The organism is Arthrobacter sp. zg-Y1171, assembly GCF_025244845.1.
Classification (GTDB): Bacteria; Actinomycetota; Actinomycetes; order Actinomycetales; family Micrococcaceae; genus Arthrobacter_B.
In genome coordinates this window covers 1,532,265-1,645,830 of sequence record NZ_CP104264.1, presented here as the reverse complement: position 1 = coordinate 1,645,830, position 113,566 = coordinate 1,532,265, and the positions used below count along the sequence as shown (strand labels likewise).

The window sequence follows — 113,566 nt, the reverse complement described above, 5'->3', positions numbered from 1 at the left end:
CCCGGTGAGCCCTCAACCAGTTTCTGCAGCGGCTGCGTCACGGCAGCGGCCACGTCCTCGCTGATGGCGCGGGTGCATTCGCCGCCGGCGACGTCGTAGGCGTTGCCGGAGCCGTCGGTGACTTCGGTCAGCGCGGTGGGTGTGCAGTACTCGCCGCCGCTGGCAAAGGTGGCGTAGGCCGAAGCGATGGTCAGCGGGGAGACTTCCTGGCCGCCGAGGACAAAGGAGGGACTGGTGACTTCCAGGGGTTCACCGTCCACTGCGCGGTGGACACCCATGCTGGTGGCAGTATCCCGGATGTCGCACAGGTCGAGCTGGGCTGCCTGCGCCACGGTGGCGGTGTTGACGGACTGCCGCAGGCCGTCCGCAACGGTCATCTTCTTCTCGTAGCCCTCGGAGGCGTTCTTGAATTTCCATTCATCGAACTCCGCATTCGGACCGAGGCAGCTGGCCTTCCAGTCGAAACCTGCCGGGTAGGACGTACGTGTGGCGTCGATGGTGTCGTTGAGGCCGTGGCCGGCCGCCAGCCAGGCGGCGGTGGTGAACGGCTTCATGGTGGAACCGGGCTGGAACCCGTAGGGAGTGCCGCCCATGTCTGCGTCCACATTGAAGTTGAGCTGGGTTTTACCGTCGCCCAGCTCCGGCGTGTACTCGGTGTTCTGGGCCATGGCAAGAATTTTGCCCGTGCCCGGTTCCACGGAGACTATGGCCGAGCCGGCCCCGGAGGGATCCCCCACCGGAACCTGGGCTTCGACCTGCTTCTGCGCCTGCGACTGCAGCCGCGAGTCCAGCGTGGTCCGGATGGTCAACCCGCCCCGTGCCAGGAGCTTGGCGCGCTCTTCGACGTCGGCACCGAAGGCTTCCGACTGCAGGATGGTCTGTTCCACGTAGCTGCAGAAATACTGGGCCGTTTCGGCTCCCGTACATCCCGAGGTCACTGTCTGCGGGTTCAGGTCCAGTCCACTCGCCACCGCTTCGTCATACTCGGCCTGGCTGATCTTGACGTTCTTCAGCATGGCTGCGAGCACGATGTCCCGGCGTGCCTGCGTTCCTTCGGGATTGGTGAACGGGTTGTAGTGGCTGGGCGACTGCACCATGCCGGCCAGCATCGCCGACTGTGCCGGGGTCAGCTCCGAAGCGGAGATACCGAAGTAGCTCTGGGCCGCGGCTTCCACGCCGTAGGTCTGTCCGCCGAAGAGGACGATGTTGAGGTAGCCCTCCAGGATCTCTTCCTTGGAGTACTGCTTTTCGACGGCGACGGCGAGTTTGGCTTCACGCAGTTTGTCGCCGAGGTCCTTGGTGCCGCTCAGGGTGAGGTCGCTGCCGCCCTTGCCGGAGGCAATGTCCCGGCTGATGAGCACGTTGTTCACGTACTGCATGGTCAGGGTGGAGGCGCCCTGCGTGTGCGAACCGGCCGCGTTGGAGGCAACGGCACGGGCAACGCCCTTGAAATCAATGCCGTTGTGCTCGAAGAAGCGTGCGTCCTCGATGGAGACGATGGCGTCCTGCATGCTCTGCGACATCTCGTCCAGCTCCACCGGAACCCGGTTCTGGGCATAGAAGGTGGCCAGCAGGACGCCGTCGGCGCTGTAGATCTTTGATCCCTCATCCAGGGGTCCGGTTTCCAGCTCGTCGGGCAGCTGGTCCAGCACTCCGACGGCCATGTCCGTGCCCGTGGCTGCTACCGCCGCCATGGGGATCAGGGTGCTGGCTGCCAACACGCCGGCCAGCAGGCTGACGAGGAGGAACGCGACTAACCGTCCGGGCACGGAAAGTCTCTCGAGGAATGAGGATTTGGGGGGACGCATCCGTACAAGTTATCGACATTGCCTGAGAAGGATCTTGACCGTATGGGTCACATCGGGTAAGGGACGGAAGGACCCGGCGTCCTGAAACAGGACGGAATCCCGCTCCAGCATTGGGATCGGGAGCTGCCGGTCCACGCTGCGGGCTTCCCGCAGCGTGGACGACCCGGAAACCCCGCGAGAACAAGATCACAGCAAACCCGCACTTCCGGGAGTGCAAAAGGAGGGGCCGTAAGCCGCTGATGCGACTTACGGCCCCTCCTTCTGTGTGTTGGCTGAAGCGTGTTGCCTAAGGCCTCACAGCAACGGCGCTTTAGGCGTCGACGACAATCGAGGTGATGGCCGGGGTGCGGTTGTAGAAGCGGCGCATCCAGTTGGCGACGGCGCGCTCGATGATGTCTTCGAGGTCCTCGCCCTTCGCGCCGCGGCGGTTACCGGCGTTGGCCAGGGCCTTTTCCACGGCATCCTCGGCCTTGGGCAGGTCCTCGGACTTGATGGTGAAACCCTTGGTGAAGAACTCGGCCGGCTCGGCAATGGTGCCCGTGTCGGCGTCGACCAGGGCCAGCACCGTCACGGCACCTTCCTCGGCCAGCTGCATGCGTTCCTTCAGCGTTTCCTCAGTGGTGTGGCCAACGCTGTCGCCGTCCACGAAGACCAGGTCCACCTGGTGCTTGCCGGAGATCGTGGCGCGGCCGCGGCGCAGGTCCACGGTCATGCCGTTCTCGGCGATGACGACGTCCCGGGGATCCATTCCGGTGGCCTCTGCGATGGCTCCGTTAGCTTTGAGGTGGCGCCATTCGCCGTGCACCGGCATCACGTTGCGCGGCTTGACGATGTTGTAGCAGTAGGCGAGTTCGCCGGCGCTGGCGTGGCCGGAGACGTGCACCTTGGCATTGCCCTTGTGCACCACGTTGGCGCCGATCTTGGTCAGGTTGTTGATGATGCCGTAGATGGCGTTCTCGTTACCCGGGATCAGCGAGCTGGCCATCAGCACGGTGTCGCCCTCGTGGATCCGGATCTGGTGGTCCTTGTTGGCCATGCGGGACAGCGCAGCCATCGGCTCGCCCTGCGAACCGGTGCAGATCAGCACCACCTTGTGGTCATCGGTGCGCTGCAGGGACTTGAAGTCCACCAGGATGCCCTTGGGGATCTTCAGGTAGCCCAGTTCCTCGGCAATGGTCATGTTGCGGATCATCGACCGGCCCACGAAGGACACCTTGCGGTTGTAGCGCTCGGCGGCGTCAATGACCTGCTGGATGCGGTGGATATGGCTGGCGAAGCTGGAGACGATGATCCGGCGCGGGGCGGTGCGGAACACGGTGTCGATGGCCGGAGCCAGTTCCTTTTCCGAGGCCATGAAGCCGGGAACCTCGGCGTTGGTGGAGTCGGTGAGGAACAGGTCCACGCCCTCCACGCCCAGCCGGGCGAAGCCGGTGAGGTCGGTGATGCGGCGGTCCAGCGGGAACTGGTCCATCTTGAAGTCGCCGGTGTGCAGCGCCATGCCGGCCGCCGTGCGGATGGCAATGGCCAGGCCGTCGGGGATGGAGTGGTTCACGGCGAGGAACTCAAGGTCGAAGCCGCCGATGGTGCGGCGGTCGCCTTCCTTGACCTGGATCAGCTTGGGCTTGATCCGGTGTTCCTTCAGCTTGGCCTCGATGAACGCCAGGGTCAGCTTGGAGCCGACAATGGGGATATCCGAGCGCTCACGCAGCAGGTACGGCACGCCGCCGATGTGGTCTTCGTGGCCGTGCGTCAGGACCACGGCGACGACGTCTTGCAGGCGGTCGCGGATGGCGGTGAAGTCCGGCAGGATCAGGTTTACGCCCGGGTGTTCTTCTTCGGGGAAGAGCACGCCGCAGTCGACGATCAGCAGTTTGCCGTCGAATTCGAAAACGGTCATGTTCCTGCCGATTTCGCCAAGGCCGCCGAGGTTCATGACACGCATGGTTCCCTTGGCGAGTTCCCGGGGGGCTTTCAGGACGGCAGGTGTTCTATTCACGGATGAGGGTTCTTTCGTTGGGGATCGGATTGCAGGTTGGAACGGCAGCCGTACGGCGGCATTCCGGAAGTCTGTGGTGCGGCCAGAACAGGGCCGGCAGCTGTTGTGCTTCTTTCATTCTATTGACTTTTCCGGCGCGCCGGGGACACCGGGCCCTCACGGAGAGTCTCGGAAGGGTTCGGCGGGTGTTTTCTTCCCGTGCCGGCAGCGGTTCAGCTCCGCTGGAGGGCGTTCTTCTGCGACTTGTTGATCCCGGTGCTGCGCCCGCAGTTGGAGCAGGTAAAAGCGTAGCGGCGGCTGGTGGTGAAGACGGGGATGAAGAAGAGCGTCAGTCGGTTGGCGCGCTCTTCCACATACTGCTCTCCGTAGACACCGCAGTACTGGCAGGTGGCCGGCCGCGAAAAGAGTGAGGAGAGCACGGTCTTGAATCCAATGAGCACGAACATCCGACCACTCTATGTCGCGCCGGCAGGGCGGGGCGTGCGGACACGCGGGTTTTACTAAGGTTGCTTATCACCAGGGGGTTGGATGCCTTTCGGGCGCGGAACGCCGTGGAGCCCGCACGCCCCGAGTGGCGAGGCGCAGCGGCCCAAATGGATCTGCGCGCTACTGGAGGAGGTCGACGTCGTCCGTCCACAAAACTTCTCTTCGTCGCCCTCTCCCCTGCCTTGACACACCCGCTGGCCGCTTCCGTCACGCCAGCAGCAGATTATGGGCCTGGACGCGGCCGTGCCCGCCGGGCCTGGGATCCGGCGTCGGCCCCTGTGGCTGCGCTGCGGCTGGCTGGTTGAACTGGTGGCGTGCCGTATGCGTCCGACTGGCCGTGCAGTGGTGGCTAGCGGCGGAAACTCCTACGCGGGCGTACGGCTGACAACGGCTGCGCATTCGGTACGCGTTACCCGGGTCGCTTTGCGTCGCGTCGGGTGTGTGCCTGCGAGCGCCGGAGGCTCCAAGGGCGTCCCGGAGTGTGCCTGCGAGCGCCGAAGGATCTTGGTTTCGTTACCGCAAAGACAGGTAGTAGGTCAGGTATTTCGCTCCTTCTCCGTGCCGCTTACCGCCGATAGACTCGAACACATGTTCGAATATCGTCCGGATGGACACCACCTATTTGCTGACCCTTCCCATGTCAGTAGCGCGTTGGTGAACGCGTGGGTAGGCGTGTTGAGTGAGGAGGGCGACGCTGAGTATGCGCCTCAGCCGGACACAGAGCTAATCGACCGGATTCGAGCTTTGGAAGAGCTGAAGGCAGCAGCATCGGCAGCGCAGGTCCGGGCCGCGTCGGCGTTTGACGCCTCACAGCGGAGGAAGCAGGCGGTGGAGGGAGTATCCCGTGACAAGCAGGGTTGGGGCGTGGCCTCGCAGATAGCTTTGGCCCGGAGGGAATCCGCCAACCGCGGCGGGCGCCTGCTGGGGTTCGCCAAGGCCCTGACCCAGGACATGCCCTGCACCCTCTACGCCCTGAGCCACGGAAAGATCAGCGAATGGCGGGCCACACTGCTGGTGCGTGAAACCGCGTGCCTGAGCAGAGCAGACCGGCAGCGGGTGGATGTGGAAGTGGCCGGAGATCCGGAGCTGCTGGAATCCCTGGGAGATCGGCAGCTCATTTCCCGCGCCAGGGCAGCTTCTTACCGGCTGGATCCACAGGCTGCCGTGAACCGGGCTGCCAAGGCTGCATCCGAACGTTTCGTTTCCTGCCGTCCCGCGCCGGACACCATGACGTACCTGACGGGACTTCTGCCGGTCGCCCAGGGGGTAGGCGTGTACGCGGCCCTGGCTCGCGAGGCAGACCGGCTGACAGCGGCCGGGGACGGGCGTACCCGCGGCCAGATCATGGCGGACACGCTGGTAGGCAGAATCACCGGTCAGGCACAGGCGGACTCCATGAAGGTGGAGGTCCAGCTGGTAATGACGGACCGGACACTGCTTGCCGGAGAGTCAGAGCCGGCATTCGTCCCCGGCTATGGCCCCGTTCCGGCGCAGTGGGCCAGGGATCTGGTCCGCAACCGGGGTGGGGCTAAGGAGAACGCGAGCAGGGGACGTCGCCAGGATCGGAGCGACAGACCACCCAGGGATGTCCAGACCTTCATCCGCAGGCTGTACATGGCTCCGGCAACCGGTGAGCTGGTCGCTATGGATTCTCGCGCACGTTTGTTCCCGACCTCCTTGGCCCGGTTCATCGCCGCACGGGACTCTACCTGCCGGATGCCGTGGTGCGGTGCTCCAATCCGGGAGTTCGACCATGTCCGGCGGCACAGCGACGGAGGTCCCACCAGCGTCGGGAACGGACAGGGACTCTGCGAAGCGTGCAACCACGCTAAGGAAGCGCCGGGGTGGTCCGCAAAGGCAAGCAAACCTCCCGGCTCAGCGGCCGTAACAGGTGCGGCGGGCGGAGGCATGGAAGGCTTACCCGCGATACTCGCCCATACCGTGGAAACTTCCACCCCAACCGGACACACATACAGCTCCACTGCGCCACCGTTGGCAGGTACTCCTATTGAGGACGGCCTGTCTGCAGTCGAGAGGATAGTGGTGGACCTGATCCAGGCGGCATAGCTGGGGGCACAACCGGGTCTCCCGGCGCTCGCGGAATCTCCCCAGCGCTCGCCGGCTCTCGGACCCGGCCAGTCCCCGTCGGCGACGGCCACCGGTAGGCTGGGGAGATGGCCAGATACTTTGACGTACACCCGGAAAACCCGCAGCCCAGGGCCATCGGCCAGATTGTGAATCTGCTCGAATCCGGCGGGTTGATCGCCTACCCCACCGACTCCTGCTATGCACTGGGAGTGCAGCTGGGCAACCGTGAGGGGCTGGAACGCATCCGGCAGATCCGCCAGCTGGACGATAAGCACCACTTCACCCTGGTTTGCCGCAACTTCGCGCAGCTGGGCCAGTTTGTGCAGCTGGACAACTCGGTGTTCCGCAGCATCAAGGCCGCCACCCCCGGAAGCTACACCTTCATCCTGCCGGCGGTGAAAGAAGTGCCCAAGTGGCTGCTCCAGCCCAAGAAGCGGACCGTCGGCGTGCGCATCCCGGACAACACGGTGGTGCAGTCGATCCTGGAGGGCCTCGGCGAACCGCTGCTCTCCAGCACACTGCTGCTGCCCGGCGATGAGGATCCCATGACCCAGGGCTGGGAAATCAAGGAACGCCTGGACCACCAGGTGGACGCCGTCATCGATTCCGGGTTCTGCGGCCCGGAGCCGACAACAGTCATCGATTTCTCCGGTGACTCGCCCGAAATCGTGCGGCGCGGCACCGGAGATCCGACACCCTTCGAGTAACCCCGGCGGCCCGGAACCTTTATTGGTTCCTGCGGTTGACTCTCCCTTGGCGCGCACGAAGTCTGGCACGCGTCAGGGGGAACCATCGCTAGGCACTCGCAGGGGAAACCACATGAAGAAGACGGCTAAAACACTATCGACGGCGATATTGAGTATCTGCGTCCTGGCAGGATGCGGCGTAGGTACCGGGCTTCCGGGCATAGGCGGCGGGAACGGCCATCCCACCGGCTCCCCCGGGCCCACAAAGACTTCCACACCCACTCCCACCACAAGTCCGACTCCTACCTCCACCCCGACCCCCACCGGAACACCGTCCCCGACCCATACGGAGACACCCTCCCCGACGCCGACCCCGACCCCGACGCCGACAGACGACGGCGGCGGACACGGTAACGACGACGCCGTCAACGTAATCCTGATGGTCGGCGACGGGATGGGGACGGCGCAACGCGACGCCATCCGGCTCGCGTCGGTAGGGCTGACCGGGGAACTGGCCATGGATTCGCTGCCCGAGGTGGGCCGGGTCCACACCAACTCCGCGGATCCCGGTACCTTCATCACCGACTCGGCCGCCGCTGCCACCTCCATGGCCACCGGGGTGAAAACCTACAACGGCGCCATCGGAGTGGACCTGGAGCAGCAGCCCGTGACCTCGGCACTGGAAATCGCCGAACGGCTCGGAAAGTCCTCCGGGCTGGTCACCACCGCCCAGGTTACGGATGCCACCCCGGCCGCTTTCGGCTCGCACGTTTTGGATCGGGATGAGCAGAGCGCCATCGCTGCCCAGTTCCTGCGCAGTTCCCACCCGGAGGTGATCCTGGGCGGCGGTGAGGATTACTGGTACCCGGCGGGCAACCCGGGCAGGTACCCCGACAATCCCGCAGAGGATGATTCCGAGGAAAGCGCCGGCACCGAGGGCAACCTGGTGGAAGAGGCCCAGGACCTGGGGTATGAATACGTCTGGGATTTGCCCGGCCTGCAGGCGGCAGAGGGCGACATGCTCCTTGGGCTCTTCGCCAACGAGGAGATGTTCCAGTACGGCGACGACGTCGAAGAGGCTTACGCGCCCACAGTTCCGCTGACCGAAATGACCCGGAAAGCCATTGACGTCCTGAACAACAACCAGGATGACAACGGCTTCTTCCTCATGGTGGAGGAAGAGGGCATCGACGCCATGAGCCATGTCAATAACGGGGCGTTGACCATTGAGTCCGGCATCCAGTTCGACAACTCCGTCGCCCTGGCCAAGGAGTTCGCCGAGCAGGACGGGAATACCCTGCTGATCACGGTGGGCGACCACCAGACCGGCGGTATGACCATCGAACCGCTGGGTGATGCTTCCAACCCGGAGAGCCCGGTGCAGGAAGGACCGTTCGACGTCGCCAACTCCGACCAGCAGTTCCAGATCGATTGGACCACCGGCGGCCATACGGGCGACGACGTGCCCCTGACCGCCATGGGACCCGGCGCCGAGATGCTGACGGGCGTTTATGAGAACACCCGGATTTTCGAAGTCATGGCTTCGGTGATGCGCTCCGGCACGGAACGGGACTTTGACCTACAGGCGCACCGCGGCGGACGCGGCGAAGTAACCGAAGAATCCCTGGCGGCCTTCGCACACGCATTGGAACTGGGCGTCACCACACTGGAACTGGACACGCACCTGACCGAGGACGGCCGGGTGATTGTCTGGCATGACGACATCATCCTGGCCACAAAGTGCGCTGATACGGCCCCTGCCACTTCCGGGGATCCGGAGTTCCCCTACGTGGGCGACCGCGTAGCGGAATTGAGCCTCCTGCAGCTCCAGACCCTGAACTGCGGCTACCAGCAGTTGCCGGGCTACCCGGAGCAGGATGTTGCGGAGGGTAACCGGATTGCGGAGCTGAGCGATGTCTATCGCCTCGCCCGGGAGTACGGTGCACGCAAAATCCAGTTCAATGTCGAAACCAAGGTCGAGGAAGGCCAGGCCGGCGGGCCGCGCAGTGTCGCCCTGACCGAGGCGGTGGTGGACGTGGTCCGCGATGCGAACCGGGAGCGCCGCACCACCATCCAGTCCTTTGACTGGTCCACCCTGAACCTGCTCGAGCGGATCGCCCCGGAACTGACGAGGGTGGCTTTGGCCAGCACGCCGGCGGACCTCGGCGTAGGCCAGCCGGGCGCAGCCCCGCAGCTGGGCGGAATCGATATAGATGACTTCGGCGGGTCCGTTGTCCGTGCCGCCCAGGCCCAGGGCTACGACGTGCTCTCCCCCATCTTCACCACGGTCACTGCCGAGATGATTGCCGAGGCATACGCACTCGGCATGCCGGTCATCCCCTGGACCGTCAATGAGGTGGCAGACATGCACCGGCTCATTGACCTGGGCGTGGACGGAATCATCACCGACTACCCCACCCGGCTGCGCGCGGTAATGGAAGAGCGGGGCTTCGACCTTCCCCGGGCCTACCGCCGCTGAGTTCCGCAAGGACTGCGGCAGCAAAGGATCGATAACACCGGACACCGTGCCGGGACCGAAGCCTCGGTCCCGGCACGAGTCTGTTTCGCCACCGCGGCATCCCGTTTCGGCCCGCCGGATCCCGGATGGCATGCTGAAGTAATGCCCGGTCTCTACATCCTCCCCTCCAGCTGGCTGCTCGACGCGACCCCGGAGACGGTGTGGGAGACCGTGGCCAGCCCGGACATGAGCTGGCCGCGCTGGTGGCCCGGCTGCACGCTCCAGGACCTCGCCACCGATCCGGGCGTCGAAACCACAGACGCCGAAACCGCAGACCCGACTGCGGAACTGCTGGCCACTACCGTCCGTCTGCGCTTCCGTGCAGCACTGGGCTATCACCTGTCCATCACCATCCACCCGACCGCCGCGGCCCGGCCACGGATCATAGAGTTCGACGCCGGCGGAGACCTGGCGGGCACCGGCCGGATCCGCCTGTTCCCCGTGCCGGCGGCCGCTCCCGGGAACGCCCCCGGTGGCGCGGCGCAGACCCGGATGGACATCGACTGGAGGGTTCGGCCCACCCGGCCCTGGATGCGCCTCCTCACCCCCGTGGCACGGCCGGTCTTCACCGCAGCCCACTCGCTGCTGATGCGGCAGGGCGAACGCGGCCTGCGCCGGGAACTGGCCGGCTCAGGCAATCCGTCGCGGACGGCCGAAGAAGGTGCGCACACCGGGTGAGTAATGCACGGTGTCCGGCGGCCCTTCAACGGGAAGCCCGGCCGCAGGCACCAGTCCATCGTGGAAACGCGTCAGCCGGGCCGGATACAGCGGCCAGGGCCGGTGCGAGTTGGGAATGAACACCGTCCTGCCTGCGAAGACCGCATGCAGGCCGAACCGTGCGGTAAGCAGCAGGGACAGGCCATCGTCCGCCTGCCGCGCATAGTCCGGCACCACGGCGAAGGACGAGCGGGGCTGTTTCCCGAACCGCTCGACGTCGTACCCCGGCTCCCGGCGGGAACGGGCGGGGCGGCAGCGGGACCAGACATACGGAATGTGCAGTGTGCGGGCAACGAGGACCGGAACCAGCCGGGAGGCGTCCAGGGTCAGGAAGAGCACCCCGCGGCTGCCGTCGCAGCCGCGTGAATACAGGCGCACGTTGATTTCGGTGAAGGACCCGAAAAACGGAACGGGGACCCGCCCGAACATCCGGGTCTCCCGCGCCAGGAACCCCACCAGCCCCACCCAGGTGGAACCGTGGAAGACATCCGGTTCGACGCCGGGCGGCATGTACGGTGCGGCAGCAGACGCGGGAAGCCGCCAGTGGAGGAAAACGGTTCCGGCCCAGGACTGGGCCATCAGTATCGGCGGCGTCACCCTTGGTCCCGCGGGCCAGGGATCCTCCGTGCCGTGGACGGGGGTACCCATGGCGCCAAGCTAACAGCGCCCCGGCCGGGCGGAAAGAGTTAGACCGCCGTATCCGGCCGTTCCTCGCCGAAGCGTTCCACAGCCGTCTTCCGGCGGATCCGGTCCAGCCGGTTGATCACCGGTGCCGCCGTGATTCCGTGCAGCACGATGGAGGAGGCCACGACCAGGCCGAGCAGCCCCCACAGCTGCTCGGCGCCGTCGAAGTTCCCCTTACCCAGTGCGTAACCGAGGTAATACAGGGAGCCGATCCCGCGGACGCCGAAGAAGGCGATGGCCATCCGCTCGCGGGGGCCCGGCTTGCCGCCCAGCAGGCCCAGCCAGCCGGCAAGGGGCCGGACCACAAGCAGGAAGGCCGCGGCCACCGCCATCTCGCGCCAGCCGATGCCGGACAGCAGTCCGCGGGCAATGGCGCCGCCGAGCAGGAGCAGCAGGACCACGGTCAGCAGCCGTTCCAGCTGCTCCACGTAGCTGTGCAGCACCCGGTGGTAGCCGTGGGTACGTTCAGCGGCCCGGATGGTAACGGCACAGACGAAGACGGCAACAAAACCGTAGCCGTCCAGCATCTCGGTGATGCCGTAGGCCAGGAAGGTGGCCGCCAGGGCCACGAAGCCTTCGGAGTGGTTGGAGAGACGGATGCTTTCCAGCCGTGCGGAGAAGAAGAGGCGGCTCAGGACCTTGCCGGTGACGAGGCCAAGGAGGACGCCCATGCCTATCCGCCAGAAAACGTCCACGGCAATCCAGTGCGGGAACCAGTCCGACGGCGCCGTCCCCACCAGGCTCATGCCGATGGCGAGATAGACAAACGGGAACGCCAGGCCGTCGTTCAGCCCGGCTTCGGAGGTCAGTCCGAAGCGGACCTCGTCTTCGGCTTCGCCCTCCGAGTCCTCTTCCTCATCGTCGGCGGGTTCGCCTACCTGGACCTCGGAGGCCAGGACCGGATCGGTCGGGGCCAGCGCTGCGGCCAACAGGATGGCCGCAGCCAGGCCGACACCGAGGACCCAAAGGTTCAGCAGCGTCAGGCCCAGCAGGCTCAGCGGCATGGCAATGCCCAGCATCCGCCAGGTAGTGGACCACCGCCGCCAGCCGACCGGGCGGTCCAGTGCGAGTCCCGCGCCCATCAGGGAAATAATCACGCACACCTCGGTCAGATGCGTGGTGAATTCTCCATACCGCACCGGATCCGGGTCCGGCAGGTCCTTCAGGAGGCTGAACGCCAGGATTCCCGCACCGAGGAACACCATGGGCATGGAAACCGGAACATTGCGCAGCACCTTGGGCAGCACGGCTGCAAGGAAGACTGCTAGGCCGGCTGCAAAGAAGACAAGGCTGGGTCCGTCGAACACCCCCCGACATTAGCGGCGCATCGGGCACCCCGACAGGCGCCGCGCCGAATTGGTGTCGGCGCCCTAGGCCTCGCGGATGGTGACCTGCCCCGGCTGCGCTCCGTCGGCACCGAAGACGAGCCAGCGGGTAGCGATTTTTTCGGTGAAGAACCGGTCGTGACTGACCACGATGACGGCGCCCGGGAAATGCAGCAGGGCGCGTTCCATCACCTGTGTGCTGGACATGTCCAGGTGGTTGGTCGGTTCGTCCAGCAGCAGGACGGGAGCCCCCGACAGCAGGCACTGGGCCATGGCGACGCGGGCGCGCTGCCCGCCGGAAAGGTTGCCGATCTTCTGCACCAGGTCCGCTTCGGAGAACTGGAACATGGTCAGGAACCGGTTGACGGACTTTTTCGTGGCGCTGAAGGCGAGGGATCCCGGCAGCGAGTTGACCGCATGGGTGACGGTGTCGGCGTCGTCGAGTTCCGCCAGCATCTGGTTGTAGGAAACCATGGCCGGCCCCTTCGGCCAGGTGACCTCACCGGTGTCGGGCTGTTCTTCGCCCGTGAGCACGCGCAGCAGCGTGGTCTTGCCGCTGCCGTTGGTTCCGGTGACCGCGATGCGGTCCCCCTTGTTCACCTCGAAGCTCAGGTCCTCGAAGAGGACCTTTTCCCCGTAGGACTTGGACACGCCGCGGACGCGGCCGAGCACGTCCTTGACGTGCAGGCCGTCGTAGATGCCGGTGATGATTTCGTCCACGGGCCGGGGCGCACGGGATTTCTTGATCCGGGCCAGCTGGGAGCTGAGCCGCCCGCCGGCTTTGGCCGCCTCGCGGCGGTCCGCAATGCCTTCGGCTTCAAAGGCCAGCAGTTCCGCCTCGTGGACGAACTGGGCCTGGAGGTTCTTCAAGCGGAACTGCTTCTGCACCACGTACTCCGCGAAGTTTCCCGGGTATTCGTGCAGGTGGAAGTTCTCCACCTCCACGATGCGGGTCACGACGGCGTCGAGGAACTTCCGGTCGTGCGAGACGATGATGGCTGCTCCCCGGAAGTCGCGGAACCAGCCCTCGAGCCATTCGACGCCGGCCACGTCGAGGTAGTTGGTGGGTTCGTCGAGCAGGAGCACATCGGGCTGTTCCAGCAGGATCTTGGCCAGCGCCGCACGGTTCCGCCAGCCGCCGGAGAGGGCGTCGATCGGGCAGACACGGTGTGCGGCGGTGAAGCCGAGGGTGGTGAGCACGCTGTCGATGCGGCGCGGGTAGTCCCAGCCGTCGAGCCGGTCCATGGTTTCGAACAGTTCGGACTGGCGGCGGATGAGCCGGTCCATTTCCTTGCCCGCGGGATCGGTTGCAATGGCTTCATCAATCTCCGCCAGCTCGGCCTCGACGTCCTTGATTTCCGTGAAGACGGAATCCAGGACCTCGGCGATGCTGGCCTGCCCGTCCAGTTCTGAGAACTGGGAGAAGTAGCCGATCTTCACGCCCGGTTCCACGGTCACGGTGCCGGAGTCCGGCTGGACCTGGTCCAGGACCAGTTTCAGGATGGTGGATTTGCCGGAGCCGTTCCGGCCGATCAGGCCGATCCGGTCCTTGGGATCGAGCCGCAGGAACGCTTCACGCAGCACCTGCTTGTTCTCGAAGGAAGTATTGACGTCCTGCAGCCGGATCAGGCTCATGGTGTCCTCTCAAAGGGGTTTGTTTCCTCGCCCCGCGGGACAACGACCATTCATCCTATCGGCTGATGCCGCACGCGGCGGCGAGACTAGCCGCGCAGGGTGTAGCTGCCCTGGGGGCGGCGGTTGAGGTGCGTGGCGGTGTCCACGTAGCTGCCGAGGTTACGGGGACGGGTGAGCGCCCGGCGGCCGGTGGAGACGTAGGTTCCCTCGGCACGCGGGGTTCCCAGGGGGCGTCCGTAGCAGGTGGTGTAGGTGCCCGGACGACGGGCCTGGGTTGCCGGAGCGGGCTGCGAAGCCGTGGGGGCAACGGTGCTGCCGGTGGTGGCCGTGCGGGGTGCGGCGTTTTCGGTGGTGGCCGGGCGGGGTGCGGCGTTTTCGGTGGCGGCCGGGGCTGCGTTTCGATTGATCAAAGTGGTCATGGTGTCTCCTCAGTTGACGCTTGGGGTGAGACTCGGGCCGTGGCGGCAGGTTTTGGGCAGCGTTCAGCCCGGGATGTGTCGCCGTTGATTGGTGCCCGCCGTTTATTTGGGCGGTGGTGCGCCTTAGCGGGCGGAGGAATCCGCCTGCATGGCGCAGGTGCTGCAGATGCCGCTGAAGGTGACTTCGGCAGCCAGTACGGTAAAGCCGGAATCGTCCGACGGAGTCAGGCACGGTGCCTGGCCGATCACGCAGTCGACGTCCTTGATGGCTCCGCAGCGGATGCAGACCAGGTGGTGGTGGTTATCCCCCACCCGTGACTCGTAGAGTGCCGGCGAACCGGCGGGCTCCACCCGCCGGGCCAGTCCGGCCTCGGTAAAGGCGGACAGGATGCCGTAGACGGCCTGCGCGGAAATACCCGGCAGTTCCGACCGAACGGAAGCCAGGACCTTGTCGGCACTGGAATGCGGCTCCCGCTGCAGCGCTCCCAGCACTGCTACGCGTTGTGACGTGGATTTCAGCCCCGCTGACCGGATGTTTCCGGCCAGGGTTTCTGCTGTTTCCGCCGCGTTCTGCATACCTAAAACCCTAACAGTTGTTTTGATTGCCTCAAGACAACTATCGACCTTTTGCGCTGTGATTCCGGACGCTGTGACCGCCGCCGCAGGCGGTCATTGACGCGGGCTGAACCCTTTAGTTTCCTTAGGGACCACGTGCCAATCAACCAAAGGAGCAGGCTTGCGGAAGTCCACGGCAGCAGTCTGGGAAACCGTCCACGCTGAGCGGCGGCGCCTCGCGGCGGACCTCTCCCCGCTGCAGGGCGAACATTGGGAGGTGCCCTCGCTCTGTCCAGAGTGGAGCGTCCACGATGTCCTGGCCCATCTCGTGGACACGGCACTCACCGGCAGGGCCGGCTTCGTCCGCGGCATGCTCGGCTCACGCCTGGATTTCGACTGCCTGAACCAACGCGGCGTCGTGCGCCAAAAGCGGCAGGACCCGCAGGATACCGTCCAGGCGCTGCGGGACGTGGCGGAATTGACCCGGACGCCGCCGTCGAACCCGGCAACCCGCCTCGTTGAAGCGATCGTGCACGGTGAGGACATCCGCCGGCCCCTCGGCCTGGCCGGAAGCTATCCGGAAGCCGCAGTTATCCAGGCCCTGGGCTATCAGGTCCGCACCCCGGTTGCGTTCGGCGGAGGACGCGAGCGGGCCGCGGGCCTGCTGCTGGTCGACCGGCGCACCGGGACGACCTGGGGTGCCGGCACCAGGATCGAAGCCGACGCCCTGGACCTGCTGCTCACCGTGTCCGGACGCCCCGTGGAGCTCGATCCGCCCGCATAGGGGACGATGGGAAAGGAAAGCACTACATCACCGTAAGGACGAGGACCATGGGCACTTTGAAAGAACAGCTGCAGGCGGATATGAAGATGCACATGAAATCGGGCAACCGCGTTGCCCTGACCACCGTGCGCAACGTACTGGGCGAAATCACCACCCGGGAGAAGTCCGGGAAGACGCCGGTGGAGCTCGACGACGTCCAGATTGTGTCCCTGCTGCAGAAGGAAGCCGCCAAGCGCCGCGACACGGCCGGGATCTACACGGAGGCCGGCGAGACCGAGCGTGCTGCCTCCGAGACGGCCGAGGCAGAGATCATCGAAACCTACCTGCCCGCACCCCTGACCCGTGCCGACGTGGAGGCCATTGTGGATGAAGCAATCGCTGATCTGCGTGCCGGCGGGGAAGAACCCACGATGCGGCAGATGGGACAGGTCATGAAGCCCGTGACCGCCAAAGTGGCAGGACGGTTCGACGGCAAGACCGTGAGCGAAATCGTCCGTTCGCGTCTCGCCTAGCGGCAGCCGGTCCCACTGCTACTCTGGTTGCTGAACGCTCATTCCGCTCATCATCCGGAGGTACAGGTGCCCGCAACAGGTACGGGCCAGCGCCTGCTGGATTCCGCCACGGAGGCCTTCGCGGCGAAGGGCTTCCACGGCACCACCACCCGCGACATTGCCACGGCGGCCGGGGTCACTCCCGGCGCCGTCTATGTCCACCACCGTTCCAAGGAAGAGCTGCTCTACAGCATTTCCCGCCTCGGCCACGAGCGGACCCTGGAACTGGTCCGCTCCGGTGCCGCCTCAAGCAGCGATCCGGTGCAGCAGATCTCGACCATGGTGCGTGACTTCGTCCAGTGGCAGGCAGCCAACCGCACCAAGTCCAGCGTGGTGAACTTCGAGCTGGCTGCCCTTACGGAGGACCACCGGGCCGAGGTGCTGAAGATCCGCCGGTCCGTGGACGCAGAGTTCCGGACCGTCGTCGACCGCGGACGGCAGGAAGGCGTGTTCGACGTCGAGGACACCGGCCTTGCCGTCCTCGCCCTGCTCTCCCTTTGCGTGGACGTGGCCCGCTGGTACCGCAACGACGGACGGCAAACCGCAGCCGGCATCGGAGAACACCACAGCCGGTTGGCCCTGCGGATGCTGGGCGCGGCCGGACCGTCGAAGCCCTAGGCCTGTTGTCCGCTTCGGGGTGCCCGTCATACTGGAAGCCCGAACCTCAACAAGCGAGGTGCAGCATGGCTGAACCGACAACGCTGGTCTCCGGGATCGGCATGGGCGAATCCGCCCGCTGGCACGCCGACGAACTTTGGTTCGCGGACTGGACGGCGGGGACCATCTCCGCACTGAACCCGGACGGGGACCTGCGGCGGGTGACGGCGGTGCCGTCCTTTCCAATCAGCTTTGACTGGCTGCCGGACGGGCGGATGGCCGTGGTCTCCGGGACGGACCGGACCGTCTTCCTGGAAATTCCCAATGCGGGACTGGTCCCGCACGCGGATTTGAGCGGACTGTCGGAGCACCCCTGGAACGAGATTGCCGTGCACCCCTCCGGCAACATCTATGTGAACGGCTTGGGCTACGACTATTCGGCTGACCCGCAAAGCAGCGGGATCATCGCGCTCATCCGGCCGGACGGTTCAGTGGTGCAGGTAGCGGACGGCCTGGCCTTCCCCAACGGCATGCTGGTCTCCGACGACGGCGCCGCCCTCGTGGTGGCTGAATCCAACGCAGGACGTCTGGTGTCCTTCGCCATTGCAGACGACGGCGCCCTCACGCCTGCCGGGGAATGGGCAGCGGTTTCGGGCAGCGCTCCGGACGGTATCTGCTGGGACGGCACCGGGGGCATCTGGTTCGCCGAAGTGCCCGGCGAACGCTGCGTCCGTGTCCGGGAGGGCGGAGCCGTGGTGGAAACGGTGCAGCTGGACCAGGGCTGTTTCTCCTGCGCCACCGGCGGCGACGACGGCGGCCTGCTCTTTATGATGACCGCCCAGTGGCCGGAGGTGATGGATCCGGCCACCCCCGGCACCGGGCAGGTCCTGGGCCTGCGGGTGCGCTGATCTCCGCCGGCCCGGGACGCCTAGGCGAACGCGGACAGTCCGGTGATGTGGCGGCCCAGGATCAGTGACTGCATGGAATCGGTGCCCTCATAGGTGAACACCACCTCCATGTCAGTCAGGTGCCGGGCCACATGGTTCTCCAGAAGCAGTCCGTTGCCGCCCATGATGTCGCGTGCCTCCGAGCAGACCCAGCGGCCCTGCCGGGCGGCGAACATCTTGGCCATGGAAGCCATGGGACCGGTCATCTTCCCCTGGTCGCCGAGCTCGTTGAGGCGGAAACAGGTCAGCTTGATCGCGGTGACCTGGGCGAGCATGTTCGCGAGCTTGTTCTGCACCAGCTGGAACCCGGCAAGGGGCTGGCCGAACTGCACCCGGTCCTTGGCATAGGCCACGGCAATCTCGTACGCGGCCACGGCGTGACCCAGCGCTTCCCACGCGACTCCCCCGCGGGTCGCGGCCAGCACCTTGTTGACGTCCTTGAACGAGTTGCAGTTCTCCAGGCGGTTCTCCGCGGGAATGCGGAGGTCCTCGATGACGATGTCCGGCTGCAGCACGGCACGCTTGCCGATCTTGCCGGTGATCACGGTCGCCTGGTAGCCGGCAGGGTGGTTGCCGTCGGCATCCTTTTCCATAACGAACGCCTTGACTGCACCGTCGGCCTCGTCGCGGGCATAGATGATCACAATGTCCGCAAAGCTGGCGTTGCCGATCCACCGCTTGTTGCCGTTCAGGATGTAGGAATCGCCCTCGCGGCGGGCGGTGGTTTCCAGCGACACGGAATCGGACCCGTGGGTGGGTTCGGTCAGGGCAAACGCGCCGATCTTCTCGAACCTGGCCATGGGCGGCAGCCACCGCTGCTTCTGCTCCTCGCTGCCGAGCATGTCGATGCTGCCCATGGCGAGGCCGGAGTGCACCCCGAAGAACGTGTTGATGGAGCCGTCGCCCCGGGCGAGCTCAGCTGCGGCGGTGGAGGCGGCCATGCGGCTCATCCCCGGGCAGCCGTAGCCCTTGATGGTGCCGCCGGCAATGTTCAGTGCGGCCAGCTTGGGAATCAGCTCGTAGGGGACCTCCGCCCGCTCCCAGTAGTCATTGATGACCGGCAGCAGATCGTTGTCAACGAACGCCCGGACCCGGTCCCGCACGTCGCGGGCCTCGTCGTCCAGCAGCTCATCGAGAAGGTAGAGGTCGGCGTCGACGTCGCCCACCGCGGTGGGGTCGAAGGCTGGGCGCGCGGTCTGTGTGACGGTCATGGAGGCTCCTGACGGAAGGTACTAACTAATCGTTCATTTAGTATGAGCCGCGTCACAGTACTGGTCAAGCGTGCGCTTCTTCGGCCGCGAGCATGTGCGGGGCGCACGGGCGAACCCAAGAGCCGCCTCCTGGTTGACACCGTGGAACGGCGAGTTGCCGGATGGCTGCTCCTGGCGTCCGCGGGGCCGGGATCGGGCGCGGGCCTTGAAGGCTTTTACCGTTCCAGCGGCTGGCAGGAGGTGGGCCGCCGCCGGGCCGCGCTGCGGCTTCCCGACGGCGACCGCGACGAGGTCCTGATGTCCCCTGTCGCTGACCACCTGAGACGGTCTTAGTGGACGGCCATGCCTTCGGGCAGCTCGTTGGTGGGCCTGCGGACCAGGAACGACGCCGCGACGGCTACCAGTGAGACAACCGCACCCCAGAAGAACGCCGTGTGCACGCCCGAGGCGGCTGCGGAGACCGCTGACGCGCCGTCGGCCAGGGCCGCCGTCGTACCGGTGGTCATCAGGGTGATGAAAACGGCCGTGCCGGCGGCGCCGGCAAGCTGCTGCAGCGTGTTGATGATGGCACTGCCGTGGGAGTACAGCGACTTGTCCAGCGAACCCAAGGCAGAGGTGAACAGCGGAGTGAAAATGAAGCCCAGCCCGGCGTTCAGCAGGCAGTGCATCAGGATCACGAGGCCAACGGGGGTTTCTTCGGTCAGCAAGGTCATTCCCCACAGGGCACCGCTGAGCACCAGTGCGCCCGGAACCACCAGCGGGCGGGGACCGAAACGGTCAAACAGGTTGCCGACAATCGGCGAGAGGATGGCCATCACGGCACCGCCGGGGAGCAGCAGCAGCCCGGTGTGAAGCGTGTCCAGGCCCAGCACGTTCTGCAGGTACAGGGGCAGCACAATCAGGCAGCCGAACAGCGCCATCATGGACACCAGGACCATGATGATCGCCACCACGAAGGGCTTGCTGGTGAAGGTGCGCAGATCCATCAGGGCGCGGTCGGTGCGCTGGAGCACCAGCTGCCGCAGCACAAAGCCGGCCATGGCCAGGACGCCGACGGCCAGCGGGATCCACAGCGGCATCAGTTCCTTGCCCTGTGCAGCCTCGCCGATGCTGCTGAGGCCGAAGATGAGGCCGCCGAAGGCGAAGGTGGACAACACGATCGACAGCACGTCGAACGGCACGCGCTTGGTTTCCGTGAGGTTCTCGATCTTCATCGCGCCCAGCCCCAGCGAGAGCAGGGCGATGGGCAGGACCAGCCAGAACATCCAGCGCCAGTCCAGGGCGTTGAGGATGATTCCGGAGACCGTCGGGCCGATGGCCGGTGCAACTGCGATGACGATGGAAATGGTGCCCATCATCTGTCCGCGCTTATGTGCCGGAACAGCATTCAGGACGGTGGTCATCAGCAGCGGGAGCATGATGGCGGTGCCGCCGGCCTGGATGATCCGGCCGCCCAGCAGGGTGCCGAACCCGGGGGCCAGGGCCGCCAGCAGCGTCCCGGCGCTGAACAGGGACATGGCGGTCAGGAACAGGCCGCGCATGGAGAAGCGCTGCAGCAGGAAGCCGGTGGCCGGGATGACCACGGCCATGGTCAGCATAAAGCCGGTGGTCAGCCACTGGGCGGTTCCCGCCGTGATGTCCAGGTCGGCCATGAGCCGCGGCAGCGCCACGCTCATGATGGTTTCGTTCAGGATGACCACAAACGAGGAGACCAGCAGCAGGCCGATCACGGTCTTGGTGCGCGGATCCAGGGTGGACGGAGCCGACGTCGTTGCGGCGCGCCGGGAGGTTCCGGCGGCAGGCACGGGCTTTGCGGAGGGATCGATACTCAAAGAGGGAAGGTCCTATTCATGATGCGGGTGCGCCGTATGCAGTGGGCGCGGAAACGGACGGCACTTCAGCGGGCCCGGCCTGCAATCCTATGCGCCGGCACCTGCCTGCCCGGACTGCCGTGCCCGTCCGCCCGGCGTGTTCCGCCGGATATTCGCCCAGCGCTGAACCGGGAACCCGGGCCGGAGGCTGGAGGCGGCTGGATCCGGCTAGAACCCGGTGACCAGCAATCCGAACCCCAGCACAAACAGCACCACCATCCAGCAGCCGCCCGCTATCGCGGCCGCCGCGGTGAGTGCCAGCACCGCCCAGGGACGCTGGAACCGGTTGCGGATCCAGTCGAAAACCAGCGGAGCGGACACCAGCAGCATTACCGCCGAGGCCAGGATCAGGGCCAGCAGCACTGCCGCCTGGACGGTTTCGGGAAAGACCCAGAGCTGCAGCACAACGACGGCGACGGCCAGTGTCGCAGCCGCGGCCGACTGGACCAGCCATGCGACGCCGAGATGCGGCCAGGATTCCACGTTCTTGCTCATGTTCGGGAAGTCTAGTGGCGTTCCGGGCGGTCCAAGGTGACGGTGCGCAGATCCAGGCGGCGCAGGACACGGTCCACGGCCTCCGGATCCATGCCGGCCTGCCGGCGGGCGTCGAGTACTTCCCGGCGGGCAGCGTCCATCGCTTCACGCTGGACCACGTCCATGATTTCCAGGGTCGCCTTCCGGTCCAGCATCTTCTGCGAATCATCCTCCTCGTCGCTCTCCAGCATGGCGTGCAGCGAGGACATCCGCTTGGCCAGTGCGGCGCGGCGGTCCGGCGGCAGCTGCTGGATGGCCGTCGAGCGCTTCATCGTCTCGATTGCCACCCGTTCGGCCCGGAGCGCGAGTTCGCGTTCCATCCGGTCCGCCTCTTTATGGTCGTCAGGCAGCTTCAGGACGCGCATCAGCCACGGCAGCGTCAATCCCGGCAGCACCAGCGTCACCACGAGGACCGCGCAGGCGCAGGCTACGACGAAGTTGCGTCCGGGCAGCGCGTCACCGGCGAGCGTGGTGCCCGGCAGGGCGAGGGCAAGCGCAAGCGTCGCCAGGCCGCGCATACCGCACCAGGACAGCACGAGGACCTCTTTCAGCGAACCCGGCACATGGTTCTTCTCAGTCCCGCCCATCCGGTAGATCGCCATCATCCACAGGAACCGGACAAGCAGCACGGCCGCGCAAACGGCCAGGATGCCCGGAATGAAACTCAGCAGCTGGGAACCCTCGTCCTTGATGATGTACCGCATCTCGATACCCACCAGGCCGAACGCGGCGCCGGTGGTCAGCAGCTCCACCACGTCCCAGAAGGCGGTTCGGGTCAGGCGCTCCTCCGAGTCCTGGGGGCGGGCCCGCCGGCCCAGTTCCAACGCGGTGACGACGACGGCGACCACTCCGGAGAAGTGCACTTCTTCGGCGAGCAGGTAGACGGCAAAGGGTGCAACGAGGGTGGACGCCGAACGCGCCACCAGGTTCGGCACGAACCGGTTCAGGCTACCGACGACCCAGGCCATCGCCAGGCCCAGCACCACGGCGCCGGCTGCGGCAATGAGGAAGTCCGGCACCACGTCCCAACCCACGTGCCCGCCGCTGGTGCTCGCTGCGACGGCGGCCTGGAAGATGACAATGGCAATGGCGTCGTTGAAGAGGCCTTCGGTCTGCAGCACCGTGATGAGCCGCCGCGGCATCCGGACCTTTCCAGCGACCGCTTCCACGGCTACCGGATCGGGCGGGGCAACAATGGCCCCCAAGGCAATCGCGGCAGGCAGCCCGAGCGCCGGCACCATGGCCCAGGACACACCGGCCACCACAGCCACGGTGACTGCCACCAACGCCACCGCCAGCAGCACCAGGGAACGCCAGCGCAGCCGGAAAACAGACCAGGAGCTGCGCTGGGCGGCTGCGAAGAGCAGCGGCGGAAGGAACAGCGGAAGGATAAGCTCCGGGTTGATGTGCACTTCGGGGATGATCGGCAGAAACGCGATCAGGGCCGAGGAAATCAGCATCAGCACGGGGTACGGCAGCCGGATGCGTTCGCCGATTCCCGCGGCCAGCACGGTTCCGAACAGCAGCCCGATCAGGAGTATCAGGAAATCCACCGGCTCAGCCGTCCGCTCGGTGCGTGCTTCGGACCGACTGCGCCGCGTGTTTCATAACCGCACCTGCTTCTTTCGGATGTGTAAGTATTTCGTTAATTATTGCATTGAGTGCATCGACTGGCGCACACCCAGCGCGGGCGGCGGAAGCCGCGGGTAAACGAGCAGGGAGCCCCGGGAGTCTCCCCACCGCACGCTAAACCCGATAAAATTGGAGGGACATCTGACTCGTTCAAGGAAGCTGCTCTATTGGCCATCAGCGATATGAGGCAAGACCCCGGTGAATTGAGATTGACCCCTCCTGCCATCAGTAAGGAGGGTCTGTACCCGTGACTGCCGTCTACGGCGTGGTAAGGGAAACCCGTAACCCGGCAGCCGCGATGAAGGCACTGACGGACAGTGCCGCCGCGGAGCCCCGCGGGCAGCAGTGCCAAGACAGCTCTGCGAATTCCCGGTCTGCTAAAGGTGCCGTCATCACCTGGGATCCCGATGACCTGCCCGGTGCCCTCCATCGGCTGCTGAGCTCCCATCCCCGGCATTTCTCCGACCCGGAGGCAGTGCCGGCGCGCCCTGTCCCCTTCCGGATGCATCTCATGGACGCGGATGTGCCCAAGTCGATCCAGCTGCACCCCCGGCCGGACCAGGCTTTGGCCGGCTATGTGCGTGAACAGACCCGCGGTGTCCCTTTGAACGCCGGAAACCGAAACTATAAGGACAGGTACGCCAAGTTTGAAGTGGCGGTATCCCTCACTCCCCTTCGCGTCCTGTCTGGACAGCGCAGCAGGGAAGAACTCCGTGCCATTGCCGACGGGGTGGACCTTCCATGGCTTGATACCTTATTGACGTTCCGGCATGAGATGCCGGTGCACGCCCTCCTCCGCATGCAGTCTTCCGAGACTGCCCGTGCACTGCGGGAAACCGAGGCTGCCATGGCCGGGGTGACGGAAACCGAAGGTCCTGCGGCAGACGCTGCGGCGGTTTTCCGCCGGCTTGCGCCGCTTTTTCCGGGCGACCGCGGAATTCTGATAGCCATCTGCATGAACCTCATCAAGCTGGACCCCGGTGAGGCAATGGTCACCCCCGCGGGGTGCCTCCACTCCTACCTCTCCGGCCAGGCCATGGTGGTTATGGGCCTTTCGGACAATGCGCTGAAGGCCGGGTTAACCACGGACTACGTGGACGTTGCCGAGCTGCAGCAGGTCCTGGGCGACGGCCAGCCCGGCCCCGCATTTCTTGAGGTGGAGCGTATTGATGAGCGCCAGGATCGTATTCCGCTCTGGAGTGAGGACCTGGACCTGCGACGGACCGTGATCGACGGCGGCACCGCATCCATTCCGCTGGAACGTTTCACCGTTGTGCTTGCCGCACTGGGAGAAGCGAGGGTCTGGGTGGGCGACGTGAGCACGTACTTGGAGCAGGGTGCCAGCATGCTCTATCTGGGCGACCCGACGACTGCTGAAGTCGAAGGCTCGGCACAGCTCTTCAGTGCGTCGAGGACCTAGCAGCCGGCGCGGACCTGCGGGTAGTGGCGGCAATGACCGCCAGGGCCACGAGCGCCCCGATGGTCGTTTGGACGGCCCGGTCCAGGGTTACGGCCAGCACCGGCTGGGTAGCAACAAACCCCGTCATCAGCAGGGCCACCGGTGTCAGGAACACCATCGCCAGGCCGTAGTGCAGCACCGCGTAAATCTCTCCGCATAGCTGCAGCATGGCCAACAGCACCGCCAGCTGGACCGGCGACCACTGAACCTGGAGCAGCACCGCAGAGACCAGCACACCGGCGTAGGTGCCCAGGATGAAGTGCACTGCGCGGGTCACTCCCCCGGCCGCGTCCACTGCCGCGATCGGAGCGCAGGCGGCGAGCATCGCCCAGTATCCGTGTCCCAGCCCCAACCCCGCCGAAATCGAACCCGCGGCAGCAACGGCAGCAGCGTACCGGCCCGAGTGGCGCAGGATCCGCCCCCAGGACGGCGGCCGGTACGGGAGCAATGTCCGTGGAGTGTGGCGGCGCGCGTGCAGCCGGCCGGCAAAACCCAGCGCCACGGCGAGCAGCACGCTGCCCGCCGTAGTCAGCGCAGCCTCCTCCAACCCTCCGGAGAACGGTGCAGCGGAGGTGGCGGTAAACGCGAAGATGTAGGTAAACGGGCCGGCGGGGCGCACCCTCAGATAACTGGCAGCCGCCGCAATAAGGCCCGCGATCACGGTTCCCGCCCCCACCACCGTCCAGGAATCCGCTCCGGAGAGGGACAGGAACACACCGGCCAGCACGGTCAGGACCATCAACATGCCCGACAGGGACTGGTGCTGCAGACGCCGCCAGTGCAGTTCCGCACGGCCGAAAACACCGGTCAGCGAACCGAAGATAGCGCACATCGTCAGGTCGGTCCGCCCCAGCAGGATCAGGACCAGCAGCGGCAGGAACACCCCGATCGCCACGCGGACGGCAGGCACCCGGTGCCCGCGGCCCGGAGGCACGGTGAGGAAGCTACGGACATGCTGCTGCACGGGAAACAAGGAACCTTTCACTGCGGCCGGAGGCACATGGGCCGCGGTTCAAGCCTAGAACCCGCGGACGACGACGCCCGGCAGCTTCCCGTGTGACGGTCCTCGCATCCGCTGTTACATCCGGGCCTTTGTCCTTGCCGTGGCCTTGGCAGACCAGGGGTCCTCCGGCCACGGGTGCCGTGGGTACCGGCCGCGCATCTCGGACCGGACCTGGGCATAGGGTCCGGACCAGAAGGATGCCAGGTCGTCGGTGACGGCCAGCGGCCTGCCTGCCGGGGACAGCAGGTGGAAGAGCACCGGGACGCGTCCCTCCACGAGCCGCGGGGTTTCGGCCCATCCGAAGCACTCCTGCAGCTTGACCGCCACCACCGGCCGTCCGCCGTCGTCGTGCTCCGGATCCGGGTAGTCGATCCGGACCCGTGAACCGCTGGGCACTTCAAGCCGTTCCGGGACGAGGTCGCCCAGCCGGGATGCCTCCGGCCAGGGCAGCAGCCGCCGCAGCGCATCGGTGAGGTCGATGCTGTTGGCGGATGCTCCGCGGGCCAGGGCGTCCAGTTCGGGGCCGAGCCAGTCCTGCAGCCGGGCCAGCAGGGCCGGCTCGCTGACATCCGGCCATGGCTCCCCCAGTTCCCGGTGCAGCAGGGCCAGGCGCCGGCGCAGCGCGTCGGCGGCCGTGGAGAAGCCGACCAGTTCAAGCCCCTTTGCCGTCAGGGCGCGGGCGACGGCGGCCCGTCCCTCCTCGGCGGACGGGCGTACCGGGGTGGAGCCGAGCAGGATTGCGCCGAGCCGGTGTTCCCGGCGCGCGGTGACCCGGCCGCCGGCGAATTCCGCCTCCACAGTGTCCGTGACGAGGTGTTCGGCGGCGGCTTCCGCGGTGTCCAGGGTCAGCGGGGCGGCAGCGCGGATCACGGCACCGGTGCCGGCGGCGTCGCGCCCCTCGGCCCGGGCGACATCGGCGACGGCCAGCCAGTCCTGTCCCGTGAGGGAACTGCCCGCAGGCAGTCCGGCACGGGTTCCGGAGGCGAGCAGGTAACGCTCCGGGCCCGCGCCGGGAACGCGCCGCGCAATCCGGTCCGGGAAGGCCAGGGCAATCACGTACCCCGGCGCTTCCCCGGCCGGGACTTCCCGTTCGGCAGGGCCGGCAGACTTCTCCCGGCGGGCCAGCTGTTCCAGCCTCCTGACGTCTTCGGACCACCGGCGTTCACCGGGCTCGCGTCCGGTCCGCAGTCCGGCCAGCAAGCGGGTGAGGTCCGCCCCGTGTGCACGGTTGTCCCCCGAAAGCAGGGCAACGACCTCGGCTGCGGTCCGGGCACCCACCGCACCGGCGCCGTCGAGCAGTGCCCGTGCGAGCCGGGGATCGGCGGGCACGCCCGCGAGTGTTTTGCCGCGGGGCGTTGCCAGCCCCTCGGCGTCCACGGCACCGATCCCGCGCAGCACCTGGAGGGCGTCGCGCATGGCGGCCGGCGGCGGTGCGTCGGGAAGGGACAGGCCCTCACCTCCCGGGGCACCCCAGCATGCCAGCACCAGGGCTGCGGCCGTGAGGTCCGCGACGGCGATTTCCGGGGTCTGGTGGGCGGGCGCGGCTCCGTAGGCCCTGTCGTCATAGCAGCGCACCACCGTACCCGGCCCCAGCCGGGCGGCGCGGCCGGCCCGCTGCTCGGCGGAGGCACGGGAACAGGAGACAGTGACGAGGCCGGACATCCCGCGCATCGCATCCCGGCGCGGTTCGCGGGCAAGCCCCGAGTCGATGACCAGCCGGACACCAGGAACGGTCAGCGAGGATTCGGCCAGTGACGTGGACACAATGATCCGGGCGGGCTCGCCCGGGCCGCGGCCGGAAACGGCCCGGTCCTGCTCGGCGGGCGTAATCTGCCCATGCAGTTCCAATACCTCCGTTCCCGCCGGAATACGCGAACGCAGCCGGCCCGCCACGGTGGACACCTCACGTGCGCCGGGCACAAACACCAAGGCATCGACATCCGGATCCCGGGCCACGGCGTGGGAATGGGCCCGAAGCGCAGTATCCGCGACATGGTCCAGGAACCCGCGGGTCACGCCGCGTTCATCGAAGCGGGGAACCGGCGCGGGGGCCCAGACCGTTTCGAGCGGGTGCAGCGCAGACGGGCAGCCGACCACGGGAGCCGGCCCGGCGCCGTCGGGCGAACCGATCAGCGCGGCGAACCGCGGTGCGTCGAGGGTTGCGGACATGGCCACCAGGGTCAGGTCCTCGCGCAGCTGGCGGACCTCGGTGAGCATTCCAAGCAGGAGGTCCGTTTCCAGCCCCCGCTCATGGACCTCATCCAGGATGACGGCGGCCGTTCCGTCCAGGCCCGGGTCGGCCAGCAGGCGGCGCAGCAGAATTCCCGGCGTCACGAATTCCACCAGCGTGGAGGGTCCCGTGCGGCTCTCGCCCCGGACCGTGTAGCCGATCCGCCCGCCGAGGGCAGAGCCGTCCAACGCAGCCAGCCGGCGGGCCGCCGAACGGACCGCAACGCGCCGCGGCTGGGTGACCACCACCCGCGGCCGCGTCCCTCCGCGGGTGAGTACGTTGGCGACGAGCGGCGGCACCAGGGTTGTCTTTCCGGTTCCGGGCGGGGCCTGGACGACGGCGGTGCCCGCTCCGTGCGTTTCGCCGGCACCTCCGCCCAGCGCCGCTGCGAGCTGCGGGACCGACTCGGCGAAGACCAACCCGTTGCCTATGCCCGCAAGGTCGAAGGGCGGGTTGGTTGGGTGCGGAGAGGCCGGAGAAGTCACTCTTCCATTCTGCCTCCTGCGGGAAGCGGTAAAATGATAAGAGTCTCGTCACTCGCCCCTGCCTTTCCTCTTCCTTGGAGGTAGCAGTTGCCATTTTCCAAAGGCCAGATCCTGGTCCACCCCCATCACGGCCCCGCCGTTGTCAGCTCCTTCCAAACGCATCCGCGCATGCAGAAGAACTGTATTGTCCTGGAGGTCCAGTCCTCCCACCTGATGGTCTGGGTGCCCGTTGACCAAGTGGACCATGTAGGCCTTCGTCCGGTCCTGGACCGGGCGGGACTCGACACACTGTTTGGCGTCCTCCGCGCGCCCGCGGATAAAGAAGATCCCCAATGGTCGCGCCGGTACAAGGACAACGCGGAGAAACTTGCCACCGGTGATCCGATGGTGATTGCGGCCGTGGTCCGCAACCTGATGTTGCGCGAGGCGGACCGCGGTCTCTCGCAGGCCGAACGGGAAATGCTCCGGCACGCCCGTCGGCCGCTGCTGACGGAGATTTCCCTCTCGCTCGGACTCTCTGAAGTGGAGGCCGGCGCCAAGCTGGACGCCGTCTGGGCTCCGTCCAGCGCGGTCGCTTAGGCCGGCAGGTCCGTTACCGGACGGCAAGTCCGCTCTGCTGCCTCCGCGCACCTATGGGTGTGATGGATGTCACCATAGGCGCCGCCCTTATTCTGCACCCCTTTCGGGTTTACTTGAAGCGTCAAGTGTCTGGAGACACGAACCGTTACCCTAAGGAGGTGTGCTGCGTATGAACGACGGCACTCTGGAGTCCATCCCCGCCATCGATGCCGCAGCCCTCGGCCTCCTCTTCCGTGACGCGCGCACGGTCTCGGAATTCACTACGGCCGCTGTCACGGACGAGCAGCTTCAATCCATCTACGACTTGACCAAGATGGGTCCGACGGCGATGAACATCCAGCCGCTGCGGATCACCTGGGTGCGTTCCGCCGCGGCTCGGCAGCGGCTGGTGCAGCACATGGCCGAAGGCAACAAGGCCAAGACGGCCGCGGCTCCCATGGTTGCGGTGCTGAGCTTTGACCGCACCTGGCCTGAGCACTTCCCCACCGTTTTCCCGCCGGCACCGCAGCAGGGCGCAGTCTTTGCCGCCAACCCGGAACTGAGTGCCGTGATGGGCAATGACAATGCGCATCTGCAGGCCGGATACTTCCTCCTGGCGGTCCGTGCACTGGGCCTGGCCGCGGGGCCGATGGGCGGGTTCGACGCCGCCGGGCTGGACGCTGACCTGCACGCAGGCCTCAACCTGCAGTCCTTCCTCGTCGTCAACATCGGTGTGCCTGCCGGCGAGCCACGCCACCCGCGACTGCCCCGACTGGATTACGCGACGGCGACCACCGAACTCTAGGCCGCAGACAGTAGACCGCCGCCCGGTTCGGGAAACAGCAGAGGGCCGACACCGTATCGGTGTCCGCCCTCTGCTGTTGCTGCTTTGCTTCTTTGCTTTACTCCGGGTTAGGAAGCCAGCGCCGGGATCTTCATGCCGTGCATGGTGACCAGCAGGTCGCGGGCGAACTCGGCCTGGCGGCGCTTTTCGGCGTCGTCCCAGCCCAGCTGCGGGGCCAGCAGGTCCGCCAGCTCGGTCAGCATGTCCTCGGACACCAGGCCGCGGAAGGCCAGCGAGGTGCGGCGGATCAGGATGTCGGCGAGCTGCGTGATCTGCTCGTTTTCCACCATGTAGGTCAGCTCGCGGGTGCTGAGCTCGCTGGTGGAGGCCAGCAGCTGGTCCCCGCCCTGGGACAGGAACTCCAGGACGTCGACGGCGCGGGTGCCGTAGCGGGTCAGCAGGACCCGGACGCGGTCACGGTCGGCCACGTCGGAGGCCATGCGGTTGACCCACAGGCGCTCTTCAGCCTCGGTGGCCGGGAAGTCCTTGCCGCCGCCGATCTGCAGTTCCGCCGTCGTCGTCTTCCGCAGCATGCCCAGCGCGGTCATTGCCTCGGTGGCCAGGGTCTCGGACAGGGCGCGGAAGGTGGTCCACTTGCCGCCGACCAGGGACAGGCTCGTGACGTTCTTGCCGGCGCGCTTGTCCATGCGCTTTTCCACGCGGTAGTCGCGGGACACGAAGCCGGGCTGCGTGTCGTCGTGCTTCGGCAGCGGGCGGACACCCGAGAAGGTGTAGACAATGTGGTCGCGGCGCACGTCAACCGTGGGGAAGACGTGGGCGATCAGTTCGAAGAAGTACTCGATCTCTTCGTCCGTGCAGACCGAGGCCTCGTTGATGTCGGCGTCGATGTCCGTGGTGCCCACCAGGACGCGGTCGCCCATCGGGTAGATGAGGACGATGCGGCCGTCGGTGTGTTCGAAGAACATTTCGCGGCCGGCGCAGGCTTCCAGCAGTTCCGGGTGGTCCAGGACGATGTGCGAGCCCTTGGTGCCGCCCATGAAGGAAGTGCGCTTGCCGAAGGAATCGTTGGTCTCGTCAACCCAGGCGCCGGTGGCGTTGATGACGACGTCGGCGTCGAAGACGAATTCTTCGCCGGTGACCTCGTCGCGCAGCACGGTGCCGGCGTCGGTGGTGCCGACGGCGCTGACGTAGTTGCTGGCGCGGGACTGCGGGTTGGCCTCGAGGCCGTCACGCAGCACGTCGAGGGTGAGGCGCTCGGGGTTGTGCACCGAGGCGTCAAAGTACGTGGCGGTGTACTTTACGTCCGGGCGCAGCTTCGGCAGTTCCTGCAGGGACTTCTTCTTGCCGACGAAGTTGTGCTTGGGGGCCACGCGGCCGCCGCGGGAGAAGAAGTCGTACATCAGCAGGCCGGCCTTGATCAGCACGGCGCCGCGCTCGGTGTGCTTGCCCTGCTTGTGCGTCAGGAAACGCAGCGGTGCGGCAGTGATGCCCGAGAAGGTGGTGGTGATCGGGATGGTGGTCTGCAGCGGCTTGACGTAGTGCGGGGCCAGGCGGAGCAGGGCATTGCGCTCGACGACGGACTCGTGCACGAGGCGGAACTCGCCGTTCTCCAGGTAGCGGATGCCGCCGTGGATCATGTGGGAAGACGCGCCCGAAGCGCCCTGGCAGTAATCACCGCGCTCTACGAGGGCTACGTCCACGCCCTGCAGCGACAGGTCACGGAAGGTGCCGACGCCGTTGATGCCGCCGCCGATGATCAGCACCGAGGCCTTGGGCCGGTCCTTCAGCTGCTGTACCACCGGACGGGTCCGGGCGGCGGTCTTTGCCTTGCTGGGGTTCACGGAATTGTCCACGTATATCTCCAAACGCTTCTGTGGCTGCATTGCCATATCTACTCAATGGTCGAAGCCTGCGGCTCCCGGGGCCAACCAATGCACATACGTGCACCCTGCGATAATGGATTCATGGAGTACACAACCGTGTCGATGGACAGCAAATGAACATTGGTGTCAGTGGCCGGTTCCCGGACGCCTCCGGCGCCGGACCTGCGGCGAACGAGAAGGAAAGCCGCGACCGCGATGCCCTCCGGGCTGCGCAGATGTATTACCTGCAGAGCCTGACCATGGAGGCGATCGCCCGGGAACTTCGGATTTCCCGTTCCACCGTTTCCCGGCTGCTCTCCTACGCGCGCAGCACCGGGCTGGTCCGGATCGAGATCCGCAACCCGTCGGACCGGGCCCCGGCGCTGGAACAGGAGATTGCCTCCCGGTTCCGCATCCAGGCCCACGTGGTTCCGGTAGCCGAAACGGTCTCCCCCGCCCAGGCACTGCAGCGGGTCGCCGTGCAGGCGGCGCACCTGATCAGTCCGCTCATCGATTCGGATGCGATCATCGGCGTCGCGTGGGGCTCAACCCTGACGGCAGTGAGCCAGCACCTGCCGATCAAGAACACCCACGACAGCACAATCGTGCAGATGAACGGGGCCGGGAATTTCCGCACATCGGGCATCACCTACGCCAGTGAAATCCTGCAGCGTTTCGGCCACGCCTACGGGGCGCGGGTGGTCCAGTTCCCCGTTCCGGCGTTCTTCGACCACGCCGAAACGAAGGAAGCGATGTGGCGGGAACGTCCGGTGAAACGGGTGCTGGATCTGCAGGCCCGGATGAACACCGCGATCTTCGGGGTGGGTTCCATGGAGGCGGGCGTGCCCAGCCACGTCTACAACGGCGCCTACCTGGACGAAGAAGACCTGAATGAACTGATGGCCGAGGGCGTAGTGGGTGACGTCGCCACCATGTTCTACCGTGCGGACGGCACCTGGGACGGGATCAAGCTGAACTACCGCAGCACCGGCCCTGACCTGTCTACCCTGCGGCAGGTCCCGCGCCGGATCTGTGTGGTGGCCGGGGAAACCAAGACCACCAGCCTGCTTGGCGCCCTGCGTGCCGGTCTGGTCACGGACCTGATTCTGGACGAAAATTCCGCCCGGCGGTTGGCGTCCTCCTAACCCCTTGTATCCTCCAGGAACCTTGTCAAGCCCGATCAGGAGGCATCCGCATGGACCACGAACCCACCCGACGGCTGCAGGAACTGCAGGGCGGGACCGACCCCGGGACAGCGCTGGAGTTCTTCGACGCCCTGCCGCCGCTTCAGGCGCCTGAGCTGTACGGCTCCTGGCGGGGTACTGAAATACCAACGGGTCACCGGCTCGACGGCCTGCTGAAACCGCTGGGCTGGCACGGGAAACGGTTCGACGGCGACGAGGAGGTCTTCCCGCTGGTCTTCGCCAGAGGCGGCGGGGGCGTGTTCAATGTGAATCCGGCGCTGGTCCCGCTTTCCGCAGTGCTGCGTTTCGGCCCTTTGCTGCGGAAGCCCGAACTGCTGGCGCAGATCCGCCCGGCGCTGCGGCTGGCGCGCACGCGGCGGCCCGGCGCCCGGCTGCGGATGACCGAGTACCGGGGCGTGTCCAGCGCCACCATGATCTATGACGCCCTGCCGGTCCTGGATGTCTTCCGCCGGGTCGATGCCGAAACGGTGCTGGGTGCCATGGACCTGCGTGGCCCCGGGGCTCCGTTCTTTTTCGCGCTGCACAGGGACTAGGCGTTCGGCACTTAGTGGGATGCTGTGTCGGGCAGAGCACCTATTGGCAGAGCTGCGTGCCCGGGTCCACCGCGATGGTCTCCAGGACCTTGCCGGTGGCGGTGTCTATCACGACTACTGAATCGGCGGGCCAGCTTTCGTCAGGGACGGGTTGGTAGCCGACGTCGGAGACATCAGTGGTTTTGCCGGCGTCGTTGCGGCTGCGGTTGAAGGCGTCGATGGTCTTGCCTGTGTTGGTATCGACGGTCACGGTTTCCTCCGGCAGACCGGTTGTATCGCCGGACACCGGGGTGGAGTTCCACCAGCCGTCGTAGCCGCCGACACAAGCGGCCTCTTCGTTTTCGGCGTGCGCGCTGCTGTGCCCGCTGCCGCCGCACCCGGATAGCGCGGCGCCCAGTACCAGCAGACCCGCAATCGCCGTCTTCTTCATGTTTGAGCCTCTCCCCCGATATTCCGGGGGAAGCCTAACAGGCCTCGTCGCTTGTCGGGGCGTACCGGAAGACACCGGTTGTACAGGCCGCCGGCCCGTCATCCCCGTCGAACCCCGTCACTTTGCGAGCATCGCCACCGTGCGGTTCCAGAGACCCAAAGCCAGCGCAGCGTCCCCGGCCTGCTTGTTGGGCTTGGCCACCTTGCTCCGGACAAAGTACTTGCCGGTCGGGTAATCCGTTCCCGGTGTTCCCTCCGCCAGGAACACCAGTGTCCGGGCACCCTTTTCCGGCGTCGGAAGCAGCCTGCGCAGCAGTGGCGACTGGTAGACCGCACGCATAGCCGAGCCCTCGGCGCTGGAGAAGCTCGACCCGATCACGCCCGGGTGGAAGGCAGTGGAAGTTGCCCCGTGGGAACGGTACCGGCGGTCGAACTCCTCCGTGAACAGGATCTGCTCCAGTTTGGCGTTCCCGTAAGCCTTGCTGGGGTTGTACCCGTTTTCATTCTCCAGATCGTCCAGGTCCACGTTGCCGAACAAGCGGTTGGCCATGCTGGAAGTGTTGATCACCGTCCCGCCGGATTCAATGAGCCGGTCTGTCAGCAGCTGGGTAAGCAGGAACGGCGCCAGGTAGTTCACCTGGAAGGTCATCTCGTGTCCGTCCTCGGTAACCTGGCGGACATTGCCGAAAACCGCTCCGGCGTTGTTGGCCAGGACGTCGATATGCGGGTAACGCTGGAGCAGTTCCGAAGCCAGGGTACGCACGCTGCCCAGGTCCGCGAAGTCGGCCAGGAAATACTCGCCGCCCGTGTCCTTGGCGACGGCGGCGGTCTTCTCCGGCGACCGTCCCACCACCACAACATGATGCCCGTTTCGTGCGAGCCGCCTTGCCGCGGCGGCACCGATTCCGTCGCTGGCGCCGGTGATCACTATGGTTTTGGGAGACACGCAAGCCTGCTTTCCTCAGAGTGCGGCCGTGGCGGCAACACCGTTCCCACCTTAGCGGCGCGTGCCGCGGGCACGGTAGGCGTGCCCGGGTCTGCCCGGGTCACCCCGGCAACCGCAGCCCGCCGCCCGGGCGCCCGCTAAACCGCCCGACCCTGCAGCCGCACCAGCTTGTCCGGGTTGCGCACCGCGTACACCGCCTGCACCCGGCCCTCCACGAGTTCCAGCTGGAAAACGGTAGTCACCGCCCCCTCTTCACGGAACGCGACCGCCGGCAGTCCGTTCAGTTCAATGAACTCGGGGACGGCCCCGGCACCGTACTTGTCCGCCAGCCCGATCATCAACCGTGCCACCTTCTCCGGACCGTAGACCGGCCGAAGTGCGGCGCTGACCTTGCCGCCGCCGTCGGAGACCAGGACCACGTCCGGAGCCAGGACGTCCAGCAGGGACTGGATCTGCCCGGTCATGGTGGCGGCCAGGAAACGTTCGACGGCGGCGCGGTGCTCGCCCGTATCCGGCAGGGTCCGGGGCGTGCCGGACCGCAGCCGGGTCCGTGCCCGGTGAACCGTCTGCCGCACGGCGGGCTCGCCGATGTCCAGGGTCGCCGCAATCTCGGGATATCCGAAGCCGAAGACCTCGTGCAGGATGAACGCGGCCCGCTCCGGACCGCTCAGGGTCTGCAGCAGCACCAGCATCGCCGTCGAAACCTCGCTGGCGGTCAGGGCCGCCGTGTCCGGATTCTCCGGAAGCCGCGCAGGGCCGGTAGGCAGCGGTTCGGGCAGCCATTCACCCGGATAGTCCTCCCGCCGCCGGGACGCTGTGCGGAGGGAATTCAGCGCCTGGCGCGAGGCGATCCGCGCCAGGTACGCCCGCGGGTTTTCCACCTGTTCCGCCACCGCCCGCCACCGCAGATAGGTCTCCTGCACAACGTCCTCGGCATCGGTAACGGTGCCCAGGACGTCGTACGCAATGGTGAAGACCATCCCTCGGTGCTTCAGGAACTGGGAGTCACGGCTTGACCGGACCCCGGTCAGCTCCGCGTCACCGGCGCGGGAGCCGCCGCCGTCGTCGCCGTCTGCGGACCTGTTGGCCATGTGTACGCTCCGCTTCGTTTCGCTTCGCCGCGGATCCACCGCAGCGTCATCCGGCAGATGATTTCCTTTTGGACCGCGGCCGTCCTGCCGTGCAGGTGGAAGCGGGTCGGAGAATCGTCGGCAGACAGGAATTGAACCGCTCCGTCACTGCGGCCCAGACTAATGCACAGACCGCGGAATCCGCTGTCGTGCCGCACTCCCGCCTTTCCGTCCAAAGCCCGGAGGATGTTTCCTGCCGCGTCGGCTCCCATCGGCAGGGCCGCCGCGCAGCACATCCGCAGGTAGTCGTAGAACGGTTCATCGATCACGGCCGCATCGCCGGCGCCGTAGATGCGGTCCTGGCCGCGTACCCGCAGGGTCGGTTCCAGGCTCAGCCGTCCCACGTCGTTCACCGGAAGTCCGCTGGCCGCGGCCAGGTCCGGTACGCCGAAGCCTGCGCACCAAAGCACGACGTCGGCACCCAGGCCGGTGCGGACGTCACCGTCGGCACGCACCGGCGACCCGCTGCGCAGTTCCACTCCTGCCCGGCGCAGGCTCTTCTCCATAGACCGGCGGGTCTGGGTGCCCAGCCGCGGCGCCACGGGACCGGCGCTGTGCAGGCTCACCTGCAGGTGTCCGAAGGACCTGGCGGTCTCCGCGGCCGTCTCGACGGCGGTCAGCCCGCCGCCCACCACGGCCACGCGGGCGCCGGCGGGCAGGGCAGCCAACTCGCCGCGTGCCGCCGCGGCACCGTCCAGCTGTTCGATCCGGAGGGCGCCGTCCGGTGCCGTCCCCGCTGCCGAACCCACGGCGTACACCAGATAGTCGTAGCCCGCTTCTGCTCCCCCGGCCAGCTGAACCGTCCGCTGGTCCGGCCGGATCTCCACTGCTGCATCGGAGATTCGGCGCACGCCCGGATGCAGGATCGAATCGAAGCCGACGGTGGCGTCGGCACGGGTTCCGGCAGTGTATTCATGCAACCGGATCCGCTCCACGAACCGGGGCTCGGGGGTAACCAGGACGACGTCGAGTCCCGGCCTCCCGTTGGCCGCCAGCCGGTTCGCCGCCATTACCCCTGCGTATCCCCCGCCCAGAATGAATGCTGTGGTGCCCATGAGTGCACTCCCTGCTTTCGCGTCTCATCCGGCTTCCGCGCCGGCTGAACATGGGACACCGCCCGGGGACGGTTTGTGACCGGTTGCGGAGAAATCAGTCGGGCCGGACGGGTGCCGTGCCCGCAATCTCCTGCAGGGCCAGCACATGGGCGTCGAAGCTGCTCCGGCCGGCCGGGGTGAGTGCCACCCAGGTGACGCGGCGGGCGTCCCGACGGGCCGGAGACGTCGTCTTGGCCAGGCGCACGTAGCCGGCCTCCGCGAGGATTTTCAGTTGCTTCGAGAGCGTGGCATCGGAAATTCCCAGGGTGTCCCGGAGGACGGCGAAGTCCATCTCCTCCAGCGGGCGCAGCAGCCCGCAGATCCGCAGCCGCGTCGGCGGATGCACAACCTCGTCAAACCGGGGTTCAGGCATGCGGAACCGCGCGGAGCTGGTCAACAGCGGCCCGGAACGCGACTCCGGCGAGCCCGTAAACCGCCGCGAACGCCGCAAGGCTGGTGATCATCACGGCCCAGCCGAGTCCCAGCGACACCAGGCCCAGACTCACGGAAAAAAGAAACAGGCAGACCAGCGCAGCCAGGGCAATTGCGCCGTTCGCCCGCGCACCCAGCCTGCGGAACTTCAACCCGGTGTCACGGCGGATCAAGTGCAGGATGACGAACAGCAGTCCCGCGAGCAGCCAGGGCCAGGACGGCGATTGATAGTCGGCTCCGGGCCGGGCATCCAGTGCCGCCGCCACCCAGCAGGCAGCCAGTGCACCGATGGCTGCCACCAGCGCACGGGGAGGTGTGACGCCTGCTGCCAGGGTGTCGCGGTCGGCGGTTAAGTCTCTGAGCCGGGCGGCAGCATCCTCTGCCGCACCCAAGTTATTTTCCATGATGGAAAGAGTATTGGCCGGCAACCCCGGCGTCAATGTTGCGGGAGAGGTTACGGCAAGGGTTCGTGTGCCGGCTTCGAAGGCGGGGCCGGCGGGTGGTACAGCCCGGCGTACTCCTCCAGCGTGATGTTGGCGTCGTGGATCTTCAGGGCTGCATCGGGGCCCAGGTAACGAAGGTGCCACGGCTCGTAGGCGTAGCCGGTAATGGTCTCGGCACCTGCGGGATAGCGGATGATAAAGCCGTACCGGTGGGCGTTCGCAGCGGCCCACGCTCCTGCGCCGGTCCCCTCGAAGCAGGCCTGCAGCGAGCACGCGCCGTCGGCAGCACCGATGTCCACGGCCAGCCCTGTCTGGTGTTCACTGTGGCCGGGCCGTGCCGAAATCGATTCCGCCAGCGCGGAGCCGTAGCGCCCGGTGTAGGCATCATGCAGCCGGGCCTGCGCTTCGGCGGTCCGGAAACCGCTCACGGCATCAATCACCACGCCGGCGGCCGCGGCGTCGTTCTTCATCTGGACGAACGCGTCCGCTGCTTCCCGGCGCAACGGAACACCACCGGCGTCAACCACGTCCTGTGGTGCATAGCCGGGGTCACCGAGCGGGCGCTCCTTGTTCACGACCACTGAGACGCTGCCGGGAGAATCGAAATCCTGTCCGGGCGGCGCCGTGAAGGCGGACACCGGCTGGTCCACGGAAAAGAGGTAGGCCAGCAGTCCGAGGCACACGCAACCGAGGATAGCGATGTGCGTGGTGATGTGCTGGCGCGGCATTGTCTTTCCCTCCCCTTCCACTTTCCCATAGCGGCGGCCGGTCCGGGAGGATCGACGCGTACGTTCGACACATCGCCTCCGGTCAAGCACAGTCGGCGGAAAATGCCGTCAAACGCGGCATCGACAAACCTTGTTTCCCCTAAAACCTAACGGTAAATTTAGGCGGCCGCTTCCATTTCCGTACCGCAGCGCCGAAGGGACCATCATCAGCGACGCCCAGAAAAACAGCTCCACATTGTCCGCGCTTTGGACAATCCAAGCCCTTCTCGCAATAGTCGGTTCCGCCTCCTCGCTCGCCGTTTCCCTGGTTCTTTTTGAAAATTCCGCCAGTGCAGCGATCCTTGCCGTTTCCACGTTCCTGGGTGCGGCAGCCGCCATCTACCTGGCGCCGTTGATCGGCGGGCTGACCGACCTCTTTTCCCGCCGTACCGCCATCTGCGCGGTCAACATCACCAATGCCGGCGCCATGGCGGCCATGGCCTGGGCAACCCTCATCCACAGCACGGCCCTGATGCTCGTTTTCGTTTTTGCCACAGCCGTCTGTTCCACCGCCTTGGCCCTGACCCTGCAGGCCTCTGTGCGGGTGCTGCGTTCAGAGAAGGACCTCACCAAGGTCAACGGCATGCTCGGACTCATTGATTCGGCACCGGTGCTGCTCGGTCCGGTGCTGGGTGCTGTCCTGTATTCGCTCGGGATGCCCGTCGCGGTGTTTCTGGCCGATGCAGTCTTGAGCGTTGCGGGCGCGGCGCTGGTACTGCTGCTCGCCTGGCCGGCGGAGGAAGCCCGGGCACGCAATGTGCAGTATTTCGGCGGCAATGTGAAAGCCGGTTTCCGGTTCATCAATGAGCGCCGTGATTTACTGCGCCTCCAACTCGCCTTTGCGGTCTACAACTTTGCCGGCGGCCTCTGTGTGCCGGTGGTAATTGTTTTTATCCTCTCCTTCCCGGGCACCGGGACCCCGGAATGGAATCTTTCGGCAAGCAATATCGCCAGTGGCCTGGGGCTGATGGCCGGCGCTGCCCTGGTCGCGCGGTTCGGCACTTCGGTCTCCCGGACCAACCTCGTGTGCGGCTCAACGTTCCTGGGGTCGCTGTTCGGCCGCGCGCTGGTCGTGGCCGCGCCCACCCTCTGGCTGGTCATTCCGGGGATGTTTCTCCGGAATGCGATGGTGCAGGCCACCAATGCCCCGCTGTCGGCGCTGTGGCAGGAACGGACACCGGTTCAGATCCAGGGCATCGTCTTCGGCTGCCGGCGGCTGCTCGGCCAGGGCCTCTTCCCGGTGGCAGTCCTGCTGGGCGGCGTGCTGGTGGATGTGCTGGCCACCGTGGACGGCATGAACCAGCTCAGTGCCGCCAAGACGGTGCTCATGATTGGCGGAGCACTTGAAATTGCCTGCATTGCGTACATTCGCTTTTCCCGGACGAGCAGGGTCTTCGAACCGGTGGAGGTCCCGCAGCCCACGGCTGCGTGAGGTTCGCTTAAACCGCCAGGGGCCGCTGCAGCGCAGCGGCCCCTGGTGTACTTCCGACGCGGGTCAGACGCCTACGGGAACCCGTTCCTGCTCAGCCGGGACACCGGCGTCGACAGGGTGCCCCTCGGTGCGCGGCGGCTTGAAGTGGTCGATGACAGCCACTACGGCCAGCGAGGCCGCACCCCAGATGCCGAGGGTCAGCAGGTGGGACCAGACGGTATCCGAGCCGAAGTACAGGATCGAGCGGATTGACTCGACGGCGGCCGGCATCGGCAGCACCTCGTGGAGGAAACGGAAGATTTCCGGTTCCATGTAGATGGACATCGCTGCTCCGGAGGCCGGTACGCCGAGGAACATCAGGATGCCGATCGTCGGGAGGATTGCAAGCATCCCCATGAACCGTTCGAAGACCGTGGTGAACATGGCGACGCAGAAGATGGCCACGGCGCCGGCTCCCCAGAGCGGCAGGAAGTGCCCGTCGATCGCCCCGACGAAGACGTCGGCAATGACCCAGAGGAAGGCCGACATCCCGACGGCCCAGGCCGCAACGATGGGGAGCAGCATGCGCAGCGGGCGGCTGGCCGGAGCCGCCGTCGAGCCGACCACGATGATCATGAACCCGGCCATGATCCAGCCCATGGCCAGGTACATGGTGGCCATGCCCATGGAGTCGGAATCCTTCAGCGGGGCAACATTGTCGTGTGCCATTTCCATTTGCTGTCCCGCGGAAACCTGGCCGAACACCGAGGTGAGGACCTGCTGCTGGCTCATGCCGCCGGCCTCGTTGGTGATGAGCGTGGCACTGGGGCTCTCGGCCGACGGCAGCACGTACGCGCCGACAACGGTACGGTCCCGGACCTGGTCGCGGGCGTCGTCGGCGTTATCCATCGGGCGCAGGTCAAAGAGCCCGGACATGTTTTCGTCGAGTCCGGATACTGCCTGCTCCGCCTGTTCCGCGGTGGAGCCGACGACGGCGACGGGCATGTCCCGCGGTGTCGGCTCGTACATTGCGCCCAGCATGAACGAGAGCATCATCGTGACCATGGCCAGCGGGAAGAAGGCCAGGGTGCCGTAGCGCCAGCGGCGGGTCTTCGGACGCGGCCCGCCGTGCAGCGAGGCGACGTTGATTGCCGGCGGAGCCGCGTTCGGCTTGCGGCGGCGCTTGACTGCATCGAGGACGAGGGTGAGCAGCAGGGCCGCCACCGCCCCGATCACAAGCACCAGCAGGTGGGGCCCGGCGCCGTTGCCGTCGAAGTACAGGAACGAACGCAGCGATTCACCGGTGGCGGCCGCGGGCAGGAAGCTGTGGAGGTACGGGTAGAGGCCCGGCATGGTGTGGACGGACATGCTCATGTTGGAGGCGGGAACGCCCAGCACCATCAGGAACAGCATGCCGGCAAGGACGGCCATCGGGCCGAGGATCCGGGTGAGGAACAACTGGACGCTGCCGACGGCGAAGACCGTCAGCCAGGAGATCCCCAGCACGGCGGCGGAGTGACCCTCGACGACGCCGAGCATCGGACCCGTCACGGCCCAGACGAGTCCGGCAATCAGTGCGGCCCAGCCGGCAAGCAGGGGAACGAAGCGGCGGAAACGAAGCAACTCGGGTGAGTTGGAAAGGACCAGGCTCAATGGCATGTAACCGGCCAGCATCAGGGCCGTGGTCAGGAACATTGCACCCAGCCCGGCCATGTCATGGTCCGGCAGCGGGGCGAGGTCCTCGGCCTGCAGGGCCAGACCCTGTCCGAGGACCTGCGGGGCCAGCAGTGCCGTGACGGTGCTGGACTGCGAGGCGCCGGCAGCACTTGCGGTATAGACCGAGGCGGTGCCCTCATTCAGCGACACTGCGCCCGAGACTTCACGGTCCAGGACCAGCTGGCGCGCTTCGGCGTCGGATCCCACCACTCGGACGTCGACGGCGTCGGGATCAGCGGCTTCCAGCGCGTCTGCGAAGCGGTCCGCCTGCGGGCCGGAACCCGTGACCGCAATCGGCATGTCGTTCGGCGTAGGCGCGTGCATGGCGGCGAGGTAGCCGCCCACCAGCATGGAAACCATCAGCAGAGGCATCAGGAACATGGCGACATAACGGCCGATCTTCTCGGCCTTTGCCCGCTTGGCCGCGGCAAGGGCCTCGGCGTCCGACGACGGCGCCGGGGTTTCTCCTGCTGGATCCGTATCCGGCGGAGAACCTAGGGATGTCGGGGAAATACTGGTCAAGGACGTGCTCCTGTAGCTGAATTCAAGGGTGATGGTGCGAAGTGCGCGTCGACGCGATAGTCGAAGCGGGGTCTGTGGGACCGACTCGTCAAAATTACGCCATGTGGCGTAAATTGGGTAATTGAAGCAGCAGCAACGCCAGGACGAGGACATATATGGGACAGCACGGCGACAAGGCACGCGGAACCCTGCTCGATGCTGCCGAGGAGCTTTTTGCCCGGCACGGCATCGACGCCGTGTCCAACCGGCGGATCGCAGAGCACGCGGGAACCGCAAACCACTCCGCCGTCGCCTACCACTTCGGGGGGCGCGATGAACTGCTCGAGGCGTTGATCACCCGCCATCTCGAAGACACCCACCGCCGCCGTGCGGTGCTCCTGGAACAACTGGACGACGCCGCGGGGCTCCACGATCTGCTGGCCTGCCTGATCCTGCCGTGGGTGGACCACTTGGCGTCACTGCCCGTGCCGAGCTGGCGGGCGCGTTTCCTGCACCAGATGCGTGCGGTGCCCTCCATGGAATCCGTGCTTCAGCGGTCGGCCGTGGCCAACCCAGTCACCGAGGACTTGATCAGCCGGACCCAGGCCGCCGTCGGCGACCTCGCTCCCACCGTCCTGCACGGCCGTTCGTGGATCCTGGGCAACATGACCATCGGGGTCTGCGCGGAGTACGAGGCACGCATACAAGACGGAGCCGAGACCCCGAACTGGACCGGGGTGGGCTACTTCCTGATCGATTCCTGCGCCGGGATGCTGTCCGCCCCGGTAACCCACCCCGGCGACTTCCTTCCGCAGCCCTCCCCGGTCTATCTGCTCTAGGTCTACCTGCTCCAGGACTGCCCGTCAGGGCGTCGGGACCAGCTCTGCCCGGCGTCGGCCGAACATCCGGTCATAAAGGACCGAGAAGATCATGGCGACCGCAACGGCTATCAGGATGAGAATGAGCATGCCGATAATCCCGCTCTGCAGGCCCGCGTCACCTTCGGCATCGAAATACAGCACCGCCCGGTTGGCCATGGTCATCTGGTAAAGCGGCTCACCCCGGGCGATGAACGTGAAGAACCCCGGCAGAGCCTCCAGCGGCACCACTCCGGTCGCAGCAGGCAGGCCCATAAACACCACGTAGATCAGCGAGAGCACCATGCCGATGCTGCCGAACAGGGTGATCAGCGCCGTGGTGACCGCCGATACCGTGACGATGGACAGCCAGGTCGTGAGGAAGAACCAGCCGCCGTGCGGAATTGGCATCCCGACGGCGGATGCCACCCACATCATCAGCCCAGCCGTCGGCAGCGCACCCAGGACGACGATGCCCCACTTGACCAGGTAGGTTTTCCACCGGGCGGGCTGCACCCTCGGCCCCAGGGCAAACCGCGGACCCATTTCGACCGGCGCCACTCCGAGCCGCGAATCGACCAGGAAGTGGATGGCCACGGAACCACTGACCCCCACCACCATCAGCAGCACGGAGTAGAAGAACGCACCCATGCCAAGGGCGGAACCTTCCGGCGGGGTTTCAAAGGCAGTGGTGGTGACAGCAATCGGAGCCCGGAGCAGGTCCGTTGATGTGCCGTCCACGGTTGGTGCCACCTGCTCCTGCACCTGTGCCGGAAGGCCCAGCTCCCCCAGCTCGCGCTGCTGTTCGGCCCGCGCCGCGGCCTGGGCTTCCTCTGCGGCGGAGGTTAGCTGCTCCCCGAGCCCTGTGTTGGCCTGCTCCAGCGCCGGGTCGACGGCGGCAGTCCCCAGGGTGCTCGCCAGTGGCCCGGCCAGCGGATTTGTGTAGACGGTGATGGACGGCCGCGTAACTTCCGTGTCCGTCAATGCGCCGCTCACCAGTCCCAGGGCGTCGGCCGAAAAGGACTCGGGAATGACGACGGCGCCGTGGATCTGCCCCTTGCGCAGCTGGTCCTGTGCCTCGTCCCACGACAGGACGCGCAGATCGATTTCGTCGTTTTGCGCGAAGCCCTGCTGCATCTGGTCCGTGATGTTCTGCCCGAGGTTCTCCGGGCTCCCGCCGTCCGGCGGCGTCGCACCCCTGTCCTGGTTGACCACGGCCAGCGGAAAGTGCTTGAGGTGGTCCCCCGGGCTGCCGAGGCCGCCGATGTACAGGGCAGTGCCGGCACCGCCCAGCAGCAGAAGCACCAGCATCGGCAGGAGCCAGAACCGGGGGGACCAATACGAGTGCCTGTCGTGCCCGCGCCCCTGGGGCCGGGAATCGGATTCCATCGCATGTGCCGACATGGACACACCTCCCAGCTGAGCCTGAGTCGGGATTCGTCCTACCGTTTGAGGGTAGCCGCCGTGCAGGGCTGCGGATATAGCAGCGCCCCCGGCTGCGTCAGGATGGCCCATACCTGTGCCCGGCGCCGTTCCCGTTCCGCCTCCTTTAGGGCTGCCGCACAGCCCTGCGGGACAGGGAATCCGCCACAGCGTGTTCCGTTTCCTCGGCAATCAGGTCCGCGTTGATCGCAGCACCCGCACCCAGGCCCGCAGCTGCCGCTCCGATGACCTGCATCATGGGAACCACTACGTTGCCGGCGGCGTATACGCCGGGGACACTCGTGGCCCCGGTTGCGTCCACCGGCACTGCCGTTCCGACGGAAAGGTTCCCCATCACCTGCTCCACCGGTTCAATTCCGAGGTCCGCCAGGTAACCTGCCCGTGCCTGGAGCGGGGCAAAGACAACAACGGCTTGCCGTTGCACCACCTGGCCCGTCACCAGGCGCACCCCGGTGAGCCGGGACTCTCCCTCCACCCCGGTCACTTCACCAGGCACCGTCCGGATGCCACGGGCGGCCAGTTGCTCGGCCTGTCCACTGTCCGGCTCTCCCGCTGTGTGCAGGAACAGCACAACGTCCCCACTCCACTGCCGCCACATCAGCGCCTGATGAACCGCACTTTCAAGGTTCTGCGCGATGATCCCGATCTGCTGGTCCTGGACCTCCCATCCGTGGCAGTACGGGCAATGCAGCACGTCTTTTCCCCAGTGCGCCGCCAGCCCCGGAATCTCCGGCAAGACATCGCGTGCTCCGGAGGCCGCCAGCACCCGGCGCGCCACCAGTGATCCGCCGTCTGCCAGGGTCACCCGGAAGCGGCCGTCATCACCTCGGGTCACCGTACTCACGGATCCGTTCAGCACCACGGCCCCGTAGCCGGTGACCTCGTCCCGACCAACGGCGTACAGCTCCGCCGGCGAGGCACCTTCCCTGCCCAGGTAATTGTGCACGTGGGCGGCCGGGGCGTTGCGCGGATCTCCGTCGTCCACCACGGCCACGGTCCGGCGGGCGCGCGCCAATGCCAGGGCTCCGCTCAAACCGGCGGCCGAACCGCCCACCACCACTACGTCATAGATTGCCATGCCTGCTCCTCCATCCACCCGGGCACATCGTCCGGGGCTGTCCAGCCAGTCTGCGTGCGTCGCTTCCGAGGAGCAATAATTCTTGCCGGTTCAGCAAAACCAAGGTTCGCCGGATTCCGAAACTGCAGGTTCGGACGGCATGCCGTAGGTTTGCCTGCGTGACCCAAGAATCCCTGTCCGGCGTCGGAGGCCGCCTGCGTTCCCTCCGGACGCAGCGCGGCACCACGCTCGCCAGCCTGTCCGAGACCACCGGCATTTCGTTGAGCACGTTGTCGCGCCTGGAGTCCGGCCAACGGCGGCCTACGCTGGAGCTGCTGATGCCCCTGGCCCGCGCCTACGGCGTCACCCTCGATGAACTCGTTGCCGCTCCCCCCATGGGAGATCCCCGCGTGCATATGCGTCCCATCCGACGGCACGGGGCGCTCATCATTCCCCTCACCCAAAAGGCCACCGGCATAGGTGCCTACAAGTACATCGTTCCGGCGACCGACCATCCCGCAGTTCCGGATCCGCGAACCCACGAGGGATACGAGTGGATCTACATCCTCAGCGGACAGCTGCGGCTCGTGCTCGGTGACGAGGAATTGATCCTGCATCCCGGTGAAGCCGCTGAGTTCAGTACCCGGCTGCCGCATTGGATGGCCAGCGCCACGGCGGACGCGGTGGAGTTCATTGCCCTGTTCGGCCCCCAGGGTGAACGGGCCCATCTGCGAGCGCGCCCGTCGCATTAGCTCCTTGACCTTGCCGCTGCGTCAACTTCTAGGGTTGGTGGTGTTGAGAAGGAGCACACATGGACTGGTCCATTGCGGACGTGGCGAAACTGGCCGGGACAACATCCCGGACCCTGCGCCATTACGACAGCATCGGCCTGCTGGCCCCCTCACGGGTCGGCGCCAACGGCTACCGGTATTACGACCGGGCAGCCCTGGTCCGGCTGCAGCGGATCCTGTTGCTGCGCCGGCTCGGGATGGGCCTGCCGCAGATTGGGCAGGTGTTGGAAGGCCAGCAGGATGATGTTGCTGCCTTGGCCGCGCATCTGGTGTATCTCCAGGATGAACAGGCCCGGCTGCAGACACAGATCCGTGCCGTGCGCTCGACACTGGAGGCACTGAAAGGAGATGAGGAAATCATGGCAGAGAAGATGTTTGAAGGCTTTGACCACACCACGTACCGTGAGGAGGTGGAAGAGCGCTGGGGCGCGGAGGCCTACGCCGAATCAGACCGCTGGTGGCGTTCCCTGGACGACGCCGGCAAGCACGGCTTCTCCGCTGAACATGCAGCACTGCAGGACGCCTGGGACGAGGCCCAGCGGCGGGGGCTGGCGCCTGCGAGCGCCGAAGCGCAGGAACTCGCACGGCGGCATGCGGCATGGATCGCTGCCGGTACCCGGAAGGAGCCCGATCCGCAGATGCTGATCGGCATCGCTGAAATGTATGTGGCCGATGACCGCTTCGGAGCCAATTACACCCGTGAGTTCGACTTGGGTGCGCAGTTTGTCCGCGACGCGCTGGTCACCTACGCCCGGGGGCTGCGGGGCTAGTCCGGACAGCTGATGGCCCCTACCGGCTCTCCGGGCATCATCAGCTGTGCGGCGTCGGCCGCGCATGGCTTCCCGCCCTTTGGTGCTGCTGTGTCTGAGGGGTCACTCCCTCCTCATCAGTCACGCAAGGTGGGATCCTGTGTGCTTCCGACCGCAAACGGGGTGCGCCAGGGACCGCCGCTGTACAGATAACGGGGCTAAGAGCCCGGGGTAAGCCCGTTATCTGTACACCGGATACTCAGCCGCCCGGGATAAGCCCATTACCTGTACACCGGCCATCCCCACCGGGCACCCGGACCCGGCTAGCTCCCCAGCAGCCGAAGCAGCGCATCCAGCACCTGGGCCTGCCCCTTGACCAGCTTCGTGCGCGCCACGGCCTCCGGAAACCAGCCGGCCCGGTCGATCTCCGGATACTCGCGGACGGTGCCCGATCCCCGCGGCCATTCCAATTCGAATGTGTTGCTCTCGATCCGTTCCGGAGCAAAGTCCGTCTCCGCGGCGAAGACCGTCACAGTCTTTTGCGCCGACTGCCGGAAAGTGCCCAGCAGCAGATACTCGGCCTCGGGCGCCTCAGTGCCCATCTCCTCGGCGAACTCCCGCAGCGCAGCCGCCAGCGGTTCCTCCTCCGGCTTGTACTCCCCCTTGGGAAGAGACCAGGCATGCTCGTCCTTCCGTGCCCAGAACGGACCGCCCATATGGCCGATCCACACCTCCAGGCCCTCAGCCCCGCGGCGGTACAGCAGGATCCCTGCACTGGAAATCATGTTCATCTCCCCTCGAAGGCTCAGGCGTTCCAAACCCGAACGTGACAATGGGCGGCAGTCCGCTGCGCAGACGCCCGAAGACAAACCTTTCATGCGGGACGACGGCGGCGGGCAGGTCATCGAGGGAAAACCATTCCAGCCGGGCTGCCTTGCCGGGCTCCATGATGCGCGGCTCCCCCGACCAGCCGGTGCAGCGGAAGAAGAAGTCCACCCGCTCGTCCACGGCTGTCCCGGTGTCCCGGTGTCCTCCTGCGTACGGTGCATGGACGTCAGCGGCACGGCGTCGTCGGGCGCCACCGCTATGCCGAGTTCCTCCCGAGCCTCCCGCACGGCGGCCTGCACGACGGACTCCCCCGCCTCCACATGGCCGGCTGCGGCCGTGGCCCAGTAGCCGTCCATGTACCCGGTGCCCTGCCTAAGCTGCAGCAGCACCTTGTCCCGGCGCTGGAAGATGAGATAGCTGGCCGGCACAACCTGGAATCGGTTCAACAACGCGGGAGTCCCCTCGGTCGGAAAGCTGGTGCCTCAGCCTAACCGAGCTTCACCGGCAGGCCGGTCAGCAGCGACTCCTGCGCGGCATCGGCCACCCGGGAGGCCGCCACGGAGTCAAACGGTGTGCAGGGGTTGTCCCGGCGGCCGAGGACCAGGTCCACGAAAGCGGCCATCTCCGCCCGGTAGGCCGCTTCGAAACGCTCGGCGAAGGAATGCGGCGGCCTGCCGGAGGGGAAATCGGCGCCCGGCTCCGCGGAGCGGACCGCCATCGTGTCGTCCAGGCCCACCAGCAGCGTGGACCGGGAGCCGGCAAGCTCCAGCCGCACGTCATGCCCCGCCCCGTTGTAGCGCGCAGCAGAGACAGTGCCCACCGTCCCGTCGTCGAGCGTGACGAGGGCCAGCCCGGTGTCAATGTCACCGACGCGGCCGATCTCCGGATCTCCCTTGTTGGACCCCACGGCATACACCCGGACAATCTCGCGGCCCGTCAGCCAGCGGAGGATGTCGAAATCATGCACGGAACAGTCACGGAACAGGCCGCCGGAGGACGCGAGGAACCCGACGGGCGGCGGCGCCATGTCCGCGGTCACGGCCCGGAAGGAGTGGATCCAGCCGAGCCCGCCGTCCTGCAGGAGCCGTTTCGCCGCCAGGTACCCTGCATCGAAGCGCCGCTGGTGGCCCATCTGGACGACTCCGCCGCGGGCATTGACATACTCCAGCACCGGCAGGGCCGCCGCGGTGTCCCCGGCAAGGGGCTTTTCGCAGAAGACCGGCACTCCTGCGTCCACCCCCATGCGCACGAGGTCCGGATGGGATAACGTGCCCGCGGCAATGACCAGCCCGTCAATCCCTTCATCAAGAAGCGCCTCCACCGAGGGGACAGATGACGCACCGAGGCGTTGTGCCACGGTATGCGCCCGTTCCACGGCGGCGTCGGCGATCACCAGCTGCACCGGCGGAACGGTTCCTTCACCTGTACCCAGCTCGGCGAGGTTCCGCGCATGCAGGGTCCCGATCCGGCCGACGCCGGCCAGCCCCAGGCGGAGCACATCGGGTTCCTGCCGGGTCTCCACTGCCGTGCCGCTAGCCCCGGCCCGGTTCGGTGCCGCCGACTTCGGCCGCCACCTCTGCGACGACGTCGCCGTGGCCGCCTAGTGCCTCCAGCTCCTGGGCCAGTTCCACCAGTTCCTCGCCGCCGGCCATCTGGGCCGTCAACTGGTCCAGGGTGATGTCCGACTTGCTGTAGTAGCCGGTGGACCTGCCCCGTTTGAGCAGCAGGAACCGGTCTCCCACGGGATATGCATGGTGCGGATTGTGGGTAATGAAGATGACCCCCAGTCCGCGGTCCCGTGCCTGCAGGATGTAGCGCAGCACCACCCCGGACTGTTTCACGCCCAGCGCCGCCGTCGGCTCGTCGAGGATCAGCACCTTGGCACCGAAGTACACCGCCCGGGCAATGGCCACGCACTGCCGTTCGCCGCCGGACAGCTGCCCGATGGGCTGCTCCACATCGCGGAGGTCGATGCCCATCTCCGAAAGCTCCTGCTTGGTGATCTTCTTCATCCGCGCAACGTCGAGCCGGCGGAACGGTCCCGCCCCGGTGGTGAGCTCCGAGCCCAGGAAGAAGTTCCGCCAGATCGGCATCAGGGACACGACGGCCAGGTCCTGGTAGACGGCGGCGATACCGGCATCCAGGGCCTCCCGCGGGGAGGAGAGCCGCCGTTCTTCCCCGGAGATGGTCAAGGTGCCTTCATCGTGCTGGTGGAGTCCGGCCACGATTTTGATCAGGGTGGACTTGCCGGCGCCGTTGTCGCCCAGGACGCAGGTGACGCGTCCGGCGTCCACCGCCATGGTGACATCGCGCAGGGCAATGATGTTCCCGTAGTGCTTGCCCACGTGCTCCAGTGAGAGCAGGTGGGCCGGTGTGGTGGTCCCGCTGCCACCCGGGGGGACCTCATGCTCAACTCCGGTGCTGTCCATGGCCATCTCCGTCTTCTCGCTACTGCTGTTCTGCCCGGCGTTTGACCATCAGGTTCACTACCGTTGCCAGCAGGAGCATCAGGCCCAGGAAGAACTTGAACCAGTCGGGGTTCCATTCGGCGTAGACAATGCCCTTGTTGGCCATGCCGAAGATGAACGCGCCGATGGCCCCGCCAACGGCGGAACCGTACCCGCCCGTCAGCAGGCAGCCGCCGATCACTGCGGCGATGATGTAGAGGAACTCGTTGCCGATGCCTTCACCGGACTGGACCGTGGAGAAGGCGAAGAGGTTGTGCATGCCCAGCACCCAGGCACAGAATCCCACCCCCATAAACAGGCCGATCTTGGTCTTCACCACCGGCACCCCCACGGCCCGGGCCGCGTACGCGTCACCGCCGGAGGCGAAGATCCAGTTGCCGATCCGGGTCCGCAGCAGGATCCAGGAGGCCAGTGCCACCAATGCGATCCAGATGAAGACGGTCACCCGGACTTCCACGCCGCCGAGGGTCAGCGAGGAGGCAAAGACCGCCCGCCCGGATTCGAAGCCGTCCATCGTGGAGATGGACGGCGTCGATACGCTGCCGCCGATGGCACGGGTGAGTCCGAGGTTCAGCCCGGTGAGCATCAGGAAGGTGGCGAGGGTGACGATGAAGGACGGCAGCCGGGTCCGAACCAGGATCCAGCCGTTGACGAAACCCACGCCCAGGGACAACAGCAGTGCCAGCCCCACGCCCACCCAGACGTTGGTGGCGAAATACCAGCTGAAGAGCGAGGCCATCAGGGCCGAGCTGATCACGGCCACACCCGCCGAAAGGTCGAACTCACCGCCGATCATGAGCAGCGAAACACCCACGGCCATGATCCCGATGGTGGAGGCCCCGTACAGGACGGTGGCAATGGATCCCGGCTGGAGGAACACCGGCGCCACCACGGAGAAGAACACAAAGAGGGCCACTGCCCCCACCAGTGCGCCGATTTCCGGCCGGCCCAGCAGTTTGGCCAGCGGGCCTTTGCCGGCGATCCGTTCATCCGCCGCCGGCGCCGCCACGGTAGCTGTAGTTGCCATCTCGGTCTTCCTTTCCGTTCCGCCGGCTCCGCTAGCGGATGCCGTCTTCGGCGAAGGCCAGCACCTCTGAGGCGTTGGTGGAGTCAATGATGGTGGGACCCGTGAGTACCGGCTGCCCGCCGCCGAGCTGGAACCCGCCCCGGTGGAACTGCCACAGGGCGTCCACGGCGCCGTAACCCTGCATCCACGGCTGCTGGTCGACGGTGAAGATCACCTCTCCGTCCGCAATCTTCTGTGCCATCTCGGCGTTCAGGTCGAAGGACGCAACCTTGGCGTCGCTGCCGGAACCGGCCACCGCCTTCAGGATGGTCAGGGTGTAGGGCGCACCCAGACCGACAATGACGTCGACGTCGTCGGTGGCCTGCAGCTTCGCTGTGACGGTGGACTCCACCTGGGTCATGTCGGTGCCCTGCACGTAGAGGACCTCTGTCCCGGGGACCACGGCCTTGACGCCGGCACACCGGTTCTCCAGGCCTACGTGCCCCTGCTCCTGGATGACGCAGACGGGATGGGTGTAGCCGTCCGAGGCGAGGCGTTCCCCTACCGCCTCGCCGGCGAGCTGCTCATTGGAACCGAAATGGGTGAAGGCGCCGAGCTCCGCGGAGCGGTCCTCGCCGGCATTGAGGGTTACCACCGGGATGCCCGCCGCGCGGGCGTCCTCCAGCGCACCTGCCAGGGCATCCGGTTTGGCCAGGGTGACGGCTATTCCGTCCACGCCCTGCTCCACGGCCTGCTCAACCAGCTGTGCCTGGCGGCCGCCCTCGGGGTCCGAAAGGTACTGCAGTTCCACGTTGTCCTTCCCCGCGGCTTCCTCCGCACCTTTGCGGACAATGTCCCAGAAGGTGTCGCCGGGGGCGGCGTGGGTAATCAGGGCAATCTTGATCTGTTCTGTGTCCGCGACGGCTCCGCCGTCCTGGCTCTCGGGTTCGGGCGTCCGCCCTCCCTCGCTCGAACACGCGGCCACCGTCAACGCGGATGCCAGTACCGCCGCCGCGGCGAAGCGCCGCCAGGAACGTTTTTGTGACACGACAGTCTCCTTTGTCTTCGTGGTCCGTTCCTCCCCGATAACCCGCGCCTGCACCCGTGGGGTGCACCCGCTCGGTTCGGTACTTGGAGCCCCAGAATAGTCCGCAGCGTTCCGGAGTCAATAGATTGTCAGGACATATTGCTACGCCCTTCGCGGTTGACGGAGCCGTGCGTACAGAGCACTCGGGAACCCCTGCTGCCGGACACCGGGTTCCTGCTATGCTCGCAGTCAACTTTGTCCTGTCATCGCATCAAAGAGTCACCCGTGGATCCGGCACCCGACGGATTAAGGAGCGGCCCGTGGGAACGGAACTGAACATCCCGATTGACCGGTCCTCGCCGGTGCCCCTCTACCACCAGGTGGTCCAGGGAATCGAGGCGGCCATCCACAGCGGAGAACTGGAGTTCGGCTCCCGGCTGGACAACGAGATTGAACTCGCCGGCAGGCTGAAGCTCTCCCGCCCCACCATGCGCAAGGCCATGGACGAACTGGTCCGCAACGGCCTGCTGGTCCGCAAACGCGGCGTCGGCACCCAGGTGGTGTCCAGCCAGGTGCGGCGGCCGCTCGAACTGTCCAGCCTCTTTGATGATCTGGAGCGTACCGGGCAGAAACCGGGCACGAAGGTGCTCGACTTCCGGCACGGCCCGGCGGACGCCGCCGTCGCCAAGGCGCTGGACCTGCCCGGCGGGGTGAACACCTACCACTTCACCCGGCTGCGCAGCGTGGGCGGCAAGCCCCTGGCCGTGATGGAAAACTGGGTGCGGGATGACATCGCGGAGATCACCGAAGAGGGGCTGCGCAGCCGCGGCCTGTACCAGATCCTCCGGGACGCCGGCGTGAATTTCCGGCTGGCCACCCAGCGCATCGGCGCCACCGTCGCGAGCGGGCGGCAGTCGGAGCTGTTGGAGACCCGGCCCGGTGCCGCGCTCGTCACCATGGAGCGCACCGCCGTCGACGACGCCGGTCGCAGCGTTGAAACCGGCCACCACGTGTACCGGGCCGACTCTTACACGTTCGAAATGACGCTGGTGCAGCGCTAGCATCGGCACACCAAAGCAGGGCATTCCCTTCTCCGACAGGGGCTCGACATGCAGGAACCGCAGCAGTGGGTGTATCCGTCCGGTTCTGCCGCGCGGGAACCCTGGCAGGTATCCCTCGGCGCTTCGGACAGTTCCCCTGTCCACGGCTGGGCGCACACCGGACTCAAGGTGGCCGAGCTCGGGCCGGATTCGGCGGTGTCCCTTCCAGCCGAATCCGAAGAGCGGCTGGTCATCCCCCTGTCCGGGTCCTTCACCGTGACCGCGGACGGCACGGACTACCCGCTGCGGGGGCGGACCTCGGTATTCGACGGTCCCGCAGACGTCCTGTACTCCGGCACGGACACGGCATTGACCGTCTGGTCGCGGGACGGCGGCCGGGTGGCCGTGGCGCTGGCACCGGCGTCCACCTCCTACCCGCTGCGGGTCCTGGAACGCGAGCAGACCCCGGTGGAACTGCGTGGAGCCGGGAACTGCTCGCGGCAGGTCCACAACTTCGGCACCCCGGCCGCCCTGGAAGCGGACCGCTTCATTGTCTGCGAGGTGCTGACCCCGGCCGGCAACTGGTCCTCCTATCCGCCGCATAAGCATGACGAGGAAAAGGACGGCGAAACGCAGCTGGAGGAGATCTACTACTTCGAAACCCGGATCTCGCCGCAGGCACCTGCGGACCAGGCGGCAGACCCCGTGGGATATGCCCGCGTCTATGCCTCTGATGAACGGCCCATCGATGTCACGGCCGAGGTGCGGACCGGCGACGTCGTCCTGGTTCCCTATGGCTGGCACGGCCCGGCCATGGCTGCACCCGGCTATGACCTGTACTACCTCAACGTCATGGCCGGTCCGGGACCGGTGCGCAGCTGGCTGATCAGCGACGACCCGCAGCACGGCTGGATCCGCGGCAGCTGGGAAGGGCAGGCGGTGGATCCCCGCCTGCCCTTCGGCTCCTGAGGCGCTGCTCCGCCTAGGCGCTGCTGCGCCTGGACCGCCGCCTGGCCGCGGGCCGCCTACACCGCGGGCGCCGAGAGTGCCGGGCCGGGAAGCCGCAGGGCCGCGGCGTCGCTGGTGTGGAACTGCCGTTCGAGTTCCTCCAGGCTCTTGCCCCGGGTTTCGGGCAGGTAGGCCCGAACGAACAGGACCGCGAAAACGCCGAGGCCGGCGAAGAGGAAGAACGTGTTGGAGATGCCGATGCCGGCCGTCAGCACGGGGAAGCTGAAGCCCACCGCAAAGTTCACCATCCAGAGAATGAACGCGGTACTGCCCATGCCCAGGCCGCGGATCTTCAACGGGAAGATCTCGGACAGCATCAGCCACGTCACCGGCGAAATGGCCCCCTGCTGGAACGCGAGGAAGGACACGGTCAGCGCCAAAATCACGAATCCGCGGCCGGTGCCCTCCGGCAGCACCAGGGAGAAGAGACCGATGAGGGTCAGCGCCGCGATGGTGCCCAGTTGTCCGATCATCAGCATCGGCCGCCGGCCCACCCGGCCCAGCAGCCAGATCCCCACAAACGTGGCCAGCACGGAAATCACGCCGTTGGCGATGTTCGCGGTCAGGGCGGCCTGGGTGCCGAACCCGGACTGCTTCAGGATCTCGGTGCCGTAGTACATGATCGAGTTCACGCCGGTGATCTGCTGGCAGATGGCCACCCCCACCCCGATCAGGAAGATCCGCCGCATCCAGGGGACGCGGAGGTCGCTGAAGGATCCCTTCTTGGCCTCGTAGTCCTCCCGCGCCAGTGCCCGGACGTCGTCGATTTCCTTGCGCGCGACGGCGGCGGTCCGGATTTTTTTGAGCACTTCGAAGGCTTCGGCGTAGCTGCCGCTGGCGGCCAGCCACCGGGGGCTTTCCGGAACGCGGAGCATCCCCAGCCAGAGGCCGATGGCCGGCAGCGTTGCCACCACCAGCATCCACCGCCAGATGCTGACCTGGTCCGCCCACAAGTTGCCCAGCACGGCGTTGGTCACGAAGGCCAGCAGCTGCCCGGAGACGATCATCAGCTCGTTGCGGGTCACCATCTGGCCGCGCAGGTGGGCCGGTGACATTTCCGCCAGGAACACGGGCACCATGGCCGACGCGCCGCCCACGGCGAGGCCCAGGACAAAGCGGAACCCGACGGTGACCACAACGTTGGGCGCCAGGGAAACCCCGATGGTGCCCAGGAGGAAAACGGCGGCCAGTCCCATGATCAGGCGCCGCCGGCCGTACCGGTCCGCCAGCCGTCCACCCATCAAGGCACCGAAGGCGGCGCCGATGAGCAGGGAGCTGGTCACCAGCCCCGTGGTCAGCGGGGTCAGGCCGAGGTCTTCCTCCATAAAGGGCAGGGCGCCGTTGATGACACCCGTGTCGTAGCCGAAGAGCAGCCCACCGAGGGTGCTGACGGCCGCAATGCGCTTCAGTGCCTTGTTAGGTTTGAGATCCTTACCGGGATTGATGGTCGAGCTCATGATGCCTCCGTCGGTCCGTCCGGCTTCACCGGGTTCCGTTGACCAGGTCCGTCATGGTTGCGAGTTGGTAGCGGGCTACCTCGAGAGCGTTTTCGTTCTCGCCGAAAACGCTGGAGACCATCACCGTGTCGGTCCGGTCCAGGAAGCCGTTTCGTGCCAGCGCCGCGAAGAGCTGCTGCCAGTCGACGTCGCCGTCGCCGATCTTCAGGTGCTGGTGGACGCGCACCGGATTTCCGGGCGGGTTGGTGATGTAGCGCAGCCCGTTGGAGGCGCGGTGGTCCATGGTGTCCGCCACGTGCACCATCTGCAGCCGGTCCCCTACTTCCCGCAGGATCCGGTCCGGGCTGTCCACCAGATGGAAGGCATGCGCGGCCACGTAAACAAAGCCGAGGTTCGGCGAGTTCACTCCGCGGATCACCCGCCAGGCGGCAAGGCCTTCCTCCACAAAGTCATCCGGGTGCGGATCAATCGCCACCTGGATGCCCTCGCGTTCAAAGAGCGGCACCAGTTCCTCCATGGACCGGTAAAACGCCGCTTCGGATTCCTCCGGGTGTTCCGGCCGGCCCCCGAATTCCGTGTTCATTTGGCTGACCCCCAGGTCCACGGCCAGCTGCACGGCCCGCCGCCAGTAACGGACGGCGGCCTGCCGGAGATTCTCATCCGGGGAGGACCAGCGGAGCACCGGCAGGATCGACGCGATGCCGACCTCCGCCTCGGCGCAGGCCTTCTTCAGCGCTGCGGCGAGGGCGTCATCCGCCTTGGGATGGGTGAAGAAGGGCAGGAAGTCCGGGTGAGGGGTCAGCTGCAGGTACGGGTAACCCAGCTCGGCCGCCAGCTGCGGGAACTGCAGCAGGGAGTGGGTGCGGTGGAACGGGGTGGGATCCAGTGCCATCTTCACGGGGTGGCCCTCCTTCCGGGGATGCCAACTGTTCAGGACAAATGTTCAGGACAAATACAGGGCGGGTTTCCCGTTCAGGGGCACGGCCACCCGCTGCCCGGTGCGCTGCGCCTCGACGCCCGCGGCGCAGCAGGCAGCGGTGGCGTAGCCGTCCCAGGCGCTGGGCCCTTCGGCGGTGCCTGCCAGGGAAGCGTCCACCCATGCCTGCACCTCGGCGTCGTAGGCGGCGCTGAAGCGCTGCTCGAAGCCCGGAGCCACCCGTCCGCCCCACCGGCCGTCCGCCCGCACCAGCGGTCCGGTATCCGCGCCGATGCTTACGATGCCGTCTTCGAAGGCAGCCTGGGCGGAGACCTGGTAGCCGAACCGGGCGTTGACGTAGATTTCGACGTCGGCCAGCACCCCGGATTCGGTTTCCATCAGTACCTGCTGCGGGTCGCGCTGGCCCACCGGCGCGTTGCCGGTCGATTTGCCGATCCGGACCTGGACGGCGGTGATCTCTTCCCCGGTGAAGAAACGCACCGCATCGAACTCGTGCACCACCGAATCGTTGATCAGCATTTCGTTGGTGAATCCAGCTGGGGTGGCGGCATTGCGGTGCTGGTGGTGGAGCATCAGCAGCTCGCCCAGCTCCCCGCTGCGGACCATCCCGGCCAAGGCGGCGTATTCGGCGTCGTACCGCCGCATGAAGCCCACCTGGATGCGTCGCCGGCCGAGTTTCTCCTCGGCCTGGACCACCTTCCAGGCGGACACGGGGTCCGGCGTCAACGGTTTCTCGCACAGGATCGGGATGTCCCGGGCCAGGGCCTGGTGCAGGATGTCCTCATGCAGGAAACCGGGCGTGGCAATCAGCACGGCATCGACGTCGGGACTGCCCAGCGCTTCCCCGGCATCGGTGAAGGCGGAGGCGCCGGGGATGCCTGCGACGGCGGCCCGGGAACGGGTCAGGTCAATGTCGACGACGGCGGCTACCTCGGCCCGGGCCGTCCGGTGGTGCAGCCGCAGGATGTGGTCCATCCCCATGCGCCCGGCGCCGATGACGGCAACGCGGAGATTCTCGCTCATGGTTTCTCCTCACTGGATCCGCGTGGCGGATCCGCACGAGAGCAGGTAGCTGCGGGTGCGTCGGGCCACGGGCATCGGTACGTTCAAATCGGCGACGGGGTACATGTCCTGTTCGACTATTCCGAACAACGGCTTCTCCAGTGCTTCGGCGGCCCGGATCACCGCGGCCAGGTCCGGGAGTCCGTGCGGGGGTTCGGTCATCACCCCGGCCAGGTTCGCCGCCGCCCAGGGAAGGTCCTGCTGCCGCACCGTTTCCAGGACGGCCGGATCGATCTGTTTCAGATGCAGGTAGCCGATGCGGTCGGGGTAGGCGGCCATCAGTTCCACGCTGTCCGCTCCCCCGTACTGGGCGTGCCCGGTGTCCAGGCACAGGCTCACCAGCGCGGGGTCGGTGCCCTGCAGGAAACGTTCAATGTCCGGTTGGGAGCAGACGTGGGAATCGGCGTGCGGATGGAACTGCTGCTGCAGGCCGAATTCCCCGCGCAGTTCCCGGCCCAGCCGGTTGTGCCCCTCCAACAGATCGTTCCACTGGTCGACCGACAGCTCGGCTGGCTCCACCGGGGCGCCCGTGACGTCGTCGCGCCACATGGCCGGGATGACCACCAGGTGGCTGCCGCCCATGGCCGCGGTGAGTTCGGCGACCTTCCGCGCGGGTTCCCAGGCGGCTGCCCACTGCTCGGAACCCCGGTGGAAAGCGGTAAACACCGTTCCGGCGGAGACCTTCAGCCCCCGCTGGTCCAGTTCATCGGCGAGCTTCTGCGGGTCGGTGGGCAGGTAGCCGTACGGTCCAAGCTCAATCCACGTGTAGCCGGCTTCGGCCACCTCGTCGAGGAAGCGCTGCCAGGGGGTCTGTTTCGGATCGTCGGCGAACCAGACACCCCAGGAATCCGGGGCCGTGCCTATGGTCAGGGGGTTGGAGGCCATGCCTGATTCCTTTCAAGGGGGTCCCGCGCTAGTTGGAGGGGAAGGCAAACGAGGCACCGGACAACTCGGCCGGTTCGGGCCAGCGCTGGGTGACCACCTTGCCGCGGGTATAGAAGTGCACACCGTCGGGACCGTAAATGTGGTGGTCGCCGAAGAGTGAATCGTTCCAGCCGCCGAAGGAATGCCAGGCCACCGGCACCGGAAGCGGAACGTTGATGCCCACCATGCCCACCTTCACGCCCCGGGTGAACGCGCGGGCGTAGGCACCGGAGGCAGTAAAGATGGCGGTGCCGTTGCCGTACGGGTTGGAGTTGATGACTTCCAGCGCTTCCGAGATGTTCTCGACCCGCACCACGGCCAGGACCGGGCCGAAGATTTCCTCCCGATAGGCGGTCATTTCGCGGCGGACATGGTCGAGAACCGTAGGGCCGACAAAGAACCCGTCCTCGTGGCCCTTCACCACCAGCTCCCGTCCGTCCACAACCAGGGCGGCGCCGTCCTCCTGCGCTTCACCTACGATTTTCTGCAGCCGCGACTTGGCGTGCGGCGTGATCACGGGGCCCATATCGGCGTCGGGTTCCATCCCGTTGGCAACTTTGACCGCCTCGGCGCGTTCCTTCAGCCGGGCCACCAGGTTCTCCGCCGCGCTGCCTACGGCCACGGCCACCGAGATGGCCATGCAGCGCTGTCCGGCGGAACCGAACGCGGCGGCGGTAATGTGCTCGGCGGCGAGGTCCAGGTCCGCATCCGGCATCACCACCGCATGGTTCTTGGCGCCGCCCAGGGCCTGCACCCGCTTGCCGTGCCGGGTGGCCGTCTCATGCACGTGGCGCGCAATCGGCGTCGATCCGACAAAGGAAACGCCGTCGACGTCGGGATGGGTGAGCAGCCCGTCCACCGCTTCCTTGTCCCCCTGCAGCACGTTGAAGACGCCGTCGGGCAGCCCCGCGTCCTTCCAGAGGCGGGCCAGGAACAGGCTGGCGGAGGGATCGCGTTCGGAGGGTTTGAGGATGAACGCGTTACCGGTGACGATCGCCACCGGCGCCATCCACAAGGGCACCATCACCGGGAAGTTGAACGGCGTGATGCCTGCAACCACTCCCAGCGGCTGGCGGAACGAAAACACGTCGATGCCGGTGGAGACCGCGTCCGAGTAGTCGCCCTTGAGCGACTGCGGGGCGCCGCAGGCATACTCGACCACTTCCAGCCCGCGGCCGACTTCACCGGCGGCATCCGAGACCACCTTGCCGTGCTCTCGGGTCACCACCCGGGCAAGTTCCTGCACGTTCGCGGCGAGCAGCTCGCGGAAGCGGAACAGCACGGCAGTACGTTTGGTCAGCGAGGTCTCGTCCCAGCCGACGGAGGCGGCCTTCGCGGCGGCGACGACGGCGTCGATGTCCGTCCGGTCCGCCAGCCGCAGCTCACCGGTGACCTCTCCGGTGGCCGGGTTGTAGACCGGCTGGTGCCGGTCCCCGTGTCCGGCGGTTTCGGCGCCGTTGATGAAGTGCGTGATGGTGGTGCTCATGGAACTCTCCGTTTCTGGGGTGCAGCCCGGGAAGGAGCCCGCTAACCGATCAGCGGCTTCTGCCGTGCCTTGGAGGAGGTGTAGGTGCCGTAGGCCTGCTGTGTGGAGTCCAGCTCGGACGTACCGGACACCGGTACGTCCCACCAGGATTCGGAATCGGGTGCGTCGATCAGCGGGTCGGATTCGATGTGGATCAGGACCGGCCCGCTGCCCTCCGGTTCGGCCTTCGCCTTGGCCACCGCGGCTTCCAGGTCCGCGACGGCGTTCGGTCCCGGCTCGACGCGCAGCACGCGCACGCCCAGGGACTCGGCGTTAAGGGCCAGGTCCACCGGCAGCTTCGCGCCGTCGTCGAACGTGTGGTGCTTGCGGTCCAGGGTCCGGTACCGCGTGCCGAACCGCTGCGAGCCGAGGCTTTCGGAGAGCGCTCCGATGGAAGCGAAACCGTGGTTCTGGATCAGCACGGTGATCAGCTTGATTCCCTCCGCGACCGCTGTCACCAGTTCGGTGTGCATCATCAGATAGGAGCCGTCGCCGACCATCACGACGACGTCGCGGGGCTGCGCGGCGGCCGTGCCTTCCGGTGCACGGGCCGCCTCGTCCACGGCCGCCCGCTTCACGCCGAGTCCGCCGGGGATTTCGTAGCCCATGGTGGAGTAGGCGTACTCCACGTGGTAGCCGAAGGGATCCTGCACCCGCCACATCTTGTGCAGGTCCCCGGGCAGCGAACCCGCCGCGCAGACCACGACGTCGCGGGGCGCCATGGCACGGTTCACGGCGCCGATGATTTCGTTCTGGCTGGGCAGCGGAACGGAACGGGTGTCGAAGGCCAGGTCCACTGCCCGGTTCCAGCGGTCCTTTTCCGCCGCAACCAGTGCGAGCGTGCCGTCCGGGACGCGGTAGCCCTCCAGAGCGTTGGCCAGCCGGAGCAGTGCCTTGCGGGCATCGGCGACGAGCGGCAGGCTCGGGCCGAGCTTGTACGCGTCAAGGGGTGCCACGTTGATATTGATGAACTGCACCCCGGGGTTTTGGAAGGCCGTATGCGAGGCCGTGGTGAAATCCTCGTACCGGGTACCGATCCCGATCACCAGGTCCGCTTCCCGGGCGAGGACGTTGGCCGCCGTCGTACCCGTGGACCCCACGGCGCCCACGCAGTACGGGGCGTCCCACGGTACCGTCCCGACCCCCGCCTGGGTGTAGCTGACCGGGATGCCGGAGGTTTCGGCCAGCCGGGCCAGCGCATCGGCTGCGAAGGCGTAGAGCACACCGCCGCCGGCCACAATCAGCGGGCGCCGGGACGCGCGGATCAGCTCCGCGGCACGGCGGATTTCCGTATCCTCGGGTTCGGGCCGGCGGATCCGCCACTCCCGTTCGGCCAGGAATTCCTCCGGCACCTGGAGCACTTCGGCCTGGACGTCCTGCGGCAGGGAAATGGTGACGGCGCCGGTTTCGGCCGGATCGGTCAGCACCCGCAGCCCGTGGAGGAAGGCGGAGTACAGCTGCTCGGGGCGGCTGATCCGGTCGAAGTACCGGGACAGGGGCCGGAAGGCATCGTTGACGGTGATGTCGTAGGCTTCGGGGCGTTCCAGCTGCTGCAGCACGGGATCGGGTGCGCGGGTGGCGAACGTGTCCGAGGGCAGCAGCAGGACAGGCAGCCGGTTGGTGGTGGCCAGCGCGGCGCCGGTCAGCATGTTGGTGGCGCCGGGGCCGATGGAACTGGTGACCGCGTACGTGGCCCGCCGGCGGGTGTGCCGGGCATACCCCACCGCCTGATGCACCATCGCCTGCTCGTTGCGCCCCTGGTAGTAGGGCATGGCGCCCGGGTTCCGGGCAGAGGACTGCTTCAGGGCCTGGCCGACGCCGGCCACGTTGCCGTGCCCGAAGATGCCGAACATGCCCGGGAACAGCCGTTCGCGGTAGTCCGCTCCCCCGATGCTGTCCACGGTGTACTGCCTGCCCAGGAACTCCACGACTGCCTGGGCGACTGTCATTGTGCGCGTTGCCATCAGCCTGTGGCCTCCTGACCGGTAGGTGTCTTCAGCAGTGACGCCGCGGTGGCCACCGCGTCCTCCACGCTGCCCTCCTTGGGGTAAAGCAGCGTACGCCCCACCGTCAGTCCCTGGACACCAGGAAGGTCCAGGGCGGCCTCCCACGACGCGTAGGTGTCCTCGGAGGAACCGGACGGGTCGCCGCCCAGCAGGACGGCCGGCATGGTGGTGGCGGCCAGGACCCGTTCCATGTCCGGGACCACCGGCAGCTTCATCCAGGTGTAGGCGCTGGTGGCGCCCAGCCCCGAGGCGATGGCCACCGAGGCAACCACCGCGTCGGTACTGAGATCGTTGCGGATCCGCCCGTTCTCCCAGACCGAGATGAACGGTTCCACCATGGCCACCAGGCCGCGGGCCGCCAGGCTGTTGATCGCCTGTGCCGTGGCTTCCAGCAGGTTGGCGGTGGCCGGGTCCGTCAGGCAGATCCGGGTGAGCATCTTGCCGCCGGTGGCCCGCAGGGCCAGCAGGGCCTCGGCGGTGTGGCCGGTGAAGCGGTCATCTATCTCGTTGACGTAGCCGGCCAGCCCGCCCCGGTTCATGGAACCGAACAGCAGCTTCCCGTCCAGCGCGCCGAGCAGCAGCAGATCGTCCAGGATGTCGGGGCTGGCCAGCACGCCGTCGACGGCGGGATTCGCCAGGGCGGTCCGCAGCCGGTCCAGCAGCTCGCGGCGGTCCGCCATGGCCATGGGATCGCCGCCGACGGAGAGCGCGCCGCGGGCGGGATGGTCCGCGGCCACAATGAAGTTCTGCTCGCCCTGCTTCGGCCCCGGGTGGGGCGGCCGGTTCCCCGCGGCGCGGAGGACCGCTTCGGGATCCTCGAGGCGGATGCGGGAAAGGTGCTCGTAGCGCCGCGGGTCGTCGTCGAATTCGCTCATGGGGCCCTCACCTCTCCAGCGGTTCCAGCGGTTCCAGCGGCTCCGGTGCGGGGCGGTCCTGCCCGGCCAGCAGCGCGTACACCTCGGCGGGGGTGGGCATTGCGTCGGCGCAGGACAGCCGTGAAGCGACGATGGCGCCGGCCGCGTTCGCGTAGTCGAGCACGGCAACCAGCGGCCAGCCGGACAGCAATCCGTGGCAGAACGCCCCGCCGAACGCGTCTCCGGCGCCCAGCCCGTTCACGGTCTCCACCCGGAACGGTGCCGAGACAACGCGTTCGGTGCCGGTTTTGGCGAGTACCCCTTCCGCCCCGAGCTTGACGACGGCGATGCCCACCCCGGCCGCGAGCAGCCGGTCCGCCTGTTCATCCGGGCTTCCCGCCCCCACGGCCACCGCGCATTCCGCCTCGTTGCCGATGGCGACATTCACGTGGGGCAGGATGCGGGACACCTGTTCCGCGGCCTCCGCTTCGCTGTCCCAGAACATCGGCCGGTAGTCCAGGTCCAGCACCGTATACCGGCCGGGCGGAAGCTCCTCCCGCGGCCGTGCCCGGTGCGCTGCCAGATGGGCGGACCGGCTCGGTTCCTGGCACAGACCGGTCACGGTGGACCAGAAAATCCCGGCGTGCCGGATAGCGTCGAGATCGAGGCTCCCGGCCTCGATCTGCAGGTCGGGAGCGGTGGGAAAGCGGCCGTAGAAGTACAGCGGGAAGGAGTCCGGCGGCATGATGGCGCAGAAGGTTGCCGGCGTCTGCAGCCCGGGTACTCCGGTGACGAAGCCATCATCCACCCCGAACTTCCGCAGCTCGCGGTGAAGGTACTCGCCGAAGGGGTCCTCTCCGGTGCGGGTGATGATGCCGCTGCGCCGGCCGTGCCGGGCGGCGGCAACTGCGACGTTGGACGGCGAGCCGCCCAGATACTTGCCGAAGCCGGTCACGTCCTCCAGCGGCACGCCGATGTTATCGGGATAGATGTCAACGCTGATGCGTCCCATTGCCAGCACTTCGTGAGCCACGGGTGGATCACCGGCCTTCCTGTTCCCGAAGGCAGGCCCTGCGGCCGCCTCGGAGTGATCAGAACCACAGGCACCACTGTGCGCCCGAAAGTTTGTCCTGTCAAAGGTTTGTGCTGACAAATCGTGGAATACGGGCCAGAGAAGCGAAAGAGCAGGTATACGCGTGCGCAGGCAGCAGGCTACTCCTTGGCTGGCGCAGATTGTCCTGTCATACGCGTTGGAGTCCTCGACTCCGAAGGCTGGGAATACGGCACCTTGGGCGCTGCCCCTCACGGCATGATCCGTGCGAGGATCGGCCTATGACCCAGCGCCTGATGCTCCTCGACACCGCGTCACTGTACTTCCGTGCCTTCTACGGCGTCCCCGACAGCATCCGCCGGTCCGACGGTACGCCGGTGAACGCCGTGCGCGGCCTGCTGGACATGATCGCCAGGCTCACCACCGACTACGAGGCCACGCACCTGATCGCCTGCTGGGATGACGACTGGCGGCCGCAGTGGAGGGTGGACCTGCTGCCCACGTACAAGGCGCACCGGGTGGCCGAAGAAGTGAGCGGGAACCCCGACGTCGAAACGGTTCCGGATCCCCTTGAGGCCCAGATCCCGATGATCCGCCGCACGCTGGAGCTGGCGCGCGTCGCCGTCGTGGGAGCTGCGGAACACGAGGCCGACGACGTGATCGGCACCTACGCATCCACCGCGTCCATGCCGGTGGACGTGGTGACCGGGGACCGGGACCTGTTCCAGGTGATCAACGACGGCAGGGACGTCCGCGTGATCTACACGGCCCGCGGCATGAAGAACCTGGACGTGATGACCGATGCGTCGATGGTGGCAAAATACCAGGTGCTGCCCGAGCAGTACGCGGACTATGCGACCCTGCGCGGCGACGCGTCCGACGGATTGCCCGGCGTCTCCGGGATCGGCGAGAAAACCGCCGCGTCGCTGCTGGCCGAGTACGGCACCCTGGATTCCCTGCTGGCCGCCGCGCAGGACCCGGACAGCGGCCTCTCATCGCCGGTGCGGTCCAACCTCGCCAAGGCCGCGGAATATCTGGCGGTTGCACCGAAGGTCGTGAAGGTGGTGCGGGACCTCGAGCTGCCCACCCCGGCAAAGGCCGGCGCCGAGCTGCACGCCATCACCGGCGAAGAACGCGCGGAACTGGAGCGCCTGGCCCTGGACTGGAACCTTGGCGGGTCCGTGAAGCGGCTGCTGGACGCGTTCGACCGCTTCGCGTAGGCGGCGCGGCAAAACAAAACACCCCCGGTCCGAAGACCGGGGGTGTTCAGCTGCAACTACATGGTGCCCGAAGTGGGACTCGAACCCACACACCTCTCGATACTGCATTTTGAGTGCAGCGCGTCTGCCAATTCCGCCATTCGGGCGTGCCCTGCGTCACGAAGCACGAGTACTTACCGTGTTGAGCGCAAAACTACTCTACATGCGGATACGCTGATTGTGTGAACTGCCGGTCTGCCGGCGGAGAGACCGTATCTGAGGAGCCATCTGTGTCTGAGTCCACCGAGTCCGCGCCCGCCGCGTCGACCCACGCTGCGTCTGCCAACACGCCGTCCAACACCCCGGCCCGCCGTGTACTCGTCGCCGAAGACGAGACCCTGATCCGCCTGGACATTGTCGAGATCCTCACCGGTGAGGGTTACGACGTCGTCGGCGAGGCGGACAACGGTGAGAAGGCCGTCCAGCTGGCCAACGAGCTGAAGCCGGACCTGGTGCTGATGGACGTCAAGATGCCGCTGATGGACGGCATTACGGCTGCCGAGCAGATCGTCAAGGCACGCATTGCCCCGGTGGTGCTGCTGACCGCGTTCAGCCAGAAGGAACTGGTGGAGCGTGCGCGCGAGGCCGGTGCCATGGCCTATGTGGTCAAGCCCTTCACTCCCGCGGACCTGATTCCCGCCATCGAGATTGCCCTCTCCCGCCACGAGGAGATCAAGGCGCTCGAAGCCGAGGTCACCGATCTGAAGGAACAGTTCGCCACCCGCAAGCTGGTGGAGCGTGCCAAGTCGCTGCTGACCACCAAGATGGGCCTCACCGAGCCCGAGGCCTTCCGCTGGATCCAGAAGACGTCGATGGACCGCCGCCTGAGCATGCGCGAAGTTGCCGAGACCATCATCAACCAGGTGAACTGACACCTACTCCCCCGCAGGAACCAATAGGAAAGGTCCCGTCCAACCGGACGGGACCTTTCCTTTTAGTGCAGGGAAGCGGGGAACCTAGATGGCCTTGGCCTGGCCCTTCTTGCTTTCCTTGATCGGCCACGGACCGACCTTTTCCTTGACCCGCTCCTGGCCGTCAGCACGCTGGCCTGCGTCGGCAATGTCACCGACGCGGTGCACCTTGATGCTGTTGGTCGAGCCGGCCTGTCCGGGAGGCGAACCGGCAGCGATGACCACCAGGTCGTCGTCTTCCACCAGGCCCTCTTCGAGCAGGGTGCGGTCCACCTGTGCGGTCATCTGGTCGGTGTGCTCGGCGAACTCCACGAGCATGGGTGCCACGCCCCAGAACAGGGTCATGTAGCGGTAGGTCTCCTCCACGGGGGTGAAGGCGAACACCGGCTTGGACGGGCGCAGGCGGGACAGGCGGCGGGCGGAGTCGCCGGACTGGGTGAAGGTACAGATGTACTTCGCATCCAGCTGGTCGGAGATTTCCACCGCGGCGCGGGTGATGGCGCCGCCGCGGGTCCGCGGCTTGGAGCCCAGCGGGGGAACACGGTTCAGGCCGTGCTTTTCGGTGGACTCGATGATGCGGGCCATGGTTTCGACGGTTTCGATGGCGTACGTGCCCACCGAGGTTTCGCCGGAGAGCATCACTGCGTCCGCGCCGTCGAGCACGGCGTTGGCGCAGTCGGAGGCCTCGGCGCGGGTCGGGCGGGGGTTGTCGATCATGGATTCGAGCACCTGGGTGGCCACGATCACGGGCTTGGCCCAGCGGCGTGCCAGCTCAATGGCGTTCTTCTGCACGATCGGAACCTCTTCGAGCGGCAGTTCGACGCCGAGGTCACCGCGGGCAACCATGATGGAGTCGAACGCGTCGATGATCTCTTCGAGGTTCTCCACAGCCTGCGGCTTTTCGATCTTGGCGATGACCGGCACGCGGCGGCCTTCCTCGTCCATGATCTCGTGCACGCGGGAAATGTCGCCGGCGTTGCGGACGAAGGAGAGGGCAACCATGTCGACGCCGCGGCGCATGGCCCAGCGGAGGTCGTCCTCATCCTTTTCGCTCAGTGCCGGAACGTTGACGGCAACACCGGGCAGGTTGATGCCCTTGTTGTTGGACACCTTGCCCGGTACTACTACCTCGGTGACAACGGTGTTGGCAGTTACCTCTACGGCACGCAGCTTGACCTTGCCGTCGTCGATCAGCAGGAAGTCGCCCGCGTTCACGTCGCCGGGCAGGCCCTTGTACGTGGTGGAGCAGATTTCCTTGGTGCCGGGAATGTCATCGGTGGTGATGGTGAAGGTATCGCCCACGTTCAGGAAGTGGGGTTCCTCGGTGAACCGGCCCAGCCGGATCTTGGGGCCCTGGAGGTCGGCGAAGATGCCTACGGGCATCCCCAGCTCGGCGGAGGCCTTGCGCACGTTTTCATACGTGGCGTTGTGTACGGAGTGGTCGCCGTGGCTCATATTCATACGGGCGACGTTCACGCCCGCGCGAAGAACCGCTACGGTATTTTCATAGCTGGCGATCGCTGGTCCAAATGTGGCAACAATCTTTGCGCGTCTCATACTTCTAGCCTAGTCTCCCTTGCCAGTTTGCGCATGGGAGCGGGCCGCGTGGCCACCCGGATCCTGCACCTCGGAAGCCGTGGTAGGCGGCTTTTTGCCCCGCCGCCAGAGGAAGTGCGTGCACAGATTCCCATAAAGCGGGTATATCGAGCGGCTCCGACCTAGGGGCAGCTGGAAAACGTTCCCGGCGAATGGGAATCTGTGCAGGCGTCCCGCCCGGTTCAGTCCACCCGACGCCGGTAGACGGCTGTCGCGACGGCGTAGCCCACACCCAGGATGCCGGCCAGCCAGAGAAGCGCGACCCAGAAATCGCTGCAGACGGGCTCCCGGGCAAGCAATGCCCGGAGGGTGTCCACGATGGAAGTCACTGGCTGGTTCTCGGCAAACCACGCCACCGGGCCGGGCATGGTGCTGGTGGGCACAAATGCCGAGCTGATGAACGGCAGGAAAATCAGCGGGTAACTGAACGCACTCGCGCCCTCCACTGTCTTTGCGCTCAGCCCGGCGATCACGGCCAGCCACGTCAGGGCAAGGGTGAACAAGACGAGGATCCCGACGACGGCGAGCCACGCAGCCGGCGACGCACCGGAGCGGAAGCCCGCGATCAGGGCCACGCCGACAACGAGCGCGAGCGAGGCCAGGTTGGCGGTCACGGAGGTGAGGACGTGTGCCCAGAGCACACCCGAGCGGGCAATGGGCATGGACTGGAAGCGTTCGAAGATTCCTCCCTGCCGGTCGAGGAACAGCCGGTAAGCGGTGTAGGCCACGCCGGAGGCAACCGTGATCAGCAGGATGCCGGGCAGCGTGTAGTTGATGTAGGACTCCCCCGATCCGGTGCTGATTGCTCCGCCGAACACGTACACAAACATCAGCATCAGTGCGACCGGCGTAACCGCCGTCGTAATGATCGTGTCCGGGCTGCGGAGGACGTGGCGCAGGGAGCGGCCTGTGAGGGCGGCAGTGTCATGAAACGTCTGGGTGGTCATCGGTTTCCCTCTTTCTGCTGCGTCGGGGGAAGTCCGTCCTTCGGCGCGGTGCCGTCACCGGTATCGCCGGTGAGGGCGAGGAAGACGTCCTCGAGGGACGGCTGTTTAGTGATGTATTCGGCCTTTGCCGGCGGAAGGAGCTGCTGCAGTTCAACCAGGGTTCCGTTTTGGATGATGACGCCCCGGTGCAGGATCCCGATCCGGTCCGCAAGCTGCTCCGCCTCGTCGAGGTACTGCGTGGTGAGCAGCACCGTCGTGCCGCCGTCGGCAAGCTCCCGGATGGTCTGCCATACCTCGTTGCGTGCCTGCGGATCCAGGCCCGCCGTCGGCTCGTCGAGGAAGATGATTTTCGGATCCCCGACCAGGCTCATGGCGATATCGAGCCGGCGGCGCATACCGCCGGAGTAGGCCCCCGCCTTTCGGCTCCCCGCGTCGGTGAGCGCAAAACGGGCCAGCATGTCATCCGCTACCGCGCCCGGATTCTTCCGGTGGCGAAGCTTCGCGATGAGGACCAGGTTCTCGCGGCCTGTCAGCACTTCATCAATGGCAGTAAATTGGCCGGTCAGGCTGATCGATCGTCGCACTTCACCCGGGTGGGCTGCGACGTCGTGCCCGTCCACCGCTGCGGTGCCGGCGTCGGCCTTCAGCAGCGTTGACAGGATTCGCACCAGCGTTGTCTTGCCCGCTCCGTTGGAGCCCAGCAGGGCGAAGATACTGCCGGCATTCACCTCAAAGTCAACGCCGGACAACACCTGCAGATCCCGAAAGGACTTCTCGATGCCCTGTACCCGGATGGCGGGTTCGAGGGTTTGGTCGGTATGCATATCCGGTCTCCAATCCGGTGTTTTATAACTCTTCGTCGGACCGGTCGATGGTCTCGATAAGGCGCCTGCGCTCCTTGTCGATCCACTGGCCGTCCGCGTAATTCGCCATGAAGGCCTCCGCGAACTCCACCGGATCCTCTCCGACAATGCTGCGGACCGGAGTGCCGTCAACAGCGGCACGCTCCACCAGATCAACAAGGTCCTCGAGCATCTGGACGTAAACATCACCCTTCGCAATCGGTGCCGCGTACATGAAGTAGCGTTCGAGCCCGTCCATGGCCCTGCGGTATCCGGCGGGCAGCTGTTCCTTGCGCTGCTTGAACCGGCGCCAGCGCCTCTTTTCCTCCAGCGGTCCCGTGACCAGCTCTATCCATTTGGCGGTCATGATGGGTCTCCTTCGTGCGGGTTCAGGGCGTGCTGCTGGAGCTGTTCAATCCGGGAAGCCAGAAAGCTCCAGGTTCCCCAGAACTCATCGAGGTACCCGGAGCCCCGGGTGTTCAAGGTATAGACCTTCCGCGGAGGCCCCTTTTCCGACGGAACCTTCTCGACGTCGACGAGTCCGCGTTTCTCGATCCGGACCAGGAGCGCATAGACGGTTCCCTCGGCAATCTCGGTGAAGCCCTGCTCACGCAGCCTGGCCGTGATGTCGTAGCCGTAGGCGGGTGAAACGGCGAGGATCCCCAGGATGATGCCTTCGAGGGTCCCCTTGAGCATCTCCGTCATCTGCTTGCCCATGGATGTTGCGCCTATCTACCTAGTGTTGCTAGCTACCAGTACACAGTAACACTAAGTACTGTCGGGGCAAGGAGCTTCGGCAAAGAAAAAGCCCGGAGATCAACTAAGTGATCTCCGGGCTTTTAGTGAAACGGTACTTACCTACTGCTGGTGCGGGGCCGGGGGCGGCGGAGGGGTGAAACCGGCCGGGGCATTGGCGAATCCCGGATACTGGGGCGGCGCGGCCGCTCCCCCGTAGACCGGCGCCGTCGCTCCCCCGTAAGCCGGCGCGGGAACCGGCTTGGGGTTCAGCTCTTCCCCGATCCCGACCACCACGAAGGGCAGTCCTGCCTTGGAAAGATAGACGGGACGTGCCGTGCCGGCCAGCAATATGAGCGAGAACGTCACTGCGTAGATGGGCAGGTCCCGGTAGACCACCAGGAACAGGCCCAAGCAGACTGCCAGCAGCATCGCTCCAACGAGCAGCGCCAATCCGACGAGGCCCTTGGGGCTGAAGCGGACCTCCATCCTGGGGCGCGCCGGGTGCCGTTTCAGTTGGCCGAGCTTCCTCAGGTAGATCACGAGCACGGCGATCCCGAAGGTGACCACCGCCCCGATGACCAGCGATGCAATGGCAGTCCCCATTTTCCTGTCCCCCAACATAAGTGTGCTTGTGTATGTGTGCACCGACACCCTACCCGACTTCGCGGCAGGCACGGCGCAACAAAAGCAGGCGCCGGACGAGTCTCCGACGCCTGCTTTGGTTACGCGGTTTCTACAGCACGGTGATGGCGCGGTCGGTCGGCGCCACCGGTGCGGGCAGCCGGGTGGAGCCCATCAGCCACTGGTCAACGGCGGCCGCGGCGGCCCGTCCCTCCGCGATGGCCCAGACAATCAGGGACTGCCCGCGCCCGGCGTCGCCGGCGGCGAAGACTCCCGGGGTTCCGGTCATGTAGTAGCCGTCGCGGGCCACGTTGCCCCGGTCATCAAACTCCGCGGAGACCTGCTCGGCCAGGCCGGCCGGCTCCGGCCCGGTGAAGCCCAGGGACAGGAAGACCAGGTCCGCCGGAATAATCCGCTCGGTGCCGGCCTTCGGCAGCCGCCGGCCGTCTACGAATTCCGTCTCGGCCACCTTCACGCCGGTAAGCCTCCCGTCCTCCCCCACGAACTCCACGGTGGATGCCAGGAACGTCCGTTCCCCGCCTTCCTCGTGGGCGCTGGCCATCTCGAACAGCGTGGGGTACATCGGCCACGGCTGGTGCGCGCCCCGCTCGGCGGGCGGCTGCTGGCCGATCGCCAGCGTGGTCACCGACGCGGCCTGCTGGCGGTGCGCGGTGCCCAGGCAGTCGGCGCCGGTGTCTCCGCCGCCGAGGATCACCACGTGCTTGCCCTCGGCGCTGATCTGGTTCTTGACGTTGTCCCCGGCCACGGCACGGTTGGACTGCACCAGGTAGTCCATGGCGAAGTGCACGCCGGACAGCTCCCGGCCCGGGATGGGCAGGTCGCGGGGCACGGTGGCGCCGGTGGCGATCACCACGGCGTCGTAGCGGCGGCGCAGCTGCTCCCAGCTGATGTCCCTGCCCACTTCGACGCCGGTGCGGAAGCGGGTGCCTTCGGCGCGCATCTGTTCCAGCCGGCGGTCCACCTGGATTTTCTCCATCTTGAAATCCGGGATCCCGTAGCGCAGCAGCCCGCCGATCCGGTCATCCCGCTCATACACGGCCACGGTGTGCCCGGCCCGGGTGAGCTGCTGCGCGGCGGCCAGCCCGGCGGGGCCGGAGCCGACGACGGCGATGGTGCGGTCGGTCAGCCGCTCCGGCGGATGCGGGGTAACCCAGCCCTCGCCCCAGGCTTCGTCGATGATGGAGACCTCCACCTGCTTGATGGTGACCGGCGGCTGGTTGATGCCCAGCACGCAGGAGGCCTCGCAGGGGGCCGGGCAGAGCCGGCCGGTGAACTCCGGGAAGTTGTTCGTGGCGTGCAGCCGTTCAATGGCCTCGGCACCCTTGTCCCGCCACGTTAGGTCATTCCACTCGGGAATGAGGTTGCCCAGCGGGCAGCCCTGGTGGCAGAACGGGATGCCGCAGTCCATGCAGCGTCCCGCCTGGGCCCGCAGCACGCCCTTTTCCTGCGCCTCGTAGACTTCCTTGTAGTCCATGATGCGCACCGGCACCGGACGCCGCGGCTGGGTTTCCCGCTCCCGTACCTTCAAGAATCCGCGTGGATCAGCCACCGGTAACCTCCAAAATCTTGTTCCAGGCCTCGGCGCCGTCGGGATCGAGTCCCGCTTCGGCGGCGGAGGCGCGGGCGCCGAGCACTGCCGCGTAGTCCCGCGGCAGCACCTTGGTAATGCGGGAAACCGTGTCCTCGAAGCTCTCCAGCATCTTCTGGGCCAGGTCGGAGCCGGTCTCCTCCAGGTGCCGGACCAGCAGCCCGCGGATGATGTCGACGTCCTCGGCGTCCGGGGCATCGAGCAGCAGCTCGCCGCGCTCCAGGGACTCCTTGTTGACGCGGGCGGATTCCAGATCCACCACAAACGCGGTGCCGCCGGACATACCCGCGCCGAAGTTCCGGCCCGTGGGCCCCAGGATCAGGGCCTGCCCGCCGGTCATGTACTCACAGCCGTGGTCACCGATGCCTTCGACGACGGCGGTGGCCCCGGAGTTGCGCACCAGGAAGCGTTCGCCCACCTGGCCGCTGAGGAACATCTCGCCGCTGGTGGCGCCGTAGCCGATCACGTTGCCGGCAATGACGTTGCGTTCGGCTGCGAAGACGTTGCCGCGGTCCGGGCGGACGATGATCCGGCCGCCGGACAGGCCCTTGCCCACGTAGTCGTTCGAGTCGCCGAACAGCCGCAGCGTGATCCCGGCGGGCAGGAACGCGCCGAGCGACTGCCCGGCCTGCCCGGTGAGGGTGATGTCGATGGTGTCCGGAGCCAGGGTGTCCACGCCGAAGGTCTTGGTGACGGTGTGCCCGAGCATGGTGCCCACGGACCGGTCGGTGTTGACTACGTCCAGCGCAATCCGCACCGGCGCCCGGTTCTGCAATGCGTCGGCGCTCATCTCGATGAGCTTATTGTCGAAGTGCAGATCGAGTTCATGGTTCTGCTGCACCATGTTCCGCAGCGGCGCGCCGGGATCCACTTCCGGTCCCCGAAGGATCGGTTCCAGGTCCAGGCCGTCGGCCTTCCAGTGGTCGATCGCGGCCTGGGTGTCCAGCAGTTCGGTGCGGCCAATGGCCTCCTCGAGGGTCCGGAACCCGAGCTCGGCAAGGATTTCGCGGATTTCCTCGGCAATGAACTCGAAGAAGTTCACCACGAACTCCGGCTTGCCGCTGAACCGGGCCCGAAGTTCCGGGTTCTGCGTTGCCACTCCCACCGGACAGGTATCCAGGTGGCAGACGCGCATCATCACGCAGCCGGAGACCACCAGCGGCGCGGTGGCGAAGCCGAATTCCTCGCCGCCCAGCAGCGCCGCCATCACGACATCGCGGCCGGTCTTGAGCTGGCCGTCCACCTGGACCACCACCCGGTCCCGCAGGCCGTTGAGCATCAGGGTCTGCTGCGTTTCTGCCAGCCCGAGTTCCCAGGGAGCCCCGGCGTGCTTGAGCGAGTTCAGCGGCGAGGCGCCCGTGCCGCCGTCATGCCCGGAGACCAGCACGACGTCGGCCTTCGCCTTGGTCACGCCGGCCGCCACGGTGCCGATCCCGGCTTCGGATACCAGCTTCACGTGCACCCGGGCGCTCGGGTTGGAGCGCTTCAGGTCATAGATCAGCTGGGCGAGGTCCTCGATGGAGTAGATGTCGTGGTGCGGCGGCGGGGAGATCAGCCCGACGCCGGGCGTCGAGTGGCGGGTGCGGGCCACCCACGGGTAGACCTTCTGCGCCATCAGCTGGCCGCCCTCGCCGGGCTTGGCGCCCTGGGCCATCTTGATCTGGATGTCCTGCGCATTGGTCAGGTACAGGCTGGTGACGCCGAACCGGCCGGAAGCCACCTGCTTGATGGCCGAGCTGCGCTCCGGATCCAGCAGCCGTTCCGGGTCTTCGCCGCCCTCGCCGGTGTTGGATTTGGCGCCCAGGCGGTTCATCGCGATGGCCAGCGTTTCATGCGCTTCCTGGGAGATGGACCCGTAGCTCATGGCACCGGTGGAGAAGCGCTTCACGATGCTGGAGACGGGCTCCACCTCGTCCAGCGGCACGGGTGTGCGGTCCCCGGTGCGGAAGTCCAGCAGCCCGCGCAGCGTCATGAGGTTCTTGGACTGGTCGTTCACGCCGTGGGTGTAGGCCTTGAACACGTCATACCGGCGTTCGCGGGTGGCGTGCTGCAGCCGGAAGACCGTCTCCGGGTTGAACAGGTGCGGCGGTCCTTCGCGGCGCCACTGGTATTCGCCGCCGTTGTCCAGGGCGCGGTGCGGTTCCTCCACGCCGTCGCTCGGGTACGCCTCGGCGTGCCGGGCAGCGGCTTCGGCGGCGATCACGTCCAGGCCGACGCCGCCGAGCTGGGTCTGGGTGCCGTGGAAGAATTCGTCCACCAGTTCCTGGCCCAGGCCGAGCGCCTCGAAGGTCTGCGCGCCGCAGTAGGACGCGACGGTGGAAATGCCCATCTTGGACATGATCTTCAGGACGCCCTTGCCCAGGCCCTTGATCAGGTTGGCGACGGCCTCTTCGCCGGTGACACCGGTGATGTCGCCGTTGCGGACCAGTTCCTCGCAGCTTTCCATGGCCAGGTACGGGTTCACCGCGGAGGCGCCGTAGCCGATCAGCAGGGCCACGTGGTGGACCTCGCGGACGTCACCGGCCTCCACCAGCAGGGAGATCTTGGTGCGGTTGGCGCTCTTGAGCAGGTGGTTGTGGACTGCGGAGAGCAGCAGCAGGGACGGGATGGGCGCCCACTGGGCATTGGAATCCCGGTCCGAGAGCACGATGTACTGCACACCGCGGTTCACTGCACCGGAAACCTTCTCGCAGATCTCGCTGATCCTTGCCCGCAGTTCGGCTTCGCCGCCTTCGGGACGGTAGAGGCCGCGGACCTTCAGCGCTATCCGGTCGCCCTCGTCGTCGGTGAGATTGGCGATCTTGGCGAGCTCGTCGTTGTTGATCACCGGGAACTTCAGCGCAACCTGGCTGGTTTTCACCTGCTTCAGGGAGAGCAGGTTTCCGTTGGGGCCAATCGAGGCCTGCAGGGAGGTGACCAGTTCCTCGCGGATGGAATCCAGCGGCGGGTTGGTGACCTGGGCAAAGGACTGCACAAAGTAATCGAAGAGCAGCCGCGGCCGCTTGGAGAGCACGGCGATGGGGGTGTCGGAACCCATGGCCCCCAGAGGTTCGGCGGCGGTGCGGGCCATCGGACCCAGCAGGATCCGCAGTTCCTCCACCGTGTAGCCGAAGGTCCGCTGCCGGCGGTTGATGGAGGCCTTGGTGTGCAGCACGTGCTCGCGTTCGGGCAGTTCCTCCAGGCGGACCTGGTTTTCCTTCACCCATTCCGCCCACGGGTTGGCGGCGGCAACCTCGGCCTTGATCTCGTCGTCTTCGATCAGCCGGCCCTCGGCGGTGTCCACCAGGAACATCTTGCCCGGCGAGACGCGGCCCTTGCGGACCACCTTGGCAGGGTCGATGTCCACCACGCCCACCTCGGAGGCCAGGACCACCAGGCCGTCGTCGGTCACCCAGTAGCGGGCGGGACGCAGTCCGTTGCGGTCCAGCACCGCACCTACCTGCACGCCGTCGGTGAAGGACACGGCGGCGGGACCGTCCCACGGTTCCATCAGCATGGAGTGGTACTGGTAGAACGCCCGGCGGGCCGGGTCCATGGTTGCGTGGTTCTCCCAGGCCTCCGGGATCATCATCATGATCGCGTGGGTGATGGGCCGGCCGGAGAGCATCAGCAGTTCGGCCACTTCGTCGAAGGACGCGGAGTCCGAAGCGCCGGGGGTGCAGATGGGGAAGAGCTCTTCCGGGGTCTGCCCGAGCAACGGGTTCTTCATCTGCGACTGCCGGGCACGCATCCAGTTCCGGTTGCCCTTGACCGTGTTGATCTCGCCGTTGTGCGCGATGGCGCGGAACGGCTGGGCCAGCGGCCAGGACGGGAACGTGTTGGTGGAGAAGCGGGAGTGGACAATGCCCAGCCGGGTCTTGAACCGCGGATCGGACAGGTCCGGGAAGAACGGTTCCAGCTGCGCGGTGGTCACCATGCCCTTGTAGACCATGGTCCGGGAGGACAGCGAGGGGAAGTACACGCCGAACTTGTTCTGCGAACGCTTCCGGACGCGGAAGGCCCGGGCGTCCAGGTCCTCGGTTCCGATCCCCTCTTCCGGGGCCAGGAATACCTGGACGAAGTGCGGCATGCAGGCCCGGGACATGGCTCCCACGAGTTCGGCCACGATGGGCACCTCGCGCCAGCCCAGCACCCGCAGGCCCTCGCTGGCTGCAATGAGCTCGACGCCGGCGCGTGCGGTCAGCTGCTCCCGGTCCTCGGTGGGCAGGAAAGCGGTGCCGACGGCGTAGCCTCCGGCCGCGGGAAGTTCAAAGTCCACTACTGCGCGGAAGAATTCGTCCGGGACCTGGGTCAGGAGGCCGGCGCCGTCGCCGGTACCTTCATCGGCGCCCACGGCACCGCGGTGCTCAAGGTTGCGGAGGGCGGCCAGGGCGGCGTCGACAATTCCGTGGGTGGGCTCGCCCTGCAGGGTGGCAATGACGGCCAGGCCGCAGGCGTCCTTTTCATTCTCGGCGCGGTACAGGCCGGAATCCTCCGGGAGCGCGGCGAAACGGGTGAACGGTGACACCACCGTGTTCGGAAAAGCAGACAGGGAATCAGTCATAAGAAGTGAGTCCTTCCCCCTTGTAGAGCGTTGGGAGGGGACAGCGCTGGCCCCTGCGGAAATCCATGAGGGGATGCTCCGCGGCGTTGATTGATTTTACGGCTCACTTCACCCCGGTAAACCCCGAAACTGATCCGGTTTTTACTGGGAATCCCTGGTGCCGTTAACCGCCGCTTTTCCGGAGGGGTGTCCCGGTGCTGCAGCCGCCTGGCGCCACGTCAATGTGGCTCCGCCTGCAGCGCCTTCGAGGGTAACCCGAAGGGTCAGGCAGAAGGTCCGTTGTCCTTGGACCGGTGAGGAAGGGACTCCTCGGTTTTTGTCTCTGCGAGATTAGCACGCACGGGGCGTTCGGCTGATGCCGATTCCGCATTCCTAGCTTCTGTTTCTTTCTCGTTATCCGCGGCGGGAATACCGCCCTGAGGTGCGGGTTCGTGGCCCGGCAGGTAAAGCGAGCCCTCCCCGCCCTTGCGGGCCTTGAAAGTCAGGTAAATGAACATCGCGATGGAGGCGACAAGGATCAGCAGGCTGGTCCACACATTGAGGCGTTGTGTGACGCCGAGCAGCGTAACCATTTCGGCGTCGTCAATGCGCAGGAGCTCGATCCAGAGCCGTCCGGCGGTGTAGAAGGCCGCGTAGATCCAGAACAGGCGGCCGCCGCGGAGCCGGAAGCGGCGGTCAAGCAGCAGGAGCAGGGCGACGCCGGCCAGGTTCCAGAGGGACTCGTAAAGGAACGTGGGGTGGAACGTGGTGCCGGGGGCGGCGCCGTCGGGGAAGTTGGCGTTGTCGGCGTCGATTTCCAGGCCCCAGGGCGCGTCCGTTTCGGAGCCGAAGAGTTCCTGGTTGAACCAATTGCCCCAGCGGCCCACGGCCTGGGCCAGCAGCAGGCCGGGGGCACCGACGTCGGCGAATGTGGAGAGCTTGATGCCCGCACGCCGGCAGCCGATCCAGGCACCGACGGCACCCAGTGCCACCGCACCCCAGATGCCCAGTCCGCCCAGCCAGATCTGCGGAATGAGGGACAGGTCGCCGTCCGGACCGAAATACGCGTCCGGTGAGGAGACCACGTGGTACAGCCGTCCGCCGATGATGCCGAACGGGATGGCCCAGATCGAGATGTCCCAGACCGCGTCTTCCGGCAGTCCGCGCCGTTTCCAGCGCACGGACGTCATCCACAGGGCGAGCAGGATGCCGGCCAGGATGCACAGCGCGTACGCGTGGATGGTCAGCGGGCCCAGCGAGAAACTGCTGAAATCGGCAGGCGGGCTGGGAATGCTGGCGTACACGGACATCGGGTTCATTTGCTGGCCTTCGGGGCTCCGGTACTGAGGTCACGGGTAAGGGCGGCGACGGCGTCCGTGCCGCCGTCGCGCAGGGCGGCCACCAGGGCGGTGCCCACGATGACGCCGTCGGCATAGGCACCGATTTCACGCACGTGTTCGGCGCGGGAGACACCCAGGCCTACGCAGACGCGCTGGGCGCCGGCGGCGCGGGCGGCGCTGACCACGCTCTGGGCGGCGTCGCTGACACTGTCGCGGGCACCGGTGACGCCCATGATCGAGACGGCGTAGACGAAGCCGCGGCTGGCGGCCACCGTGCTCTTCATCCGGGCTTCAGTGGAGGACGGGGCAACCAGGAACACCCGGTCCAGGCCGTACTTGTCCGACGCTTCGAGCCATTCGGAGGCTTCATCCGGGACCAGGTCAGGGGTGATCAGCCCTGCTCCCCCGGCTTCGGCCAGGCGGCGGGAGAACTCATCCACACCCATCCGGACCACCGGGTTCCAGTAGGTCATCACAAGCACGGCGGCGTCGGTGGCTGCGGTGATGCCGGCAACGACGTCGAACACCTGCGCCACGCGGAAACCGTCCGCCAGCGCCTGGGTGGTAGCGGCCTGGATGACGTGGCCGTCCATCACCGGATCGGAATACGGAATGCCGATTTCGATCAGGTCCGCACCGTTTTCCGCCAGGGCGATGCCTGCGGCGATGGTGGCTTCCACGGTGGGGAAGCCGGCCGGCAGGTAGCCGATAAGCGCGGCACGCCCCTGGGCTGCGGCCCGGTCAATCGCGGCCGCGGACTTGCTCTGCATTACCTCGGTGCTCAAAGCTGTTCCCCTTCTTTGCCGATTTCGGCTTCGGCTGAGCGCTCGTCCAGCAGGTTGAACCATTCGGCGGCGGTGGCCACGTCCTTGTCCCCGCGTCCGGAAAGGTTCACCAGGACAATTTTCTCGGAAACATTTCCGTCGGAGCCGGCCTCCTCGGCGAGCCGCCGGCCCACCTTGATGGCGCCGGCCAGGGCGTGCGCGGACTCGATCGCGGGGATGATGCCCTCGGTGCGGCAGAGCAGCTGGAAGGCATCCATGGCTTCGGCATCGGTGATCGGCTCGTAGCTGACCCGCCCGATGTCGGCCAGGTGGGCATGCTCGGGTCCGACGCCCGGGTAGTCCAGGCCGGCCGAGATGGAGTGCGATTCGACCGTCTGGCCGTCGTCGTCCTGCATGAGGTAGGAACGGGCGCCGTGCAGCACGCCGGGCCGGCCCAGGGTGATGGTGGCGGCGTGGCGGCCGGTTTCAACGCCGTCGCCGCCGGCCTCGAAGCCGTAGATCTTCACTTCGGGATCGTCCAGGAAGCCGTGGAAGATTCCGATGGCGTTGGAACCGCCGCCGATGCAGGCGCACACCGCGTCCGGCAGCCGGCCGGCCTGCTCCAGCATCTGTGCGCGGGCCTCTTCACCGATGACTTCGTGGAAGTAGCGGACCATGGCCGGGAAGGGGTGCGCCCCCGCGGCGGTGCCCAGCAGGTAATGGGTGCTGTCAACGTTCGCGACCCAGTCCCGCAGCGCCTCGTTGATGGCGTCCTTCAATGTCTGGGAGCCGTTGGTCACCGGGATGACCTTCGCACCGAGCAGTTCCATCCGGGCCACGTTCAGTGCCTGGCGGCGGCAGTCCTCGGCGCCCATGTAGACCACGCACTCCAGGCCGAGCAGTGCTGCGGCGGTGGCGCTGGCCACGCCGTGCTGGCCGGCACCGGTTTCCGCGATGACGCGGGTCTTGCCCATCCGCTTGGCCAGCAGGGCCTGGCCCAGGACGTTGTTGATCTTGTGGGATCCGGTGTGGTTGAGGTCTTCGCGCTTGAGGAAGATCCGCACTCCGCCGGCGTGCTCCGAGAAGCGTTTGGCCTCGGTGAGCAGGGACGGGCGGCCGGAGTAGTTCTTGTTCAGGTCCGCCACCTGGGCGGTGAACTCGGGATCGGCCTTGGCCTTCTCGAAGGTGTCTTCCAGCTCGTCCAGGGCCGCGATCAGGGACTCGGGCATCCAACGGCCGCCGTACTCGCCGAAGTACGGACCGGGCGCGTGCCGCAGGGAGGAGACTCCCCCGTTCAGGAAGGCCTCCGTAACGCTTCCGGTTCCGGTTTCTGCGGCAGCAGCGGCTGCCTGAGCCTGTTCCGACTTCCCGATCATGAGCTTTGTGTCCTGTCCTGCTTGAGCCCGGGCCGTTCCTGCCCGGACAGGGAGTTGGTGCTATGGGTCAGCTTTCACCGTGGTGCCGGGCGCGGGCGGCAATCGCCTTGGCGCCGACGGCGGTGAACTCGCCGATGGTTTCGGCCGGGGACGCGTGCTTCACGAGGGCTTCGCCCACCAGCACGGCGTTGGCTCCGCTGGAAGCGTAGTGCTCGACGTCGGCAGCGTCACGGACGCCGGATTCGGCAATCACCACGGGACCGGCGGGAATGCTGCCGGCCAGGGAGGCGAACACCGAACGGTCGACGTCCAGGGTTTTCAGGTTGCGCACATTGATGCCGATGATCCGTGCACCCAGGGCCAGGGCCCGGTCCACTTCTTCGGCGGTGTGGGTCTCGACGAGGGCATTCATGCCCAGCTCGTGCGTGAGGTCCAGGAAGCGGCGCAGCTGCGCGTCCTCCAGCGCCGCCACGATGAGCAGGATCAGGTCCGCGCCGTGGGCACGGGCTTCCCAGATCTGGTACTCATCGACGGTGAAGTCCTTGCGCAGCACGGGGATGCCGACGGCGGCGCGCACCGCATCCAGGTCCGCCAGGGATCCGCGGAACCGGCGCTGTTCGGTGAGGACGCTGATGACGGCCGCTCCCCCGCGCTCATAGGCTGCGGCGAGGGAAGCGGGGTCGGCGATGTCCGCCAGTTCGCCCTTGGAGGGGCTGCTGCGCTTGACCTCGGCGACGACCCGCAGTTCGGTCCGCGGTTGAGCGTTGCCGCCCAGTGCTGCGTAGGCGTCCAGCGGGGCCGGTGCCTGCAGCGCCTGCCCGCGGACCTGTTCGAGCGAGACACTTTGCCGGCGTTCGGAAAGGTCTTCCCGAACGCCGGCAATGATGTCATCGAGAACGCTCACTCAGTGGCTGCTGTTCTTCAGCTTCGATCCGTTGACGCCGTAGCCAGCCTTGCGCATGATGAAGCCGACCAGCAGGCCGATCAGCATGACGGCGATGCCGGCGAAGAAGCCGACGAAGCTGGCCATGATGTAGGCAACGGAGGACACAGCGGCGCCGATGATCATAATCAGCACGCAGGTCCAGGCTGCGGGGGTGTTGCCGTGCCCGATGGTTTCATCGTGGATGCTGGCGTGGCTTTCGCCCTCGTTTTCCTGGCCGGCTCCCAGGTGCTGTTCGGTGCTGCTTGTGCTCATGATGAATCTCCTCGTTAACGAATCTGGTTTCCATTCTGCCATTACTGGGCGGAAACCCTTTCACATATTGCGCCGGTGTTCGGCGCAATCCGGTGGCTGTGGGGGAAACCTACTTGGGGTCGGTCGGGTCCTCGCCCCGCGTGAGCCGGTCCCAGCTGTCGATTTCATCGACGGGCGGGCCTGCCGCGGCGTCCTTGGGGTGACGTACCTCCGGGCTGGTTCCGGCGCCGGCTGCATCGGCATCCGGAGCCGCGCCGCCGTCCGCTTCCGCCGTGGGCGCGTAACGCCGCGACGTCGTCCAGTGCCGGCCCGCGAGGGCCAGCCAGATACCTGCGAGGGCAATGAGGATGCCGATGACCAGCGCGGCGTAGGGCATGGGGGTGAGTTCCACCTGTGTGCCCTCGGCGGAGCTGACGCCGATGGCCTTGCCGATGGCACCGGCCGCCCCCTGCAGGGGGTCGGCGATGATCGCCGAGGTGGCTACGGCCACTCCCACGCCGGAAACTACGATGATGACGGCGATGATCCAGCGGGCAATCCGCCCGGCGATTCCTGCCGCGAGGGCGGCGGCCACGCCCACCACGGCAAACGCGGTGACGGCGGTGGCGGCATCGCTGCCCGAGACGGCGACGTCGGGGGTCACGACGTTCGCGGCGGGCAGGGTGACGTTCAGCCAGGTGCGGGTGGTGGTGCCGAAGGCCAGTGCCGCCAGCAGGACGGTCACCATGATGACGATGCCCTTGCGCTGCCAGCGGGGGGTGGTGGTGCTCACTTGTCTGCTTCCTGTGCGATGGTTCCGGCGGGAGTGCCGGCGTCGTTTCCGGCGGGAGGTGCCGCAACGGTCTCCAGCGATCCGGCGAGGAGGGCGGCCCGCAGCGGAGCGGCCGCCTTGTTGACGGTTTCCTGCGCTTCGGCTTCGAGGTCCGAGTCGTTGACTATGCCGCCGCCGGCCTGGACGTACGCCTTGCCGTCGCGCAGCAGCGCGGAGCGGATGGCGATGGCCATGTCCATATCTCCGGCGAAGTCGAGGTAGCCAACGACGCCGCCGTAAATGCCGCGGCGGTGCGGTTCCACTTCATCCAGCAGGCGAAGGGCACGGGGCTTCGGCGCGCCGGACAGTGTTCCGGCCGGGAACGTCGCGGCGAGGACGTCATAGGCGGTGGACGCGTCTGCGAGCCGGCCGACGACGGTGGAGACCAGGTGCATGATGTGGCTGAACCGCTCCACTTCCATGAACTGGGTGACGTCGATGCTGCCGGGGCGGCAGACCTTGGACAGGTCGTTGCGGGCCAGGTCCACCAGCATCAGGTGTTCGGCCCGTTCCTTCTCGTCTTCCAGCAGTTCCTCGGCCAGGGCCCGGTCCAGTTCCTGAGTCCTGCCGCGGGGCCGGGAGCCGGCAATCGGGTGCGTGATGACATCCCGGCCGGTCACGGTGACGAGCGCTTCCGGGGAGGAGCCCACCACGTTGAACGGGTTGCCGTGCGCGTCCTCGAAATTGAACAGGTACATATACGGGCTGGGGTTGGTGGTGCGCAGCACCCGGTAGACGTCCAGCGCCTCGGCCCGGCATTCGGCCTCGAAGCGGCGCGAGATGACCACCTGGAAGACTTCGCCGTCCACAATGGCCTGCTTGCCGCGCTCCACCGCCCGGGTGTATTCGGGCTTGGGCCAGCTTTCCTTCACGTTGGCGGCGATATCGACGACGGTTCCCGGCGCCAGCACGGAAACGGCCTGCGGGGTGGGTGCGGCGAGCCGGCCGAGCATCGAGCGGACGCGGGCCACGGCGTCGTGCCACGCTTCGTCAACGCGTTCGTCGGAGCCGTCGAAGTTGATGGCGTTGGCCACCAGCGTAACGGTGCCGTCGCTGTTGTCGTGGATGGCCATGTCCGAGACCAGGTTCATCGCGATCTCGGGCAGGTCCAGGTCATCCGCCGGCGGGTTGGGCAGTTTCTCCCAGTGCCGTACGGTTTCCCAGCCGACAAAGCCGACCATGCCCGAGGTAAACGGGGGAAGCTCGGCGAAACGGTCGGTGGCGAGCAGCTCCACGGTGCGGGCCAGGGCCTCGACCGGGCTGCCGTCCACGGGGACGCCGGCGGGCGGTTCGCCGAGCCAGTGCGCCTTGCCGTCCAGCGTGGTCAGGGTGGCGCGGGACCGGGCGCCAATGAAGGAGTAGCGGGACCAGACGCCGCCGGACGCGGCCGATTCCATCAGGAAGGTACCGGCCTCGCCGTTGGTGAGCTTGCGGTAGATGCCGATGGGGGTGTGTGCGTCCGCCAGGACCGTCAGGCGCACGGGAATCACCCGGCGGTCGGCGGCCAGGGCCCGGAATTCTTCCAGGGTGGGGCGGATGGCTCCTAGATCCTGCATGGTGGTGTTCCTACTTCTTCCCTAAGCGATGGGTGGAGCGGGTTTATGCGGCGCCGACGACGGCGGGCAGCTCACGGCCGTCGAAGCAGGTGCGGGTACCGGTGTGGCAGGCCGCCCCCACCTGGTCCACGCGGATCAGCAGGGCGTCGCCGTCGCAGTCAACGGCTACGGACTTCACCCACTGCACGTGTCCGGAGGTGTCCCCCTTGCGCCAGTACTCCTGCCGGGAGCGGGACCAGAAGGTCACCCGGCCCGAGGTCAGGGTGCGGTGCAGGGCTTCGTCATCCATCCAGCCGAGCATCAGGACCTGGTTCGTGTCGTACTGCTGGATGACGGCGGCCACCAGCCCGGCGTCGTCGCGCTTCAATGACGCGCTGAGCCCGGGATCGAGGGAAGCCGGCGGATTCTGGGGGGAAGGTGTGGGAAGCATCGCTACCGATTCTACTGCCCGGCGGAAAAACGCCGCTCAACACGTTCTTTTGGGGCTGCAGCCCCGGCGAAAGACCGGGTTCCATGCTAGTTTCAGCAGTGATGCATTTTGTTGATCCGTCCCGTGAAGTCCTGGCCGAGACGCTGCTTGCAGCCGGGCCCAATGCACCCACGCTTTGCGAGGGGTGGCAGACCAAGGAGCTCGCAGCTCACCTCTATCTGCGCGAGCACCGGATGAGTGCTGCCCTGGGCACGTTCATCAAGCCCCTTGCCGCACGCGCGGACAAGGCGTTGGAGGAAACTGCGCAGAAGGCGTCCACCACGGAGAGTTACGCCAAACTGGTCCGCGCCTTCCGTGCCGGCCCGCCCCGCCTCTCCCCCATGCACCTGAAATCCGTGGACAACAGCGCCAACCTGAGTGAGTACTTTGTGCACACCGAGGACATTCGGCGTGCCTCGGACCGCTGGGCGCCGCGTGCCCTGGATTCCGACTATTCCGATGCCCTCTGGGCCGAACTGATCAAGCGCGCCGCCATCCTGTACCGCGGCGTGGACCTGGGCATTGTGCTGGTCCGTCCGGACGGCCCCCGGCATGTGGCCAAACGTGCTCCGGTGTCCGTGGCGATTGTCGGCGAACCCTGTGAGCTGCTGCTGCACGCCCACGGCCGTACCGGCCACGCGCTGGTGATGTACGAGGGCCAGCCGGACGCCGTCGCGCTGCTGGAAAGCGCGGAAATCGGGCTTTAGCCCTCCCTCCCCCCGCGCGCCGGGTTGCTGCGCAGGATTTCCAAGCGGGATTTCTACGCCGCCAGGCTGACCATTTGGCGACGCGGTGCCGAATCCGCTGGCGGCAGGTCAGGCGCCTGTGGCTACGAGTTCGTTGTACAGATAATGGGCCCATTCCGGGCCGATAAGCCCGTCATCTGTACAACCAACGGTGGAGACACCCGGATAAGGCCGTCATCTGTACAACCAACGGTGGAGACACCCGGATAAGGCCGTTACAACGAATAGCGAAGACACATCTGGGAAGGCATCGTTGCCTAGCGGCTTGTCACGGAGAATGTACCGCCCGGCCCTGATATTTGGGGCAGGTATTGACAGCCGGCCTGCCCTCTCTGGATCTTTGGCGTGTGCCTATGCCAAACTTCAGCGCCGGCCGGTGCTGCGCCTGCGCCGCTGGGATCCCTCGTTTCCTCTCGCCCACCACGCTGGTTCTCTCGCCCACCACGCTGGTTCTCTCGCCCGCCAGACTAGGAGATAGCTATGAGCCGTGTCCGCGTTGACCTCAATATCTCACTCGACGGCTTCGCCACAACAACGGACCAGACTCCGGAGAACCCGTTCGGCGACGACTGGGGGCGCCTCACCGCCGCGTATGCTGCCACCCGCACCTTCCGCCAGCGGGTGCTGCACGACGAAAGCGGAGAGGGAACCACCGGCGTCGACGATCGTTATGCCGAGCGCTACTTCGAAGACATTGGCGCGGAGATCATGGGCGCAGGCATGTTCGGGCTGCATGCGAACCCTGATGATCCGGACTGGCGCGGATGGTGGGGCGAGGACCCACCCTTCCATGTTCCGGTCTATGTGCTGACGCACGAGCCGCGGCAGTCGCTCGAAATGGCAGGAGGCACCACCTTCGAGTTCCTCACGGCAACACCCGAGGAGGCGCTGGATACAGCCACGGCGGTCGCCGGCGGCGGAGACGTGCGGGTCGGCGGCGGCGCTTCGACCGTGCGCGACTTTCTTCGGGCCGGTCTCGTCGATGATCTCCACGTTGGCATCGCCCCCATCATCCTGGGCCGCGGCGTGCGGTTGTGGGATGACCTTCGCGGTCTGGAGGCGGATTGCCAGGTCACCGCTGAAACGGCGCCGAGCGGCACCACGCATGTCACGTTCCGGCGCGGGGGCGATCCTGACACTGCATGATCTGCTCCTGGGCCGAGAGGCCCGCAGGCATGCAAAAGGGGCGGCCCCCTTAGTGAGGGGGCCGCCCCTTTGAGATCGGAGCCGAGGTTAGCCGGCGGGATCGGCGTCCGGCTTCTCCGGGCTGTGCCCGGCTGCTGCCGCCCGGGTATCACCTTCGTTATGTCCGTCCTTCTTACCGAAGGGCAGCACCTTTTTCAGCGGGTGCAGAATCGCCATGACAACCAGGCCCCAGACCAGTCCGACGACGGCTGAGCAGAGCGTGTTCACGAGCCAGCCGAGGAATCCTCCCACCACGGCAAGGCCTGCCACGGGGTGTTCCAGCGCATGGACCAGGTCATACGGTGCATGCCAGCCAAGGTCGGAAACACCGACCAGCATGATGTGTCCGCCTACCCAGAGCATGGCGATGGTTCCCACGAAGGTGATGGCCGCCAGTACGGCAGGCATGCCCCGAACCAGGAGCCCGCCGACACGCTGGGATCCTGCTGATTCCTTCTTGGCCAGGTGCAGGCCAATGTCGTCCATCTTAACGATCAGCCCAACGGCCCCGTAGACGAGGATCGTGATGGCAATAGCCACAACAACGAGGATGATCGCCCGGACCCAGATGGACGCGTCGCCGACCTCGTTCATCGAGATCACCATGATCTCGCAGGACAGGATGAAGTCCGTGGTGATGGCTCCCTTGACTACCTTGGACTCGGCGTCGGGCCCTCGCTCTACCGCCGGCGCCTCCTTGTCCTCATGATGGCCGAAGAACTTGTGCCAGACCTTCTCCGCACCCTCGTAGCAGAGGTACGTGCCTCCCAGCATGAGAATGAACGGGATGATGACTGGAATGAAAGCGCTGATCAACAGCAGTGCCGGCAGGATGAACAGAAGCTTGTTCCGGAGCGAGCCCCAGAAGATGCGCTTGATCATCGGCAGTTCACGGGACGGGTCCGCACCGGACACGTACTGCGGCGTCACGGCGGCATCATCGATGACGACGCCGGCCGCCTTGGCTCCCGCTTTCGCCGCTCCTGCCGCGATGTCGTCCACCGAGGCGGCGGCTATCCGTGCCAGCGCAGCGACGTCGTCCAGCAGGGCAACGAGCCCGCCGCTCACAGTGCGGCTCCATGCTGGTGCGGGACGGGCGGATGTTCGTAGGTGGCGCCCTCGAGACGCAGAATTGGCATGATGCAATTATAGGTGGGATGGGAAGGCCCCTTAGTACAGGGACCAAGCGCGCCTGGCCAACAGCAAGGGCGCCCCACCAACCGGCGGAGCGCCCTTGCCGACAGAAACAGCTACGAACTAGATAGTCGCCGCATCAATGACGAACCGGTAGCGGACGTCGGACTTCAGCACACGCTCGTACGCGGTGTTGATGTCCTCGGCCTTGATCAGCTCGATCTCCGGAGCAATGTTGTGCTCGGCGCAGAAGTCCAGCATTTCCTGGGTTTCGCTGATGCCGCCGATGTTGGAGGCCGCGTAGGAGCGGCGCTTGCTCATCAGGGTGAAGACCGAGATGGGCAGTGCCTCGGGCGGAGCACCCACGCTGACCATGGTGCCGTCCAGGCGCAGCAGGGACAGGTACTGCTGCAGGTCGATCGGGGCGCTGACCGTGTTGATGATCAGGTCGAACGTGTTCGCGAGCTTCTCGAACGTGCTCTCACAGCTGGTGGCGTAGTAGTGCTCGGCACCGAAACGCAGGCCGTCTTCCTGCTTGCTCAGCGTCTGGGACAGCACGGTGACCTCGGCGCCCATCGCGACGGCGATCTTGACGGCCATGTGGCCGAGTCCGCCCATGCCGACGACGGCGACCCGCTTGCCCGGCCCTGCGTTCCAGTGGGCGAGGGGCGAGTAGGTGGTGATGCCTGCGCAGAGCAGCGGAGCGGCTGCTTCATACGGAATGCTTTCCGGAACGCGGAGCACGAAGCCGTCATTCACGACGACGGAGGTGGCGTAGCCGCCCTGGGTGATGGTGCCGTCGCGGTCCTTGCTGGCGTAGGTGCCGACGTTGCCGTTCAGGCAGTAGTTCTCCATGCCGGCCCGGCAGTTTTCGCATTCGCCGCAGGAGTTGACCATGCAGCCCACGCCCACGCGGTCGCCGACCTTGTGCGCGGTGACGTCGGAGCCGACCTCGGCCACGGTTCCCACGATTTCGTGCCCGACGACCTGCGGGTACGCGATGGGTCCCCATTCGCCGCGGACGGTGTGGATGTCCGAGTGGCAGACACCGGCATAGGCGATGTCGATGAGGACGTCATGCGGGCCGACCTCGCGGCGTTCGATCGTGGTGGGGACCAGCGGATCGGTGGCGGAGGTGGCTGCGTAGGCGCGTGCGGTTGTCATATTTCTCCAAGCTGTGGGGGAACAGTGCCATAGGGCACTTAAAGCACAAGTCCGATCCGGCGTCGTTTATTTCCGCGGGGTTCCGACCGCGGCGGATCCGGCCCGCTTCGAGCCCAGCCGCCGGTACGCCAGACCGATGCCGCCGCAGACCAGGTAAGCCGCGCCAATGGACAGCCACCCGGCGAGGAAGCCGCCGGAGTATTGGAGCAGCAGGCCCATGGCCAGCGGCCCCAGCGCAAAACCGGAGTACATGCCCAGCGAGACGGCCCCGGACGCCGCGCCCACCCGTTCCCGGGGAACCTCGCGCAGCACGCCGGCCATCACCACCACGTTCACGCCCAGTACGGAGGCGCCGTGGAAGACGACGCCGGACCACAGCAGCAGCGGCACTCCGGTCTGTCCGGCGGCAAGGAGCAGGGCTGCGCCGCAGACCGCCCCGGCAGCGAGGATCAGCAGCAGGGTGGAGGCGCGGACGCCGTCGGCCATCCGCCGGCCCCAGAGCACCCGGGAGGTCACGCCGACGACGCCGGCCACCGCCGCGGTGACGCCGCCCATCAGCAGCGAGAATCCGATCTCCCGCTGCGCGAACAGGGGCAGGTAGACGTTGGTTGCCTGCATGCCCGCACCGGAAAACAGCGCAAACGCGGCCAGCAGCCAGACCGCAGCGGGGAACTTCCGGTCCGCGGGCTGCCCGGGCCCCCGCGGTGCCGGGAGCCGTGGTTCGGACGGCAGCCGGAACCACGCGTAGGCCAGCAGGAGGAGCAGGACCGCGACGGTGCCGACGGCGGCTCCGCGCCACCCGGCGACAAGGGCGGCTGCCGGGAAGAAGAGACTGGAGAACAGCTGGCTGGCCTGTACGCCGGACTGCTTGATCCCCATCCAGCCGGGCCGTTTGCCGGGTTCGACGGCGTGGATGATGATGCGGTTGGTGGTGGGGTTGGAGATGGCCTGGGCGGGGCCGGAGAGCAGGACGGCGGCCAGCAGCCACAGGTAGTTGCCGGACAACGCGGCGAAGCCCAGGGCCAGTGCGGTGCCGCCGAAGATGATCAGCAGTTGGGAGCGGGCGCTGATCCGGTCGCTCAACCGGCCCAGCCACATGGAGGACACCGCTGCCCCGGCGAAACAGGTCGCGGCCAGAAGTCCGAACTGTGCATCGCTGATCCGCAGGTCCGCCATGATCAGCGTGCTGGTGGCGGAGAGTCCGTAGTTCATCATCGGGCCGGCGCCCATGGCGCAGACCAGCACAAACAGCAGACCCGGCCCGGCGGTGGAGCGCACGCTTATCCCTTCGTGGAGTAACAGGACCCATTGTGGCCTGTGAACACGAAGGTTACCGAGTGCGACAGCCGGGGCGTCCGGATATCATTGGTGGGCACCCGCCCCACTTCACTGCTAGGAACCCGAACCCGTTGAACAAGAAATCACTCAAGGATGACGGCTTCACCGGTTTCCGCCCCATCGACGGTCTGGACATCAACCGGATCCCGCAGCGTCAGGGCATTTTCGCCGTACTTCGGCCCGAGGGGTTCGAACCGCGGTTCCTCAAGGAAAGCACGGCCGGGGTGTTCAAAAAGAAGAAGCCAACCCTGTCCCGGGATGAGCTCGCCGTCGAATGGGTGGCGGATGCCGACGTGCTGTTTCTCGGCAAGGCCAGCGCCGGCAGCCAGGGCAACCGCGGTCTGCGACGGCAGATCTCCGAATTCGTGGACTTCGGCAGGGGAAAGCCGCCGGGGCACTGGGACGGTCGGCTGATTTGGCAGCTGCTCGATGCAGAGGATCTTCTGGTGGCGTGGAAGGAACTGCCGCCCGACGCGCTCAACCCGGCCCTCGCGGAGTACCAGGCGGAGTTCCGACGGGCTTACGGCAGGCTGCCCTTCGCCAACCTCGTCCAGGCGCGGGCGTAGGAGCGGTTAGCCCTGCCTGATAACGGCGATCAGGGTCAATTCGAGTCTGCGGCAGGAATGCCTACAATTAAAAGACTGGTTGTGTGCCGGTCGGACCCTCCGGTCCCCCCAATAGCTTCGTCTTTGTCCCATTCTGGTGATGTAAGTGACCCTCGCGCGTAGTGATTCTGCCCTGTCACGGTCCGTAGGAACCGCCCGCCGGCTTTTGCCGCTGGCCTCCCGCGGCCTGCTGATTGACTGGGATCCCTCGACCTACCGGCAAACGCTGGAGCGGTTCGCCGGAGATCGGCCGGTCGAAGTCCCCCATCCGGAAGCCGGAACCGGCTCTCCGTTTCCCTTCCGCCTCTGCGTCTTGGACGCCGTTGTTCCGCCGCCGATCATGCTGCACCCGCACTGGGAGCAGGCACTGGCGGGTTTCGTTCGGGAACAGGCCCGGGGCGTGCCGCTGGGCGCTCGAAACCGTAACTATAAGGACCGCAACCCGAAGTGTGAGGTGGCCGTAGCCCTCACGCCCCTGCGCGTGCTTGCCGGGGAACGGCCAATGGAAGAACTGCGGGCCATCGCTTCGGGGCTGGAACTGCCCTGGCTGGGTTCGTACCTCCGCTTCCGCCATGAGACCGTCATCCACTCCGTACTGCGCATGTCGGCAGGGGAAACCGCAGCTGCACTGCGGGAAACAGCCAACGCTGTGGACCGGGCCCGGAACGTTGAAGGACCGGCCGCCGAGGCGGCCACCGTCGTACGTCGGCTGCAGCAGCTTTTCCCCCACGACCGGGGCATCCTGCTGGCTGTCTGCATGAAGTTGATTGAGCTGGAACCCGGGCAGGCAGCCGTAATCCCGCCCGGGTGCCTGCATACCTATCTGTCCGGCCAGGCAGTGCTGGTTATGGGCACTTCCGATAATGCGCTGCAGGCCGGCCTGGCCAACGGGTACGTGGACCTGTGCGAACTGCAGCTCCTAACGGCGGACGGACAGCCGCAGCCTTCTCCCCTGCCCGTGCTCGACGTCGGCGACGGCGAGCAGCGCATTCCGCTCTGGAGCGACGACATGGACCTGCGGCGGGTGGTCGTGGGCGATGATCCAAAGCCCGTCCGCCTGGGGCCGTTCAGCGTGGTGCTGGCTGCAATGGAACCCGCTGCCATCACCATGGATGAGGTTACGGCGGACATGGAGCCCGAAGAGAAGATCCTGTACGCCGGGGAACCCGTGACGGCCACGTTCACGGGGCCGGCCCAGATCTTCGTGGCCTCGACACGCTAGCTGCTGCTAGCGGACGTCGAACCCGGCGTCGCGGATGGCCTGTTTGACCTGATGAATCGCGTCGTCCGGGCCGAAGTGGAACACCGAGGCGGCCAGGACGGCGTCGGCCCCGGCAATCACGGCGGCCGGGAAGTGCTCGGGCTTGCCGGCCCCGCCGGAGGCGATCAGCGGCACGTCAACTGCGGCGCGGACGGCCTTGATCATCTCGATGTCGAAGCCCTCACGGGTGCCGTCGGCGTCGATGGAGTTCAGCAGGATCTCGCCCACGCCGCGGTCGGCCGCCTCCTTCGCCCAGGCGACGGCGTCGATTCCGGTGCCGGTACGCCCGCCGTGGGTGGTGACCTCGAAACCTGACGGCGTGGCGCCGTCGTGCGTGCGCCGGGCGTCCACGGACAGCGTCAGCACCTGCGAGCCGAAGTGCCGGGTGATTTCGTCAATCACGCCGGGGCGGGCGACGGCGGCGGTGTTGATGGAGGCCTTGTCCGCGCCGTAGCGCAGCAGCCGGTCCACGTCCGCGATGGTGCGCACTCCCCCGCCGACGGTCAGCGGAATGAAGACCTCTTCGGCGGTGCGGGCGACGACGTCGAACGTGGTGTCGCGGTTGCCGGAGGATGCGGTGACGTCGAGGAAGGTCAGTTCGTCGGCCCCGGCACGGTCATAGCGGTGCGCGAGCTCCACCGGATCGCCGGCGTCACGCAGGCCTTCGAAGTTGATCCCCTTGACCACTCGGCCGGCGTCGACGTCCAGGCAGGGGATAACGCGGATGGCAACACTCATGGCGTGTCCCCTTCCCTAGATCCGGCAGGCGTGGATGCTGCTGACCAGGATGGCGCGGGCGCCGATGTCGTAGAGCTCGTCCATGATCCGGTTGGTGTCCGACTTCTTGATCATGGAGCGCACGGCCACCCAGTCGCTGTTCTGCAGCGGGGAGACGGTGGGCGATTCCAGGCCCGGGGTCAGCGCGGCCGCCTCGTCCACGAGGTCCTTGCGGACGTCGTAGTCCATCATCACGTACTGCCGGGCGACCAGGACGCCGCGCAGGCGGCGGATCAGCACGTCGACGCCGGCGGGGCTGGCACCCTTGCGGCCGATCAGCACGGCCTCGGACTTCAGGATCGGTTCGCCGAAGATTTCCATCCCGGCGGCACGGAGGGTGGTGCCGGTTTCAACGACGTCGGCAATCGCGTCGGCGACGCCGAGGCGCACGGAGGATTCCACGGCGCCGTCAAGCCGGACCACGGAGGCGTTGATGCCGCGTTCGGACAGGTAGGAGCGCAGCAGGCCGTCGTAGCTGGTGGCCAGGCGCTTGCCTTCGAGCTGGTCGATGGAGGAGAAGTCCCCCACCGGGCCGGCGAAGCGGAAGGTGGAGGCGCCGAAGCCGAGGTTCATCAGTTCTTCGGCGTCCACCTGCGCGTCCAGGAACAGGTCGCGGCCGGTGATGCCGACGTCGAGCGTTCCCGCGCCGACGTAGACGGCAATGTCCCGGGGGCGGAGGAAGAAGAATTCGACGTCGTTATCGGGGTCCACCATGACCAGTTCGCGGGTGTCGCGGCGCTGGCGGTAGCCCGCCTCGTTGAGCATGGCGGAGGCGGATTCGGACAGGGCACCCTTGTTGGGTACGGCTACACGGAGCATGGGAGCATCTTTCGCTGGAAGTTTTTTCGCTGCAAGTTCATCACTGCAAAGGGAGTAGTTCGACCGGCGGGCCACACGCTGAAGGCTCAGCGCGCGGCTAGAGATGCTTGTAGACGTCCTGCAGGGTCAGGCCTTTGGCCAGCATCAGGACCTGGAGGTGGTAGAGCAGCTGGGAGATTTCTTCGGCGCATTCGGCATCGGATTCGTATTCGGCGGCCATCCATACTTCGGCGGCCTCCTCAACAACCTTCTTACCGATGCCATGCACGCCCGACTCGAATTCGGCCACGGTGCGTGACCCGGCGGGGCGGTCCTGAACTTTCTGGCTCAGCTCGGCAAAGAGGTCTTCGAAGGTTTTCACAGTGACAAGGGTACGCTGTGCCGCCCGGTGGGGCGGAATCGTGGGGCGTGGTGGTTCGTCATGTTGTACTTGGCGCAACCTGTCAGTGCTGGAGCAGCAGGCTCCGGGTGTCCGGTGAAAAAGCATTATCAAAGACCGCACAGGCAGCACCGATGGCTCCCACGTCCGTACCGAACGCCGTCCCCTCCACCCGGATGTCAGAGGCATGTGGAGCGACGGTCAGTTTCCGCAGGGCAGCCGGAACCAAGGCAAGATACGTCTCGGAGAGCATCGGCCAGTACGGCCCGCCGAAGATCACGCGGTCGAAATCCAGGGCATTCGTCAACACCGACACGGCCTTGGCCACACGCGTCGCCGAACGGTCGATGATCGCTCCGGCACCGGAATCGCCCCGGCGCGCCTTTGCACAGAGCTCCAGGAAAGCCTCCTCGACGGCCGAAGGGTCCGTTTTGTCGACTGGCCCGGGATGGACGCCGGCCCGCACGGCCTCCTCAACCAGGTTCTGCGGCATGCACGTCACGGCCACACAGCCCCGCAGACCGCAGAAGCACACCGGCCCGTCCGGGTCGACGACGATGTGCCCCACCTCCCCCGCGTTCTGGCTCGTCCCCCTCAGCACCGCGCCGCCGGAGACAAGCCCCATGCCGATGCCGGTGCCCAGGTACACGAAGATGAAGTTTTCCGGCGACTCGCTGTGACTGCCCCAGATTTCTGCAACTGCCGTAGCGGCAACATCCTTTTCGAGCACGACGGGGAAGCCCGTGGCCGTGCTGAGCGCTTTCCGCAACGGAACCCGTTCCCATCCGAGCAGGTGCGGCGGATCGACCACAATGCCGTGGTCGGAATCTATTGGCCCGGGCGAGGCGACGCCGACGCCCAGCACGCGCCTTACGTCCACTCCGGTTTCCGTTAGCAGGTCCGACACCGCCTCCACCATCACGCTGATCACGGCATCGGCATCCATCGGCTGCGGCGTCCGCCGCGCCGAATGGGAAACCACCCGGCCGCTCAGGTCGAGGATCACGGTAGTGATGACAGCCGGGTCAAGGTGCACACCGATAGCGAAACGTGCCGAGGGATTGAGCGTGAGGAGTGTCCTCGGCTTGCCGGGACCCAGCTGGATCTTTCCCGACTCGAGAATGAGCCCCTCGTCCAGCAGGCGGCGCGCAATATTGGACAGTGTCTGTGCGGAGAGCCCTGAAATATCCGCCAACTCCACCCGGCTGAGCCCATCGGGAGAGCGCCGGATCGCGTCGAGGACCACTGTTTGGTTGAACCCGCCCATCCGCGGAAGGTTGGTGCCCCGGCGGATCGCGGATCGCTGTGTAGCGCTCAGGGCACAACCTCCGTCTGGACGTTTGGCCTCACCGGCCGGGGACACCAAATCTTAGCGTGACCAGCTCAAACGGCCGGAGCACAAGCTCGGTGTTGTTTCCGTCGCCTCGCCGGAGAGCGGAACTTTCCCGGGGCCGCTCCAGCAGGTCGGTTTCCGTGACGCCGGTATGGCTGAAACCGGCCGTCAGGGTCCCCCGTGCCCTGGTCCCGTGGGCCTCATACAGACGCACAATAACGTCACCGGAACCGTCCTCGGCCAGCTTGACCGCTTCGACCACCAGGGCCGGGTTGTCCAGCCGCACGAGGGGATCCACCATGGTGCGTTCCACCCCGCTGATGGTGCGCAGGGGAAGATTCAACCGATACCCCTCAGCAACAGCCTCGGGGATGCCTGCGCCCAGCACCACTGAGGTCGCCATCCGATGGGTGCCCTGGTCGGCCGCCGGGTCAGGGAACACCGGTGCCCGCAGCAGCGACTGGCGCACTGTTGTCGTGGTGGCCCGGCCGGAGTGTGCAGAGCGGGTGATGTCGTGCCCGTAGGTGGAATCGTTGGCTACCGCCACCCCGTAGTCGGGCTCCCCTACGTGGACCCAGCGGTGGGCAACTGTCTCAAAACGGGCCGCATCCCAGGAGGTATTCGCGTGCGTCGGCCGATGGATATGCCCGAACTGGATTTCCGACGTCGCCCGCTCGGCATGGACATCCAGCGGAAAGGAGAGTTTGAGGAGTTTTTTCTGTTCATGCCAATCCACTTCGGTACTGATCTCCAGCCGCGGCGCCCGGCTGTCGAGGGAAAGATGCTGGACCACCCGCGAGGAATTGAACGTGCGCTCGATCCGCAGCGCCGTGCCCGCGGGACCGTCCACGATCTCCAAGGCGGATACGTCCACCAAATCGACGGTGTTCCGGCGGTAGTGCTCGTCGATGTCCCACGCATCCCACTGCGTGGGGGTGTCACGGTGCAGCTGCAGCAAGTTGGCGGCCGAACCGGACGGAACGAGTTCCCGGCCGGCAATCCTGTCGTACATCGAACGGATGATCCCGGCATGGTCGACGAAGATCCGGACGGCATCGTTTTCAAGGACGAACCCGTCCCCGGACCGGGACACGTTCCGCCTCTCCGGAGCCGGTTCGGGCCCGGCACCGAAAGCAGCTATTCCCGCCACCGGATAAGGGGACGCATTGAGCACCGCGGCGACCGGACCCCGGCCCAGAAGCTCATGCGCCGCCGCCTCGATGATCGTTCCCAGCGTGGCAGCCACCTCGGCATAGTTACGCTCGGCCTCCTGATATACCCAGGCGATGGACGTACCCGGCAGAATGTCATGGAACTGCTGCAGAAGCACTGTCTCCCAGGCTTTCCTTAACTCCTCCGCCGGGTAGGGCGCCCCGGCACGGACAGCAGCGGTTGCCGCCCACAGTTCCGCCTCACGCAGCAGGTGCTCGGAGCGCCGGTTGCCGCGCTTGGTCCTGGCCTGGGAGGTGTAGGTGCCGCGGTGGAACTCCAAATACAGTTCACCGGACCAGACCGGAGGTTCGGCATACTCCGCCTCGGCAGCCTCGAAGAAAGCGCGCGGGCTGGACAGCTCAACGGTGGGAGACCCTTCAAGGGACCGGGTGCGGCGCGCAGCGGCGATCATTTCCCGGGTGGGCCCGCCGCCGCCGTCGCCGTGGCCGAACGGAACCATCGACGTCGTCCCGTTGCCCTTTTCGGCGTACTGCCGCTCCGCCCGCGCCAGCTCCGCCCCGCCCAGATCCGAGTTGTAGGTATCGACCGGCGGGAAGTGGGTGAATATCCGCGACCCGTCGATTCCCTCCCACCGGAAGGTGTGGTGCGGCATCGTGTTGGTTTCGTTCCAGGAGATTTTCTGGGTGAGGAACCAGCGGGCGCCGGCTCCAGCCATGATCTGCGGCAGCGCAGCGGAGTAGCCGAAGGAGTCCGGCAGCCAGACCTCCTCGCAGTCAATCCCGAACTCCCGCAGGAAAAACCCCTTGCCTGCCACCAGCTGCCGCACGAGCGCCTCCCCGCCCGGAAGGTTGGTGTCCGATTCGACCCACATACCGCCCACTGGAACGAAGTTGCCGGCAGCGACCTTTTCCTTCACCCGCGCGAAAAGATCCGGATAGGACTGCTTAAGCCAGGCGTATTGCTGCGCCGAGGACGCGGCGAAAACGAAGTCCGGGTTCTCATCAATCAGGTCGCAGACGTTGGAGAAGGTGCGCGCCACCTTGCGGACCGTCTCCCGCGTCGGCCAGAGCCAGGCCGAATCGATATGCGCGTGCCCAACGGCGTGCAGATGGTGCGCGCTTGCCGCGGCGGGTTTAGCGAGCACCGGCTGGAGGATGCGGCGGCCGACGGCGGCAGTACCGGACACGTCATCCGGGTCCATGGCATCCACCATCCGGTCCAGGGCACGGAGGATTTCAGCGCGCCGCTGCGAAGACTCGGGCAGCTCCCGCATGAGTCCCATCAATGCCTCTACGTCCTGCTCGAGTTCCCATACCGGCAGGTCGAGGAGCCCCGCCTCGATCTGCGCCAACCGGTACAGCCGGGCATCCCCGGCGGTCGCCTTGTCCCCGTAGGGAGTGGGGATAAAGAGGAAATCCTGGGCAACATTCGGGTTGGCGGCTGCTTCGATGTAGAGGTCGATTACGCCGCCCGCGCCGACGTCGAGCCGGACCGCGCGGTTCAGTGGCTCCACCCCCTTGATGATGGTCCCCGAGGATGAATACACGGTCCCCTCGGCCTGGAACCCGGGCTGCTGGCCGGTGAACCCCAGGTCGACAACGAGCTCGGCCCGGGCGTCCTTTTCCTCCGCCCAGGCTGCGGGCACCTTACCTTCGGCATGGAACCACACAGTGCCCCAGGGTTTGCCCCAAACCATTCCGTGCCGGGCCGGCAGGAACTGCTGCCCGACGGCCGTGGCGAACGGTACGGGTTCATCGGGAACCTCCCAGAAGGCCAGGTCCAGCGGCTCGGTGCGGCGGTAAAGGGCCGGTACGAGCCGTTCGCCGCGGAACCGCCGGACGCGGGCTTCAACAAGGGTGGCGTCATAGTGCATGGAGTGCTGCCTTTCGAGGGTGGTAAGGAGGGAGGCCGGTGCGCGCGGGGATCAGCCCTTGAGCGCTCCGGCGGTGGCGAAGGACCCGCCGATGCCCTTGGTGACGATGACGTAGAGAACGATCACGGGCAGGGAATACAACAGTGAAAAGGCAGCCAGCTCACCGTAGGCAACGCTCCCGTACTGTCCGAAGAAGTTGAAGACGGTGACGGCTGCGGGTTGCTTGTGGCTGGACAGCAGCAGGATGAACGGGATGAAGAAGTTTCCCCATGCCTGGATGAACACGAAGATGAACACCACCGCCAGCCCCGGCCGCATCAGGGGTACGACGACGGTGCGGAGCGCCTTCATGGAGCTGGCCCCGTCTATCCACGCGGCTTCCTCCAGGCTCACGGGCACCGAATCCATGAAGTTCTTGGTCATCCAGATGGCCATCGGAAGGGACGTTGCAGCCATGAAGAGCGCAACGGCGGGGACGCTGTCGAGCTGCCCCAGCCGGACGAACATGCTGTAGACCGGGACCATCATGGCGGTGATGGGCAGTCCGGTGCCGAACAGCACCCCGTACAGGAACGGTTTGTTGTAGCGGGCCTGGTAGCGGGAGAGCGGATATGCGGCGAGGACGGCAGCAAGGACGGTGATCACAGCGCATCCGGCCGAGAGCAGGAAGCTGTTCCACAGCGGCCACAGGGTTTGCCCCGGCGTCAGCACCGCGGAGAAATTGGCCAGCGAAAACCGCTCGGGCATCCCCAGCGACGCACTCGCCCCGGGATCGAGGGAGGCGAGAACCAGCCAGGCCAGCGGCAACAGGAAGCAGGCCGCGATAGCGAGCAGCACACCGGAGGCTGCCGCCTTGGACGCACGGCGTTGTGTGGTGGCGATCCCGGCGCTCATGCGTTCCCTCCCGGTTTGAGGATACGGATATAGAGGAAGGAGAAAACCGCCCCCAGAAGCAGCATCACCGTCGCTATGGCGGTGCCGTAGCCGATCTTTCCCAGGCCAAACGCTTCAGCGTAGGCGAACAGCGGGAGCGTGGTGCTGCGCTGATTCGGGCCGCCGCTGGTCATCACGAAAATCAAGGTGAACACGGAGAGCGTCTGCAGGGTGATCAGCATGAGGTTCGTCGAGATGCTGTTGCGGATCATCGGGATGGTCACAAAGGCCAGACGTTTCCAGCCGCCGGCGCCATCGATTACCGCTGCTTCGGTGATTTCAGGGGCGACGTCGTTCAGGGCGGCTTCGTAGATCATCATCGAGAAGGCCGTCCCACGCCAGATGTTCGCGAGCACCACGGCTGCCAGCGGATAGGCAAAAAGCCATTCAACCGGTTCAATCCCGGCCAGGCCCGTGAGCGCGTTCAGTGTCCCGTCGCTGCTGAAAAATGCGTAGCAGGCAAAGGCAGCAACAATTTCCGGCAGCACCCATGCCGTGACCACGGTCGTCGCAACGATCGAGCGGACGATTTTCGGTGCGTTGGCAGTCATCAATGCCAACGCCAGGCCGAGGAAGTTCTGGCCGATGACCGCCGAGACCAGCAGGAAAACGACGGTCAGCCAGAGGGCGTTCGGGAAGTCCGGGTCCGTCAGCAGCGCCACGTAGTTGTCGATGCCGATGAAACGCGGTTCGGAAGCCGCTCTGCCCGAAAGCGCCGCATTGGTGAATGAACCCCAGATGGACCACAGGACCGGACCGAGCATAAACAACAGGAGCAGGACGACTGCCGGTGCCAAGGGGACGGCACGCCGGATCGATCTTCCCCTGGAGGAACGCCGCCCGGCAGGAACGGGTGACCGCTCTGGATGGCGCGGCCCCCGCTCCTGCACCGGTTGGGTGGGAGTGGTTGTCATCCCCGGCTGACATTCTCTTCGCCTACGAGGGAAGTGACGGCTTCGTCGTATGCCGCCGCTGCCTCGTCCACCGATTGTTCTCCGGTCATAACCGCTTCCATGGCCTGCTGGATGTTCCCGGAGATCTCGGCGTAGTCGGAGGTGGTGGGGCGGTAGTGCGTCACTTCCACCAAGTCGCTGAAGAATCCGCTGACCGGACTGGATTCGGTGAAAGCCGGATCTTCCGCGACATCGCCGCGCACCGGAACCTGGGACGCGTTCACGTTGTAGGACAGGCTGTTGTCCTTGTTTAACGCGGTGCTGATGAAGTCGAAGGCCAGGTCCGGGTCCTGGGTCCCGGCGCCGACCGCGAGGGTCCAGCCGCCGGACATGCTGGTGGCGCCCGGCTCACCGCCGTCCTGGGTGGGCATCGGCGTCACACCCATCACCTCGGACCATTCGGGCCAGGGGGTCGGACCGTCCTCGAGCCAGTTCCCGGCAATCCATGAACCGTCGATCGAGGCGCCCACTTTGTTTTCCGGGTACCACGCGCCGTTGAGCTGCTGGTAATAGGTGGAATCGAGGGCTGTCGCGACGTCGGGGCCAAGGCCACCAACGTAAATGTCGGAGATGAACTGCAGGGAATCCTTGAAGCCCTGCGAACCGACAATCCACTTGCCTTCGTCAGTGTCGTAAAGGGTGTCGTCCGTGCCATAGAGAAGCATCTCGAAGCCCTGCATCGACGCTGCTTCACCCATGCCGGTGCCGGAGTAGATATTGAACGGCACGGCGTCGGGATCCGCTGCCTTTACCGCTTTCGCCGCGGCCAGAATGTCTTCCCAGGTCTGCGGCTCCCAGGGTACCGGCAGGCCGGCCTCTTCAAAGACAACTTTGTTGTACCAAAGCGCGCGGGTGTCAGTCCCCATCGGCACCGCATAGGTCTTGCCGTCTGATCCGAGTCCGGCCTGTTTTGCGCTTTCGATGAAGCCGGTATCCCAGTCTTCCCACTCGGCAAGGTAGTCATCAAGCGCCAGCAGATAGCCTGCTTCCGCGTCCGGCCGGACCCTGAAACTGTCTTCATAGAAGACGTCCGGAGCGGTGTCCGGGGACCGCTGCATGAGGGACAACTTGGTGGCGTAGTCGTTTTCTTCTGCTTCGATCGGCTCCAAGTTCACTGTGACACCCGGGTTAGCCGCCTCGAAGTCTTCCTTCGCTTGCTGCATCAGTGCATCAACCTGCGTATACGCACTGGTTTTCTGGTACGCGACGGTGATCGATCCCCCGTCTGCGTTTTCTCCTCCTCCGCTTCCCTCGGGTGCGCAGCCACTGGCTGCGAGGACCAGGAGGACGGTGGTGGGCAATGCCCAGGACATGGACCTTCGCATGGTGCTCCTTTGCTCCATTCGCGACCCACGCTGTCTGAGCAACCGTTCGCTGTGACCGGAACCCAAAATGTGTGGGAGACGGCCCGGGTAGATATCGGCCGCCGTGCGGATAAGTAAAGCGACTGGACTAATTGCTGTCAACGGTTTCTTGAGAGGATCGAATCCGCACTCCGGGGCGGCGTACCCTGAGCTATGGAATCCGAGGTCCGCAATCTCAGCCTTCACACCGGCATCACGGTGCCGTGCCTGGTCCAGGGCGACGCCGATGCACCACCGGTATTGCTGCTGCACGCCTGGGCTGAATCCCGCCGGAGCTTCGACCGGCTGGTACCCGGACTGGCCGGCTTCCGGATCTACGCCCCAGACCTCCGCGGCCAAGGCGATGCGGATAAACCGCAGGACGGATACTCGCTGGCAGAGCAGGCCCAGGATGCCGCCGCGGTTCTGGATGCCCTCGACGTCGCGTCGGCGTCGGTCCTTGGCTCCTCGAGCGGCGGTTATGTGGCCCAGCAGCTGGCCGTTGCGCACCCCGGCCGGGTGGCGGCCCTCGTGCTGGTGGGCGCCCCCTTAACCCTCCAGGGCCGGCCCCCTTTCGCCGACGACGTCGACGGCTTGACGGATCCGGTCGCCGAGGACTGGGTGCACGGTTTCCTCGACTCGTTTCCCTTGATCCAAGAGGTTCCCCCGTGGTTCATCGAGGACCGGGTGCGTGACGGCGTCAAAATGCCATCCCACGCGTGGAAGTCCAGCCTGCGCGGCTTGTACATGGCCGCTCCGCCGACCGAAACGGGACCCATCGACGTTCCCACGCTGATCCTGTGGGGCGGGCAGGACGGCCTGCTGCCCCGCGCGGACCAGGACACCCTGGCCGCCCGGATTGAGGGCGCAGAACTGAAGATCTATCCCGATGCGGCCCACTTGGTCTTGTGGGAATGTCCGGAACAGGTCGCAGCGGATACGACGGCGTTCCTGGGCTCTCTCGCTTGAGGCCCGGTTCCGCCCAAAACCCGTCAGGGATGCAAACTTCCCGACATCATGTCGGTATAATCTTCTCGCCGGGCAGATCTGCCCGCGCGACAGTCGAAAGGACGCAAATGTACGTTGTGGTCAACACTTTGGAAGTTGGACCCGAAACCGCCGAGGCCTTTGAAAAGGCGTTCATTGACAGCATGGTGAATCTGGAAGGCGTCCCGGGACTGGGCCGCAGCACGTTGATGCGTCCCGAGGGAAAGAGCAACACGTATCTTTCCACCATGGAATTCGACTCCAAGGAGAGCTTTTTCGCGTGGCTGAAGTCCGATTCCTTCAAAGCTTCACACTCCGATGACCAGGCGCCGGGCATGCAGGCACCGAACGCTGTCGCTTCCTACACCGTCATCAAGGACACTGCAGCCTAGCGAAAAGTGACCGGGTACCTGCTGATCGCGGTTCCCTGTCGAGATTCCCTCCCCTGTTCCGTCCCCGGTGCGAACACAGCCACAATGGCTGTGTCACCACTGAACAAGGGAGACCGTCATGGCCAAGTACCTGCTGCTCAAGCATTACCGCGGCGCACCGGAAGCGCTCAACAACGTACCGATGGACCAGTGGACACCTGACGAAGTCGCGGCGCACATGCAGTTCATGGAGGACTATGCCGAACGGCTGCAGGCCAACGGCGAATACGTGGAGGGCCAGGCCCTCTCCCCCGAAGGAACCTTCGTGCGGTACGACGGCGAGGGCCGGCCTCCGGTGACCGACGGCCCGTTCGTGGAAACCAAGGACCTGATCGCCGGCTGGTTCGCCATCGACGTGGACGGCTATGACCGTGCGCTCGAACTGGCCGGAGAGCTGTCCGCGGCACCGGCCGCCGGCGGTAAACCGCTGCACGAGTGGATCGAGGTCCGTCCGTTCCTGGCTGCGCCCGTCACGATCACCGAATAACCACTCGTGGAGGAAAGCCTGCTGCGGGTGCTCACCCCGCAGGTCATCGCCGTCCTTGTCCGCCGCGGAGCCGACTTCGCGGCGGCCGAGGACGCGGTGCAGGACGCCTTGCTCGAAGCCCTGCGCACCTGGCCGGATAATCCGCCCCGGGATCCGAAGGGCTGGCTGGTCACCGCCACGTGGCGGAAGTTCCTCGATGCCACCCGCGCGGAGTCGTCCCGCCGCCGTCGTGAACTAAAGGTCGACGGCGACCGCGCGCCCGGCGTCGTCGGCTCCACCGATGACACGCTGCAGCTGTATTTCCTGTGTGCGCATCCGTCGCTGTCCCCTTCCTCGGCGGTGGCGTTGACCCTGCGTGCCGTCGGCGGCCTGGCCACCCGGCAGATCGCTGCCGCGTATCTGGTGGGCGAGGCCACCATGGCGCAGCGGATCAGCCGGGCCAAACGGACCGTGGCCGGCGTCCGCTTCGACACCCCCGGCGACGTTGCCACCGTGCTGCGGGTGCTGTACCTGGTGTTCAACGAGGGCTACTCGGGCGACGTCGACCTCGCAGCCGAAGCCATCCGCCTTACGCGCCAACTGGCCGCTGCCGTCGACCATCCGGAGGTGCGGGGACTGCTGGCACTCATGTTGCTGCACCACGCCCGGCGGGCCGCACGGACCGACGGCGGCGGACGGCTTGTTCCGCTGGACCAGCAGGACCGCAGCCGCTGGGATACCCGGGTAATCATTGAGGGCGTGTCCATCCTGCAGCGGGCGCTGGCCCGCGACCGGCTGGGCGAGTACCAGGCCCAGGCCGCCATAGCGGCCCTGCACGCGGACGCGCAGACGGCGGAGGACACCGATTGGCCGCAGATTGTTCAGTGGTACGACGAACTGGTCCGGCTCACGGGCAGCCCGGTCGCCCTGTTGAACCGGGCCGTCGCCGTCGGGGAGGCAGATGGGCCGCGCGCAGGCTTGGCCGCGCTGGCGGAACTGGATCCGTCGCTCCCCCGGTACACCGCGGCTCGGGCGTACCTGCAGGAGAAGAGCGGCGACGTCGAACTAGCCGCGCGGCTCTACGCGGAGGCGGCCCGGCTGGCACCGAACCTCGCCGAGCGTGACCATCTGACCCTGCAGGCGGCACGGCTCAATGCTGCGGCGGGTGAAGGACGTACATAACGGTGCGGCCGCACTTATTGACGCCGACGCAAGAGCTAAAAGACGGTATACCCTCCATCGACCACCAGCACGGAACCGGTAACAAAACTCGATGCATCAGAGGCGAGGAAAACGACTGCTGGGCTGACTTCATCGGGGTCGGCATAACGCTGCTGCGGTGCGTCTTCGATCCAGTAGCGTCGAAACCGGGGATCGTCCACTGGTGACATATCCGTTTTCACGTAACCAGGCGCTACAGCATTCACGCGGACACCGAGGGGCGCCCATTCGGCCGCCAGCGATTTTGTCAGCTGGTGCACGGCCGCTTTGGAGGCGTTGTAGGCCGGCTGCATCTGCGGACGGTTTACGATCATTCCCGAAATCGATCCAATGTTCACGATGCTCCCGGATCGGCGCTCGGTCATATGAGCGCCGACCTCCTGGGACATGTGCCAGAGTGCCGTGAGGTTCGTATCGATCACATGGGACCACTCGTCCTCGGTGACCTTCAGCGCCTCGTGGTGGATACAGGCACCGGCATTGTTGACGAGGACGTCAATGCGTCCCGCCTTGCCGACCGCCTCGGCGACAATGCGCTCGATGCCTGCCCTCTCGGTTAGCTCCCCTAGGACAACGTGAGAAGTGCTGCCGCGCGCCTCGATCTCGCTCTGCAGTTTGGCGGCGGCTTCAGCATCGCGTCCGTGCACGACGACGTCGGCGCCGGCTTCGGCGAGGGCAAGGGCAAACGCTCGGCCGAGGCCGCGGGTCGCGCCGGTCACCAGGGCAACACGGCCGTCCAGACGGAACTTGTTCAGTACGGTCACAGGTCTCTCTCATCTCTTCGGTCCATTTGAGTTTCCGGCGTAACCTCGGATGCTAGTTGCCGATAAGCCCTGCTGCCTTGTACAGGTCGATGTACTCCTGGGTGTTGTCTTTCGTGATGAGCGGATTGCCTACGTTCACCGAGACATTGTCTTCAGCCCCGGTCAAGAGGTCGTGCACTGCTTTGAGGTTCAGCTGGGCCAGCTCCGCGGCGTCCTGCAGTGAAGTAGCGGTCATCGTGCCCTCCTGGATGAGGAGGGTGGCTTCGGGTGTGCCGTCGACGCCGTATGCCAGCATCCCGTCGAAACCGGACTTGCCCTTCACCGCTTCGAGCGCCCCCGAAGCCATGTTGTCGTTCATTGAAATGACCGCGTCGATCTTCGGGTTGGCCAGCGACCAGTCCTCCATAAGGGTGAGCGCCTCATCCTTATTCCAATTGGCAGTGTCCTCGGCAACGATCGTGACATCCGGGCGCTGATCAAAGAACTCCTTTTCCCATGCCTCACGGCGCGCAGTGCCGTGGAAGTTCGCGGCTGGCCCGTTGAGGACCACAACATTGGCGTTCTCAGGGACTTGCTCCAAGGCAGCCTGAGCAACTATTGCGCCCTGGTCGTACGGATTGGCGTCCACGGAGCTCGCGCCGTCGATTCCCTCCACACGAGGATTGGTAGTTACCGTGACGATGCCGGCGTCGACGGCCTGCTGGATGTACGGAAGCTGGGCATCGGCGTTATTGGGCTGAATGATGATGGCGTCGAATTTGTTGGCGATCGCGTTCTCGATCAGTCGGTTCTCGATTTCATCGTCAGCCTGTCCATCGAATACCTCCAAGGTGATGTCTTCATAGTTCGCGGCCTCGGCCTTCATTTCGTTCGCGAGCCACGCGGCGAAGGAATCCGCCTGTGCCCGGGCGATGTACGCAACCCGGTATTCATCTTTCTGTTCGCGTTCTCCGCCACCGTCGGAGGTGGGGTTGCCCGTGGTTACTGAACAACCAGCAACGTTGAGTGCCAAAAAGGCTGCCGCGCTGACCGCGGCGATCCTGCGGGTGAGGTTCTTCATTGAAGTCTCCTAGTGGACGTTGAAGGCAGAACGATTGGGATATGTCATTGCTTGGGATTGGCATTTTCCAGGGCACCGGGTGACTCTCCGGCGGATGGTGGGGGCTGAACCGGCGGGGCCGACTTGAGGATGGTCGTCTTGGTCCTGCCCCGCTTGCTGAACACGTCGTAGGCCACGGCGACAACGATGATCAGCCCCATCACGATCTGCTGCACATAAGAGCCGATACCGATGAGATTCATAATGTTTCCGAGTACACCGACGATAAGTGCGCCGGCGAGCGTGCCGAAGACCGTCCCGACCCCGCCGGAAAAGCTGGTTCCACCAATAATCGGGGCGGTGATGGCCTGCAGTTCATAGCCGATGCCCGCATTGGGGAGGCCCGCGTTGACGCGTGACATGAAGATAACTCCGGCGATCCCGACCAACGCGCCGTTGATCAAGAACGCCTGATACTTCACACGCTCCACCGCAATGCCGGCCGCACGTGCCGCTTCCTCGTTGCCGCCAACGGCGTATACGGACCGGCCGTAACGGGTCTGGTTCATCAAGTACCAGATGACGGCAGTGATGATGAGCAATATCAGGACCGGTATCGGCAGCAAACCGAGGTTGCCCTGGCCGATCAAGATGAAATCCCCCAGCTGCAGGACGTTCTGCCCCTGCGTGAGTTCGAGGACCGCGCCTCGGGCCATCAGCATCATTCCAAGAGTGACGATGAAGGCCGGGGTGTGCAGAGTAGCTACGAGGAACGCATTGATGAGATTGCAGATCACGCCCACCGCTATCCCGGCTAGGAAGGCGAGAAGCATGCTATTGCTCGACTTATAGATCAGGACCGAAGCGACACCTGCGAATGCCATCACGGCGCCGGCAGAAAGGTCGATCATTCCGCCGATAATCAGCGTCATGGCACCGTACGCCAGGATCGTGATCACCGCGACTTGCCGCAGTACGTTGAAGACGTTGTCACCACTGAGAAAATTGGGGCTTAGGAAACTCGCTGCCACGAGTACCACTACCAGGATGATGAAAATGGAGTAGCGGCTTGCTTCGAAAGATCTCAGCCTGGACAACATAGTCATGCCACCTCGATTTGATTCATGGCGTGTTTGAGGATGGTTTCCTGTGAGAACTGATGCGGCTCCAACTCGGCGGTCATCCGCCCTGCCGACATGACGTAGATGCGGTCGCACATACCGATCAGCTCGGGCAACTCGGAAGAGATCATCAGGATGGCGCGGCCCTGGCGGGCCAGTGCGGTCATGAGCTTGTAGATCTCGAACTTGGCGCCCACGTCGATCCCCCGCGTGGGCTCATCGAGGAGCATGACCTTGGGATCGGCAATAAGCCAACGGGCCAGGAGAACTTTCTGCTGGTTGCCTCCGCTGAGCGATTCGATGCGGGTCTCGGTGCTCGGCGCCTTTACATTCATCTTCTGGAAGTACTCAGTGACTAATTGCTCTTCGACACTTGATCGATGAAATCCGCCGTGTATGACTTTCTTGAGACTGGCGAGCGTCGCGTTCTTTTTGATGCTGAGTTTCGGAATGATGCCCACCAGTCTCCGGTCCTCGGACAACATCGCTATTCCGTGCTCGATCGCCTTCTTCGGTGTATTGGTCCTAACCAGCACTCCGTCCACTTCGACGGTTCCTGAATCGAGAGGGTCGAGTCCGAAAACTGCTCGCACCACTTCGCTCCTGCCGGCACCGATCAGGCCCGCAAGGCCGACGATCTCGCCCGCCCGGATCTCGAAGTTGATGTCCTCGAAGGCATTCTCCCGGGACAGTCGCGAAGCTTTGAAGACCATGGCTCCCAGCTCAACACGTTCTTTTGGATAGCTTTGGTGGTCCAGATCGCGTCCCACCATCTGGGCAATCACCCGGGCCGAGGTGGTTTCCTGTGCCGGTTGAGAACTGACGATCGCGCCGTCGCGGAGAACGCTGACATCATCTGCGAGCTGGAACACCTCGTCCATTTTGTGGGAGATGTAGATGATCGACTTGCCTTCATCCCGAAGCGCCCGGATCTTCGCGAAAAGCGACTCGACTTCCTTGTGCGCGATCGCCGAGGTGGGCTCGTCCATGATGAGAATCTCGGCACTGTGATAGACAGCGCGCAGGATCTCCAGCGTTTGAATCTCGGATACCGTCAGCGTGTTGAGACGGCGGTTGCCGGAAAAATCCAGCCCCTCCTCTGTCATCACCCTTTTCGCTTCGCCGCGGATATAGCGCCAGTTCACCCTGCCGTACTTGAGGGGAAGACGTCCCATGAAGAAGCTCTCCGCGATTGTCATCTCCGGGACATAGTTCAATTCCTGGGAGATCATCGCGATGCCGTGGGCCCGTGCATCGATCGGGCTCTTGATGTGCACCTCCTCGCCGCGAACGTGGATCGTTCCGCTGTCGGGCTGGTAGATGCCGTTGATGATCTTCATGAGCGTGGACTTGCCCGCTCCGTTCTCACCGCAGACTGCGTGCACGGAACCGGGACGCACATCAAACGAGACCTGGTTCAGCGCCTTCACCCCGGGAAAGGACTTATTCAGGTCCCGGACCGACAGCAGGGCGCTGCTCATGCTGTGCCCCGCACATGCGGATTCTCCACGGTGCGCACGCCCGGAAGGACCATCCGCTTGAGGGAATTTCCAGCGCCTTCACCTACGAGAGCGTCCTCGACCTGCTCAATTCCGTATTCGTGGGTGACAAGCGAATCGACTTCCACAAGACCGGATATAAGAAGCGACCGTGCTATCGGCCACGTATTCGTATATCTAAACGTCCCGGTGACACTCAGCTCCCGCATGGCGATTTCGGGCACGGAAAGCGGAAATTCATCAGCGCTGCCGACCAGTACTACTGTCCCGCCTGCACGCGTGGAACGGATTCCGTTGAGAATGGCCGGCGTCGCCCCCGAGGCGTCAACGAATACATGCGCACCCAGTTGCTCCGTGGAATCCGCAGCTGGATCCACGACGCGGAGGCCATAACCTGCAGCAAGAGCGCGGCGGCCAGCGTTAATGTCGGCGACGACGACGTCGGTGGCGCCGAAGGCCCGCGCGACCTGGCCCGTCAGGATCCCAATTGGACCGCCTCCGGCGATGAGTACGGTATCTCCCACCTTTATCCCGCCCTTTTGCGCAGCGGCGATGCCGACGGACAACGGTTCCATAAGAGCCGCAGCATGATCGCTGATCGAGTCCGGCACGTCGTACGCGAAATCGTCTTGGATCAGGACGTATTCACAAAACGCTCCGTCAATCGGGGGCGTGGCATAAAACTCCATCTTCGGGCACAAGTTGTAGGCGCCCTCTCGGCAGAATTCACACACTCTGCAGGGACGCTGCGGCTCGATTGCCACCCGGCGGCCAACCCGGGACTCATCTACATCTGCACCGACGGCAACGATGGTGCCGCTCGCTTCGTGGCCGAGAACCAACGGGGACTCCACAACATAGGGACCGATACGGCCATGCTGGAAGTAGTGCACGTCTGACCCGCACACCCCCACGCTGTGAACCCGGATCAGCACCTCATCGGCCGCGGGAACCGGCACCGGCCGCTCCTCGACGATCAGGTCTTTCACTCCTCGAAGTACGCTCGCAGTCATCGTCGACGGGATCAGCACCATGAACTCCTTCGTTCCAGGTCTGCGCTTCAGTAGCGGGATGCGGTGAACATTAGAACGGTTTACGTAGAGTGGTCAATGTCTCCTCAAGGCCTTTACTTCGCATGGAACTTTTCTACTCAGGTAGTCGTGGCAGCGTTTAAACGTTTAGGTTGTTAGCATCGCGCAGTGACTAGGCAACCGAATCCCTCTAAGGCACCGACACTGACGAGCATCGCCCGGTCCCTGGGGCTTTCTCCTGCGACGGTCTCCAACGTCTACAACCACCCCGAGCGGGTCTCAAAGTCGGTGAGCGAGCGTGTACTCGCCGTTGCGGATGCGGTCGGGTACGCAGGGCCGGATCCCGTCGCCCGCCAGTTTCGCCGCGGGAAATCGGAGACCATCGGCGTTGTCTTCACGGACGAGATGTCCTTCGCTTTGCGCGATCCAGCCTCGGTCTCCCTCCTCGCGGGCCTTTCGACGGCCCTGCAGGATGCCCAGCTAAACCTGCTCCTGCTGCCGGCCGGCCCACCTCTTGGCAGCTCACGGGTATCGAACGTGATGGGAGCGGTGGTGGACGGCTTCGTGTTTTATTCGGTACCCGACGATGACCCGCATTTGGCGGCTGCGCTCAAGAGAAGGTTGCCGATTGTCGTCGTCGACGAGCCGGAAGTTGTGGGACACGCCGACTGGTTGGGACTCGACGACCATTCCGCAGCAGCTGATCTTGGTCGCTACTTGAGCCGCTTGGGCCACCGGAAAGTGGGGGTGATTACCTCCAGGTTGGGCCGTACCCGGCATAACGGGCCAGCGGATGAAGAGATGTGGAAAAACGCTGTCTACTCAGTCCAGCGCAATCGCATCCATGGTCTGAGGGAAGGCCTCTTCGGAGCGGACGCTGGGTCGATTGCGGTCGAGGAGCGCTTTGAAAACTCGGTGGACGCCGGGGTTACCGCTCTTCACACCCTTTTGCACCGGGACCCGGGCATCACTGCGGTCTGCTGCTTCGGTGATGTCCTGGCAATAGGCGCCCTTGAGGGGGCACGCCAGCGCGGATTGAGTGTGCCTGGGGACCTGACAGTCACAGGATTCGACGACGTGCCGGAAGCCGCACGGGCGGGTCTGACCACTGTGCGTCAGCCGCTGTTCGAGAAGGGCCGCATCGCTGGTGAAATGCTGCTCAGCCATCCGTTCTCCGATCGCCCCCGTCGCAGGTATCTGCCGACGTCCCTGGAGGTTCGGTCGACAAGCGACCGCCCGAATCGCAATTCCGTGTAAGCGGGGCCGTTCAGCTCGTCGGGTCCCGGCTGCCTGGAACCACAACACGCCAGGACTGAAGGCGTGGCCGCGATCCTAATCCTCCTTTCCTCGGCCGAGAAGCATTTAGCTAGGACTTCCTTGGCCTGATACGGTTTTTAGTCTGATTCACGCCCGCGGTAAGGACCGCCTGCCACACCGCGCCGCGACCGCCGCAGCAGCCGGCAAGCCCTACCTCCCCCACCAACCCCGAAGCACCGAGAGCACAAACCCACATGAGCAAGCACGCAGCAATGCCCGAACGGCCCGAACCGACGCCGATCCCCAACCCCGAGCGCACGCTCACCGTGTGGGAGGACGGGGTGCAGCTGGACTTCACCTTCGCCGACTGCATGAAGTACCACGGCCCGGGCTTCCCCGGCGGCGTCGCGCACGCCTTCGCAGCACTCGGCCGCGCATTGCCGGAACTGGCAGCCCGCACCCCCGGCGGCCGGGTGGAGCGCCGCGGGATCCGGATCCGCACCCCCTTCGGCGGCCCCGGCGCCCGGGACGCCTTCGAACTCGTGACCCGTGCGGTCACCGGCGACCGCTACGCCGTGCTGCCGGAGCTGGCCCGTCCCGAGCGCGGCAACACCCTGGCCCGCTACGTCTTCGAGCTGACCGCCGGGGAGGCAACCGTCACCTGCGTGATCCGGAATGAGGGCATCGTCGCGGACGAGTTCATCGAGCTCACCGCGAAGCCGGAGAAGACCGCTGACGAGCTGGCCCACCTGGAAGTCCTCAAGCGCGAGATGCGGGACCGGATCCTCGAGCGCGACCCGGCTCAGGTGTACGACGTCGAAGGCTAATTTCCACCTATTGGAAACCGGCCCTTCGCCTAGTGCCTGCGGTAGCGACTATTGGCAGAGGGGTCCGGGTGTTCTTCGCAGATTGAGGCAACCACCTTGGTCCCCGTTTCATCCGGGCTGATCCGGATATTGACCGGCCGCCCGTAGGTGTCGGTAGCCGGTATGTCGTAGGGATTCAGCGTGGTTTTGCTCTGCACAGTCAGGATGAGCGTCTTGGGATGATCCACTGTGTAACCGTGTTCCTGCCGCAGCATTTCCGCGATCCTGCCTTTAGCCGCTGACAGTTTCCTCTTGGCTGCAACTCCGACCTTGATGAGCACGGCAAAAGAAACAACGATAACGGCCAGAGGAATAATGATCCCCAGCATCAGCAGGTCTTTATAACCCTCAGCCTTGGGGTCACCCATGAATTCGCTGGCGACGATCATTCCAACGATCGATCCGATCGCCAGCACGATTGCCAGCCATGGGGCGGGCACCTTGGGAACGAGGCTTTCGCCCGCTTCTACTCCGGGGATTTCTTTGGCTTTTGACACTTTGAGACCTAACGGTAAAAGGCGTGCGGAACAGTAACTTCAGCAGTAGCACTGCAACGATACGGCTGGATCGCACGGATCACGGATTAAACCAAAACAGATTCAAGCGGGACGCGGAATCACTAAGAGATCCCCCACCTCGCAATCCAGCGCATTGCAGATCGCGGTCAGAGTGGAGAACCGGATGGCCTTGGCCCGGTCATTCTTGAGCACCGACAAATTCACCAGACTCACGCCAACCTGGCGGCTCAGTTCCGTCAACGTCATCCCGCGGGCTTCCAGGAGTTCATCAAGACGGCAGTGGATGTTCGACGAATCATCCGCCGGCATCAGACCAGGCCGTCCGTATCCTGCTGAATCCGACGGCCGTATTGGAAGACTCCCGCAACCAGTATCAGGACGAGGCTAAGCACCAGCGGCCAGGGGCTCAGCGTGCCTTCAAAGAGGACCAGTTCGTCGCCCGTCTGCCGCTCCATCACGACCAGGTCCGCAACGCGTGGCAGCGCGATTCCGTAGAGGCCCTGGCTAAACGTCCCGACCAGCAGCAGGACGATGCCGCAGGCGCCGATGATCCGTACGGACGCGGCGGTGAACAGGACCGCACTGCGGAGCCGGTAGGCGAGCAGGAATACCAACGCCTGGACGGCCAGCACACCTGCCTGGTGCAGC

The 113,566-nt window shown here is 66.0% G+C and carries 105 protein-coding genes, 1 tRNA gene and 1 pseudogene (2 of these 107 only partly in view); 32 read left to right on the top strand and 75 right to left on the bottom strand.

Features of this window, described 5'->3' with window-relative positions:
- From N2L00_RS07730 to N2L00_RS07720, 3 genes are all read right to left on the bottom strand, one after another.
- Nucleotides 1-1,769: the 5' portion of a transglycosylase domain-containing protein gene (locus tag N2L00_RS07730; RefSeq protein ID WP_255863062.1), read on the bottom strand. The gene continues 283 nt to the left of window position 1, outside the view; the window shows 1,769 of its 2,052 coding nt (coding positions 1-1,769); it begins with the start codon at nt 1,767-1,769; the stop codon falls past the left edge of the window.
- Between the two features lie 349 nt (nt 1,770-2,118).
- Entirely contained in the window at nt 2,119-3,750 is a 1,632-nt protein-coding gene (locus N2L00_RS07725; protein WP_255766582.1) for a ribonuclease J, read from the bottom strand.
- 266 nt (nt 3,751-4,016) lie between these two features.
- Complete coding sequence (locus tag N2L00_RS07720; RefSeq protein ID WP_255863063.1) at nt 4,017-4,250, bottom strand: zinc-ribbon domain-containing protein; 234 nt, start codon at nt 4,248-4,250, stop codon at nt 4,017-4,019.
- A gap of 784 nt (nt 4,251-5,034) precedes the next feature.
- On the opposite strand from N2L00_RS07720, the gene N2L00_RS07715 reads away from it, so the two are divergent.
- The 4 genes from N2L00_RS07715 to N2L00_RS07700 all read left to right on the top strand — a co-directional run bounded on the left by N2L00_RS07715 (nt 5,035) and on the right by N2L00_RS07700 (nt 10,260).
- Nucleotides 5,035-6,357, top strand: a complete 1,323-nt coding sequence (locus N2L00_RS07715) for an HNH endonuclease signature motif containing protein (RefSeq protein WP_255863064.1) — start codon at nt 5,035-5,037, stop codon at nt 6,355-6,357.
- A gap of 107 nt (nt 6,358-6,464) precedes the next feature.
- Complete coding sequence (locus N2L00_RS07710) at nt 6,465-7,085, top strand: L-threonylcarbamoyladenylate synthase (RefSeq protein WP_227921911.1); 621 nt, start codon at nt 6,465-6,467, stop codon at nt 7,083-7,085.
- Nucleotides 7,086-7,197: 112 nt separating this feature from the next.
- On the top strand, nt 7,198-9,543 hold the full coding sequence (locus tag N2L00_RS07705; RefSeq protein WP_255863065.1) for an alkaline phosphatase: 2,346 nt from the start codon (nt 7,198-7,200) through the stop codon (nt 9,541-9,543).
- A gap of 141 nt (nt 9,544-9,684) precedes the next feature.
- Nucleotides 9,685-10,260: a hypothetical protein gene (locus tag N2L00_RS07700; protein WP_255863066.1), complete on the top strand. Its 576-nt coding sequence runs from the start codon at nt 9,685-9,687 to the stop codon at nt 10,258-10,260.
- Here N2L00_RS07700 and N2L00_RS07695 read toward each other — a convergent pair.
- The 5 genes from N2L00_RS07695 to N2L00_RS07675 all read right to left on the bottom strand — a co-directional run bounded on the left by N2L00_RS07695 (nt 10,213) and on the right by N2L00_RS07675 (nt 14,938).
- Nucleotides 10,213-10,947, bottom strand: coding sequence for a YqjF family protein (locus N2L00_RS07695; protein WP_255863067.1), 735 nt, complete (start codon nt 10,945-10,947; stop codon nt 10,213-10,215). The genes N2L00_RS07700 and N2L00_RS07695 overlap by 48 nt on opposite strands.
- 38 nt (nt 10,948-10,985) lie before the next feature.
- A complete protein-coding gene (locus tag N2L00_RS07690) occupies nt 10,986-12,290 on the bottom strand; it encodes a sodium:proton antiporter (protein ID WP_255766083.1) in 1,305 nt (434 codons plus the stop codon).
- A 63-nt stretch (nt 12,291-12,353) separates the two neighbouring features.
- Nucleotides 12,354-13,943 carry an ABC-F family ATP-binding cassette domain-containing protein gene (locus N2L00_RS07685; protein ID WP_255863068.1) on the bottom strand — a complete coding sequence of 530 codons (1,590 nt, stop codon included), beginning with the start codon at nt 13,941-13,943 and terminating at the stop codon, nt 12,354-12,356.
- Nucleotides 13,944-14,029: 86 nt separating this feature from the next.
- Nucleotides 14,030-14,362 (bottom strand): hypothetical protein, encoded by a 333-nt coding sequence (locus N2L00_RS07680; RefSeq protein WP_255863069.1) that lies wholly within the window; start codon nt 14,360-14,362, stop codon nt 14,030-14,032.
- 123 nt (nt 14,363-14,485) lie between these two features.
- The gene (locus N2L00_RS07675) at nt 14,486-14,938 is read right to left on the bottom strand and encodes a Fur family transcriptional regulator (RefSeq protein ID WP_255766080.1); all 453 of its coding nucleotides are present in this window, start codon (nt 14,936-14,938) and stop codon (nt 14,486-14,488) included.
- Between the two features lie 160 nt (nt 14,939-15,098).
- Here N2L00_RS07675 and N2L00_RS07670 point away from each other — a divergent pair, with 160 nt between their 5' ends.
- The 4 genes from N2L00_RS07670 to N2L00_RS07655 all read left to right on the top strand — a co-directional run bounded on the left by N2L00_RS07670 (nt 15,099) and on the right by N2L00_RS07655 (nt 17,757).
- On the top strand, nt 15,099-15,701 hold the full coding sequence (locus N2L00_RS07670) for a maleylpyruvate isomerase family mycothiol-dependent enzyme (protein WP_255863070.1): 603 nt from the start codon (nt 15,099-15,101) through the stop codon (nt 15,699-15,701).
- 47 nt (nt 15,702-15,748) lie between these two features.
- Nucleotides 15,749-16,213, top strand: coding sequence for a GatB/YqeY domain-containing protein (locus N2L00_RS07665; RefSeq protein WP_255863071.1), 465 nt, complete (start codon nt 15,749-15,751; stop codon nt 16,211-16,213).
- A 66-nt stretch (nt 16,214-16,279) separates the two neighbouring features.
- On the top strand, nt 16,280-16,870 hold the full coding sequence (locus N2L00_RS07660; protein WP_227921941.1) for a TetR/AcrR family transcriptional regulator: 591 nt from the start codon (nt 16,280-16,282) through the stop codon (nt 16,868-16,870).
- Between the two features lie 65 nt (nt 16,871-16,935).
- Nucleotides 16,936-17,757 carry an SMP-30/gluconolactonase/LRE family protein gene (locus N2L00_RS07655; RefSeq protein WP_255863072.1) on the top strand — a complete coding sequence of 274 codons (822 nt, stop codon included), beginning with the start codon at nt 16,936-16,938 and terminating at the stop codon, nt 17,755-17,757.
- Between the two features lie 20 nt (nt 17,758-17,777).
- On the opposite strand, the gene N2L00_RS07650 is transcribed toward N2L00_RS07655, so the two are convergent.
- Nucleotides 17,778-19,007 carry an acyl-CoA dehydrogenase family protein gene (locus N2L00_RS07650; RefSeq protein ID WP_255863073.1) on the bottom strand — a complete coding sequence of 410 codons (1,230 nt, stop codon included), beginning with the start codon at nt 19,005-19,007 and terminating at the stop codon, nt 17,778-17,780.
- A 42-nt stretch (nt 19,008-19,049) separates the two neighbouring features.
- On the opposite strand from N2L00_RS07650, the gene N2L00_RS07645 reads away from it, so the two are divergent.
- Nucleotides 19,050-19,340: a hypothetical protein gene (locus tag N2L00_RS07645; protein WP_255863074.1), complete on the top strand. Its 291-nt coding sequence runs from the start codon at nt 19,050-19,052 to the stop codon at nt 19,338-19,340.
- On the opposite strand, the gene N2L00_RS07640 is transcribed toward N2L00_RS07645, so the two are convergent.
- From N2L00_RS07640 to N2L00_RS07630, 3 genes are all read right to left on the bottom strand, one after another.
- Nucleotides 19,337-20,839, bottom strand: coding sequence for an MDR family MFS transporter (locus N2L00_RS07640; RefSeq protein WP_370647009.1), 1,503 nt, complete (start codon nt 20,837-20,839; stop codon nt 19,337-19,339). The two genes, N2L00_RS07645 and N2L00_RS07640, sit on opposite strands and share 4 nt — an antisense overlap.
- Nucleotides 20,840-21,046: 207 nt before the next feature.
- Entirely contained in the window at nt 21,047-21,373 is a 327-nt protein-coding gene (locus tag N2L00_RS07635; RefSeq protein ID WP_255863075.1) for a hypothetical protein, read from the bottom strand.
- Nucleotides 21,374-21,384: 11 nt separating this feature from the next.
- Nucleotides 21,385-22,965 (bottom strand): Na+/H+ antiporter, encoded by a 1,581-nt coding sequence (locus N2L00_RS07630; RefSeq protein WP_255863076.1) that lies wholly within the window; start codon nt 22,963-22,965, stop codon nt 21,385-21,387.
- A gap of 326 nt (nt 22,966-23,291) precedes the next feature.
- Here N2L00_RS07630 and N2L00_RS07625 point away from each other — a divergent pair, with 326 nt between their 5' ends.
- Complete coding sequence (locus N2L00_RS07625) at nt 23,292-24,464, top strand: hypothetical protein (protein ID WP_255863077.1); 1,173 nt, start codon at nt 23,292-23,294, stop codon at nt 24,462-24,464.
- Here N2L00_RS07625 and N2L00_RS07620 read toward each other — a convergent pair.
- Nucleotides 24,445-25,467, bottom strand: a complete 1,023-nt coding sequence (locus N2L00_RS07620) for an FUSC family protein (protein WP_255863078.1) — start codon at nt 25,465-25,467, stop codon at nt 24,445-24,447. The two genes, N2L00_RS07625 and N2L00_RS07620, sit on opposite strands and share 20 nt — an antisense overlap.
- 114 nt (nt 25,468-25,581) lie before the next feature.
- Nucleotides 25,582-28,221, bottom strand: a complete 2,640-nt coding sequence (gene hrpB, locus N2L00_RS07615; RefSeq protein WP_255863079.1) for an ATP-dependent helicase HrpB — start codon at nt 28,219-28,221, stop codon at nt 25,582-25,584.
- 87 nt (nt 28,222-28,308) lie between these two features.
- Here hrpB and N2L00_RS07610 point away from each other — a divergent pair, with 87 nt between their 5' ends.
- Both N2L00_RS07610 and N2L00_RS07605 read left to right on the top strand, forming a co-directional pair.
- Nucleotides 28,309-28,800: a CarD family transcriptional regulator gene (locus N2L00_RS07610; RefSeq protein WP_255766068.1), complete on the top strand. Its 492-nt coding sequence runs from the start codon at nt 28,309-28,311 to the stop codon at nt 28,798-28,800.
- 169 nt (nt 28,801-28,969) lie between these two features.
- On the top strand, nt 28,970-29,584 hold the full coding sequence (locus tag N2L00_RS07605; RefSeq protein WP_255766067.1) for a malonic semialdehyde reductase: 615 nt from the start codon (nt 28,970-28,972) through the stop codon (nt 29,582-29,584).
- A 107-nt stretch (nt 29,585-29,691) separates the two neighbouring features.
- Here the strand turns inward: N2L00_RS07605 and N2L00_RS07600 are convergent, their stop codons facing one another.
- Nucleotides 29,692-31,467, bottom strand: coding sequence for a glycerol-3-phosphate dehydrogenase/oxidase (locus N2L00_RS07600; RefSeq protein WP_396124524.1), 1,776 nt, complete (start codon nt 31,465-31,467; stop codon nt 29,692-29,694).
- 215 nt (nt 31,468-31,682) lie between these two features.
- Here N2L00_RS07600 and N2L00_RS07595 point away from each other — a divergent pair, with 215 nt between their 5' ends.
- A complete protein-coding gene (locus N2L00_RS07595; protein WP_255863309.1) occupies nt 31,683-32,591 on the top strand; it encodes a sugar-binding transcriptional regulator in 909 nt (302 codons plus the stop codon).
- Nucleotides 32,592-32,641: 50 nt separating this feature from the next.
- Complete coding sequence (locus tag N2L00_RS07590) at nt 32,642-33,184, top strand: DUF4334 domain-containing protein (RefSeq protein ID WP_255863080.1); 543 nt, start codon at nt 32,642-32,644, stop codon at nt 33,182-33,184.
- Between the two features lie 40 nt (nt 33,185-33,224).
- Here the strand turns inward: N2L00_RS07590 and N2L00_RS07585 are convergent, their stop codons facing one another.
- The 7 genes from N2L00_RS07585 to N2L00_RS07555 all read right to left on the bottom strand — a co-directional run bounded on the left by N2L00_RS07585 (nt 33,225) and on the right by N2L00_RS07555 (nt 38,386).
- The gene (locus tag N2L00_RS07585) at nt 33,225-33,614 is read right to left on the bottom strand and encodes a hypothetical protein (protein WP_255863081.1); all 390 of its coding nucleotides are present in this window, start codon (nt 33,612-33,614) and stop codon (nt 33,225-33,227) included.
- A gap of 117 nt (nt 33,615-33,731) precedes the next feature.
- Complete coding sequence (locus tag N2L00_RS07580; RefSeq protein ID WP_255863082.1) at nt 33,732-34,559, bottom strand: SDR family NAD(P)-dependent oxidoreductase; 828 nt, start codon at nt 34,557-34,559, stop codon at nt 33,732-33,734.
- A gap of 137 nt (nt 34,560-34,696) precedes the next feature.
- Nucleotides 34,697-35,650 carry an RNA polymerase sigma factor SigJ gene (sigJ, locus tag N2L00_RS07575; RefSeq protein ID WP_255863083.1) on the bottom strand — a complete coding sequence of 318 codons (954 nt, stop codon included), beginning with the start codon at nt 35,648-35,650 and terminating at the stop codon, nt 34,697-34,699.
- Nucleotides 35,587-36,744, bottom strand: coding sequence for an NAD(P)/FAD-dependent oxidoreductase (locus tag N2L00_RS07570; RefSeq protein WP_255863084.1), 1,158 nt, complete (start codon nt 36,742-36,744; stop codon nt 35,587-35,589). The genes sigJ and N2L00_RS07570 overlap by 64 nt, the downstream gene beginning before the upstream one ends.
- Nucleotides 36,745-36,838: 94 nt before the next feature.
- A complete protein-coding gene (locus N2L00_RS07565) occupies nt 36,839-37,156 on the bottom strand; it encodes a transcriptional regulator (RefSeq protein ID WP_255766060.1) in 318 nt (105 codons plus the stop codon).
- A complete protein-coding gene (locus N2L00_RS07560) occupies nt 37,149-37,619 on the bottom strand; it encodes a hypothetical protein (protein ID WP_255863085.1) in 471 nt (156 codons plus the stop codon). The genes N2L00_RS07565 and N2L00_RS07560 overlap by 8 nt, the downstream gene beginning before the upstream one ends.
- A gap of 50 nt (nt 37,620-37,669) precedes the next feature.
- Entirely contained in the window at nt 37,670-38,386 is a 717-nt protein-coding gene (locus N2L00_RS07555) for a D-alanyl-D-alanine carboxypeptidase family protein (RefSeq protein WP_255863086.1), read from the bottom strand.
- A gap of 235 nt (nt 38,387-38,621) precedes the next feature.
- Between N2L00_RS07555 and N2L00_RS07550 the strand changes: the two genes are divergently transcribed.
- Nucleotides 38,622-39,857 (top strand): MFS transporter, encoded by a 1,236-nt coding sequence (locus N2L00_RS07550; RefSeq protein ID WP_255863087.1) that lies wholly within the window; start codon nt 38,622-38,624, stop codon nt 39,855-39,857.
- A gap of 63 nt (nt 39,858-39,920) precedes the next feature.
- Here the strand turns inward: N2L00_RS07550 and N2L00_RS07545 are convergent, their stop codons facing one another.
- Entirely contained in the window at nt 39,921-42,074 is a 2,154-nt protein-coding gene (locus N2L00_RS07545; protein ID WP_255863088.1) for an ABC transporter permease, read from the bottom strand.
- A 155-nt stretch (nt 42,075-42,229) separates the two neighbouring features.
- Between N2L00_RS07545 and N2L00_RS07540 the strand changes: the two genes are divergently transcribed.
- Nucleotides 42,230-42,892: a TetR/AcrR family transcriptional regulator gene (locus tag N2L00_RS07540; protein ID WP_255766055.1), complete on the top strand. Its 663-nt coding sequence runs from the start codon at nt 42,230-42,232 to the stop codon at nt 42,890-42,892.
- A 24-nt stretch (nt 42,893-42,916) separates the two neighbouring features.
- On the opposite strand, the gene N2L00_RS07535 is transcribed toward N2L00_RS07540, so the two are convergent.
- Both N2L00_RS07535 and N2L00_RS07530 read right to left on the bottom strand, forming a co-directional pair.
- Nucleotides 42,917-44,314, bottom strand: a complete 1,398-nt coding sequence (locus N2L00_RS07535) for a YhgE/Pip domain-containing protein (protein WP_255863089.1) — start codon at nt 44,312-44,314, stop codon at nt 42,917-42,919.
- Between the two features lie 145 nt (nt 44,315-44,459).
- The gene (locus N2L00_RS07530) at nt 44,460-45,431 is read right to left on the bottom strand and encodes an NAD(P)/FAD-dependent oxidoreductase (protein WP_255863090.1); all 972 of its coding nucleotides are present in this window, start codon (nt 45,429-45,431) and stop codon (nt 44,460-44,462) included.
- Between the two features lie 158 nt (nt 45,432-45,589).
- Between N2L00_RS07530 and N2L00_RS07525 the strand changes: the two genes are divergently transcribed.
- Both N2L00_RS07525 and N2L00_RS07520 read left to right on the top strand, forming a co-directional pair.
- Nucleotides 45,590-46,162, top strand: a complete 573-nt coding sequence (locus tag N2L00_RS07525; protein ID WP_255863091.1) for a helix-turn-helix domain-containing protein — start codon at nt 45,590-45,592, stop codon at nt 46,160-46,162.
- A 59-nt stretch (nt 46,163-46,221) separates the two neighbouring features.
- Complete coding sequence (locus N2L00_RS07520) at nt 46,222-46,971, top strand: MerR family transcriptional regulator (RefSeq protein WP_255863092.1); 750 nt, start codon at nt 46,222-46,224, stop codon at nt 46,969-46,971.
- Nucleotides 46,972-47,273: 302 nt separating this feature from the next.
- On the opposite strand, the gene N2L00_RS07515 is transcribed toward N2L00_RS07520, so the two are convergent.
- The 6 genes and pseudogenes from N2L00_RS07515 to N2L00_RS07490 all read right to left on the bottom strand — a co-directional run bounded on the left by N2L00_RS07515 (nt 47,274) and on the right by N2L00_RS07490 (nt 52,300).
- A complete protein-coding gene (locus N2L00_RS07515; protein WP_374676614.1) occupies nt 47,274-47,741 on the bottom strand; it encodes an NUDIX domain-containing protein in 468 nt (155 codons plus the stop codon).
- Nucleotides 47,742-48,023: 282 nt separating this feature from the next.
- Nucleotides 48,024-48,167, bottom strand: a pseudogene (locus N2L00_RS07510) (NUDIX domain-containing protein); the annotation flags it as partial.
- Between the two features lie 98 nt (nt 48,168-48,265).
- Nucleotides 48,266-49,276 (bottom strand): Gfo/Idh/MocA family oxidoreductase, encoded by a 1,011-nt coding sequence (locus N2L00_RS07505; protein ID WP_312847313.1) that lies wholly within the window; start codon nt 49,274-49,276, stop codon nt 48,266-48,268.
- Nucleotides 49,277-49,310: 34 nt separating this feature from the next.
- Entirely contained in the window at nt 49,311-50,207 is an 897-nt protein-coding gene (locus tag N2L00_RS07500; RefSeq protein ID WP_255863094.1) for an ATP-binding cassette domain-containing protein, read from the bottom strand.
- Nucleotides 50,208-50,226: 19 nt separating this feature from the next.
- A complete protein-coding gene (locus N2L00_RS07495; protein ID WP_255863095.1) occupies nt 50,227-51,273 on the bottom strand; it encodes an ABC transporter permease in 1,047 nt (348 codons plus the stop codon).
- Between the two features lie 31 nt (nt 51,274-51,304).
- Complete coding sequence (locus tag N2L00_RS07490; protein ID WP_255863096.1) at nt 51,305-52,300, bottom strand: substrate-binding domain-containing protein; 996 nt, start codon at nt 52,298-52,300, stop codon at nt 51,305-51,307.
- A gap of 299 nt (nt 52,301-52,599) precedes the next feature.
- On the opposite strand from N2L00_RS07490, the gene N2L00_RS07485 reads away from it, so the two are divergent.
- The gene (locus N2L00_RS07485) at nt 52,600-53,340 is read left to right on the top strand and encodes a GntR family transcriptional regulator (protein WP_255863097.1); all 741 of its coding nucleotides are present in this window, start codon (nt 52,600-52,602) and stop codon (nt 53,338-53,340) included.
- A gap of 48 nt (nt 53,341-53,388) precedes the next feature.
- Nucleotides 53,389-54,288, top strand: a complete 900-nt coding sequence (gene iolB / locus N2L00_RS07480; RefSeq protein ID WP_255863098.1) for a 5-deoxy-glucuronate isomerase — start codon at nt 53,389-53,391, stop codon at nt 54,286-54,288.
- Nucleotides 54,289-54,344: 56 nt separating this feature from the next.
- On the opposite strand, the gene N2L00_RS07475 is transcribed toward iolB, so the two are convergent.
- Genes N2L00_RS07475 through iolC form a run of 8 tightly spaced genes read right to left on the bottom strand, consistent with a single transcriptional unit; the run spans nt 54,345 to nt 64,125 of the window.
- Nucleotides 54,345-55,784: a sugar porter family MFS transporter gene (locus tag N2L00_RS07475; RefSeq protein WP_255863099.1), complete on the bottom strand. Its 1,440-nt coding sequence runs from the start codon at nt 55,782-55,784 to the stop codon at nt 54,345-54,347.
- Between the two features lie 25 nt (nt 55,785-55,809).
- On the bottom strand, nt 55,810-56,682 hold the full coding sequence (locus N2L00_RS07470) for a sugar phosphate isomerase/epimerase (RefSeq protein ID WP_255863100.1): 873 nt from the start codon (nt 56,680-56,682) through the stop codon (nt 55,810-55,812).
- Nucleotides 56,683-56,727: 45 nt separating this feature from the next.
- Entirely contained in the window at nt 56,728-57,744 is a 1,017-nt protein-coding gene (locus N2L00_RS07465; RefSeq protein WP_255863101.1) for a Gfo/Idh/MocA family protein, read from the bottom strand.
- 9 nt (nt 57,745-57,753) lie between these two features.
- Nucleotides 57,754-58,668 (bottom strand): sugar phosphate isomerase/epimerase, encoded by a 915-nt coding sequence (locus tag N2L00_RS07460; RefSeq protein WP_255863102.1) that lies wholly within the window; start codon nt 58,666-58,668, stop codon nt 57,754-57,756.
- Between the two features lie 28 nt (nt 58,669-58,696).
- A complete protein-coding gene (locus tag N2L00_RS07455; RefSeq protein WP_255863103.1) occupies nt 58,697-60,193 on the bottom strand; it encodes a CoA-acylating methylmalonate-semialdehyde dehydrogenase in 1,497 nt (498 codons plus the stop codon).
- Between the two features lie 41 nt (nt 60,194-60,234).
- Nucleotides 60,235-62,181 carry a 3D-(3,5/4)-trihydroxycyclohexane-1,2-dione acylhydrolase (decyclizing) gene (gene iolD, locus N2L00_RS07450; protein WP_255863311.1) on the bottom strand — a complete coding sequence of 649 codons (1,947 nt, stop codon included), beginning with the start codon at nt 62,179-62,181 and terminating at the stop codon, nt 60,235-60,237.
- Nucleotides 62,182-62,195: 14 nt separating this feature from the next.
- A complete protein-coding gene (locus tag N2L00_RS07445; protein ID WP_255863104.1) occupies nt 62,196-63,113 on the bottom strand; it encodes a deoxyribose-phosphate aldolase in 918 nt (305 codons plus the stop codon).
- 7 nt (nt 63,114-63,120) lie between these two features.
- The gene (iolC, locus tag N2L00_RS07440; protein WP_255863105.1) at nt 63,121-64,125 is read right to left on the bottom strand and encodes a 5-dehydro-2-deoxygluconokinase; all 1,005 of its coding nucleotides are present in this window, start codon (nt 64,123-64,125) and stop codon (nt 63,121-63,123) included.
- Between the two features lie 299 nt (nt 64,126-64,424).
- Between iolC and N2L00_RS07435 the strand changes: the two genes are divergently transcribed.
- Nucleotides 64,425-65,363, top strand: a complete 939-nt coding sequence (locus tag N2L00_RS07435; protein ID WP_255863106.1) for a 5'-3' exonuclease — start codon at nt 64,425-64,427, stop codon at nt 65,361-65,363.
- A 61-nt stretch (nt 65,364-65,424) separates the two neighbouring features.
- On the opposite strand, the gene N2L00_RS07430 is transcribed toward N2L00_RS07435, so the two are convergent.
- Nucleotides 65,425-65,509, bottom strand: a tRNA-Leu gene (locus N2L00_RS07430).
- A gap of 231 nt (nt 65,510-65,740) precedes the next feature.
- On the opposite strand from N2L00_RS07430, the gene N2L00_RS07425 reads away from it, so the two are divergent.
- Nucleotides 65,741-66,274: an ANTAR domain-containing response regulator gene (locus N2L00_RS07425; protein ID WP_229952259.1), complete on the top strand. Its 534-nt coding sequence runs from the start codon at nt 65,741-65,743 to the stop codon at nt 66,272-66,274.
- A gap of 84 nt (nt 66,275-66,358) precedes the next feature.
- Here N2L00_RS07425 and pyk read toward each other — a convergent pair whose 3' ends face one another.
- The 16 genes from pyk to hisI form a co-directional block, all read right to left on the bottom strand.
- Entirely contained in the window at nt 66,359-67,870 is a 1,512-nt protein-coding gene (gene pyk / locus N2L00_RS07420; RefSeq protein WP_255766044.1) for a pyruvate kinase, read from the bottom strand.
- A gap of 221 nt (nt 67,871-68,091) precedes the next feature.
- Nucleotides 68,092-68,856, bottom strand: coding sequence for an ABC transporter permease (locus N2L00_RS07415; RefSeq protein ID WP_255863107.1), 765 nt, complete (start codon nt 68,854-68,856; stop codon nt 68,092-68,094).
- On the bottom strand, nt 68,853-69,680 hold the full coding sequence (locus N2L00_RS07410; protein WP_255863109.1) for an ABC transporter ATP-binding protein: 828 nt from the start codon (nt 69,678-69,680) through the stop codon (nt 68,853-68,855). The genes N2L00_RS07415 and N2L00_RS07410 overlap by 4 nt, the downstream gene beginning before the upstream one ends.
- Nucleotides 69,681-69,702: 22 nt before the next feature.
- Nucleotides 69,703-70,065, bottom strand: coding sequence for a DUF1048 domain-containing protein (locus tag N2L00_RS07405; protein WP_255863110.1), 363 nt, complete (start codon nt 70,063-70,065; stop codon nt 69,703-69,705).
- Entirely contained in the window at nt 70,062-70,415 is a 354-nt protein-coding gene (locus N2L00_RS07400; protein WP_255863111.1) for a PadR family transcriptional regulator, read from the bottom strand. Before N2L00_RS07400 ends, N2L00_RS07405 begins: the two co-directional genes overlap by 4 nt.
- Before the next feature lie 141 nt (nt 70,416-70,556).
- Nucleotides 70,557-71,039 carry a hypothetical protein gene (locus N2L00_RS07395; protein ID WP_255863112.1) on the bottom strand — a complete coding sequence of 161 codons (483 nt, stop codon included), beginning with the start codon at nt 71,037-71,039 and terminating at the stop codon, nt 70,557-70,559.
- Between the two features lie 130 nt (nt 71,040-71,169).
- Entirely contained in the window at nt 71,170-72,627 is a 1,458-nt protein-coding gene (locus tag N2L00_RS07390) for a glutamate synthase subunit beta (RefSeq protein WP_255863113.1), read from the bottom strand.
- Nucleotides 72,620-77,209, bottom strand: a complete 4,590-nt coding sequence (gene gltB / locus N2L00_RS07385) for a glutamate synthase large subunit (protein ID WP_255863114.1) — start codon at nt 77,207-77,209, stop codon at nt 72,620-72,622. The genes N2L00_RS07390 and gltB overlap by 8 nt, the downstream gene beginning before the upstream one ends.
- 263 nt (nt 77,210-77,472) lie before the next feature.
- A complete protein-coding gene (gene lgt, locus N2L00_RS07380) occupies nt 77,473-78,507 on the bottom strand; it encodes a prolipoprotein diacylglyceryl transferase (protein ID WP_255863115.1) in 1,035 nt (344 codons plus the stop codon).
- The gene (trpA, locus tag N2L00_RS07375; RefSeq protein WP_255863312.1) at nt 78,504-79,298 is read right to left on the bottom strand and encodes a tryptophan synthase subunit alpha; all 795 of its coding nucleotides are present in this window, start codon (nt 79,296-79,298) and stop codon (nt 78,504-78,506) included. The genes lgt and trpA overlap by 4 nt, the downstream gene beginning before the upstream one ends.
- Before the next feature lie 11 nt (nt 79,299-79,309).
- Complete coding sequence (trpB, locus tag N2L00_RS07370; RefSeq protein ID WP_255863116.1) at nt 79,310-80,668, bottom strand: tryptophan synthase subunit beta; 1,359 nt, start codon at nt 80,666-80,668, stop codon at nt 79,310-79,312.
- A gap of 67 nt (nt 80,669-80,735) precedes the next feature.
- Nucleotides 80,736-81,572, bottom strand: coding sequence for an indole-3-glycerol phosphate synthase TrpC (gene trpC / locus N2L00_RS07365; RefSeq protein WP_255863117.1), 837 nt, complete (start codon nt 81,570-81,572; stop codon nt 80,736-80,738).
- A complete protein-coding gene (locus N2L00_RS07360; protein WP_227922063.1) occupies nt 81,573-81,866 on the bottom strand; it encodes an HGxxPAAW family protein in 294 nt (97 codons plus the stop codon). It lies immediately after the preceding gene.
- 109 nt (nt 81,867-81,975) lie between these two features.
- Nucleotides 81,976-82,638 carry a Trp biosynthesis-associated membrane protein gene (locus N2L00_RS07355; RefSeq protein WP_255863118.1) on the bottom strand — a complete coding sequence of 221 codons (663 nt, stop codon included), beginning with the start codon at nt 82,636-82,638 and terminating at the stop codon, nt 81,976-81,978.
- Nucleotides 82,635-84,233, bottom strand: coding sequence for an anthranilate synthase component I (locus tag N2L00_RS07350; protein ID WP_255863119.1), 1,599 nt, complete (start codon nt 84,231-84,233; stop codon nt 82,635-82,637). The genes N2L00_RS07355 and N2L00_RS07350 overlap by 4 nt, the downstream gene beginning before the upstream one ends.
- 43 nt (nt 84,234-84,276) lie before the next feature.
- Nucleotides 84,277-84,663 (bottom strand): phosphoribosyl-AMP cyclohydrolase, encoded by a 387-nt coding sequence (gene hisI / locus N2L00_RS07345; RefSeq protein ID WP_255766031.1) that lies wholly within the window; start codon nt 84,661-84,663, stop codon nt 84,277-84,279.
- Nucleotides 84,664-84,764: 101 nt separating this feature from the next.
- Between hisI and N2L00_RS07340 the strand changes: the two genes are divergently transcribed.
- Together N2L00_RS07340 and N2L00_RS07335 are read left to right on the top strand one after the other, a co-directional pair.
- Entirely contained in the window at nt 84,765-85,409 is a 645-nt protein-coding gene (locus tag N2L00_RS07340) for a TIGR03085 family metal-binding protein (RefSeq protein ID WP_227922799.1), read from the top strand.
- Between the two features lie 519 nt (nt 85,410-85,928).
- The gene (locus N2L00_RS07335; RefSeq protein ID WP_255863120.1) at nt 85,929-86,594 is read left to right on the top strand and encodes a dihydrofolate reductase family protein; all 666 of its coding nucleotides are present in this window, start codon (nt 85,929-85,931) and stop codon (nt 86,592-86,594) included.
- An 87-nt stretch (nt 86,595-86,681) separates the two neighbouring features.
- On the opposite strand, the gene N2L00_RS07330 is transcribed toward N2L00_RS07335, so the two are convergent.
- The 3 genes from N2L00_RS07330 to N2L00_RS07320 form a co-directional block, all read right to left on the bottom strand.
- Complete coding sequence (locus N2L00_RS07330; RefSeq protein WP_255766029.1) at nt 86,682-87,701, bottom strand: DUF808 domain-containing protein; 1,020 nt, start codon at nt 87,699-87,701, stop codon at nt 86,682-86,684.
- 189 nt (nt 87,702-87,890) lie between these two features.
- On the bottom strand, nt 87,891-88,931 hold the full coding sequence (locus N2L00_RS07325) for an NAD(P)-dependent alcohol dehydrogenase (protein ID WP_255863121.1): 1,041 nt from the start codon (nt 88,929-88,931) through the stop codon (nt 87,891-87,893).
- A 66-nt stretch (nt 88,932-88,997) separates the two neighbouring features.
- On the bottom strand, nt 88,998-90,209 hold the full coding sequence (locus N2L00_RS07320; protein WP_255863122.1) for an MFS transporter: 1,212 nt from the start codon (nt 90,207-90,209) through the stop codon (nt 88,998-89,000).
- 131 nt (nt 90,210-90,340) lie between these two features.
- Here N2L00_RS07320 and N2L00_RS07315 point away from each other — a divergent pair, with 131 nt between their 5' ends.
- Both N2L00_RS07315 and N2L00_RS07310 read left to right on the top strand, forming a co-directional pair.
- Entirely contained in the window at nt 90,341-90,835 is a 495-nt protein-coding gene (locus N2L00_RS07315; RefSeq protein ID WP_255863123.1) for a hypothetical protein, read from the top strand.
- A 145-nt stretch (nt 90,836-90,980) separates the two neighbouring features.
- Complete coding sequence (locus tag N2L00_RS07310) at nt 90,981-92,096, top strand: type I phosphomannose isomerase catalytic subunit (protein WP_255863124.1); 1,116 nt, start codon at nt 90,981-90,983, stop codon at nt 92,094-92,096.
- Nucleotides 92,097-92,102: 6 nt separating this feature from the next.
- Here the strand turns inward: N2L00_RS07310 and hisF are convergent, their stop codons facing one another.
- The 8 genes from hisF to N2L00_RS07270 all read right to left on the bottom strand — a co-directional run bounded on the left by hisF (nt 92,103) and on the right by N2L00_RS07270 (nt 101,700).
- Nucleotides 92,103-92,873, bottom strand: coding sequence for an imidazole glycerol phosphate synthase subunit HisF (hisF, locus tag N2L00_RS07305; protein ID WP_255863125.1), 771 nt, complete (start codon nt 92,871-92,873; stop codon nt 92,103-92,105).
- 15 nt (nt 92,874-92,888) lie between these two features.
- Nucleotides 92,889-93,731, bottom strand: coding sequence for an ATP phosphoribosyltransferase (gene hisG, locus N2L00_RS07300; protein WP_227922084.1), 843 nt, complete (start codon nt 93,729-93,731; stop codon nt 92,889-92,891).
- A gap of 97 nt (nt 93,732-93,828) precedes the next feature.
- Nucleotides 93,829-94,092 (bottom strand): phosphoribosyl-ATP diphosphatase, encoded by a 264-nt coding sequence (locus N2L00_RS07295; protein WP_152218540.1) that lies wholly within the window; start codon nt 94,090-94,092, stop codon nt 93,829-93,831.
- An 82-nt stretch (nt 94,093-94,174) separates the two neighbouring features.
- The gene (locus tag N2L00_RS07290; protein WP_255863126.1) at nt 94,175-95,377 is read right to left on the bottom strand and encodes an ROK family transcriptional regulator; all 1,203 of its coding nucleotides are present in this window, start codon (nt 95,375-95,377) and stop codon (nt 94,175-94,177) included.
- A 79-nt stretch (nt 95,378-95,456) separates the two neighbouring features.
- Nucleotides 95,457-98,489: a glycoside hydrolase family 38 C-terminal domain-containing protein gene (locus tag N2L00_RS07285; RefSeq protein WP_255863127.1), complete on the bottom strand. Its 3,033-nt coding sequence runs from the start codon at nt 98,487-98,489 to the stop codon at nt 95,457-95,459.
- Between the two features lie 51 nt (nt 98,490-98,540).
- Nucleotides 98,541-99,383: a carbohydrate ABC transporter permease gene (locus N2L00_RS07280; protein ID WP_255863128.1), complete on the bottom strand. Its 843-nt coding sequence runs from the start codon at nt 99,381-99,383 to the stop codon at nt 98,541-98,543.
- Complete coding sequence (locus tag N2L00_RS07275) at nt 99,380-100,336, bottom strand: carbohydrate ABC transporter permease (protein WP_374676611.1); 957 nt, start codon at nt 100,334-100,336, stop codon at nt 99,380-99,382. Before N2L00_RS07275 ends, N2L00_RS07280 begins: the two co-directional genes overlap by 4 nt.
- Nucleotides 100,333-101,700, bottom strand: coding sequence for an extracellular solute-binding protein (locus N2L00_RS07270; RefSeq protein WP_255863129.1), 1,368 nt, complete (start codon nt 101,698-101,700; stop codon nt 100,333-100,335). The genes N2L00_RS07275 and N2L00_RS07270 overlap by 4 nt, the downstream gene beginning before the upstream one ends.
- Nucleotides 101,701-101,892: 192 nt before the next feature.
- Between N2L00_RS07270 and N2L00_RS07265 the strand changes: the two genes are divergently transcribed.
- The 4 genes from N2L00_RS07265 to N2L00_RS07250 all read left to right on the top strand — a co-directional run bounded on the left by N2L00_RS07265 (nt 101,893) and on the right by N2L00_RS07250 (nt 104,784).
- Nucleotides 101,893-102,687 (top strand): alpha/beta fold hydrolase, encoded by a 795-nt coding sequence (locus N2L00_RS07265; RefSeq protein WP_255766019.1) that lies wholly within the window; start codon nt 101,893-101,895, stop codon nt 102,685-102,687.
- A gap of 107 nt (nt 102,688-102,794) precedes the next feature.
- Nucleotides 102,795-103,097: an antibiotic biosynthesis monooxygenase gene (locus N2L00_RS07260; RefSeq protein WP_255766017.1), complete on the top strand. Its 303-nt coding sequence runs from the start codon at nt 102,795-102,797 to the stop codon at nt 103,095-103,097.
- 118 nt (nt 103,098-103,215) lie between these two features.
- On the top strand, nt 103,216-103,623 hold the full coding sequence (locus tag N2L00_RS07255) for a YciI family protein (protein ID WP_255863130.1): 408 nt from the start codon (nt 103,216-103,218) through the stop codon (nt 103,621-103,623).
- 6 nt (nt 103,624-103,629) lie between these two features.
- Nucleotides 103,630-104,784, top strand: a complete 1,155-nt coding sequence (locus N2L00_RS07250) for an RNA polymerase sigma factor (RefSeq protein WP_255863131.1) — start codon at nt 103,630-103,632, stop codon at nt 104,782-104,784.
- Between the two features lie 35 nt (nt 104,785-104,819).
- Here N2L00_RS07250 and N2L00_RS07245 read toward each other — a convergent pair whose 3' ends face one another.
- From N2L00_RS07245 to N2L00_RS07225, 5 genes are read right to left on the bottom strand one after another with little or no spacing between them, the layout of a single operon-like run.
- Nucleotides 104,820-105,587 carry an SDR family NAD(P)-dependent oxidoreductase gene (locus N2L00_RS07245; RefSeq protein WP_255766013.1) on the bottom strand — a complete coding sequence of 256 codons (768 nt, stop codon included), beginning with the start codon at nt 105,585-105,587 and terminating at the stop codon, nt 104,820-104,822.
- A gap of 52 nt (nt 105,588-105,639) precedes the next feature.
- Nucleotides 105,640-106,647 (bottom strand): sugar ABC transporter substrate-binding protein, encoded by a 1,008-nt coding sequence (locus N2L00_RS07240; RefSeq protein WP_255766012.1) that lies wholly within the window; start codon nt 106,645-106,647, stop codon nt 105,640-105,642.
- A 44-nt stretch (nt 106,648-106,691) separates the two neighbouring features.
- Entirely contained in the window at nt 106,692-107,732 is a 1,041-nt protein-coding gene (locus N2L00_RS07235) for an ABC transporter permease (RefSeq protein WP_246165415.1), read from the bottom strand.
- On the bottom strand, nt 107,729-109,228 hold the full coding sequence (locus tag N2L00_RS07230; protein WP_255766011.1) for a sugar ABC transporter ATP-binding protein: 1,500 nt from the start codon (nt 109,226-109,228) through the stop codon (nt 107,729-107,731). Before N2L00_RS07230 ends, N2L00_RS07235 begins: the two co-directional genes overlap by 4 nt.
- On the bottom strand, nt 109,225-110,280 hold the full coding sequence (locus tag N2L00_RS07225) for an NAD(P)-dependent alcohol dehydrogenase (RefSeq protein WP_255766010.1): 1,056 nt from the start codon (nt 110,278-110,280) through the stop codon (nt 109,225-109,227). Before N2L00_RS07225 ends, N2L00_RS07230 begins: the two co-directional genes overlap by 4 nt.
- Before the next feature lie 165 nt (nt 110,281-110,445).
- Here N2L00_RS07225 and N2L00_RS07220 point away from each other — a divergent pair, with 165 nt between their 5' ends.
- On the top strand, nt 110,446-111,534 hold the full coding sequence (locus N2L00_RS07220; protein WP_255766009.1) for a LacI family DNA-binding transcriptional regulator: 1,089 nt from the start codon (nt 110,446-110,448) through the stop codon (nt 111,532-111,534).
- 254 nt (nt 111,535-111,788) lie between these two features.
- Nucleotides 111,789-112,361 carry a hypothetical protein gene (locus tag N2L00_RS07215; RefSeq protein ID WP_255766008.1) on the top strand — a complete coding sequence of 191 codons (573 nt, stop codon included), beginning with the start codon at nt 111,789-111,791 and terminating at the stop codon, nt 112,359-112,361.
- Nucleotides 112,362-112,390: 29 nt separating this feature from the next.
- On the opposite strand, the gene N2L00_RS07210 is transcribed toward N2L00_RS07215, so the two are convergent.
- The 3 genes from N2L00_RS07210 to N2L00_RS07200 form a co-directional block, all read right to left on the bottom strand.
- Nucleotides 112,391-112,897: a hypothetical protein gene (locus N2L00_RS07210; protein ID WP_255863132.1), complete on the bottom strand. Its 507-nt coding sequence runs from the start codon at nt 112,895-112,897 to the stop codon at nt 112,391-112,393.
- A 102-nt stretch (nt 112,898-112,999) separates the two neighbouring features.
- Entirely contained in the window at nt 113,000-113,227 is a 228-nt protein-coding gene (locus tag N2L00_RS07205) for a helix-turn-helix transcriptional regulator (RefSeq protein WP_227933365.1), read from the bottom strand.
- Nucleotides 113,227-113,566 carry the 3' portion of a hypothetical protein gene (locus N2L00_RS07200; RefSeq protein ID WP_255863133.1) on the bottom strand. 296 nt of this gene lie beyond the right edge of the window, so the window shows 340 of its 636 coding nt (coding positions 297-636); the start codon falls outside the window, past its right edge; the stop codon is at nt 113,227-113,229. The genes N2L00_RS07205 and N2L00_RS07200 overlap by 1 nt, the downstream gene beginning before the upstream one ends.

Bases quoted from the DNA above. Each gene is read 5' to 3' on its own strand.
- N2L00_RS07725 (WP_255766582.1), bottom strand. From the start codon at position 3,750: ATGCGTGTCATGAACCTCGGCGGCCTTGGCGAAATCGGCAGGAACATG.
- N2L00_RS07720 (WP_255863063.1), bottom strand. From the start codon at position 4,250: ATGTTCGTGCTCATTGGATTCAAGACCGTGCTCTCCTCACTCTTTTCG.
- N2L00_RS07710 (WP_227921911.1), top strand. From the start codon at position 6,465: ATGGCCAGATACTTTGACGTACACCCGGAAAACCCGCAGCCCAGGGCC.
- N2L00_RS07705 (WP_255863065.1), top strand. From the start codon at position 7,198: ATGAAGAAGACGGCTAAAACACTATCGACGGCGATATTGAGTATCTGC.
- N2L00_RS07700 (WP_255863066.1), top strand. From the start codon at position 9,685: ATGCCCGGTCTCTACATCCTCCCCTCCAGCTGGCTGCTCGACGCGACC.
- N2L00_RS07695 (WP_255863067.1), bottom strand. From the start codon at position 10,947: ATGGGTACCCCCGTCCACGGCACGGAGGATCCCTGGCCCGCGGGACCA.
- N2L00_RS07685 (WP_255863068.1), bottom strand. From the start codon at position 13,943: ATGAGCCTGATCCGGCTGCAGGACGTCAATACTTCCTTCGAGAACAAG.
- N2L00_RS07680 (WP_255863069.1), bottom strand. From the start codon at position 14,362: ATGACCACTTTGATCAATCGAAACGCAGCCCCGGCCGCCACCGAAAAC.
- N2L00_RS07675 (WP_255766080.1), bottom strand. From the start codon at position 14,938: ATGCAGAACGCGGCGGAAACAGCAGAAACCCTGGCCGGAAACATCCGG.
- N2L00_RS07665 (WP_255863071.1), top strand. From the start codon at position 15,749: ATGGGCACTTTGAAAGAACAGCTGCAGGCGGATATGAAGATGCACATG.
- N2L00_RS07655 (WP_255863072.1), top strand. From the start codon at position 16,936: ATGGCTGAACCGACAACGCTGGTCTCCGGGATCGGCATGGGCGAATCC.
- N2L00_RS07650 (WP_255863073.1), bottom strand. From the start codon at position 19,007: ATGACCGTCACACAGACCGCGCGCCCAGCCTTCGACCCCACCGCGGTG.
- N2L00_RS07645 (WP_255863074.1), top strand. From the start codon at position 19,050: ATGAGCCGCGTCACAGTACTGGTCAAGCGTGCGCTTCTTCGGCCGCGA.
- N2L00_RS07635 (WP_255863075.1), bottom strand. From the start codon at position 21,373: ATGAGCAAGAACGTGGAATCCTGGCCGCATCTCGGCGTCGCATGGCTG.
- N2L00_RS07605 (WP_255766067.1), top strand. From the start codon at position 28,970: ATGAACGACGGCACTCTGGAGTCCATCCCCGCCATCGATGCCGCAGCC.
- N2L00_RS07600 (WP_396124524.1), bottom strand. From the start codon at position 31,467: ATGCAGCCACAGAAGCGTTTGGAGATATACGTGGACAATTCCGTGAAC.
- N2L00_RS07595 (WP_255863309.1), top strand. From the start codon at position 31,683: ATGTATTACCTGCAGAGCCTGACCATGGAGGCGATCGCCCGGGAACTT.
- N2L00_RS07590 (WP_255863080.1), top strand. From the start codon at position 32,642: ATGGACCACGAACCCACCCGACGGCTGCAGGAACTGCAGGGCGGGACC.
- N2L00_RS07585 (WP_255863081.1), bottom strand. From the start codon at position 33,614: ATGAAGAAGACGGCGATTGCGGGTCTGCTGGTACTGGGCGCCGCGCTA.
- sigJ (WP_255863083.1), bottom strand. From the start codon at position 35,650: ATGGCCAACAGGTCCGCAGACGGCGACGACGGCGGCGGCTCCCGCGCC.
- N2L00_RS07570 (WP_255863084.1), bottom strand. From the start codon at position 36,744: ATGGGCACCACAGCATTCATTCTGGGCGGGGGATACGCAGGGGTAATG.
- N2L00_RS07565 (WP_255766060.1), bottom strand. From the start codon at position 37,156: ATGCCTGAACCCCGGTTTGACGAGGTTGTGCATCCGCCGACGCGGCTG.
- N2L00_RS07560 (WP_255863085.1), bottom strand. From the start codon at position 37,619: ATGGAAAATAACTTGGGTGCGGCAGAGGATGCTGCCGCCCGGCTCAGA.
- N2L00_RS07555 (WP_255863086.1), bottom strand. From the start codon at position 38,386: ATGCCGCGCCAGCACATCACCACGCACATCGCTATCCTCGGTTGCGTG.
- N2L00_RS07540 (WP_255766055.1), top strand. From the start codon at position 42,230: ATGGGACAGCACGGCGACAAGGCACGCGGAACCCTGCTCGATGCTGCC.
- N2L00_RS07535 (WP_255863089.1), bottom strand. From the start codon at position 44,314: ATGTCGGCACATGCGATGGAATCCGATTCCCGGCCCCAGGGGCGCGGG.
- N2L00_RS07530 (WP_255863090.1), bottom strand. From the start codon at position 45,431: ATGGCAATCTATGACGTAGTGGTGGTGGGCGGTTCGGCCGCCGGTTTG.
- N2L00_RS07520 (WP_255863092.1), top strand. From the start codon at position 46,222: ATGGACTGGTCCATTGCGGACGTGGCGAAACTGGCCGGGACAACATCC.
- N2L00_RS07515 (WP_374676614.1), bottom strand. From the start codon at position 47,741: ATGAACATGATTTCCAGTGCAGGGATCCTGCTGTACCGCCGCGGGGCT.
- N2L00_RS07500 (WP_255863094.1), bottom strand. From the start codon at position 50,207: ATGGACAGCACCGGAGTTGAGCATGAGGTCCCCCCGGGTGGCAGCGGG.
- N2L00_RS07495 (WP_255863095.1), bottom strand. From the start codon at position 51,273: ATGGCAACTACAGCTACCGTGGCGGCGCCGGCGGCGGATGAACGGATC.
- iolB (WP_255863098.1), top strand. From the start codon at position 53,389: ATGCAGGAACCGCAGCAGTGGGTGTATCCGTCCGGTTCTGCCGCGCGG.
- N2L00_RS07475 (WP_255863099.1), bottom strand. From the start codon at position 55,784: ATGAGCTCGACCATCAATCCCGGTAAGGATCTCAAACCTAACAAGGCA.
- N2L00_RS07465 (WP_255863101.1), bottom strand. From the start codon at position 57,744: ATGAGCGAGAATCTCCGCGTTGCCGTCATCGGCGCCGGGCGCATGGGG.
- N2L00_RS07460 (WP_255863102.1), bottom strand. From the start codon at position 58,668: ATGGCCTCCAACCCCCTGACCATAGGCACGGCCCCGGATTCCTGGGGT.
- N2L00_RS07455 (WP_255863103.1), bottom strand. From the start codon at position 60,193: ATGAGCACCACCATCACGCACTTCATCAACGGCGCCGAAACCGCCGGA.
- iolD (WP_255863311.1), bottom strand. From the start codon at position 62,181: ATGACAGTCGCCCAGGCAGTCGTGGAGTTCCTGGGCAGGCAGTACACC.
- N2L00_RS07445 (WP_255863104.1), bottom strand. From the start codon at position 63,113: ATGAGCGAATTCGACGACGACCCGCGGCGCTACGAGCACCTTTCCCGC.
- N2L00_RS07435 (WP_255863106.1), top strand. From the start codon at position 64,425: ATGACCCAGCGCCTGATGCTCCTCGACACCGCGTCACTGTACTTCCGT.
- pyk (WP_255766044.1), bottom strand. From the start codon at position 67,870: ATGAGACGCGCAAAGATTGTTGCCACATTTGGACCAGCGATCGCCAGC.
- N2L00_RS07415 (WP_255863107.1), bottom strand. From the start codon at position 68,856: ATGACCACCCAGACGTTTCATGACACTGCCGCCCTCACAGGCCGCTCC.
- N2L00_RS07410 (WP_255863109.1), bottom strand. From the start codon at position 69,680: ATGCATACCGACCAAACCCTCGAACCCGCCATCCGGGTACAGGGCATC.
- N2L00_RS07405 (WP_255863110.1), bottom strand. From the start codon at position 70,065: ATGACCGCCAAATGGATAGAGCTGGTCACGGGACCGCTGGAGGAAAAG.
- N2L00_RS07400 (WP_255863111.1), bottom strand. From the start codon at position 70,415: ATGGGCAAGCAGATGACGGAGATGCTCAAGGGGACCCTCGAAGGCATC.
- N2L00_RS07395 (WP_255863112.1), bottom strand. From the start codon at position 71,039: ATGGGGACTGCCATTGCATCGCTGGTCATCGGGGCGGTGGTCACCTTC.
- gltB (WP_255863114.1), bottom strand. From the start codon at position 77,209: ATGACTGATTCCCTGTCTGCTTTTCCGAACACGGTGGTGTCACCGTTC.
- lgt (WP_255863115.1), bottom strand. From the start codon at position 78,507: ATGAACCCGATGTCCGTGTACGCCAGCATTCCCAGCCCGCCTGCCGAT.
- trpA (WP_255863312.1), bottom strand. From the start codon at position 79,298: ATGCAGAGCAAGTCCGCGGCCGCGATTGACCGGGCCGCAGCCCAGGGG.
- trpB (WP_255863116.1), bottom strand. From the start codon at position 80,668: ATGATCGGGAAGTCGGAACAGGCTCAGGCAGCCGCTGCTGCCGCAGAA.
- N2L00_RS07360 (WP_227922063.1), bottom strand. From the start codon at position 81,866: ATGAGCACAAGCAGCACCGAACAGCACCTGGGAGCCGGCCAGGAAAAC.
- N2L00_RS07350 (WP_255863119.1), bottom strand. From the start codon at position 84,233: ATGCAGGATCTAGGAGCCATCCGCCCCACCCTGGAAGAATTCCGGGCC.
- hisI (WP_255766031.1), bottom strand. From the start codon at position 84,663: ATGCTTCCCACACCTTCCCCCCAGAATCCGCCGGCTTCCCTCGATCCC.
- N2L00_RS07340 (WP_227922799.1), top strand. From the start codon at position 84,765: ATGCATTTTGTTGATCCGTCCCGTGAAGTCCTGGCCGAGACGCTGCTT.
- N2L00_RS07335 (WP_255863120.1), top strand. From the start codon at position 85,929: ATGAGCCGTGTCCGCGTTGACCTCAATATCTCACTCGACGGCTTCGCC.
- N2L00_RS07325 (WP_255863121.1), bottom strand. From the start codon at position 88,931: ATGACAACCGCACGCGCCTACGCAGCCACCTCCGCCACCGATCCGCTG.
- hisF (WP_255863125.1), bottom strand. From the start codon at position 92,873: ATGAGTGTTGCCATCCGCGTTATCCCCTGCCTGGACGTCGACGCCGGC.
- hisG (WP_227922084.1), bottom strand. From the start codon at position 93,731: ATGCTCCGTGTAGCCGTACCCAACAAGGGTGCCCTGTCCGAATCCGCC.
- N2L00_RS07290 (WP_255863126.1), bottom strand. From the start codon at position 95,377: ATGGGCGGGTTCAACCAAACAGTGGTCCTCGACGCGATCCGGCGCTCT.
- N2L00_RS07285 (WP_255863127.1), bottom strand. From the start codon at position 98,489: ATGCACTATGACGCCACCCTTGTTGAAGCCCGCGTCCGGCGGTTCCGC.
- N2L00_RS07280 (WP_255863128.1), bottom strand. From the start codon at position 99,383: ATGAGCGCCGGGATCGCCACCACACAACGCCGTGCGTCCAAGGCGGCA.
- N2L00_RS07275 (WP_374676611.1), bottom strand. From the start codon at position 100,336: ATGACAACCACTCCCACCCAACCGGTGCAGGAGCGGGGGCCGCGCCAT.
- N2L00_RS07270 (WP_255863129.1), bottom strand. From the start codon at position 101,700: ATGCGAAGGTCCATGTCCTGGGCATTGCCCACCACCGTCCTCCTGGTC.
- N2L00_RS07265 (WP_255766019.1), top strand. From the start codon at position 101,893: ATGGAATCCGAGGTCCGCAATCTCAGCCTTCACACCGGCATCACGGTG.
- N2L00_RS07260 (WP_255766017.1), top strand. From the start codon at position 102,795: ATGTACGTTGTGGTCAACACTTTGGAAGTTGGACCCGAAACCGCCGAG.
- N2L00_RS07255 (WP_255863130.1), top strand. From the start codon at position 103,216: ATGGCCAAGTACCTGCTGCTCAAGCATTACCGCGGCGCACCGGAAGCG.
- N2L00_RS07240 (WP_255766012.1), bottom strand. From the start codon at position 106,647: ATGAAGAACCTCACCCGCAGGATCGCCGCGGTCAGCGCGGCAGCCTTT.
- N2L00_RS07235 (WP_246165415.1), bottom strand. From the start codon at position 107,732: ATGACTATGTTGTCCAGGCTGAGATCTTTCGAAGCAAGCCGCTACTCC.
- N2L00_RS07230 (WP_255766011.1), bottom strand. From the start codon at position 109,228: ATGAGCAGCGCCCTGCTGTCGGTCCGGGACCTGAATAAGTCCTTTCCC.
- N2L00_RS07225 (WP_255766010.1), bottom strand. From the start codon at position 110,280: ATGGTGCTGATCCCGTCGACGATGACTGCGAGCGTACTTCGAGGAGTG.
- N2L00_RS07215 (WP_255766008.1), top strand. From the start codon at position 111,789: ATGAGCAAGCACGCAGCAATGCCCGAACGGCCCGAACCGACGCCGATC.
- N2L00_RS07205 (WP_227933365.1), bottom strand. From the start codon at position 113,227: ATGCCGGCGGATGATTCGTCGAACATCCACTGCCGTCTTGATGAACTC.